The sequence below is a fragment of the Pseudonocardia sp. N23 genome (assembly GCF_002583555.1).
Taxonomy (GTDB): Bacteria; Actinomycetota; Actinomycetes; order Mycobacteriales; family Pseudonocardiaceae; genus Pseudonocardia.
The window spans coordinates 1-113,690 of record NZ_BEGX01000002.1; the positions used below are offsets into that span (position 1 = coordinate 1).

Annotated in this window: 109 protein-coding genes and 5 pseudogenes (1 of these 114 running past the window's edge); 53 read left to right on the forward strand and 61 right to left on the reverse strand. The window is 71.5% G+C overall.

The features are described 5' to 3' along the window. Positions 1 to 105: 105 nt before the first annotated feature. Positions 106 to 450 (reverse strand): hypothetical protein, encoded by a 345-nt coding sequence (locus tag TOK_RS00815; protein ID WP_141566226.1) that lies wholly within the window; start codon positions 448 to 450, stop codon positions 106 to 108. A 114-nt stretch (positions 451 to 564) separates the two neighbouring features. Beyond that, positions 565 to 1,389 carry a MerR family transcriptional regulator gene (locus tag TOK_RS00820; RefSeq protein ID WP_098955818.1) on the reverse strand — a complete coding sequence of 275 codons (825 nt, stop codon included), beginning with the start codon at positions 1,387 to 1,389 and terminating at the stop codon, positions 565 to 567. A 78-nt stretch (positions 1,390 to 1,467) separates the two neighbouring features. On the opposite strand from TOK_RS00820, the gene TOK_RS00825 reads away from it, so the two are divergent. Together TOK_RS00825 and TOK_RS00830 are read left to right on the forward strand one after the other, a co-directional pair. Next, the gene (locus TOK_RS00825) at positions 1,468 to 1,830 is read left to right on the forward strand and encodes a nuclear transport factor 2 family protein (RefSeq protein WP_098955967.1); all 363 of its coding nucleotides are present in this window, start codon (positions 1,468 to 1,470) and stop codon (positions 1,828 to 1,830) included. Positions 1,831 to 2,114: 284 nt separating this feature from the next. Then, the gene (locus TOK_RS00830; protein WP_098955819.1) at positions 2,115 to 2,966 is read left to right on the forward strand and encodes an alpha/beta fold hydrolase; all 852 of its coding nucleotides are present in this window, start codon (positions 2,115 to 2,117) and stop codon (positions 2,964 to 2,966) included. A gap of 5 nt (positions 2,967 to 2,971) precedes the next feature. On the opposite strand, the gene TOK_RS00835 is transcribed toward TOK_RS00830, so the two are convergent. The 4 genes from TOK_RS00835 to TOK_RS00850 are packed head-to-tail and all read right to left on the reverse strand — an operon-like array spanning position 2,972 to position 6,551. After that, the gene (locus TOK_RS00835) at positions 2,972 to 3,904 is read right to left on the reverse strand and encodes a 3-keto-5-aminohexanoate cleavage protein (protein WP_098955820.1); all 933 of its coding nucleotides are present in this window, start codon (positions 3,902 to 3,904) and stop codon (positions 2,972 to 2,974) included. A 28-nt stretch (positions 3,905 to 3,932) separates the two neighbouring features. Next, positions 3,933 to 5,051 carry a substrate-binding domain-containing protein gene (locus TOK_RS00840; protein WP_098955821.1) on the reverse strand — a complete coding sequence of 373 codons (1,119 nt, stop codon included), beginning with the start codon at positions 5,049 to 5,051 and terminating at the stop codon, positions 3,933 to 3,935. A gap of 55 nt (positions 5,052 to 5,106) precedes the next feature. After that, positions 5,107 to 5,790 (reverse strand): 3-oxoacid CoA-transferase subunit B, encoded by a 684-nt coding sequence (locus TOK_RS00845; protein ID WP_098955822.1) that lies wholly within the window; start codon positions 5,788 to 5,790, stop codon positions 5,107 to 5,109. Continuing rightward, complete coding sequence (locus TOK_RS00850; protein WP_098955823.1) at positions 5,787 to 6,551, reverse strand: CoA transferase subunit A; 765 nt, start codon at positions 6,549 to 6,551, stop codon at positions 5,787 to 5,789. Before TOK_RS00850 ends, TOK_RS00845 begins: the two co-directional genes overlap by 4 nt. 101 nt (positions 6,552 to 6,652) lie before the next feature. On the opposite strand from TOK_RS00850, the gene TOK_RS00855 reads away from it, so the two are divergent. Then, positions 6,653 to 7,456, forward strand: a complete 804-nt coding sequence (locus TOK_RS00855; RefSeq protein ID WP_253258103.1) for an IclR family transcriptional regulator — start codon at positions 6,653 to 6,655, stop codon at positions 7,454 to 7,456. A 91-nt stretch (positions 7,457 to 7,547) separates the two neighbouring features. Here TOK_RS00855 and TOK_RS00860 read toward each other — a convergent pair whose 3' ends face one another. The 14 genes from TOK_RS00860 to TOK_RS00925 all read right to left on the reverse strand — a co-directional run bounded on the left by TOK_RS00860 (position 7,548) and on the right by TOK_RS00925 (position 22,797). Beyond that, positions 7,548 to 8,948 carry an FAD-binding oxidoreductase gene (locus TOK_RS00860; protein WP_098955824.1) on the reverse strand — a complete coding sequence of 467 codons (1,401 nt, stop codon included), beginning with the start codon at positions 8,946 to 8,948 and terminating at the stop codon, positions 7,548 to 7,550. A gap of 65 nt (positions 8,949 to 9,013) precedes the next feature. Continuing rightward, positions 9,014 to 9,886, reverse strand: a complete 873-nt coding sequence (locus TOK_RS00865; protein ID WP_098955825.1) for a sugar phosphate isomerase/epimerase — start codon at positions 9,884 to 9,886, stop codon at positions 9,014 to 9,016. A 114-nt stretch (positions 9,887 to 10,000) separates the two neighbouring features. After that, positions 10,001 to 11,110, reverse strand: a complete 1,110-nt coding sequence (locus TOK_RS00870; RefSeq protein ID WP_098955969.1) for a zinc-binding dehydrogenase — start codon at positions 11,108 to 11,110, stop codon at positions 10,001 to 10,003. 37 nt (positions 11,111 to 11,147) lie between these two features. Continuing rightward, a complete protein-coding gene (locus tag TOK_RS00875) occupies positions 11,148 to 11,720 on the reverse strand; it encodes a DUF421 domain-containing protein (protein WP_098955826.1) in 573 nt (190 codons plus the stop codon). Between the two features lie 18 nt (positions 11,721 to 11,738). Next, positions 11,739 to 12,482, reverse strand: coding sequence for an HpcH/HpaI aldolase/citrate lyase family protein (locus tag TOK_RS00880; protein WP_098955827.1), 744 nt, complete (start codon positions 12,480 to 12,482; stop codon positions 11,739 to 11,741). Then, positions 12,466 to 13,266 carry an alpha/beta fold hydrolase gene (locus tag TOK_RS00885; RefSeq protein WP_253258104.1) on the reverse strand — a complete coding sequence of 267 codons (801 nt, stop codon included), beginning with the start codon at positions 13,264 to 13,266 and terminating at the stop codon, positions 12,466 to 12,468. Before TOK_RS00885 ends, TOK_RS00880 begins: the two co-directional genes overlap by 17 nt. Continuing rightward, entirely contained in the window at positions 13,263 to 14,273 is a 1,011-nt protein-coding gene (locus TOK_RS00890; RefSeq protein ID WP_098955829.1) for an ABC transporter permease, read from the reverse strand. Before TOK_RS00890 ends, TOK_RS00885 begins: the two co-directional genes overlap by 4 nt. Positions 14,274 to 14,286: 13 nt before the next feature. After that, entirely contained in the window at positions 14,287 to 16,770 is a 2,484-nt protein-coding gene (locus TOK_RS00895; protein ID WP_098955830.1) for an ATP-binding cassette domain-containing protein, read from the reverse strand. Next, positions 16,763 to 17,890, reverse strand: a complete 1,128-nt coding sequence (locus tag TOK_RS00900; RefSeq protein WP_098955831.1) for a substrate-binding domain-containing protein — start codon at positions 17,888 to 17,890, stop codon at positions 16,763 to 16,765. The genes TOK_RS00895 and TOK_RS00900 overlap by 8 nt, the downstream gene beginning before the upstream one ends. Before the next feature lie 145 nt (positions 17,891 to 18,035). Next, on the reverse strand, positions 18,036 to 18,878 hold the full coding sequence (locus TOK_RS00905) for a mycofactocin-coupled SDR family oxidoreductase (protein WP_098955832.1): 843 nt from the start codon (positions 18,876 to 18,878) through the stop codon (positions 18,036 to 18,038). 121 nt (positions 18,879 to 18,999) lie between these two features. Beyond that, entirely contained in the window at positions 19,000 to 19,800 is an 801-nt protein-coding gene (locus TOK_RS00910) for a VWA domain-containing protein (RefSeq protein ID WP_253258105.1), read from the reverse strand. 185 nt (positions 19,801 to 19,985) lie between these two features. After that, on the reverse strand, positions 19,986 to 20,900 hold the full coding sequence (locus TOK_RS00915; protein WP_216361800.1) for a MoxR family ATPase: 915 nt from the start codon (positions 20,898 to 20,900) through the stop codon (positions 19,986 to 19,988). Then, positions 20,897 to 22,075, reverse strand: coding sequence for an epoxide hydrolase family protein (locus tag TOK_RS00920; RefSeq protein ID WP_098955833.1), 1,179 nt, complete (start codon positions 22,073 to 22,075; stop codon positions 20,897 to 20,899). The genes TOK_RS00915 and TOK_RS00920 overlap by 4 nt, the downstream gene beginning before the upstream one ends. Further along, a complete protein-coding gene (locus tag TOK_RS00925; RefSeq protein ID WP_172457335.1) occupies positions 22,072 to 22,797 on the reverse strand; it encodes an SDR family oxidoreductase in 726 nt (241 codons plus the stop codon). Before TOK_RS00925 ends, TOK_RS00920 begins: the two co-directional genes overlap by 4 nt. A gap of 263 nt (positions 22,798 to 23,060) precedes the next feature. Between TOK_RS00925 and TOK_RS00930 the strand changes: the two genes are divergently transcribed. From TOK_RS00930 to TOK_RS00940, 3 genes are all read left to right on the forward strand, one after another. Next, positions 23,061 to 24,002 (forward strand): NADP-dependent oxidoreductase, encoded by a 942-nt coding sequence (locus TOK_RS00930; RefSeq protein WP_098955972.1) that lies wholly within the window; start codon positions 23,061 to 23,063, stop codon positions 24,000 to 24,002. Positions 24,003 to 24,113: 111 nt separating this feature from the next. Beyond that, on the forward strand, positions 24,114 to 24,479 hold the full coding sequence (locus TOK_RS00935; RefSeq protein ID WP_098955835.1) for a hypothetical protein: 366 nt from the start codon (positions 24,114 to 24,116) through the stop codon (positions 24,477 to 24,479). A 1-nt stretch (position 24,480) separates the two neighbouring features. After that, positions 24,481 to 25,347: a mycofactocin-coupled SDR family oxidoreductase gene (locus TOK_RS00940; RefSeq protein ID WP_098955836.1), complete on the forward strand. Its 867-nt coding sequence runs from the start codon at positions 24,481 to 24,483 to the stop codon at positions 25,345 to 25,347. Between the two features lie 72 nt (positions 25,348 to 25,419). Here TOK_RS00940 and TOK_RS00945 read toward each other — a convergent pair whose 3' ends face one another. From TOK_RS00945 to TOK_RS00955, 3 genes are all read right to left on the reverse strand, one after another. Beyond that, positions 25,420 to 26,121, reverse strand: a complete 702-nt coding sequence (locus tag TOK_RS00945; RefSeq protein ID WP_098955837.1) for a GntR family transcriptional regulator — start codon at positions 26,119 to 26,121, stop codon at positions 25,420 to 25,422. Between the two features lie 72 nt (positions 26,122 to 26,193). Continuing rightward, positions 26,194 to 27,948 carry a sigma-54-dependent Fis family transcriptional regulator gene (locus tag TOK_RS00950; RefSeq protein WP_098955838.1) on the reverse strand — a complete coding sequence of 585 codons (1,755 nt, stop codon included), beginning with the start codon at positions 27,946 to 27,948 and terminating at the stop codon, positions 26,194 to 26,196. A 199-nt stretch (positions 27,949 to 28,147) separates the two neighbouring features. Next, positions 28,148 to 29,335 (reverse strand): Xaa-Pro peptidase family protein, encoded by a 1,188-nt coding sequence (locus TOK_RS00955; RefSeq protein ID WP_098955839.1) that lies wholly within the window; start codon positions 29,333 to 29,335, stop codon positions 28,148 to 28,150. A gap of 251 nt (positions 29,336 to 29,586) precedes the next feature. On the opposite strand from TOK_RS00955, the gene TOK_RS00960 reads away from it, so the two are divergent. The 3 genes from TOK_RS00960 to TOK_RS00970 all read left to right on the forward strand — a co-directional run bounded on the left by TOK_RS00960 (position 29,587) and on the right by TOK_RS00970 (position 31,325). Beyond that, positions 29,587 to 30,444 (forward strand): sugar phosphate isomerase/epimerase, encoded by an 858-nt coding sequence (locus tag TOK_RS00960; RefSeq protein ID WP_098955840.1) that lies wholly within the window; start codon positions 29,587 to 29,589, stop codon positions 30,442 to 30,444. Then, a complete protein-coding gene (locus tag TOK_RS00965) occupies positions 30,441 to 30,626 on the forward strand; it encodes a hypothetical protein (RefSeq protein WP_098955841.1) in 186 nt (61 codons plus the stop codon). Before TOK_RS00960 ends, TOK_RS00965 begins: the two co-directional genes overlap by 4 nt. Positions 30,627 to 30,731: 105 nt before the next feature. Further along, positions 30,732 to 31,325, forward strand: coding sequence for a carboxymuconolactone decarboxylase family protein (locus tag TOK_RS00970; protein WP_098955842.1), 594 nt, complete (start codon positions 30,732 to 30,734; stop codon positions 31,323 to 31,325). Positions 31,326 to 31,545: 220 nt separating this feature from the next. On the opposite strand, the gene TOK_RS00975 is transcribed toward TOK_RS00970, so the two are convergent. Further along, positions 31,546 to 32,334: an N-acyl homoserine lactonase family protein gene (locus TOK_RS00975; protein WP_098955843.1), complete on the reverse strand. Its 789-nt coding sequence runs from the start codon at positions 32,332 to 32,334 to the stop codon at positions 31,546 to 31,548. A gap of 183 nt (positions 32,335 to 32,517) precedes the next feature. On the opposite strand from TOK_RS00975, the gene TOK_RS00980 reads away from it, so the two are divergent. From TOK_RS00980 to TOK_RS00995, 4 genes are all read left to right on the forward strand, one after another. Further along, positions 32,518 to 32,913 (forward strand): zinc ribbon domain-containing protein, encoded by a 396-nt coding sequence (locus tag TOK_RS00980; protein WP_141566227.1) that lies wholly within the window; start codon positions 32,518 to 32,520, stop codon positions 32,911 to 32,913. A gap of 113 nt (positions 32,914 to 33,026) precedes the next feature. Further along, on the forward strand, positions 33,027 to 33,422 hold the full coding sequence (locus TOK_RS00985; protein ID WP_098955845.1) for a nuclear transport factor 2 family protein: 396 nt from the start codon (positions 33,027 to 33,029) through the stop codon (positions 33,420 to 33,422). 8 nt (positions 33,423 to 33,430) lie between these two features. Then, positions 33,431 to 34,264, forward strand: coding sequence for a mycofactocin-coupled SDR family oxidoreductase (locus tag TOK_RS00990; RefSeq protein WP_098955846.1), 834 nt, complete (start codon positions 33,431 to 33,433; stop codon positions 34,262 to 34,264). Positions 34,265 to 34,313: 49 nt separating this feature from the next. Then, on the forward strand, positions 34,314 to 35,141 hold the full coding sequence (locus TOK_RS00995) for an LLM class F420-dependent oxidoreductase (RefSeq protein ID WP_098955847.1): 828 nt from the start codon (positions 34,314 to 34,316) through the stop codon (positions 35,139 to 35,141). Between the two features lie 80 nt (positions 35,142 to 35,221). Here TOK_RS00995 and TOK_RS01000 read toward each other — a convergent pair whose 3' ends face one another. From TOK_RS01000 to TOK_RS01015, 4 genes are read right to left on the reverse strand one after another with little or no spacing between them, the layout of a single operon-like run. Further along, positions 35,222 to 36,223 carry a cyclase family protein gene (locus TOK_RS01000; RefSeq protein WP_141566228.1) on the reverse strand — a complete coding sequence of 334 codons (1,002 nt, stop codon included), beginning with the start codon at positions 36,221 to 36,223 and terminating at the stop codon, positions 35,222 to 35,224. A 19-nt stretch (positions 36,224 to 36,242) separates the two neighbouring features. Then, positions 36,243 to 38,357, reverse strand: coding sequence for an acetate--CoA ligase family protein (locus tag TOK_RS01005; RefSeq protein WP_216361801.1), 2,115 nt, complete (start codon positions 38,355 to 38,357; stop codon positions 36,243 to 36,245). Further along, positions 38,354 to 38,677, reverse strand: coding sequence for a Zn-ribbon domain-containing OB-fold protein (locus TOK_RS01010; RefSeq protein ID WP_098955849.1), 324 nt, complete (start codon positions 38,675 to 38,677; stop codon positions 38,354 to 38,356). The genes TOK_RS01005 and TOK_RS01010 overlap by 4 nt, the downstream gene beginning before the upstream one ends. Further along, a complete protein-coding gene (locus tag TOK_RS01015; protein ID WP_098955850.1) occupies positions 38,674 to 39,816 on the reverse strand; it encodes a thiolase family protein in 1,143 nt (380 codons plus the stop codon). The genes TOK_RS01010 and TOK_RS01015 overlap by 4 nt, the downstream gene beginning before the upstream one ends. A 126-nt stretch (positions 39,817 to 39,942) precedes the next feature. Here TOK_RS01015 and TOK_RS01020 point away from each other — a divergent pair, with 126 nt between their 5' ends. After that, positions 39,943 to 41,586 carry an NAD(P)/FAD-dependent oxidoreductase gene (locus TOK_RS01020; protein ID WP_098955851.1) on the forward strand — a complete coding sequence of 548 codons (1,644 nt, stop codon included), beginning with the start codon at positions 39,943 to 39,945 and terminating at the stop codon, positions 41,584 to 41,586. Positions 41,587 to 41,621: 35 nt separating this feature from the next. Further along, positions 41,622 to 42,470, forward strand: coding sequence for a mycofactocin-coupled SDR family oxidoreductase (locus TOK_RS01025; protein WP_098955852.1), 849 nt, complete (start codon positions 41,622 to 41,624; stop codon positions 42,468 to 42,470). Between the two features lie 95 nt (positions 42,471 to 42,565). Here the strand turns inward: TOK_RS01025 and TOK_RS01030 are convergent, their stop codons facing one another. Genes TOK_RS01030 through TOK_RS01045 form a run of 4 tightly spaced genes read right to left on the reverse strand, consistent with a single transcriptional unit; the run spans position 42,566 to position 45,733 of the window. Then, a complete protein-coding gene (locus TOK_RS01030; protein ID WP_098955853.1) occupies positions 42,566 to 42,976 on the reverse strand; it encodes a thioesterase family protein in 411 nt (136 codons plus the stop codon). Further along, positions 42,973 to 43,773: an Asp/Glu racemase gene (locus TOK_RS01035; protein WP_098955854.1), complete on the reverse strand. Its 801-nt coding sequence runs from the start codon at positions 43,771 to 43,773 to the stop codon at positions 42,973 to 42,975. The genes TOK_RS01030 and TOK_RS01035 overlap by 4 nt, the downstream gene beginning before the upstream one ends. Beyond that, positions 43,770 to 44,609 (reverse strand): fumarylacetoacetate hydrolase family protein, encoded by an 840-nt coding sequence (locus TOK_RS01040; protein ID WP_098955855.1) that lies wholly within the window; start codon positions 44,607 to 44,609, stop codon positions 43,770 to 43,772. Before TOK_RS01040 ends, TOK_RS01035 begins: the two co-directional genes overlap by 4 nt. An 11-nt stretch (positions 44,610 to 44,620) precedes the next feature. Beyond that, entirely contained in the window at positions 44,621 to 45,733 is a 1,113-nt protein-coding gene (locus TOK_RS01045; RefSeq protein ID WP_098955856.1) for a cupin domain-containing protein, read from the reverse strand. Positions 45,734 to 45,836: 103 nt separating this feature from the next. Here TOK_RS01045 and TOK_RS01050 point away from each other — a divergent pair, with 103 nt between their 5' ends. The 5 genes from TOK_RS01050 (at position 45,837) to TOK_RS01070 (ending at position 52,017) form a co-directional block, all read left to right on the forward strand. Beyond that, positions 45,837 to 48,083 carry an FAD-dependent monooxygenase gene (locus tag TOK_RS01050; protein ID WP_098955857.1) on the forward strand — a complete coding sequence of 749 codons (2,247 nt, stop codon included), beginning with the start codon at positions 45,837 to 45,839 and terminating at the stop codon, positions 48,081 to 48,083. 5 nt (positions 48,084 to 48,088) lie between these two features. Continuing rightward, positions 48,089 to 49,126, forward strand: coding sequence for a carbon-nitrogen hydrolase family protein (locus TOK_RS01055; protein WP_253258106.1), 1,038 nt, complete (start codon positions 48,089 to 48,091; stop codon positions 49,124 to 49,126). Beyond that, positions 49,126 to 50,856: an AMP-binding protein gene (locus TOK_RS01060; RefSeq protein ID WP_098955858.1), complete on the forward strand. Its 1,731-nt coding sequence runs from the start codon at positions 49,126 to 49,128 to the stop codon at positions 50,854 to 50,856. Before TOK_RS01055 ends, TOK_RS01060 begins: the two co-directional genes overlap by 1 nt. 110 nt (positions 50,857 to 50,966) lie before the next feature. Continuing rightward, positions 50,967 to 51,815 (forward strand): AraC family transcriptional regulator, encoded by an 849-nt coding sequence (locus tag TOK_RS01065; RefSeq protein ID WP_098955859.1) that lies wholly within the window; start codon positions 50,967 to 50,969, stop codon positions 51,813 to 51,815. Continuing rightward, positions 51,793 to 52,017, forward strand: a complete 225-nt coding sequence (locus TOK_RS01070; RefSeq protein ID WP_216361802.1) for a hypothetical protein — start codon at positions 51,793 to 51,795, stop codon at positions 52,015 to 52,017. Before TOK_RS01065 ends, TOK_RS01070 begins: the two co-directional genes overlap by 23 nt. Positions 52,018 to 52,048: 31 nt before the next feature. Here the strand turns inward: TOK_RS01070 and TOK_RS01075 are convergent, their stop codons facing one another. The 3 genes from TOK_RS01075 to TOK_RS01085 form a co-directional block, all read right to left on the reverse strand. Further along, a complete protein-coding gene (locus TOK_RS01075; RefSeq protein ID WP_098955860.1) occupies positions 52,049 to 52,930 on the reverse strand; it encodes a PaaX family transcriptional regulator C-terminal domain-containing protein in 882 nt (293 codons plus the stop codon). Between the two features lie 87 nt (positions 52,931 to 53,017). Further along, on the reverse strand, positions 53,018 to 54,961 hold the full coding sequence (locus tag TOK_RS01080) for a maleylacetate reductase and hydroxyquinol 1,2-dioxygenase domain-containing protein (protein ID WP_098955861.1): 1,944 nt from the start codon (positions 54,959 to 54,961) through the stop codon (positions 53,018 to 53,020). Positions 54,962 to 54,984: 23 nt separating this feature from the next. After that, a complete protein-coding gene (locus TOK_RS01085; RefSeq protein ID WP_253258107.1) occupies positions 54,985 to 56,745 on the reverse strand; it encodes an FAD-dependent monooxygenase in 1,761 nt (586 codons plus the stop codon). A 99-nt stretch (positions 56,746 to 56,844) separates the two neighbouring features. On the opposite strand from TOK_RS01085, the gene TOK_RS01090 reads away from it, so the two are divergent. Together TOK_RS01090 and TOK_RS35195 are read left to right on the forward strand one after the other, a co-directional pair. Continuing rightward, positions 56,845 to 57,822 (forward strand): LysR family transcriptional regulator, encoded by a 978-nt coding sequence (locus TOK_RS01090; protein WP_098955863.1) that lies wholly within the window; start codon positions 56,845 to 56,847, stop codon positions 57,820 to 57,822. Further along, positions 57,755 to 58,636 (forward strand): annotated as a pseudogene (locus tag TOK_RS35195) (FAD-dependent oxidoreductase); the annotation flags it as partial. The gene TOK_RS01090 and the pseudogene TOK_RS35195, both read left to right, overlap by 68 nt. A gap of 113 nt (positions 58,637 to 58,749) precedes the next feature. Here TOK_RS35195 and TOK_RS35200 read toward each other — a convergent pair. From TOK_RS35200 to TOK_RS01110, 4 genes and pseudogenes are all read right to left on the reverse strand, one after another. Beyond that, positions 58,750 to 58,893 (reverse strand): annotated as a pseudogene (locus TOK_RS35200) (undecaprenyl-diphosphatase); the annotation flags it as partial. A gap of 45 nt (positions 58,894 to 58,938) precedes the next feature. Further along, positions 58,939 to 59,259: a 2Fe-2S iron-sulfur cluster-binding protein gene (locus TOK_RS01100; RefSeq protein WP_098955865.1), complete on the reverse strand. Its 321-nt coding sequence runs from the start codon at positions 59,257 to 59,259 to the stop codon at positions 58,939 to 58,941. A 23-nt stretch (positions 59,260 to 59,282) separates the two neighbouring features. Beyond that, a complete protein-coding gene (locus TOK_RS01105) occupies positions 59,283 to 60,476 on the reverse strand; it encodes a cytochrome P450 (RefSeq protein ID WP_098955866.1) in 1,194 nt (397 codons plus the stop codon). A 106-nt stretch (positions 60,477 to 60,582) separates the two neighbouring features. Beyond that, entirely contained in the window at positions 60,583 to 63,174 is a 2,592-nt protein-coding gene (locus TOK_RS01110; protein ID WP_098955867.1) for an alpha/beta hydrolase fold domain-containing protein, read from the reverse strand. 288 nt (positions 63,175 to 63,462) lie between these two features. Here TOK_RS01110 and TOK_RS01115 point away from each other — a divergent pair, with 288 nt between their 5' ends. Beyond that, the gene (locus TOK_RS01115) at positions 63,463 to 65,769 is read left to right on the forward strand and encodes a LuxR C-terminal-related transcriptional regulator (RefSeq protein WP_098955868.1); all 2,307 of its coding nucleotides are present in this window, start codon (positions 63,463 to 63,465) and stop codon (positions 65,767 to 65,769) included. Positions 65,770 to 65,793: 24 nt separating this feature from the next. Here the strand turns inward: TOK_RS01115 and TOK_RS01120 are convergent, their stop codons facing one another. From TOK_RS01120 to TOK_RS01165, 10 genes are all read right to left on the reverse strand, one after another. Continuing rightward, complete coding sequence (locus tag TOK_RS01120) at positions 65,794 to 66,393, reverse strand: response regulator transcription factor (protein WP_253258110.1); 600 nt, start codon at positions 66,391 to 66,393, stop codon at positions 65,794 to 65,796. A gap of 4 nt (positions 66,394 to 66,397) precedes the next feature. Continuing rightward, positions 66,398 to 67,504 (reverse strand): GAF domain-containing sensor histidine kinase, encoded by a 1,107-nt coding sequence (locus TOK_RS01125; RefSeq protein ID WP_098955870.1) that lies wholly within the window; start codon positions 67,502 to 67,504, stop codon positions 66,398 to 66,400. A 31-nt stretch (positions 67,505 to 67,535) separates the two neighbouring features. Then, the gene (locus TOK_RS01130; RefSeq protein ID WP_098955871.1) at positions 67,536 to 69,056 is read right to left on the reverse strand and encodes a class I adenylate-forming enzyme family protein; all 1,521 of its coding nucleotides are present in this window, start codon (positions 69,054 to 69,056) and stop codon (positions 67,536 to 67,538) included. 271 nt (positions 69,057 to 69,327) lie between these two features. Continuing rightward, a complete protein-coding gene (locus tag TOK_RS01135; protein WP_098955872.1) occupies positions 69,328 to 70,113 on the reverse strand; it encodes an alpha/beta fold hydrolase in 786 nt (261 codons plus the stop codon). Next, positions 70,110 to 70,925 (reverse strand): cytidyltransferase, encoded by an 816-nt coding sequence (locus TOK_RS01140; RefSeq protein WP_098955873.1) that lies wholly within the window; start codon positions 70,923 to 70,925, stop codon positions 70,110 to 70,112. Before TOK_RS01140 ends, TOK_RS01135 begins: the two co-directional genes overlap by 4 nt. Before the next feature lie 50 nt (positions 70,926 to 70,975). Then, on the reverse strand, positions 70,976 to 71,251 hold the full coding sequence (gene catC / locus TOK_RS01145; RefSeq protein ID WP_216361803.1) for a muconolactone Delta-isomerase: 276 nt from the start codon (positions 71,249 to 71,251) through the stop codon (positions 70,976 to 70,978). A 2-nt stretch (positions 71,252 to 71,253) separates the two neighbouring features. Continuing rightward, complete coding sequence (locus tag TOK_RS01150) at positions 71,254 to 72,378, reverse strand: muconate/chloromuconate family cycloisomerase (protein WP_098955874.1); 1,125 nt, start codon at positions 72,376 to 72,378, stop codon at positions 71,254 to 71,256. 68 nt (positions 72,379 to 72,446) lie between these two features. After that, positions 72,447 to 73,310 carry a dioxygenase gene (locus TOK_RS01155; protein ID WP_098955875.1) on the reverse strand — a complete coding sequence of 288 codons (864 nt, stop codon included), beginning with the start codon at positions 73,308 to 73,310 and terminating at the stop codon, positions 72,447 to 72,449. A 23-nt stretch (positions 73,311 to 73,333) separates the two neighbouring features. Beyond that, a complete protein-coding gene (locus TOK_RS01160; protein WP_098955876.1) occupies positions 73,334 to 74,908 on the reverse strand; it encodes a 4-hydroxyphenylacetate 3-hydroxylase family protein in 1,575 nt (524 codons plus the stop codon). A gap of 41 nt (positions 74,909 to 74,949) precedes the next feature. Next, complete coding sequence (locus TOK_RS01165) at positions 74,950 to 75,513, reverse strand: flavin reductase family protein (RefSeq protein ID WP_098955877.1); 564 nt, start codon at positions 75,511 to 75,513, stop codon at positions 74,950 to 74,952. A gap of 134 nt (positions 75,514 to 75,647) precedes the next feature. On the opposite strand from TOK_RS01165, the gene TOK_RS01170 reads away from it, so the two are divergent. The 5 genes and pseudogenes from TOK_RS01170 to TOK_RS33160 form a co-directional block, all read left to right on the forward strand. Beyond that, complete coding sequence (locus tag TOK_RS01170; RefSeq protein WP_306305123.1) at positions 75,648 to 76,454, forward strand: IclR family transcriptional regulator C-terminal domain-containing protein; 807 nt, start codon at positions 75,648 to 75,650, stop codon at positions 76,452 to 76,454. 97 nt (positions 76,455 to 76,551) lie between these two features. Continuing rightward, complete coding sequence (locus TOK_RS01175; protein ID WP_374754845.1) at positions 76,552 to 77,037, forward strand: Rrf2 family transcriptional regulator; 486 nt, start codon at positions 76,552 to 76,554, stop codon at positions 77,035 to 77,037. Positions 77,038 to 77,104: 67 nt separating this feature from the next. After that, positions 77,105 to 78,325 carry an NAD(P)/FAD-dependent oxidoreductase gene (locus TOK_RS01180; protein ID WP_098955879.1) on the forward strand — a complete coding sequence of 407 codons (1,221 nt, stop codon included), beginning with the start codon at positions 77,105 to 77,107 and terminating at the stop codon, positions 78,323 to 78,325. Between the two features lie 55 nt (positions 78,326 to 78,380). Next, a complete protein-coding gene (locus TOK_RS01185; RefSeq protein WP_253258111.1) occupies positions 78,381 to 78,812 on the forward strand; it encodes a cupin domain-containing protein in 432 nt (143 codons plus the stop codon). Between the two features lie 138 nt (positions 78,813 to 78,950). Then, positions 78,951 to 79,256, forward strand: a pseudogene (locus TOK_RS33160) (nitrilase-related carbon-nitrogen hydrolase); the annotation flags it as partial. A 298-nt stretch (positions 79,257 to 79,554) separates the two neighbouring features. Here the strand turns inward: TOK_RS33160 and TOK_RS01195 are convergent. Next, a complete protein-coding gene (locus tag TOK_RS01195) occupies positions 79,555 to 80,232 on the reverse strand; it encodes a pyridoxamine 5'-phosphate oxidase family protein (protein ID WP_216361804.1) in 678 nt (225 codons plus the stop codon). A 242-nt stretch (positions 80,233 to 80,474) separates the two neighbouring features. Here TOK_RS01195 and TOK_RS01200 point away from each other — a divergent pair, with 242 nt between their 5' ends. Then, a complete protein-coding gene (locus tag TOK_RS01200; RefSeq protein ID WP_098955880.1) occupies positions 80,475 to 81,902 on the forward strand; it encodes an aldehyde dehydrogenase family protein in 1,428 nt (475 codons plus the stop codon). Between the two features lie 52 nt (positions 81,903 to 81,954). Here the strand turns inward: TOK_RS01200 and TOK_RS01205 are convergent, their stop codons facing one another. Beyond that, positions 81,955 to 83,085, reverse strand: coding sequence for a CaiB/BaiF CoA-transferase family protein (locus TOK_RS01205; protein ID WP_098955881.1), 1,131 nt, complete (start codon positions 83,083 to 83,085; stop codon positions 81,955 to 81,957). A 325-nt stretch (positions 83,086 to 83,410) separates the two neighbouring features. On the opposite strand from TOK_RS01205, the gene TOK_RS01210 reads away from it, so the two are divergent. From TOK_RS01210 to TOK_RS01290, 17 genes and pseudogenes are all read left to right on the forward strand, one after another. Next, positions 83,411 to 83,878, forward strand: a complete 468-nt coding sequence (locus TOK_RS01210) for a hypothetical protein (RefSeq protein WP_098955882.1) — start codon at positions 83,411 to 83,413, stop codon at positions 83,876 to 83,878. Positions 83,879 to 83,880: 2 nt separating this feature from the next. Then, positions 83,881 to 84,396, forward strand: a complete 516-nt coding sequence (locus tag TOK_RS01215; RefSeq protein ID WP_098955883.1) for a pyridoxamine 5'-phosphate oxidase family protein — start codon at positions 83,881 to 83,883, stop codon at positions 84,394 to 84,396. Next, entirely contained in the window at positions 84,393 to 85,169 is a 777-nt protein-coding gene (locus TOK_RS01220; protein ID WP_253258112.1) for a glutamine amidotransferase, read from the forward strand. The genes TOK_RS01215 and TOK_RS01220 overlap by 4 nt, the downstream gene beginning before the upstream one ends. 11 nt (positions 85,170 to 85,180) lie before the next feature. Further along, complete coding sequence (locus TOK_RS01225) at positions 85,181 to 86,209, forward strand: LacI family DNA-binding transcriptional regulator (RefSeq protein WP_253258113.1); 1,029 nt, start codon at positions 85,181 to 85,183, stop codon at positions 86,207 to 86,209. Then, positions 86,206 to 87,171: a PfkB family carbohydrate kinase gene (locus TOK_RS01230; RefSeq protein WP_098955885.1), complete on the forward strand. Its 966-nt coding sequence runs from the start codon at positions 86,206 to 86,208 to the stop codon at positions 87,169 to 87,171. The genes TOK_RS01225 and TOK_RS01230 overlap by 4 nt, the downstream gene beginning before the upstream one ends. A gap of 434 nt (positions 87,172 to 87,605) precedes the next feature. Continuing rightward, a complete protein-coding gene (locus TOK_RS01235) occupies positions 87,606 to 89,078 on the forward strand; it encodes a nicotinate phosphoribosyltransferase (RefSeq protein WP_253258114.1) in 1,473 nt (490 codons plus the stop codon). A gap of 107 nt (positions 89,079 to 89,185) precedes the next feature. Further along, a complete protein-coding gene (locus TOK_RS01240; RefSeq protein ID WP_098955886.1) occupies positions 89,186 to 89,839 on the forward strand; it encodes an HAD family phosphatase in 654 nt (217 codons plus the stop codon). Then, positions 89,836 to 90,852 carry a ribose-phosphate pyrophosphokinase gene (locus TOK_RS01245; RefSeq protein WP_253258115.1) on the forward strand — a complete coding sequence of 339 codons (1,017 nt, stop codon included), beginning with the start codon at positions 89,836 to 89,838 and terminating at the stop codon, positions 90,850 to 90,852. Before TOK_RS01240 ends, TOK_RS01245 begins: the two co-directional genes overlap by 4 nt. Before the next feature lie 38 nt (positions 90,853 to 90,890). Further along, a pseudogene (locus TOK_RS01250) lies at positions 90,891 to 91,181 on the forward strand (LLM class flavin-dependent oxidoreductase); the annotation flags it as partial. 29 nt (positions 91,182 to 91,210) lie between these two features. Then, entirely contained in the window at positions 91,211 to 92,380 is a 1,170-nt protein-coding gene (locus TOK_RS01255) for an acyl-CoA dehydrogenase family protein (protein ID WP_374754840.1), read from the forward strand. A 13-nt stretch (positions 92,381 to 92,393) separates the two neighbouring features. Beyond that, positions 92,394 to 92,984, forward strand: coding sequence for a TIGR00730 family Rossman fold protein (locus TOK_RS01260; protein WP_374754841.1), 591 nt, complete (start codon positions 92,394 to 92,396; stop codon positions 92,982 to 92,984). 28 nt (positions 92,985 to 93,012) lie between these two features. Further along, positions 93,013 to 93,948 (forward strand): nucleoside hydrolase, encoded by a 936-nt coding sequence (locus tag TOK_RS01265; RefSeq protein WP_172457337.1) that lies wholly within the window; start codon positions 93,013 to 93,015, stop codon positions 93,946 to 93,948. Positions 93,949 to 94,247: 299 nt separating this feature from the next. After that, positions 94,248 to 94,523 carry a hypothetical protein gene (locus TOK_RS01270; RefSeq protein WP_098955889.1) on the forward strand — a complete coding sequence of 92 codons (276 nt, stop codon included), beginning with the start codon at positions 94,248 to 94,250 and terminating at the stop codon, positions 94,521 to 94,523. Positions 94,524 to 94,831: 308 nt separating this feature from the next. Continuing rightward, positions 94,832 to 95,476: a response regulator transcription factor gene (locus tag TOK_RS01275; protein WP_098955890.1), complete on the forward strand. Its 645-nt coding sequence runs from the start codon at positions 94,832 to 94,834 to the stop codon at positions 95,474 to 95,476. A 383-nt stretch (positions 95,477 to 95,859) separates the two neighbouring features. Beyond that, positions 95,860 to 96,390 carry an HPP family protein gene (locus TOK_RS01280; protein WP_098955891.1) on the forward strand — a complete coding sequence of 177 codons (531 nt, stop codon included), beginning with the start codon at positions 95,860 to 95,862 and terminating at the stop codon, positions 96,388 to 96,390. 173 nt (positions 96,391 to 96,563) lie between these two features. After that, positions 96,564 to 97,478 (forward strand): NAD(P)H nitroreductase, encoded by a 915-nt coding sequence (locus TOK_RS01285; protein WP_253258116.1) that lies wholly within the window; start codon positions 96,564 to 96,566, stop codon positions 97,476 to 97,478. 456 nt (positions 97,479 to 97,934) lie between these two features. Then, positions 97,935 to 98,465: a hypothetical protein gene (locus TOK_RS01290; protein WP_098955893.1), complete on the forward strand. Its 531-nt coding sequence runs from the start codon at positions 97,935 to 97,937 to the stop codon at positions 98,463 to 98,465. A gap of 302 nt (positions 98,466 to 98,767) precedes the next feature. On the opposite strand, the gene TOK_RS01295 is transcribed toward TOK_RS01290, so the two are convergent. From TOK_RS01295 to TOK_RS01305, 4 genes and pseudogenes are all read right to left on the reverse strand, one after another. Continuing rightward, entirely contained in the window at positions 98,768 to 99,655 is an 888-nt protein-coding gene (locus TOK_RS01295; RefSeq protein WP_098955894.1) for a universal stress protein, read from the reverse strand. 161 nt (positions 99,656 to 99,816) lie between these two features. Continuing rightward, positions 99,817 to 100,272, reverse strand: coding sequence for a CBS domain-containing protein (locus tag TOK_RS01300; protein ID WP_253258117.1), 456 nt, complete (start codon positions 100,270 to 100,272; stop codon positions 99,817 to 99,819). 69 nt (positions 100,273 to 100,341) lie between these two features. Continuing rightward, positions 100,342 to 100,476, reverse strand: a pseudogene (locus tag TOK_RS35205) (CBS domain-containing protein); the annotation flags it as partial. A 47-nt stretch (positions 100,477 to 100,523) separates the two neighbouring features. Further along, a complete protein-coding gene (locus tag TOK_RS01305; RefSeq protein WP_098955896.1) occupies positions 100,524 to 101,393 on the reverse strand; it encodes a universal stress protein in 870 nt (289 codons plus the stop codon). A gap of 258 nt (positions 101,394 to 101,651) precedes the next feature. Here TOK_RS01305 and TOK_RS01310 point away from each other — a divergent pair, with 258 nt between their 5' ends. Together TOK_RS01310 and TOK_RS01315 are read left to right on the forward strand one after the other, a co-directional pair. Then, positions 101,652 to 103,100, forward strand: a complete 1,449-nt coding sequence (locus TOK_RS01310) for a bifunctional aminoglycoside phosphotransferase/ATP-binding protein (RefSeq protein WP_098955982.1) — start codon at positions 101,652 to 101,654, stop codon at positions 103,098 to 103,100. Between the two features lie 254 nt (positions 103,101 to 103,354). Beyond that, positions 103,355 to 103,549, forward strand: a complete 195-nt coding sequence (locus TOK_RS01315) for a hypothetical protein (protein ID WP_098955897.1) — start codon at positions 103,355 to 103,357, stop codon at positions 103,547 to 103,549. 84 nt (positions 103,550 to 103,633) lie between these two features. Here the strand turns inward: TOK_RS01315 and TOK_RS01320 are convergent, their stop codons facing one another. Together TOK_RS01320 and TOK_RS01325 are read right to left on the reverse strand one after the other, a co-directional pair. Further along, positions 103,634 to 104,032, reverse strand: a complete 399-nt coding sequence (locus TOK_RS01320; RefSeq protein WP_098955898.1) for a Zn-ribbon domain-containing OB-fold protein — start codon at positions 104,030 to 104,032, stop codon at positions 103,634 to 103,636. Between the two features lies 1 nt (position 104,033). After that, entirely contained in the window at positions 104,034 to 105,311 is a 1,278-nt protein-coding gene (locus tag TOK_RS01325) for a thiolase family protein (protein WP_098955899.1), read from the reverse strand. 481 nt (positions 105,312 to 105,792) lie between these two features. Between TOK_RS01325 and TOK_RS01330 the strand changes: the two genes are divergently transcribed. After that, entirely contained in the window at positions 105,793 to 106,155 is a 363-nt protein-coding gene (locus tag TOK_RS01330) for a DUF1003 domain-containing protein (RefSeq protein WP_253258118.1), read from the forward strand. A gap of 30 nt (positions 106,156 to 106,185) precedes the next feature. Here TOK_RS01330 and TOK_RS01335 read toward each other — a convergent pair whose 3' ends face one another. Then, a complete protein-coding gene (locus tag TOK_RS01335) occupies positions 106,186 to 106,623 on the reverse strand; it encodes a DUF1918 domain-containing protein (RefSeq protein ID WP_098955900.1) in 438 nt (145 codons plus the stop codon). A gap of 271 nt (positions 106,624 to 106,894) precedes the next feature. On the opposite strand from TOK_RS01335, the gene gap reads away from it, so the two are divergent. Next, on the forward strand, positions 106,895 to 107,911 hold the full coding sequence (gap, locus tag TOK_RS01340; RefSeq protein ID WP_098955901.1) for a type I glyceraldehyde-3-phosphate dehydrogenase: 1,017 nt from the start codon (positions 106,895 to 106,897) through the stop codon (positions 107,909 to 107,911). Here the strand turns inward: gap and TOK_RS01345 are convergent. The 3 genes from TOK_RS01345 to TOK_RS01355 all read right to left on the reverse strand — a co-directional run bounded on the left by TOK_RS01345 (position 107,904) and on the right by TOK_RS01355 (position 109,869). Then, positions 107,904 to 108,281, reverse strand: coding sequence for a CBS domain-containing protein (locus TOK_RS01345; protein WP_098955984.1), 378 nt, complete (start codon positions 108,279 to 108,281; stop codon positions 107,904 to 107,906). The genes gap and TOK_RS01345 overlap by 8 nt on opposite strands. A gap of 177 nt (positions 108,282 to 108,458) precedes the next feature. Next, on the reverse strand, positions 108,459 to 108,902 hold the full coding sequence (locus TOK_RS01350) for a hypothetical protein (protein ID WP_141566229.1): 444 nt from the start codon (positions 108,900 to 108,902) through the stop codon (positions 108,459 to 108,461). Positions 108,903 to 108,936: 34 nt separating this feature from the next. Next, complete coding sequence (locus tag TOK_RS01355; RefSeq protein WP_172457339.1) at positions 108,937 to 109,869, reverse strand: universal stress protein; 933 nt, start codon at positions 109,867 to 109,869, stop codon at positions 108,937 to 108,939. Between the two features lie 355 nt (positions 109,870 to 110,224). Here TOK_RS01355 and TOK_RS01360 point away from each other — a divergent pair, with 355 nt between their 5' ends. The 3 genes from TOK_RS01360 to TOK_RS01370 form a co-directional block, all read left to right on the forward strand. Then, the gene (locus TOK_RS01360; protein WP_098955985.1) at positions 110,225 to 111,619 is read left to right on the forward strand and encodes a cytochrome ubiquinol oxidase subunit I; all 1,395 of its coding nucleotides are present in this window, start codon (positions 110,225 to 110,227) and stop codon (positions 111,617 to 111,619) included. Between the two features lie 9 nt (positions 111,620 to 111,628). Then, positions 111,629 to 112,681, forward strand: a complete 1,053-nt coding sequence (cydB, locus tag TOK_RS01365; RefSeq protein WP_098955904.1) for a cytochrome d ubiquinol oxidase subunit II — start codon at positions 111,629 to 111,631, stop codon at positions 112,679 to 112,681. 223 nt (positions 112,682 to 112,904) lie between these two features. Further along, positions 112,905 to 113,690 carry the 5' portion of an NAD(P)H nitroreductase gene (locus TOK_RS01370; RefSeq protein WP_098955905.1) on the forward strand. Its footprint extends 210 nt past the window's final position, so 786 of the gene's 996 nt are visible here — the first part of the coding sequence; the start codon lies at positions 112,905 to 112,907; the stop codon falls past the right edge of the window.

The following is a 113,690-nucleotide window of genomic DNA, read 5'->3' on the forward strand; positions in this document are numbered from 1 at the left end:
GGCCCGCGGGTCGGGCGATCGGCGCTCGTGCCATGGTGGTGCCTCCGGTGCGGGTCCGGAGGCGCTCGCGGCGTTCCGGCGGCCGGCTCGCGGCCTCGCGACAGCCTAGCGGTTGCCGGGTCGGGGTCGGACCCGATCCGGCAACCGTCGGCCATCGATGAGCCATCCATGCGTTGGCCCACATCTGGGGACCCGTCGGGACGACGAGCAGACCCCCTTGACGTTCTTGCGGGTGAGCATCCCGGTGTAGGCCCGGCTGTACCAGCCGATCGCCAGGTCCTTGCCGGCGATGGCCTCGGGCTGCTTGTAGTTCGCCGCCTGCTCGGCCTTGTCGGTGGTCGCCACGGCGTTGTCGAGCAGGGCATCGACCTGCGGGTCGGAGTAGCGGCCATGGGTTGCCGCTGCCGCCGGTGTGCAGCGGCTCACGAGCGACGGGAACGGCGTGGCCACCCCGACACCCACGTCGACAGCTGGAAGTTCCGGCCCTGAACGACCTTCGAGCTGAACGTCCCGAGGTCGTGCAGGTCCAGCGTCACCTCGACAACCTCCCCGCCCGGATGGCCGTCAGCGCGGAGCCGCCGGTCCGCCCTCGACGACGCCCACACGAAAGACCGGCCAGCCGATCTCGGTGCGCCACGCAGCGGGATCGTTCGTGTCACGAGGGCCGACGACGTAGACCTCCCGCACCGGCCCGGCCACCGACATCGCGTTCTCCACCACCCAGGTCCCGAGTTCGCCGTACGTGACCTCGATGTCGTCGTGCTCGCCGACGTGGGTGGTGACGGCCAGTTCCGCGGCCGGCAGAGTCGCGGGATGCACGCGTCCGGTGCGAGGTGGCGCGGCAGTCGGCAGGTAGACGACCGCGAGACCGCGCTCCTGCTCGAAAAGGGCGTTGTCGTAGCTGCCGCCCGGCGGTCCGGTCACGGCGGCGCCGACGGCCGCCTCCAGTTCGGCCATCGCGCCTGCGTACCAGGTCGTCACGTCGCGATGCGCGACCACGGCCTCCACCGCCGCGACCGTCCGGGCGGGCTCCGCACGCAGCTCGACGTCGATCGGTGCGGGGTCGGGCCGGAGCAGGCGGCGCAGCGACACGACCGCGGTCCGGGTGCGGTCGAGCACGTCCTCGAGGCGTTGCAGGTGGTCCGCGACCAGGGAGGCACGAACACCGGGGTCGGGGGTCCGCAGGATTCGCTGCACATCGCTCAGGGGGACGTCGAGCTCGCGGAGCCGGTGGATGACCTGCGCGGCCGGGATCTGGTCGACGCCGTAGTAGCGGTAGCCCGTGGTCTCGTCCACCACGGCGGGTTCCAGCAGGGCCGCCTCGTGATACCGGCGCAGGGTCCGCACGCTCAGGTGGGTCAGCCGCGAGAACTCCCCGATGGTCAACACCCCCTCATTCTGAACGCTCCCCCTGGGGGAGAGTCCACGGCTTGACCCTCCCGCCCCGTCAGGTCACATGGTGTGCTCATGACACAGCACACCGAACTCCCGTCCGATCTGCTCCCGACCGCCGTGCGCGACTTCCTCGCCGCCCACATCGCCGGCGACGCCGACACCGCCTCGGCGTTCCTCGTCGAGGACGTGGTGCTCGTCGACCAGGGCGAGACCGTCCGCGGCCGCGAGAAGGCCCATGCGTTCCTGCGGGACGCCGGGTCCGAGTTCGAGTACACGACCGAGCAGACCGGCGCTCGCCGCGTCGACGACGCCCACTGGGTGGTGACCGTACGGCTCGAGGGAACCTTCCCTGGTGGCGTCGCCGAGCTCGACTACCGGTTCGCACTGCGGGACGACCTCGTCGCCGAACTCGTCATCGCCAACCACACAGCCTGACCGAACCGCACCACCTCGGTCGTCGGTGGAGAGAGAATGTCTGGTTCGGATCGCGATCGTCTCGACGGTCGCCGGAGGGGCGTCCACGCCGGTCCCGCATACCGTGACGTCACAGGACGCGATCGCCGCCCGGCTGCCGTGGCTGCGTCGTCAGCTCGTCTCGAGCCATCGGCGCGCACATCCGGCAGGACGACCTGCGCAAGCAAGTCGAATCGGCTGGTCGGGGTGTCGACTGCAGCAATGTGGGTCAGCATTGTCACGCCGGCCGGTCCTAGCCTCGACGAATGAGATCTCGTTTCGCGGCGGACGGCTTCCACCTCGCCTACGACCGCGCCGGCACGGGCCCCGCCGTCGTCCTGCTCCACGGCTGGCCCGGCGACCGGTCGGACTACACCGCCGTCGCCGGCCTTCTCGACGCCGACGTCATCGCACCGGATCTGCGCGGGTTCGGAGGGTCGGACAAGCACCGCGACGGCGACTACTCCGCGCCGGGGCACGCCGCGAGCGTCGTCGCTCTCATGGACGAGCTCGGCATCGCCCGGGCTGTGCTGGGCGGCTACGACATCGGCTCGCGGATCGCGCAGGTCATCGCCCAGCAGCACCCCGAGCGCGTGGAGGAGCTGGTCGTCGCACCGCCGCTTCCCGGGATCGGCCGACGGGTGCTCGACCCGGACGCGCAGCAGGAGTTCTGGTACCAGTCGTTCCACCGGCTGCCGCTGGCCGACGACCTCCTCGACGGCCGGCCCGACGCGGTCCGCGCCCATCTGTGTCACTTCTGGACCCATTGGTCGGGGCCGTCGTTCACCCCCGACGACGCGCGCCTCGACCACCTGGCCGCGAGCTACGGTGCGCCGGGCGCGTTCTCCGCGTCCGTCGGCTGGTACCGGGCCGGTGCCGCGACTGTCGTCCGTTCGCTCGCGGAGACTGCCCCGGCGACGCGGACGGACACCCCGATCACGGTCCTGTGGCCGGAGTTCGACCCACTGTTCCCCCGGGCCTGGTCCGATCGCATCGGCGAGTGGTTCAGCTCCGTGACACTGCAGCACGTCGACGGGGTCGGCCACTTCGTGCCGGTCGAGGCGCCCGGGGTGTTCGCCGGTGCAGTCATGCGAGCGGTCCGGCGGATCCGGCGCTGACGGAGTCAGAACCCGACCGAGGCCGCGCCCTTGAGCTGCAGGAGGGCGCGCGCCTCGCCGGGGGTGGCGACGTCGAGACTCAGGGCCTCCAGGGCCACGCGGACCTGGCGCACCTGCTCGGCGTTGCTCGTCGCCCGGCGCCCCGGCCCGATCCACAACGAGTCCTCCAGACCCACCCGCACGTGCGACCCCATCGTCGCGCCCATCGTGACCAGCGGCATCTGCGCCTTGCCTGCGCCGAGGATCGACCACTCGTAGTCGTCGCCGAGGAGGCGGTCCGCGGTGCGCCGCATGTGCATCACGTCCTCGGGGTGTGCCCCGATGCCACCCAGCAGCCCGAAGACCGACTGCACGAACATCGGTCCCGGGACGAGGCCGCGGTCGCGGAAGTGGGCGAGGTTGTAGAGGTGCGACGTGTCGTAGCACTCGAACTCGAACCGGGTGCCGTTCGCCCTGCCGATGGCAAGGATGCGTTCGATGTCGGCGAACGTGTTCTTGAAGACGACGTCGCGCGAGGCCTCCAGGGCCGGCGCCTCCCACGCGTGCCGGAACGTCGTCGTCCGCTCCAGCATCGGGTAGAGGCCGAAGTTCATCGAGCCCATGTTCAGCGAGGCGAGCTCCGGGGCGAACTCCGCGGCCGGGCGCAGCCGTTCGTCGACGGTCATCGCCGGGTTGCCGCCCGTCGTCAGGTTGACGACCGCGTCGGTGTGACCGGCGAGCCGGCGCAGGATCGGCACGAAGTGCTCGGGGTCCTGCGACGGCCGGCCGTCGGCGGGGTCGCGGGCGTGCAGGTGGAGGATCGCCGCGCCGGCCTCCGCGGCCTCCAGCGCCGCCTCCGCGATCTCCGACGCCGACACCGGCAGGTGCGGCGACATCGACGGCGTGTGGATCGCGCCCGTCACCGCACAGGTGATGACGACCTTCCGCCTGCTCGCCACGGCGACCCTCCTCCCCCGCGGTTCCCGCTCAGCCGCCGCTGAGGACGGCCTTGAGCCGGTCGACGGGCAGGCTCGACGAGAGATCCGCGTCCGGGGAGATCGACGGGTCGCAGGCGGGGACCTTCCCGGCGGCGGTGTCGGCGTAGACGGGGAGCACGTACGGCACCGGCTCCGCGCTCTGCCTGCCCGCCAGCGCCGCGAGCCCGATCCGCAGCGACGCCGCGGACATCTGCGTGGTCCCGTCCTGGCCGAGCCAGGCGATCTTGTGCTGCGCCACGGCGCACACGAAACCCTGCGACGAGCCGATGTTGAGGAACGCGGGCATCCTCGCCCCGGCGTCGACGATCGCCTGCACCGCACCGATGTCGGAGGCGCCGTAGTCGCTGACGAACGCCGCGTACTCACCGTTCTGCGCGATCAGGCCGGCCACGCTGCGCCGCTTCTGGGCGGCGTCCCAGTTCGTCGGCACCCAGGTGTCGGGAACGAGCTGCATCTGGGGCGCGTACTGCCTCAACGCGGCCGCGAAGGCGGTGAAGGTCTTCTCCGTCGACGGCGCCCCCGGCTGCCCGCCGAGGAACGCCACCTTGCCGGTGCCCACGTTCTTCGCGAGCCACTCCGCCTGGTTGCGGGCGATCGCGTCGGTGTCCCACACCAGCGACTCGACGTAGTCGGCGCCCTTCTGGCCCGCGACGTCGTTGACGGTGCTCACGACCTTGACCCCGGCGTCCATGGCCTTGCGCATCGACGGGAGCTGGGAGGGTCCGAAGTCGGGGCTGATCACCATGACCCTGGCGCCCTGCGCGACGGCGGCGTTCGTGGCCGCGATGGCGCCCTGCTGGCCGGTCGTGCCGTTGTACCAGCTGGTCTCCAGCGTCGGGCACTTCGCGGCCTCCGCCTGGAACTCGGCGTTCGAGATCGCCGACCAGACCTGGCCTCCCGCCGACTTGACGTAGACGACCTTGGTCGGCTCCGCGGGACACAGCGCCGTGATGTCGCCGGGCGCACCGGCAGCCGCAGCCGCCGTGGCGCCACCGGCGGCCGAGGCACCGCCGGTGGGGGCGGGTGAACAGGCCGCCAGGGCGACCGCCGAGGCGATCGCCGTGGCAGCGACGAGAACGTGCGAGCGCGAGACCCGAGGGGGATGCATGTCGATCTTCCTTGGTGCGAGTGACAGTGATCCGTCCGTCGGATCCCGGCAGACGCTAGGGATCGATGCGGGAGGCGAGTTGTCCCGAGTTGGGACGACCCGCGTCGGTGTCCTCGTGGATTCGCGCGCCGGTGACGGCGCGGAGCTCGGCCACGGTGGCGCCGGGGGCGAGGTCGACGACCAGCAGCCCGTCGTCGGTGACGTCGAGGACCGCGCGGTCGGTGATGATCCGGTTCACGACGCCCGCGCCGGTGAGGGGCAGCGTGCAGTACGGGACGACCTTGGGCGTGCCGTCCTTGGCGACGAGGTCGGTGAGGACGACGACGCGGCGGGTGCCCGCGACGAGGTCCATGGCCCCGCCCATGCCCTTGACGAGGGCGCCTGGAACGGCCCAGTTGGCCAGGTCGCCGGTGTCCGAGACCTGCATCGCGCCGAGGACGGCGACGTCGATGTGGCCACCCCGGATCATCGCGAAGGACGCGGCCGAGTCGAAGAAGCTCGCGCCCGGCAGCGCGGTGACCGTCTGTTTCCCGGCGTTGATGAGGTCGGCGTCCTCGTCTCCCGAGTACGGGAACGGCCCGATCCCGAGCAGCCCGTTCTCGGACTGGAGCGTGACGCGCACACCCCGCGGGATGTGGTTGGCGACCTTGGTCGGGATGCCGATGCCGAGGTTGGCGTGGTCGCCGTCGCGCAGTTCCCGCGCCGCGATCGCCGCCATCTCGTCCCTGGTCCAGCTCATGCCTGCACCCCCGCCACGGCCGGCCGCTCCCGGACGGTGCGCTGCTCGATGACCTTCACCCGAGCCCTGGCCGCGACGAACCGGTCGACGTAGACACCCGGCGTCACGACGTGGTCCGGGTCGATCGGCGTCTCGGAGAGGTGTTCGGCCTCCGCGACCGTTACCCGGCCGGCGGTCGCGACGACCGGGTTGAAGTTGCGGGCGGTGCAGCGGTAGGTCAGGTTGCCGTAGGGATCGCAGGTGTGCGCGCGCACCAGGGCCAGGTCCGCGACGATGCCCCGTTCCAGCAAATAGGTGACTCCGTCGAAGTCGGCGGTCGGCTTGCCCTCGGCGACCTGCGTCCCGACCCCGGTCCGCGTGTAGAACGCGGGGATGCCGGCACCGCCCGCCCGCAGGCGCTCCGCAAGGCTGCCCTGGGGCGTGAACTCGACCTCGAGCTCTCCGTCGAGGTACTGCCGTGCGAACAGCTGGTTCTCGCCCACGTAGGACGCGACGACCTTCCGCACCTGCCGATTCTCCAGCAACAGCCCGAGGCCCTTGCCGTCGATGCCCATGTTGTTGGAGACGACGACGAGATCGCGCACCCCCGATTCACGGACCGCGTCGATCAGGTCCACCGGCACACCGCTGAGGCCGAATCCCCCGACCGCGATCGTCATCCCGTCGTGCAGCAGGCCGGCCAGTGCGGCACCCGCGTCGTCGGCCGGCCGGACCCCGGTCGTGCCCTCCGAGGGTCGTGCCCCCGGTGTCGTCTTCTCCATGGACGCAGTGCACACGGAAGGTCCTGCGACCTCCATGGGCCGGTCATGTCACAGACAATCGGACTGTGATCTGTCCGTGTGGCGGACATATCATCGCTCCTGTGAACACGTTCGACGCCGCCGATCCCGACCACACTCCGACCGGTCCCGATCGCGGTCCGACGGTGGTCGGGAAGATCGGGCTCGTGCTCCGGGCGCTGGGCGCCGCCGCCGACCCCGCCGGCTCCACCACATCGGACATCGCGCGGCGGACCGGCCTCACCCGGCCCACTGCGCACCGGCTGCTCACCGAGCTGGCGGAGCAGGGCTTCACCGACCGCGACACCGGGACGGGTCGATGGCAGCTCGGACCGGAGCTGTACCTGCTCGGGGCGGTGGCGGCCACTCGCTACGACGTCACCGACCACGCCCGCGACATCCTCGCCGACCTCGCCGAGCAGACGGGCGAGAGCGCCTTCCTGTCCGCACTGCGCGGGCGGGAGACGGTCTGCCTCGCCGAGATCGAGGGCAGCTTCCCCCTCCGGTCCCATGTTCTCCACCTGGGGATCCGGTTCCCGCTCGGGGTCGCCTCCGCCGGGCTCGCGATCCTGTCCCACCTGCCCACCGACGAGGCCGACGACTACGTCGCCACCACCGACCTCACGACCCGGTGGGGCCGCAGCCACTCGCGGCGGGCGGTACGCGCCCGGGTCGCCGCGACCCGCGAGCACGGTTACGCGGTCAACCCGGGCCTGATCATCGAGGACAGCTGGGGCATGGCGGCCGCGGTCTTCGACGAGAGTGGCCGACCACGTGCGGCACTGAGCCTGACCGGGGTCCGGTCCCGGTTCACCGACGCGCGGATTCCCACACTGGGAAGGCTGCTCCTCGACCGGGCACACGCCCTCGGCCGGCGCGTCCGCTGACGACACTCCCCCGCCGACGCGACGACGCCGGGTGGCGACACGTCGTGCGACGCGCCGCCACCCGGCGAAGGGCCGGCAGGGAGGTGACGGGTCAGGCGGGAGCCGTCGCGGCAGGCTTGATGTTCTGGTTGTGGTGGAAGACGTTCTCCGGGTCGTACACGGCCTTGATCCGCGACAGCCGCTCGTACTTCTCGGCGCCGTACGCCGCCCGGACCCGGTTCTCGTCGTACTCGTTCATGTTGTTGATGTAGCTGCCCGAGCCCATGCCGTGCGGCTGCATGTCCGACCAGAACTCCTTGACCCACTGCCGGTCGTGGACGAGCTCCTCGGCCGTCTCGCAGGTCCCGGTCATGATGAAGTGATAGCCCGCGTCACGCGGGCCGGCCCAGGCGGCGTCCTCGTCGGCGACCCGGGCGTACTGGCCGCCCAGCGTCATCGCGCCGAAGTAGGAGAACGCGCCACGGGTTCCCGTGAGGTACTTCTGCATGACGTCGATGGCATCGTCGGAGATGGCGGGCAGATAGACGGCCTTCTCGTAGCCGTGCACGCCCCAGGGGTTGAACGCGTCGTTCATCGACTGCAGCTCGACGTAGCGCATGGGCGTCACCAGTTCGAACGCCGGGGACGCCTCGCGGACGATCGCGGCGGCCGCGGCGAGCTCGGCGGCCGGCCCGACCGTCGCGAGCTGGATGAAGTAGCCGTGGGTGTGTCTGAACTCGTCGGGCACGAACGGCGCGTCGGGCGCCCGCATGCCGAACGCGATGATCGCCATGTCGTCGGGCAGCCTGTCCCGCAGCTCGCGGAACAGCTGCATGGCCTCGACACCGCGTTCGGGCGGGAAGAAGAACATGCCGACGTTGGCGGTGTCGCCGATCTCGTGCAGCTGGAAGACGAACTCGGTGACGATGCCGAAGTTGCCGCCGCCGCCGCGCAGCGCCCAGAACAGGTCGGCGTGGTTCTCACGGTTCGCCCGGACCACGGACCCGTCGGCGAGCACCACCTCGGCCTCGAGCAGGTTGTCGCATGCGAGCCCGAAGCGGCGCAGCAGGAAGCCGACGCCGCCACCGAGGGTCAGCCCCCCGACGCCGGTGTGGGTGACGATGCCGGCCGTGACGGCGAGACCGTGCTCGGAGCACGCCGCGTCGAGGTCGCCGAGCGCCGCGCCGCCGCCGATCCAGGCGCGCTTGGACGCGGGGTCGACCCGGACGCTGTTGATCTTCTCGAGGTGGATCATCAGGCCGCCCTCGGCGACCGCCAGACCGGCGAAGTTGTGCCCGCCGCCCCGGACGGAGATCTCCAGGCCCTGCCGGCGACCGAACGCGATCGCCGCGGCCACCTCGTCGGTCGAACCGCACGACGCAACCACGGCGGGGTACCGGTTGATGTCGGCGTTCCAGACGTTCCGGGAGTTCTCGTAACCCGCGTCGCCGGAGAGGTACACCGACCCGGTGAACGTCTCACGGAATGCTGCGATGGCGCTCTTGTCCACCATTGTTCCTCGCAATTCAGTGTGCCGTGCCGAGCCGGCCGGCGGCCGCTCGGACATGGGAGGTTGTGTCAGCTGGTCCGGGGCTCGAGCGCCCGGGCACCGGATACGAACGCCGTGGCGGTCTCGGCCACCGGCCGCGCCTGCCACTGCTCGGAGAGGATCTCGATCGACACGGGCGCGGTGGCGCCGGACGCCCGCAGCGTCCCGAGGAACCCGGCGACGTCCCACTCGCCGTCGCCGAAGAGCCTGCGGTGCTTGAGGGTCTCCTCGAAGTAGTCGTCGGTGAGCGGGGCGGCTGGCCCGTCGGAGAGCTGGACGACGACCACCCGCTCCCCCGGCAGCGACCGCAGCGCGCGCTCGTCGGGGTTGCCGCGCATGAAGTGCCAGTTGTCGACACACAGCCCGCCGTTGTCGCGGTCCGCGGCCTGGACCACCGCGAGCGAGGTGGCGATGTCGGGCATGTCGGTGCCGGGGAGGAACTCGATCGCCACCTTCGTCCCGACCTCGGCCGCCCGGTCGCACAACCGCGCGAACCGCGAGGCGGACCCGGCTCCAGCACCGCCCGACGATGCGGCGACGACGATGTGGTGAGCACCGAACGCATCAGCCAGCTCGATGAAGTCCTGCTCGACGCCCGCGTCCATGTACGGCAGGTCCCACGGGAACCACGACGGTCCCCACCGCCGACCGTCGGCCGGGCCGTCGAAGCCCAGCCCCACCTCCAGCTCGGCGACCCGCATGCCGGACCGCTCGGCGATCGCGGCGAGGTCCTTCGCGCCGATGCCGTCGCGCTTCGCGTCCTGGAACTCGAACAGGGAGTAACCGATCGCGTCGGCACCTGCCGCGACGGCCGCGGCGACCCGCTCCTCGAACGAGACACCGGTGAGGTTCCCGTAGCCGAGGATCAGCCCGGGTCCCGTGTCTGCCTTGTTTCCGCTCATCACTACGCCTCCTGCGACAACTGCTCGGCGCCTTCCGTCGAACAACACCCGACGTTAGGGACGAGTCCGCCGGCCGAGTTGTCCCGCCTTGGGACGGCCGCCGTGCGGCGACGGTCAGGGGACGACGGCGGCCCGCAGGACGCCGCCGGTCTCGGTGCGGGCCACCGCGGCGCCGATCTCGTCGAGGGAGTACACGCGATCGGACATCGCTCCGTAGGGATGGAGGTCGCGGGTGTCGACGAGGAAGTCCAGGGCGCGGCGGAGGTACCACGGGTCGTAGCGCAGGAACCCCCGTACCGTGAGGTTCTTGCGCGTGAACAGCGCCGGCGCGATCGACAGCGCCGAGCCGGGCCCGACGTTCAGGTTGCCGACAGAGGCGATCGCGCCGCCCGTCCGCACGAAGGCAACAGCCTCGGCGAACGCGTCCGGACGACCGGTGACCTCGACGACGAGATCGGCCCCGTCGCCGTCGGTGAGCCGGCCGATCCGGTCCTGACGGCCGGCGGGCGTCGGGTCGGTCGCCATGTCGACCACCTCGGTCGCACCGAAGCGCAGCGCGGCGGCGATCCGGGCCGGGTCGCGTTCGACCGCGATCACCCGCGCCCCCGACCGCGCCGCCACGGCACAGGCGTAGAGCCCGAGGCCGCCGCATCCCTGGACGACGACGGTCTGCCCGCGGCGCACGCCGATCCGTTCCACGGTGAACAGCATCTGCGCGAGCCCGCAGTTCGCACCGGCGACCTCGGCGTCGTCCAGGACGTCCGGCACCACGTAGAAGTGCCGACCGGCCGCGAGGTGGTAGTGGCTGGCGAACCCGCCGTGGAAGTGCGGCGCCCGGGTCGGCGGCGCCGCCATCGTGTCCGCCCAGTTCACGCACATGTTGAACTCGCCGCGCCCGCAGGGCCTGCAGTGCCCGCACACCCGGAAGTACACGACGACGACGCGGTCGCCGACCGATACCGGCGTCCCCGCGGAGTCGTGGGTGAGTCCCGCTCCCAGCACCCCGACCCGGGCGACGAACTCGTGCCCGAGGACCACGTCGCGCAGGACCGGGTTCCGATGGTGGTAGATGCCGACGTCGGAGCCACACACGTTGGCCTGCAACACCTCCAGCAGGGCTTCACCGGGCCCCGGTTCCGGCAGCGGGTAGCGCTGCACCTCGACCGTCCCCGGTCCGACCAGTGCGGCCACCGAGCCTGCGGCCGCGACGTCGTCCCCAGCCATCACGATCCTCCCGTCGTCGGACTGTGCGAGAAGAGGATCAGCCGCCGCGTCGCGGCCCGGCTGTCCCATGTTCGTACGGGTCGCCGTGGTCCGGAACGTCGGCCAGCACCCACTCGTCGGGCTCCGGGCCGGCGCGAAGGACGCTCACGACGCCGTTGCGCTCCAGGACGACGCAGCCGACGTCGGCCAGCCGGGCCACGCCCGCGACCCGCAGCCGTTGCCGGAGGTCGTCCTCGCTCATCCGGGCCAGTCGCAGTCCCTCGGTCCGCACCCGGCCGGCGCGCACGAGGAGCACGGGCTCCCGGGTGAGGATGCGGCTCAGGACGCGGCTGCGGCGCAGCAGTGTGAGCGAGCGCTGCACGGCGAACAGCATCACGAGCGCGATCACGCCCGTCGCGAGCGTGGGCGTCGCGAGCAATGTGGTCCGCCCGACGACCGCACCGAGCGCGATCACGCAGGCGACGTCGGTCGCGGACATCGCCGACAGGCTCCGCTGGCCGCTCACCCGCACGCACACCAGCAGCGTCAGGTAGATCCCGAGGGTCGCGACCACGACGAGGCCGGCGGTGGGCAGGTCGACGCCGAGCTCGGACGTGACGGGCGGGCTCACGGCAGCGGTGCCGACCGGTCAGACGCCGTCGAGCTGCGCACGCGCGTCCGCGGCCGCGCGCCGGGCGGCGGTCAGCAGCAGCGTCGAGTCGGACTCGACCGCCAGCATCGTGAATCCGGCGCCGTGCCAGCGGGCCACGTTGCCGGTGCCGCAGAACACACCCGCCCCGATGCCGTTGGCGGCGCACGCCGCGACGACCGGCGCCAGTGCCTCGACGGTTCGCGGGTCCGACGCGAGGTACGGGTCACCCCACAGGTCGAGCGCGAGGTCGGCCGGTCCGGCGATGATGCCCGTCAGCCCCGGCACGGCCGCGATCGCCGCGACGTTCTCGACGCCGGTGCGGTCCTCGATCATGACGTAGCAGGCGGCGGCCGCCAGCACGGCTGGGTCCGGTCGGGCTACCGAGAGCTTGGGGCGCAACGGTCCCCAGCTGCGTGACCCCTCCGGTGAGTACCGGCACGCGGCGACCGCCGCGCGCGCCTGCCCGGGCGTCGACACCTGGGGCACGATCACCCCGTCGGCCCCGGCGTCGAGGACGGTGCCGATGAGCGGGGTGTCGGCGCCGGGGACCCGGACGTACGCCGTTCCCCCGGCGGCCCGCACCGCCTGCAGCAGGCCGACGACGTCGACGTTGCGGATGATGCCGTGCTGCATGTCGAGGCAGCACCAGTCGAACCCGACCGACGCCATGAGCTCGACGGCGAAGGGCGACTCGAGGTGGCACCAGCCGCCGAACGACACCTGGTCAGTACGCACGTCCACGTTTCCTCTCCACAAGCATCTCCTGGACGGCGTCGACGAACGCCGAAGGTGCTTCGACCGGTACGAAGTGCCCGACACCCGGGAGACCGCGGACCGTCACCCGACGGAAGCGGGTGCCGAGGCCGTCGAACCAGGATTCCGGGACCAGTGGGTCGAGCTCGGGCCACAGCACGGTGGTCGGGACGGTCACGACGTCCGCCCCGCCCGGGCACATGGTGTCGTCCGGCATCTCGAGGAGGCGCCGGTCGTAGTGCCGGACAAGGTGTTCGAGCCGTGCCGGTGACGGTACGAAACCCGGCGCGGACCAGCTCGTCCAGCCCCGGTCCAGGACGTCGCGGGCCGTACCCGCGAGCGACCACACCGGCACGACGGGCGGCGGCGTCATGACCAGGCCCGCGACGCGCCGGGGATGGCGTACCGCGACCAGCCGGGCCACAGCGGCCCCGATCCCGTACCCGGCCAGCACGACCGGACCGAGCCGCAGCTCCTCGATCAGCCCGGACACGCCGGCGGCCTGAGCCGCTACGGAGACGTCCCCGCCCGGCCACCGGTCGGACTCGCCGACTCCGCGCAGGTCGGGCGCGACGACGGTGTGGTCGAGGCGGACGGCCACGTCCGTCCAGTCGGTCCGGTCACCGTGGCCGCCGTGCAGGAGCACTGTCGCGGGCCCGTCGCCCGATCGGTCGTAGGCGATCCGGAACCCGTCGACGGGGCGGCTCATCGCGGGGTGACCGGCGTCGAGCGGTGGTAGCCCTGCCGCCAGGTGGGATCCCACCGTGGTCATGTCGCTCGCGCCCGCCGCCGGTTGAGCATGGCCGCACCCGCCAGTGCCAGTGCCATGGCGATGGCCTGGACGAGCAGCTGGACCGCGGCGTTGGCGCCGAGGGTGAGCACGACCTGGCCGAGCTGGGTGAGGAACAGGGCCGCGACCGCCGTGGCGACGACGCTGCCACGGCCACCGGCGAGGCTCGTGCCGCCGATCACGACGGCCATCACCGTCTGGAACAGGTACGGGTTGCCCATGGTCGGGGCCGGGTTCTGGGCGTAGCCGGCGAGGAGTACGGCGGCGAGCGCGAACAGCAGTGCCGCGGCGACGTACGCCCCGACGATGTAGGTGTCGACCCGGATGCCGATGGCCCGTGCCGCGTCGGGGTTCGACCCGACCGCCACGAACCGTCGTCCCACCGCCGTCCGGCGCAGCAGGAAGCCGACGACCAGCACCGTCGCGACCGCGAGCCACACCAGCGTCGACACACCGAGCACGCTCGACGCGGCGAAGGCCTGCAGGCTCGGCGGGGCCGCCGACCCGACGCCCTTGGTGTAGCTGAACATCGCCCCGACCAGCAGCGCGTTGAGGGCGAGCGTCGTGATCAACGGGGTCACGTTGATCTTGGTGATGATCAGGCCGTTGACCAGCCCGATGACCACGGCGACCACGATCACCGCGATGAGCCCCACGAACACCGACGTGTCGTTGCGGTCGACGAACACGACGAAGCCCATCGCGGTCAGGCTGACCACTCCGGGGATCGACAGGTCGATACCGCGTTGCTGGATCACCAGCGTCTGACCGACGGACATGATCGCCAGGATCGCCCAGAAGGGCAGCATCGCTCCCAGCGACTGCGCCGACAGCGACTTCGGCACGAGGATCGCGCTCAGGACGAACAGCGCGCAGGTCGCCAGCACGATGCCGGCGTAGGGCCCGGCGGCCCGGGGCCGCCGCCGCGGCGGACTCACGTCCAGGTCGACGGTGGCGACCTGCTCCGGGTCGCTCAACGAGTTGCTCATCGACGTCTCCGACTCAGTGTGTGCGTGCGAGGTGCCGGGTGCGGGAGTAGACGGCCACCGCGATCAGCGTCATCGCACCGGGCAGGTACGACGACCACGCGGCGTCGAGACCGAGGAAGGTCACCGCCCCGATCGCCTGGGTGACCAGGAAGGCGGCCGCGACGGTGCCGATGAACGACCCGCGACCACCGAAGATGCTGGCCCCGCCGATGACCGCTGCCGAGATGCTGGTCAGCGTGTAGTCGATACCCGACGTCGGGTCCCCCGAGCCGACCTGCGCCAACAGGAACAGCGCGGCGAGCCCCGCCATCAGGCTGCACAGCAGGAACCCGACGAGCCGGACGCGCGGTGCGCTGAGACCGTTGAGCCGCGCCGCCTCCGGCTGCGAGCCGACCGATCGCAGCGCGATGCCGGTCCGGCTGCGGCGTAGCCACAGCTGCATGCCGGCGGCCACGACGACCAGCACGACGAAGGCGATCGGGATCGGCCCCAGCGTGTAGGTCAGGGCATCGGTGATGCGGCTGTCGAACAGGCCGCCCGGCTGGGGCCGCAGCACGAGCGAGAGCGCCTGGAGCGCGATGTAGGTGATCAGCGTCGCGACGATCGCATTCATCTTGACGACGTCGACGAGCGCCCAGTTCACCAGGCCCACCGCGAGCGGCACTCCGAACAGCAGGACCCAGCCCAGCACCCGGTCCAGCGGTATCGACTCGGCTGTCAGGAAGAACGACTCGACGACGACCACGAAGCCCATCAGCGGACCGACGGAGAGGTCGACAGCGCCGATCGTGAGCGCGACGGTCTGGCCGAGTGCCACGAAGCCGAGAACCGCGACGAGCGCGAGGAGCCCGGAGATGCTCGGCGTCGTGAGGTAGAAGGCGCTCGACAAGGAGGTCCACAGCCCGAGGGCCAGTACCGCGAGCGCCACCATCGCGATCGGCGCCGTGTCCCCGGCGAACCACCGGACGGCCGGCCCGGCACGCCGGGAGGTCTTGTCCCGGTGCGTCGTCGCCGTGAGCGCGGCACCGGTGATCCGGGCCTCGGTCACGCCGTCGCCCGCCAGCTCCTCGACGACGTGGCCGCGCGAGAAGATGAGGATGCGGTCGCACAGCCCGGCCAGCTCGATGCCGTCCGACGACACCACGACGACGCCCATACCCCGCTCACGGGCGTTGTCGCGCAACAGGTCGTAGATCTCGGACTTCGCTCCGACATCGACGCCCTGGGTGGGTTCGTCGATGAGCAGCACCCGGGGGTCGCGGCGCAGGACGCCCGCGAGGAGGGCCTTCTGCTGGTTGCCGCCCGAGAGCGACTCGATCGGCGTCTCGATGGTCGGGGTCTTCACCGCCAGCTCGGCGACGGCGGTCCGGGCGAACTCCCGCTCCCGGCGCGGCTCGACCACACCCATGGTGCTGAACCTGTCGAGGTTGCGCAGACCGATCGTCTCCCGCACGGTCAGCCCGGGGAACACCCCTTCGCGGTGCCGGTCACCGGTCAGGTACGCGACCGTCGACGACCTCCGCCGGACCGGCGCACCATCGACCTCGACCGACCCGTTGCGGTGGCCGAGCCCGGCCAGCGCGCGCAGTGCGTCGCGCTGGCCGTTGCCCTCGATGCCCGCGAACCCGATGATCTCGCCGGGCCGCACCGTGAAGGTCAGGTCCTCGAACCCGCGCCCACTCACCGATGTGACGTCCAGGACGGGTGCACCGCCGTCGGGCGGGGTGGGCTTGTCCGGGAAGACCGCGTCGAGGCGCCGCCCGACGATGAGGTCGACGATGTCGCGTTCCGACAGGGTCGCGGCGTCGAAGGTGCCGCGGTGGCACCCGTCACGGAGCACGCTGATCCGGTCGGCGATCTGCTTGACCTCCCGGATCCGGTGCGAGATGTAGACGACCGCGCTGCCTTCGCGCACCCGCTCCCGCACCGCCGCGAACAGCCTCTCGACGTCCTCGCCCGCGAGGTGCTCGGTCGGCTCGTCGAGCACGAGCACCGCCGGCCTGCGGGCCAGCGCCCGCACGATGTCGACGATGAACCGGTGTTCGGGCTCGAGCTCCTCGATCCGGGCATCGGGGTCGATGCCGACATCGCCGCTCCACTCGCGCAACCGGTCCCGGCTCCACGACCGCAGCTGCCCGATCGGGGGCCGCGCGGTCGGCGGCTGCCCGAGGTACATGTTCTCGGCGACGGTGAGGTCGGGCAGCAGCGCCGGCTCCTGCAGCACGATCGCCACACCGAGCTCCTGCGCGTCGTGCGTCGACCCGGCGCGCAGCAGCCGGCCACCGACCGAGACCGTGCCCGCCTCCGGTACCAGCGCTCCGGACGCCACTGCCATCAGCGTCGACTTGCCCGCACCGTTCTCGCCGACGATCCCGTGCACCTCACCGGCCCGGACCGTCAGGTCCACGTCGTCGAGGGCGACGACACCCGGGAACGTCTTCGTGACGTGGTCGATGCGCAGCGCCGGCACCGGATCCACCGTGATGTCGTCAGCCACCGAGGACCTTCTTCAGATCGGCCACCGACAGACTGGACGACAGGTCGGCGTCGGGTGAGACCGACGGGTCGCAGTCGGGCATCTTCCCGGCCGCGGTGTCGGCGTAGGTGTAGAGGACGTACGGGTTCGGCTCGGCGCTGGGCTTGTCCTGCATGTCCGCCAACGCGATCCGCAGCGCGGACGCGGTCATGCGGGTCGAGCCGTCCTGGCCCAGCCACTGGATGTTGTTCTGCTTGACGGTGCAGACGAAGCCCTGTGAGGAGCCGATGTTGAGGAACGCGGGCATCTTTGCCTTCGCATCGAGGATCGCCTGTGCCGCACCGATGTCCGAGGCGCCGTAGTCACTGACGAAGGCCGCGTACTCGCCGTTCTGCGCGAGCAGGCCCGCCACGGCACGCCGCTTCTGGGCGGAGTCCCAGTTGGTCGGGACCCAGGTGTCGGGGACGAGCTGGATGCCGGGGGCGTACTTGGTCAGCGCCGTCTTGAACGCGGTGAAGGTCGTCTCGGTCGAGGGCGCACCCGGCTGGCCTCCGAGGAAGGCGACCTTGCCGGTCTTGACGTGCTCGTTCAGCCACTTGGCCTGGTTCTCACCGATCGCGTTGACGTCCCACAGGAGCGAGTCGCTGACGTCGGTGCCCTTCTGCGCGCCACCGTCGCTGACAGTCGTCACGACCGTCACGCCGGACTGGACCGCCTTGCGCAGGGACGGGAGCTGGGCGGCGCCGAAGTCGGCGATGACGACCAGCGCCTTGGCGCCCTGCGCAACGGCGGAGTTCGTGGCGGCGATCGCGCCCTGGACGCCGGACGTGCCGTTGTACCAGCTGGCCTGGATGTTGGGACACTTCGCGGCTTCGGCCTGGAACTCCGCGTTGGCGATGGCCGCCCACACCTGGCCGCCGGCCGACTTGACGAACACGACCTTCGTCGGTTCCGACGGGCAGTAGGGCGTGATGTCGCCGGGCGCGGAGTCCGCGACGGCATTGGTACCCGAGGCACCACCCGCGGCGGCTCCGGAACCGGGACCCGGCGCCGGCGAACAGGCGGCGAGCACCACGGCCGCTGCCGCCACCAACGACGCGGTGACGATCCGCGCGCGCGACGACGAGGCGAGAATTCGCATTACCGACCTCCTTCTCGAGAATTGCGATCTCAGGTTGCCGGGAGCCGGCGAGAACGGTCTGCCGAGCCAGGAGAACTGCCAGGCAGAAACACGATGCTCGTTGAGAGCTGTGCCACAAAGGTGTCCCGTCGTGGGACACGGATCACTATTTGATCAATGCGCCGGCGTCGACGGACATCCGCAGTCCGGTGACGTATCGCGACTCGTCCGACGCCAGGAACAGCACGGCATTGCTCACGTCCCGCGCCTCGATCCACGGAATGGGCAGCAGGTTCATCGGCGCGCAGGCCTCGGCGAACTCCTCGCGCGTCGGGACCCGTCCACCGAGGTCGGCCCGGAACAGCTTCTGCATCGGTTCGTTGCGCTGGAGGATGTCGGTGTCGACGGCCGTCGGGTGCACGGTGTTGACCCGGATCCCGTACGGGGCCACCTCGGCGGCCAGCGACTGGGCCAGGCCGACGTCACCGGCCTTCGCCGCTGAGTACGCACCCGTGTGCGGTGTCCCCTTCAGCCCCACCAGGGAGCTGGTGATGATGATCGAACCTCCGCGACCAGCGGCGATCATCGCGGGCACCGCGGCGCGCACGGTGTTCCACACGCCCTTGAGCATCGTGTCGATCTGGACGTCCCACATCTCCTCGGTGATCTCCCACACCTTGGGGACGGAGTCGATGAGCCCGGCGTTCGCGCACACGATGTCGATGCCACCGAACTCCGCGACCGCCTCGTCCACGACCGCCTGCAGCGCCGCGCCGTCCCGGACGTCGGCACGGCGGGCGATGATCCGACGGTCCTCGTTCTCGACGAGCCGGACGGTCTCTGCGAGTTCCTCGGAGCTGCCGAGGGGATATCCGAGATTTTCGATGTCCGCGCAGATGTCGACGGCGACGATATCGGCGCCCTCTTCCGCGAGCCGTTTCGCGTGTGCCCGCCCCTGCCCGCGTGCGGCGCCGGTGATGAGTGCGACCTTACCCTTTACCCGGTCCACGATTCCCCGCTTCCTGTCCTGATGGCGAATGAGCGGTGACACCACGACATTGCGATCCACCGACCATCGCCGACGGTATGCGGCGGCGTGTCACCCGAGTTGTCCCGGAATGTGACACGAATCAATCGGCGAGAAGCCTGTTGAGCGCGGGCGCCACATCGCGGTGGGTCGCGATGTGGGCCAGCCGTCCGCGGCCCTTCCTCGCGAGCTCGGCCGCGAGCGGCGCGTCGTGCTCGCCGTCGGTCTCGAGCATGACGTGCAGCTCGCCACACCGGGCCGCAACGATCCGGGGGTCGGGGCCGGCGTTGTGCACGACGTCGGAGAGCAGCACGATCGACCGTCTCCGCAGCGGTGAGCGTGCGAGCTCGGCCCGCGCCACCTCCAGCCCGAACGAGACGTTGGTCAGTCCTCGCGCCGGGATCCTGAGCAGCCGGTCGACGATGTGCCCGACCGGGAGGCGCGCGTCGAAGGACTTCAGGAGTGCGGCGTCGGACCAGAAGGCGACGAGGGCGATCTGGTCGTCGACCCCGGCCCCGCTCAGGTCGGCCGAGAGGGCGGCGATCGTCGCGGCGGCGATCCGCGCCTTCTCACCCCGCATCGAGCCGGACACGTCCGCCACGAGCACCACCGCCCGGCGGGCCCGGACCCGTTCGCGCACGATGATCTCGGTGTCGTCGGGACGTGGTCGCTCCGCGAGGACCTCGACGGTCCGGTCGATGTCGATGTCGTCGGACCGGTAGCGGTACGCCATCGGCATCATCCGGCCGGACCCGCGGTCACCGCGGCGCACCCGTGGCCGCCGCCGCACCGTGAGGCTGCGCGCGATACGGCGCGCCATCGCGGCGACCTCGTCGTCGGCGGGCGCCTCCTCCAGGAGGTCGTCGAGGGCGCGACGACGTGCCTGCTGCCCCGTGACGAGCACTCCCTGGCCGCCGGTCGCGGCGTCGCCGTCCCCGTCGCCCCGACCGTCGCCGAGGTCGACGACGAGCGGGGTGCCGCCGCTGTCCTGGAACAGCGCGGGCGCGTCGGTCAGCCGCTTCGCGGAGCGGCGGCGGGCCGGCCGGTCACCGTCCGGCGCGGCCGGCAGCTGGACGGGGTTGTCGAGGTCTAGGCGGTGCGGTCCCGGCGCCGCACGCCGGGGTGCGAGAAAAAATGGTTCTCCCAGATCTCGGTGATCACCTGCTCCGCGGTCGCCTCGGACGTCTCGTCGACCGCGATCCGGGCCGACAGGGCGAGCATCGAGGCGTCGAGCACCAGCTGCGTCCGCTCGGACCGGACGTCCATCGCCTCCAGTTCGACCGCGATCGCGACCAGGTCGATCGCGCCACGCACGCTCGATCCGCGCCGCAGCTCGGGGTGCACGCGCGTCGCCCGGGTGATCGCCACCGCGTCGGCGACGAGCAGGTCGTCGGAGCAGCCGGTGCGGGCCGCGACGATCGCGCGTTCCTCGCGGTCGTCCTGGTAGTCGACCACCAGGCGGCACCAGCGGTCGTAGACGCTGTCGGAGATGCGCGAGGTCCCGATGTTGTCGAAGGGGTTCATCGAGGCGAGCAGCCGGAAGGTGGGCAGCGCCCGGACCGTGCCGGCCCGCGGCACGACGACCTCGCGCTCGGCCATCGCCGCCAGCAGGACGTTGAGCGTGTCCTCGGGTGCGCGGTTGAGCTCCTCGATGTAGAGGAAGCCGCCCGACTGCATCGCCTGCACCAGCGGGCCGGGCACGAAGTTGTCGTCGGAGTAGTCCTCCTGCAGCACGCGCGCCGGGTTGTGGTGCCCGACCAGCCGCGCCGGGGTCAGCTCGCCGTTGCCCTCCACCAGGTGGAACGGGACGCCCCAGTTCGTGCTGATCGCACGGAGCATCGTCGACTTCGACGTTCCCGGCGGGCCCTCCAGCAGGACGTCGCGCCCCGCCGCGACGGCCGCGAGCACGAGGTCGAGCTCGCGTTCGCGGCCGACGACGCGGCCGGCGATGGCATCGCGGCGCGATCGCGCGGCACCGCGCACCGTGGCGTCCACGGCGCTCACCGGCCCGGCCGCAGCGGGCGGAAGAGCTCCCGCACGTCCTCGACGATCGCGGCGGGTTCCTCCGCGGGGCCGAAGTGGCCACCGGACTTCATGTAGGTCAGCTGCCGCAGGTCGTAGTAGCGCTCCATCCACGCCTTCGGCATGACGACGAGCTCCTGCGGGAACACCGCGATCCCGGTCGGGGCCTTGACGACGGGCGTCTCCGCCGTCGCGGCACGCCACAGGTCGTTGCGCGCCTCCCAGTAGAAGCGGGCGCTGGTCACGAAGCTCTCCCCGACCCAGTACAGCATCGCGAGGGTGATCAGGTCGTCCTTGGAGAACCGCGACTCGACGTCGCCACCGCAGTCGCTCCACCAGCGTCGTCGGTCGACGAGCCAGGCCAGGAGGCCCGCTGGCGAGTCGTGCATGGCGTAGGCGAGGTTCTGCGGGTCGGTGCTCTGCACCGCGATGTGGCTGGTCGCGTGTGCCATCCGCGCCTGCGTGTGGTGGTACCAGTGCCGCTCGTCGGGCGCGTAGTCGTCCTCGGCGGGCAGCGCCGCCTCGAAGAAGTCCAGCGGGAGCGACAGGTTGAGGTGGATGCCGATGAGGTGCTCGGACCAGCGGTGACCCATCTCCGAGGTCACCAGCTGACCCCAGTCGCCGCCCTGTGCGGCGAACTTGTCGTAGCCGAGCCGGTCACGCATCAGCTCGACCCACAGCGCAGCGGTGCGGTGGAAGTTGATCCCGGTGCGCCGCAGCGGCACCGAGAACCCGAAGCCGGGCAGCGACGGGATGACCACGTCGAAGGCGTCGGCCGGGTCGCCGCCGAACGAGGCGGGGTCGGTCAGCGGCCTGATCACGTGCTCGAAGTCCCAGAAGGACCAGGGCCAGCCGTGGGTGAGGACCAACGGGATCGGATCGGGCCCGACCCCGCGCTCGTGGACGAAGTGGATCGGGACGTCGTCGATCGTGGTCCGGAAGTGCGCGTACTCGTTCATCCGGCGTTCCTGCGCCCGCCAGTCGTACTCGTCGAGCCAGTAGGCGACGAGCTCCTCGAGGTACTCACGGTTGGCCCCGTACCGCCAGTCCTCGTTGCCGACGTCGGCGGGCCAGCGGGTGCGGACGAGACGTTCCCGCAGGTCCGTGAGGACCTCGTCCGGAACCGCGACGGCGAACGGCTCGACGGCCGCGCTCATCGGGACACCAGCTCGGCACCGACGGGAACGGTGAGCCCCGAGAGCATGCGGGCGTCGTCGGAGGCGAGATAGAGAACCGTCTCGGACACGTCGCGCGCCGCGGCGAACGGCACCGGTACGTCGGCCTCGGGATCGAAGACGAGACGTCCGGACGGCTCGGGCAACGATGCGCGCCCGTCGTCGGTCGGGTGCACGCTGTTGACCCGGATCGACCGCGGGGCCAGCTCGTGGGCGAGCGAACGCACCAACCCGACGACACCGTGCTCGGCAGCCGCGTGAGGTGCCAGATGGGCGAAGCCTCGCAGCCCGGCGGCACTTGCGACGACGGTGATCGAACCGCCGTCGACGAGGTGCGCGAGCGCCACCCGGCACGTGGTCCATGCGGTGGTGAGGACACGGTCGAGGGTGTCGTGCCACGCGTCGTCGGGCGTTCCGGTGATCGACCCCGGTGCCGTGACCACCGGTCCGACGACGACCGCGTCCAACCTGCCGAAGCGGCGGGTGCCGGCGGCGACGGCGGCGGCGAGCGCCTTCGGATCGCGGGCGTCGGCGCTGCTGGCGCAGATCCGTCCGCCCGCGGTCTCGACGGCGGCGACAGTGGCGGCCAGGTCGGCCGGACCGGACGGCTCGGGCGCGTCGTGGTCCACGGCGATCACCGCGGCACCGTCGCGGGTGAACCGCGTGGCGAACCCGCGGCCGGGCGGCCGACCTGCGCCGGTCACCAGAACAACCTTCCCCTGCAGCCGCCCCATCGTCAGGCCTCCCACTCGTCGGTCCGGCCGACGACGCCCACCGGGGCGGACCATCGCGGCGTCTCGGCCAGAACGCTCGCAGTCGACATCTCGGCCGGGTTGTCCCAACTTGACACGTGCCGGCCACGCCGATTGACAGCCCGAACAGGGCGCTCCTACGGTCCGGTCGACAGCCGACCGTCGCCCGCTCGATGGTCCTCTCCGACAGGACGGACGTACACGTGACCACGACGATGAAGGCGATCAGCCAGGACCGGCCCGGGGGGCCGGAGGTCCTCAGGGTGATCGAGAAGGAGCGTCCGACCGCGGGCCCGGCCGAGATCCTGGTGCGGGTCCAGGCCGCCGGCGTCAACCCGACGGACTGGAAGACACGGACCCGCGGCTTCTTCTACCACGACGAGACACCCCCGTTCACCGTCGGTTTCGACGTCGCCGGGGTCGTCGAGGAGGTCGGTCCGGGCGTGACGGTCCTCGCGCCCGGCGACGAGGTCTTCGGCATGCCGAGGTTCCCCCGCCCCGCCGGCGCCTACGCCGAGTACGTGACCGGTCCGGCCCGCCACTTCGCCCGCCGTCCCGGGGGTCTGGACGCGGTGCACGCCGCAGCGCTGCCGCTCGCCGGGCTCACCGCGTGGCAGGCGCTCGTCGACACCGCCGGGGTCGGTCCCGGACAGCGCGTCCTCGTCCACGCCGCGGCCGGCGGGGTCGGTCACCTCGCGGTGCAGATCGCGAAGGCCCGGGGCGCCCACGTGATCGGGACGGCGAGCGCGGCCAAGCACGAGTTCCTGCGCGGCCTGGGAGCGGACGAGCTCGTCGACTACCGGACCCAGGACTTCGCCGAGGTCGTCGGCGACGTCGACGTCGTCCTCGACACCCTCGGGGGCGAGGTGACCGAGCGGTCCCTGCGCACGCTCCGTGCGGGCGGGACCCTCGTCAGCATCATCCCGCCGGCCGGTTTCGACTCGTCACTGATGCCGCGCCGCGACGGGGTGCGCGTCACGTGGATGCTCGTGGAACCCGACCGGGCCGGACTGACGGAGCTCGCCGCCCTCGTCGACGACAAGCAGCTGGAGGTCGTCGTCGACTCCACGTTCGCCCTCGCCGCCGCCGCGGACGCACATCGTCTCGGGGAGGCCGGCCGCACCACCGGGAAGATCGTCCTCGAGGTGTCCGGCTGATCCTGTCCCAGCCCGGGACAACAGTCCCGAGACCATCCTTCCTACCGTCGTCGTGATGCCGGAACCGACCGGCGGAACGTCGGACCTGCGATGTCACGAGAGGACACGATCATGGCGATCGACCCGGAACAGGACGCGATCGACGCGCTGCTCGAACTGCCCGAGGACCAGCCGATCATCCTCATGAACCTCCTGCGGTTCAACGAGGGCGGCGAGAAGACCTACGAGGAGTACGTCCGGCACTGCAAGGTGCACGGGCCGCGCTTCGGTGTCGAGTTCGTCTACCTCGGCAAGGGCGGGCACGTCATGGTCGCCGAGGACGGGCAGTCGTGGGACGCGGTGTGGATCGTCCGGTACCCGAACTCGAAGCAGTTCTTCGCGCTGCTCCACGACGCGGACTTCAAGTCCGGCTTCCATCTGCGCGGGGACTCACTGCAGGAGGCCGTCCTGCAGGTCACCACCCCGTGGGACATCTGACGTGGGCAGGCTGGACGGCAAGGTCGCACTGATCACGGGCGCGGCCCGGGGGCAGGGACGTTCGCACGCGCGGATGCTCGCCCGCGAGGGCGCCGACATCGTCGCCGTCGACCTCTGCGACGACATCGACGGCCTCGGCTACCCGCTGGGTACGGCGACCGAGCTCGAGGAGACGGTCGCACTGGTCGAGGACCAGGACCGACGGATCCTCGCGCGCACCGCGGACGTGAGCGACGTCGCCGCGATGCAGCGGGTCGCCGACGAGGCCTACGAGGAGTTCGGCCGGATCGACATCGTCTGCGCGAACGCCGGCATCTGCCAGGTCGGACCGCGGACCTGGGAGATCACCGAGGAGATGTGGGACGCCCACGTCGACGTGATGACCAAGGGGGTCTGGGCCACCGTCCGCCCGGTCGTCCCGCGGATGATCGAGGCCGGCAACGGCGGCTCGATCATCATCACGAGCTCACTGCTGGGTCTGAAGGGGATGCCGAACCTGGCGGCGTACTGCGCCGCGAAGTTCGCCGTGGTCGGGTTGTCGCAGTCGCTGGCGGCGGAGGTCGCGGAGCACGGGATCCGGGTCAACACGATCCACCCGACGACCGTCGACACGGACATCAACTTCAAGAACGAACCGCTCAAGCGCATGTTCCGGCCCGACCTCGACCACTCCCCCAGCCGCGAGGAGTTCGGGGAGGCGTCGTCGACCATGAACCTGCTGTGGGACCCCTCGCAGCCGTGGAAGCACGCGGTGCCGTGGCTCGACGTCACCGACATCAGCAATGCGGTGCTGTTCCTGGCGTCCGACGAGTCCCGGTACATCACCGGGCTGCGGATGTCGGTCGACCTCGGCGCACTGATCAAGTAACGGCGGACGCGAGAGCCCCGGGACGGCGTCGCCGTCCCGGGGCTCCTGCGTGTCGCGCCCGGGGACCGGGCCTCAGCCCACCTTCGCCTCGAAGGTGGCCACCAGCCGCTCGGTCACACCCCGGATGTGGACATCGACGGTGTGCCTGAGCTCGGCGGTGCTGCCGGACTCCATCGCGGCCATGATCGCCAGGTGTTCCTCGCACGAGGCCATCGTGTGCTCGGTGAACCGGCCCGCGTAGTTGATGATGCGACGCAGGCTTCCGCGCAGCCGGTCCAGATGGGTGATCAGCAGACGGTTGCCGCAGTGGGCGACGAAGAGGTCGTGGAAGGCGAAGTCGTTCTCGTTGAACGGTGCCAGGTCGCCCTTGCGGGCCTGGACGACCTGGTCGTCGAGGCGCTCGCGCATGTCCGCGATGGCGTCGCGCGGGATCGCCACGGCCGTCTCGGCCGCGGCCGTCTCCAACGCTCTCCGCACGCCGTAGACGTCGCGCACCAGTTCGACGCTCAGGGGCGGGACGCTGAACCCCCGGGGACCCGACGGCTCCAGCAGACCCTCGTCCTGCAACCGGCGGACCGCCTCACGCAGCGGGGAGCGGCTGATGGAGAACCGCCGCGCGAGGTCGTTCTCGCTCAGCGCCACGCCCGCGGCGAGATCGCCCCCGACGATCCACTGCTTGAGGGTCGCGTACGCCTGGTCGGCCAACGAAGGAGCCTTCTTGGGTGCCCTCCCCCCGAGGTCGAGCGACTCCCAGGGCGGGACGGACACGGACATCCTGCTGCCTCCTACGGGCGTGACGGTCGGTACCGAACCTAACAGCCCCGGTCGACAGGCGACCGGGCGACGTCAGCTCCGGAGACGCATCTCGACCTGGCCCGCGTCCGCGAGTCCGTAGCGGTCGATCTTGCGATAGAGGCTCGAGCGCGAGATCCCGAGCTCCTCGGCGGCGATGACCTTGTTGCCGCGCGAGTTCTCCAGCGCGGTCATGATCGCATCCCGCTCGGCCCGCTCCATCTTGGTGAAGCTCCGGCGGCCGGCCTCCTGCCGCACGTCGAGGGGCAGGTCGGCCACGCGGATCAGGCCGCCACTGTTGCTCAGTGTGCGTTGGACGACGTTCTCCAGCTCCCGGACGTTCCCGGGCCAACCGCGCCTGCCCAGGACCTCGAGCGCCTCGGCGCTCCACCGGGCGCGCCGGTCCAGCCCGGACGTCAGCGCGGACACCAGGGCAGGCAGGTCGGCAGCACGGTCCCGCAGCGGTGGCACCTCGACCGTGACGATCGCGAACCGGTCGAACACGACGTCGAGGACGTCCTGCCGGTGAGCGCGCTCGGTCACCGTCGCGATCACGCGTGGCGGTGACGGCCGGCCCGCGAGCCCCTCCAGGACCTGCGCGAGAAGCCGCCCGGTCCGGACGTCGATCCGGTCCAGGTGACGCAGGACGAACACACGGGCGGCCTCGCCGATCGTGCGAACGTGGTCGGCCCACCGTTCGGAGGGCTCCGTGACCGTCTTGCAGTCGACGACCACGATGGGGTCGAGGTCCGGGTCCCCGCTGGTGAGCTTTCGCGCCAGCGTCAGCTTGCCGCTCCCCGGCTCACCGACGATCAGCAGCGGCAGCCCGCCCGCGATCGCGTCGGCACCCGCCTCCTCGGCGGCCGCGTACGCCGCGGTGGGGCTGGGACGCACGGCCGACCGCCGTCGCGGGGGCCGGCCCTGCCGCCGGACCTCGATGAGCAGTCCCTCGTCGACCTGAGTGACGTTGACGGGAACGACGACGCCGTCGGCGAGCTCCAGCTCGGTCGCACCGCCGGGCTGCCTCGACCGGTTCACCCGGTCCCACAGCTCGGCCGCGTCGAGATCGGGCAGCAGGGCCGCGGCGGCCGGATCGGCGATGCACAGCCGAGGGCTGAGCAGCAACGACGGCCGGTCGCTGCGCCGGCGTGCCATGAACTGCTCGAACAGGAGCCGCTCGGCCCGACCGGTCTGCTCCAGGAGCCCCTGCCGGATCTCCTCGACACCCCAGCGCACGAGCGCGGTCAGGGCAGGATGGATGCGCTGGTCCATCAGCGTCACGTTCAGCACACCCGCGGGGCGCCGGGTCACCGGGTGCAGGATGGGCGCCGCCACGCAGGTCATGTCCTGGTGCAGCTCACCCCAGTGCTCGGGACCACCGATGATCTTCGTCTGGCCGTCGGCGAGCGCGGTGCCGATGCCGTTGGTCCCGACGTGGGCCTCGTTGCAGCTCGCACCGGGTTCGGCGAGGATGCGCCGCAGCGACGTCCGGACCATCTCGTCGGGGATCCAGCTGCGCACCAGCTGAGCCTGGGCGTTGGCGAGGAACACCGCTCCACCGAGATCGTCGATCTCGGCAGCCAGCCGGTCCAGGACCCGGCCTGCGACGACGGCGAGCTCGCTCTGCTGGTCGATCTCCGGCAACGCCGGGAGGTGCACCTCCTCCGGCGATGCGCCACTGCTGCGCGAACGCGCCCACGATGCAGCGATCTCGGGGCGCACTGCGGCCCGGTACCGCTCCGGAACCTGCCCGGTGACGACGAACTCGTCACGAGCGGACCGGAGCTGGCGGGCGTAGGTCGTGGACATCGTCGGCCTCCCGTCGGTGGAGCTGCGCACCGGCGACCGAGAGCGGCGCACAGTGCGGACTGGCTACGTCCTGTACTTCGGATTTCCGATGCACGTCACCCGAGCCGGGCGACGGCGCGACCCTGTCGCACCACACGTCGTGACGTCGTCTCCGCAATGAGACCGTCGGACGTGGCCGAGCACAAGGTGCTCGAGCCGATCAGCCGCCCGCGACGGTCCATCCGCGGGCGCCGTCCCCGAACGCCCGGTACCCGTCGGCGGACACGACGACGGTGTCCTCGAGCTTGATGAACCCTCGAGTGGGGTGCAGCAGCGTCGTCTCCACAGACAGCACCATGCCCTCCTCGAGGGGCAGGCCGCCGTGGTCGTTGGGATACGGGACCGGACCGGTCGCGGTCAGCCGGGGCGCCTCGTGGCTGATCAGGCCCATCCCGTGCGCGACGAAGTGGGTCGTGTCGACGAACGCGCCGCGGCGGATCACCTCGTGTGCGGCGGCGAAGATCTCCTCGCCGCGCGCGCCCGGCCGGATCGGTGTCCGAGCGGCCTGCTGCGCCTGCTCGATGTACCCGAGCAGCTCCTGCAGCTCACCGTCGGGCGGGCCGAGGACGGCCATCCTGGCCAGGTCGCCGATGTAGCCGCCGAGGTTGCCGCCCGAGTCGAGGCAGAGGACGTCGCCGGGGCGCCACGCCTGCTCGGACGTGCCGCGGTTGTGGCTCGGGCCCATGCTGGCGAGGCAGTACTCGAAGGTCAGGCCGCGCGCCGTCTGTTCCCGGCGGAGGGCCTCGACGAGCTCGTGCTTCGTCGCGCCCTCCCCGTGGCCGGCGAACACGGCGGTCATCGACTCGACGATCGCGTCGGACGCCTGCTCGACGAGCGCCAGCTCGGCCGGGGTCTTGCAGGCGCGGAGCCGCTCGAGGGTGAGGTGGGCCTCGCCGATCGTCACCCCCGGCTCGGCCGCCAGCCGCAGGTAGGCGTCGGCCGGCAGGAACGACGACTCGACGCCGACGGTCAGCGCGCCCGGCCTGACCCTGCGCAGGCGTGCGAGTGCCCGATCGACCGCGTCGACCGCGCCCCAGCTCGACAGCTCGACCTCGGACACCCAGAGCGGCCGGTTCTCCAGCTGCCAGTCCTCGGTGGCGTTGCCGATGTAGGTGGTGGCCTCGGGGACACCGCGCACGTAGACCACGACCGGCAGGTAGCGACTGACGCCGATCGCGTCCATGTAGTCGAAGAAGAAGTAGCGGTGGCCACCCAGCAGGTACTGGACGTTGTGCTTCGAGGTCGCCAGCAGCGCGTCGAGGCCTGCCCGCTCCATGAGCTCGTCGAGCTGCGCGTGGTCGAACGCGGGCGCAACCGCCGGCACGGGCGGCGCGGGTGCTGCGGACATTCTGGCTCCTCCGAAAACGTCGGGCGACTGTCGCCTGTCGACCGACACCGTATGAGCGGCGCCACAGCGCTGTCAACGTGCCCGTCACACGGAGTTCACGGGTGTCCCAACCTGGGACAACTCCGGACGCAGGGCCGCCCGCGACCATCCGCGACATCGCGGCGTCGCCGCGCATCTCCCACCGCCGACACTCTCGTGTCCTCGGCGCATCCGGCACCCGCGCTCGCCGACGGACCCGGTAGAGGAGACCCATGACCACCACCCCACCGAAGCTCGTCGCGACCTCGTGGACGGTTCTCGGCGACGTCACGCCCCGGGACCCGCGCTGGGTCAGCCCGATCCCCCTCACCGAGCGGCTCGACATCCTCGCTGCACAGGGCTGGTACGGCGTCGGGTTCACCCAGGACGAGCTGGAGACGGTCCGCGGGAACGGCAGGCTCACCGAGATGCGGCGTCACCTCGACGCCGCCGGGATCGAGCACGTCGAGGTCGAGTTCCTCAGCGACTGGTGGTGCGACGGGGACGAGGGTGCCGCGTCACGCCGCACCGAGGAGATCCTGCTCGACGCCGCCGCCGAGCTGGGAGCCGCCTTCGTGAAGGTCGGCACGGCGTTCCGGGAGCCGATCGATGACCTCGCACCCCTCGTCGAACCGCTGGCCCGCCTCGGTGACCGCGCCGCCGCCCGCGGCCAGCGCATCGTGCTGGAACCGGCCGCCGTCGCCATGGTCGAGTCGGTCCCGCGCGGGTCCGAGCTCGTCAGCCTCGCCGGTCGCGCGAACATCGGCCTGCTGGTCGACCTCTGGCACGTCCTGCGGGCCGGGACGACACCCGACGAGCTGGTCGCCAGGATCCCGCACGGTCAGGTGTGGGCGGTCGAGCTCACCGACGCCGACGCCGAGCCGGCAGGCGACCTGTTCACCGACACCGTGGACAACCGCCGCTACTGCGGCGAGGGCGACATCGACATCCCGGCCGTCGTCGATGCGTTGCGCACCGTGGGTTTCGACGGCCCGTGGGGCGTCGAGATCCTCTCGACCGAGCACCGGGCACTGCCACTGGCCGAGGGCCTGCGCCGCGCCCGCGACACCGCGACCCGGTTCGTGTCGTGACCGGGTCACGGGTCGATGACCTCGGCCTCACCGTGCCCGACATCGAGGTCGCCGCATCGCGGGTGACCGCGGCCGGTGCCACCCTGCTCACCACTCCCGCGCCGATGCCCGGCCCGGGCCGGATGTGGATGTACTGCCGACTCCCGTGGGACGGGCTGCCGGAGCTCGGGTCGCGGCCGTGAGGGGATGCCCGAAGTTGGGACACCTACGACTGCCCCGCCCGGTTCGACGATGGGGGCATCGGTCCGGAGCACCGATCCGGACGACGAGGTCCACGAGGAGACAAGATGGCTCGGATCGCGCCTGCACCGCCGGAGGTCTACGCCCCACTCATCGGTGAGGACGTGCCGCTCGTGATGAAGATCCACGCCCGGGCCACCCGCCCGGAACGGGTCCAGACACTGGTGCAGTTCTTCGGTGCCTGGATGACCAACACGTCGCTGACGCCGCGGCTGGTCGAGCTGGTCCGGTTGCGGATCGCCTTCCACAACCAGTGCCGCAGCTGCATGGCGATGCGGTACGGACACGCGACCCTCGACGGGGTCGACGAGAACCTGGTGTGCTCACTGGAGAAGCCGGAGGAGGCACCGGACCTGTCCGACGCGGACCGCTCCGCCCTGCACTACGCCGACAAGCTCGCGACCGATCATCTCTCGATCGACGATGCCGTCTACGACGACCTCCGCATGCACTACAGCGAGGGGGAGATCGTCGAGCTCGGTCAGATCGCGGCGATCTGCGTGGGTCTCGGTCGGCTCGACGCCACCTGGGACCTGCGCGACGACCTGCCCGAGTTCTTCAAGAACCAGGGCCCGGCCAGCAGCGGCACGATCGTCACCCCCTGGGGCGGCGACTCGTGGGTGGAGGTCGCGATGGGCTGAGTGCCCGTCGTCACCGGACGGCCGCTCCGTACGTCGGGGGGCGGCCGTCCGTGCGCTCGTCCGCGCACGATCCCCGCCACGGCGCGAGCGATGACCGCCGCGTACGAACCGGACCGCCCCGCACGCCGAGTTCGACCACAGACTGCTTCGATCACGAGAATGTGCAGTCTCACGTCGAACTCGGCGTTCGGTTGCCCTCAGCCGTGAGGGGCCGGGAGGCTCACTCGTAGCAGTGGGGGGCGTGGCCGAGAGCGGCCCAGTCGTCGGGGTCGTGGGTGATCCACACCGTGGCGTCGGCGGCGTCGCGCAACAGTTTGAGCCGGCGCAGGCTGCGGACCGCCTGCTCGGTGTTCGAGTCGATCGGGAAATGGACCTCCTGCTCGAACGCCGCCCTCAGATGGGCCGTGTCCCCGGTCAGGATGAACGTGCGCGACGGCAGCCGGACCAGCAGGCTCAGCTCGCCGGGGGTGTGACCCGGCGTGAACAGCACCGTCAGGCTGCCGTCGCCGAACAGGTCGACATCGACACCCGGGATGTAGTTCCAGTCGAAGTGGCGGGTCGCCTCGATGTCGGCGGTCCGGAAGAAGCCGGCGCCGACGCTGGTGGGCCAGAACGAGAACGGCAGCTCACCCTCTCCGGCATAGAACTTGGCCTGCGGGAACAGCGACAGGCCGCCGGTGTGGTCGAGATGGCTGTGCGAGGCGATGACGTGGGTGACGTCGGAGGTCTTGTACCCGAGTGCCGCGAGCTGGCGGTCGAGCCGCTGCTCCGGCTTCACGGCGAGCCTGGTCAGCGTCGCGAGCTCACCGTAGACCGCTTCGGGGTCGTCGTGGGCCTCCGGCACGAGCCCTGTGTCGAACAGGACGAGCCCACGCGGGTGCTCGATCAGGTACGCGGGCAGCGGGACGGTCAGCTCCCCGCTGAGTCCGTACATCAGAGTCGACGCGTCGAGGGTGAAGCTGGGCGAGTCGAGTGCCCACAACCGCGTGCACGTGGCGAAGGACGGCATTGGCTCTTCCTCTCGTTGACGGGTTTTCGGTGTCGTCACGAACGCCCGGATCCGGAAATCGGTCTCGAGAGCAGGACCGTAGGGCGCGCCTTCCCGAGAATGGTGTGCGATTTCAGGACACCGCGTGCCGGATGTGCCGGATCGACACATCATCGCCGCGCTCGACCCTGATTTCCTGCAGGGATGGCAATTCTTGTCGACTACGTGTGTCCCACGTGCACGGGCCGCTTCGAGGCCTGGGCCGCCACTCCCCCGCCGACGACCCACCGGTGCCCCGCGTGCGGCGGCCCGGCCCGGCGCGCATGGTCGCCGATCGGGCTGGGCCGCGGCCCCGCGGCCGGGTCCGAGCGGCACCCCTTGCCTGCCGCGGAACCGTCGCTCTGCACCCGGAACCCCGACGTCCTGGGCCTGTGCCACATGACCCCGGAGGCGGGCCGCGCATGGGTCGCGCGGGTCCGCGGCGACAACCGGACGCTCGACCGCGAGCTCGCGAAGCAGGAGGCCGCCGCGGCCGTGCGGACTCCGAGGCTCGAGGACGTCCTGAGCCACAGCCACTCCCGCCCCGCACCCGCGGGATGACGGCCGGACTTGTCCCAAGGTGGAACAACACGCCCCGGATCAGCACTCCTAACGTCGTTCGTCGGACAGCCGACGACGGCCGGACATCGTGACGAACGAAAGGTGGGCATCTCGTGAGTGACGCCGACAAGCAGGTCGTGAAGGAATTCGTCGACGCCTTCATCCGTGGCGATCTCGACGACGCGCTGAGCCGGCTCGCCGACGACGCGATCGTCGACGAGGCCGACGGCATGGACTTCTCGGGCAGGTTCACCGGCCCGGCCGGGTTCGCGAAGCTGATCGAGAAGATGTCCGCCGGCGTCGAGGCGCGCATCGACAGCAACGAGCTGATCGACGGCGGCCACGTGATCGTCTCGCGGCTGGAGATGACCTTCACCTCCACGGGTAGCGGCCGCTCGCTGCCGACCCGGGTCACCGAGATCTACACCGTCCGCGACGGCCGGATCGTCGGCCTGGACTCGTTCTACAAGGACCCGTTGGCCGTCAACGCCCTCTACAACGAGAAGTGAGTCCAGCCATGGCAGGCAAGCTCGAGGGCAAGGTCGCCTTCGTCACCGGTGCCGCGCGCAGCCAGGGCCGCTCGCACGCGATCCGGCTCGCCCAGGAGGGCGCCGACATCATCGCCGTCGACCTCTGCGGCCAGGTCGACACCGTCGAGTACCCGATGTCCACCCCGGAGGACCTGAAGGAGACGGTGCGCCTGATCGAGGACCTCGACCGCCGCATCGTCGCCACCGAGGCCGACGTGCGCGACTACGCCGCGCTGTCCACGGCCGTCGACGCGGGCGTGTCCGCGCTGGGGCGCCTGGACATCGTGTGCGGCAACGCGGGCATCGTCAACCTCGGCATGGTGCACGAGCTCTCGCTCGAGCAGTGGAACACCATGATCGACGTCAACCTCACCGGTGTCTTCCACACCTGCAAGGCCGCGGTCCCGCACATCATCGCGGGTGGTCGCGGCGGCTCGATCACGCTGACCAGCACCGCGGTGGCGCTGCGCCCGGTCCAGGGCGCTGGGCACTACATCGCCGCCAAGCACGGCGTCGTCGGGCTCATGCAGACCCTGGCGCTCGAGCTCGCGCCGCACTTCATCCGGGTCAACACGATCCACCCGACCAACTGCGACACCGACATGATCCAGAACCCTGCGATGCGCAAGGCGTTCGTCCCGGACTCGGAGCACCCGACCCGCGAGGAGAGCGAGCCCGCGTACACGGCGCTCAACGCACTGCCGATCCCATGGATCGAGCCGCGCGACATCTCCAACGCCATCGCCTTCCTCGCCTCCGACGAAGGCCGGTACATCACGGGCATCTCGCTGCCGGTCGACGCCGGGTTCCAGCGCATCTGACCGGCCGACAGCGCCGGGCCTCCGCGAACGGCAGAACCAAGGAGACGACATGAAGATCGGCATCGGGGCGTTCGTCGCCGACGGGACGATCCGTCCCGACGTCCTCGGGCGGGCGGTCGAGGATCGGGGGTTCGAGTCCCTGTTCGTCACCGAGCACTCCCACATCCCGGTGAGCAGGGAGTCGCCGTTCCCCCTCGGCGGACCCATGCCGGACTACTACGCCCGGCTGCTCAACCCGTTCGTCGCGCTGACCGCGGCGGCCGTCGCGACGTCACGGATCACCCTCGGCACCGGCATCGCGCTGATGACCCAGCGCGACGTCATCTACACCGCCAAGGAGGTCGCCAGCCTCGACGTCGTCTCGGACGGCCGTGTGCTGTTCGGGGTGGCGCCCGGCTGGAACAAGGAACAGATGCGCAACCACGGGACCGACCCGCGCACCCGTGGCGCGCTGCTCGACGAGCAGCTCCAGGCGCTGCGCGCGATCTGGACCCAGGACGAGGCCGAGTTCCACGGCCGGTTCGTGGACTTCGACCCGATCTGGTCGTGGCCCAAACCGGTGCAGCCGCGCCTCCCGCTCTACGTGGGCGGGTGGGGTCCGGCCGCGGCCAGGCGCGTCACGGCCCACGGCGACGGCTGGCTGCACGGCGGCGCCCCCGACCCCGACGCGGTCAAGGCGCAGTTCGAGATGCGCGCGGAGTACGCACCCGATGCTCCGATGAGCGTCTTCGGCGCCGACGGCGACGATCTCGCCGTCCTGGACGCCTACCGTGACGGCGGCGCCGAACGTGTCGCCGTCGTCCTGGAGCCGGCCTCGCAGAGCGACACCCTCGCCCGGCTCGACGTGCTGGCCGCGCTGGTCGAGCGATACCGCTGAGCCACGGTTTCCCCACACGACGGCCGTCGTCCCCGACCGGGACGGCGGCCGTCGTGCGTTCCGCCGTCCGCCCGTCCCGCTCAGCGGATCGCCACCGCGTTGCTCGGGGAGCCGACGCCGCCGGTGAGGTTCAGCGGCGTCGACACCACCATGGCGTCCCACCGGCCGTCGGCGGCACACGCGGCCGCCAGCTCGTCGAGCGCCCACAGCTCCCCGAGGACGAATCCCAGCAGCGGGATCAGCTCCCGGTGCATGAGCCCGCTGTGCGGAATCCGGTCGGCCCCGGCGCGCTCGGCCGCGGTGAGGAACGGCGAGTCCCGCGGTGCGGGCCAGGCCTCCACGGCGAAGGTGTCGCTCGCAACTACCGCGAACCGGCTGTCCCACAACCATTCGAGAGTCTCACGCGACGCCAGCAGGCCGGAGGCCCGCAGCGGGGTGAGCGCGCGGCGTTCCTGCGGCCCGAGCTCGTGCAGGTAATGGTGTCCCCAGCCGGTACGCACCATCAGGATGTCGCCGGGCGCCAGCGCCACACCCTGCGCGGCGGCGGCCTCGACCACCGTCGAGACCTCGATCGGCTCGCCGGCGTCGTGGTCGATGACGTGCCCGCGGGTGCGCAGGTGGGCGTCGACGTCGACCAGTACCCCGCGCCCGACGATCCCGTGCTCGGCGAAGCGGTTCACACCGAGCGTCGGCGCTCCCGGCCGGAGCAGCCCGGGGTCGGTGCCGTTGTAGAACCCGTGCTCAGGATGGGCGAAATGCCGCAGCCCGTCGAGCTGGCTGCTGCCCTGGGTGTGGAAGCTGTCCAGGTATTCGTCGCGGTGGTGCTCGTTGGCACCGAACATCATGTGCTGCAACGGCTTGCGCGTCGGCGCGGGCGGTGGGTCGAACGCCTCGAGCGGGTGGTCGAGCCGGACCCGCTGCCCCGTGCGCACGAGTGCGGCGGCAGCCCGGACCCGGTCCGGGGTGAGGTGGTTGAGCGTCCCGATCTCGTCGTCGGCACCCCACACCCCCCACGAGGAGCCGGGCGGGCCGTCGGTCCGCGCGAGGAGCTGGGCGTAGGTCGGGACGCTCGGTTCGGTCACGAGCCGATCCTCGCCCGGATCACACCCCGCCGCCGTCGTCGACGAGGACGACCGCGTCGACCGCCACCGCACCCCCGCCTGCTCCGCGCCGCAGCAGCACCGGGTTGACGTCGACGCCCGCGATCCGTGACCCCGGCCGGACCATCTCGTCGCCCAGCCGGACGGCGATGTCGACCCAGGCGTCGACGTCGGCGGCCTCGTCGCCGCGCACGGCGCCCAGCAGCGGCGCCATCCGCAGCGAGTCGACCGCCGCCCGAGCCTCCGCCCGGGTGAACGGCGGGAGCAGGACCCGGACGTCGGGTGAGACCTCGACGAGCGTGCCGCCGGCGCCGAGCACCACGACGGGCCCGAACACCGGGTCGAGGTGCGCGCCGACCATGACCTCGACGGGCGCGGTGACCATGGGGGCGACGATCACGTCGCTGTCCACGATGCCGTTGCGCGCCAGGATGTCCAGGATGTCCTCGGTGGCGGCGGCGACCTGTTCGGCGTCACCGAGGCCGAGCCGGACCAGCCCCAGGTCGGACTTGTGGGTGACGGCCGCCGTGCAGCCCTTCACGACGACCGGCACCCCGCCCAGCGCGTCGAAGGCCGCCACCGCGGCGCCGACGTCCGGGCACCGCGTCACGGCGACGGTCGGGATGCCCAGCCCGGCCAGTGTCGCGAGGCTGTCGGCCTCGTCGGCGGTGCGCAGCGGGCCCGCGGGCCGGCGTGGGGAGAGCCGGGCCCGTCCGGCGGCAGCCGCCGCGATCGCGCCGTGCCGCGTCACCTGGGCGAGTGCCGCGACGGCCGCGGCCTCGTCGTCGAACACCGCGAGGTCCTCGCCGCGGAAGACCTCGCCCACGTCGGGCTGGGCGATCGCGACGGCAACGGGCACACCGCTGTCCCGGGCGAACGCGCCGACGTCGGCGGCGATGGCCGCGACGTCGTACCCACGCCCGGCCACCGGGATCCCGATGACGCACGCGTCGACCCCGGGGTCCGAGCCGATGACGGGCAGCACCTTCCCGAACAGGCTGCTGTCGGTCATCAGGGCGGCGGTCACGTCGACGGGGTTCGCGGTCGCGGCGAACGCCGGCAACGCCGCGACCAGGCGCTCGTGGGTGGCTCCGGTGAACGTCGCGAGGTCCAGGCCGTGGTCGGCGGCGGCGTCGGCGGCCAGCACGCAGATCGCCCCGGAGTTGCTGACGATCGCCAGGCCTCCCGCTCGCGGACGGTCCACCGGCGGGGACGCGGCTCCGCGAAGGTAGAGGTCCACCGCGGCGGTGAGCTCGGAGGAGCTGCCGGCGCGCCAGATCCCGAGCCGTTCGAAGAACGCGTCGACGACGCGGGTCTCGTTCGCCAGCGCCCCCGTGTGCGACGCGGCGGCCCGTTGCCCACCGGCACTGCGCCCACCCGAGAGCGCGACGACGGGCACACCCCGTCGCCGCGCGACCTCGGCCAGCTCCTCCACCGATGCGGGGTCGCGGATGTCCTCCAGGTAGAGCAGCAGCAGCCGGATGCCGGGGTCAGCGACCACGGTCGCGGCCAGTTCAGCGGCAGTGACGTCGGCGTCGTTGCCGGTGGCGTGGGCGTAGCGCACCCCGACCCCGCGGCGGCGCAGCATCCCGTAGGGCACCGAGCACAGCGCGCCGCTCTGGCTGACGACGGCGACGGGGCCGTCGGCGGGCGGGGCCTCGGTGAACATCGTCGAGAACCCGAGGACCGCACCCGAGCCGAAGCTCGCGAGCCCTTGGGTGTTGGGGCCGACGATGCGCATCCCCGTCTCCCGCGCCGCCCGCAGCATCTCCCCCTGCCTGCGCCGCCCGTCCGTGTCGGGCGTCTCGCCGAAACCGGACGACATCACGACGCAACCGCGCACCCCCAGCCGCGCGCACATCGCGACCGCGTCGACGGCCGCCTGCCCCGGCACACCGATGACGGCGACGTCCGGCACCTCCGGCAGCGCCTCGACCGACGCGAACGCCGGCAGCCCCTGGATCGTCGGTCGCGCCGGGTTCACCGGGTAGAGCGCGCCGGCGTACCCGAGCGTCGTCATGTACCTGATCGGCCGGCCACCGATCTTGTCCGGGTTGTCGGAGGCCCCGATCACGGTCACCGACCGTGGCGTGTGGAAGAACGACAGGTCGCTCACGAGTGCTCCGCCTCGAAGTAGGGGACCGCGACGGGGTCGTCCGTCCCGGCCCGGAACGTCAGCACAGCCGGGACGCCGGGCCTCAGTGCCGGGTCGCACCGCCCGAGCACCCGCACGCCCTCGGCGAGGTCGACGAGCGCGATCGCCCCCTGTGCCCCCGCGGTCGTGGCGACGACCGCGCCGCGGCCTGCGCTGATCGTCGTCGTCACCGCACCGGCGCACCGCGGGCACCGGTCGCGCCGCAGGTACCAGCGATGGCCGCAGTCCACGCAGGCACTGACGACGATCCGCGGCTCGCCATCGGTCCAGTCGGTGGTCATCGAGTTCCTCCCCGGCCGCGCAGCACGGCGGTCACGTGCGCCGACATCACGCCGCCGTCGGCGTGCACGAGTCCCTGCCGGGCGCCGGTGACCTGACGCCCACCTGCCTCACCACGCAGCTGGGACACCACCTCGGCCAGATGCGCCATCCCGCCGCCGACACCGCAGTGCCCGTAGGACAGCAGCCCGCCGTGCGGGTTGACCGGTGTCGGGCCGTCGAGGTCGAAACGGCCGTCGGCCGCGGCCGCGCCCGCCCGCCCCGGCTCGGCCAGACCGAGCTCCTCCAGCAGCAGCGCGAGGGTGATCGTGAAGCTGTCGTAGATGCCGAAGACGTCGACCTCCGCGATCTCCGAGCCCGCCTCCGCCAGCGCCCGTCCGGCCGACACCCGCGCCCCGAACCCGTGCAGGTCGGCCTCGCTGATGTGCTGGTGCAGGTGCGCCTGCCCGGTGCCGGCGATCTCCACGTCCCGCGGGTCGCCACCGGCGCCGACGACGAACGCCGCCCCGCCGTCGGAGATCGGGCAGCAGTCCAGCAGGTGCAGCGGTTCGGCGACCGGGCGCGAGGACAACACCTCGCCGACGGTCACCGGGGTGCGGAACTGGGCGCCGTCGTGGCGGGCGGCATGGGCGCGCATCGCGACCGCCAGCGGCGCCAGCCCTGCGCGCGGGTCGAGCCCGTGCTCGTGCAGGTATGCCGACGCGAGCAGCGCGTAGTACTGCGGCACCGTGGCTCCGACCGGCACCTCGTAGCGGTGGTGCCCGACCTGGGCCAGCGTGTTCGTCGAGGTCTGTGTGCTCTGACCGCTGGCCCGGTCCTCCCCCGCGACGACGAGCACCGTCGACGCCGCGCCCGCGTCCACGAGCGCCGCGGCCTGCGCGACCATCGCCAGGCCGGTCGCCCCGCCGACCGCCGCACCCAGCGCCACCTGCGGGGTGATGCCCAGGTACTCCCCGAGGAGGTTCGCCGGCATCAGGTGGTTCAGCGTCGTCGCGTACCCGACGACCAGGCCGTCGACGTCCCGTGGCGTCACCCCGGCGTCGGCCATCGCGAGGGTCGCCGCGCTCGCCTGCCAGCCCAGCGCGTCCCTGCCGGGAAGCCGGCCGAACGCGGTCAGCCCGGCACCGCGGATCCACGCCATGCGATCTCCCTCCGTCGGGTCGACCGTAGGCCGCGCCCGCGGCCGGCACCTGTCCGAATCTGGAACAGGCGCCGCGTACCGAAATGGGACAGCACCGCGGCCCGGCCGACCCCGACCATCGGGGACATGAGCGGACCGATCGACACCACGAACGGCGTCGAACCGGTCGAGCTGGATGCCGTCGTCATCGGCACCGGGTTCGCCGGTCTCTGCGCCCTCCACGTCCTGCGCAACGACCTCGGACTCGAGGTCCGGGCGTTCGACGACGCCCCCGGCGTCGGCGGGACCTGGTACTGGAACTGCTATCCCGGCGCACGCGCGGACACCGAGGTGACCGCGTACTGCTACTCGTTCGACCGGGACCTCTTCGACACGTGGCGCTGGAGCGAGCGCTACCCACGCCAACCCGAGATCCTCGCCTACCTCAACCACGTCGCCGACCGCTTCGACCTCCGGCGCAGCATCACCCTCGAGACCCGGGTCCTCAGCGCGACGTTCGACGAGCACGTGAACCGCTGGATCGTCGTCACCGACGGGGGCGAGCGGCTGGCCGCGCGCTTCCTGATCGAGGGCGTCGGCCTGCTCTCGTCGACGAACACGCCGGCCTTCCCCGGTCAGGAGACCTTCACCGGCGAGATCTTCCACACCGCGCGCTGGCCGCAGTCCGGAACGGGTTTCGCGGGCAAACGTGTCGGCGTCATCGGTACCGGGTCCAGCGGCGTCCAGGTGATCACCGAGATCGCGCCGGAGGCCGACCACCTCACGGTGTTCCAGCGCTCCGCGCAGTACAGCGTCCCCGCGCGGCACGGGCAGATCGACCCGGCTTTCCTGGCCGACATCGACGCCGACTACGAGGGCTACTGGCAACGCGTACGCGGTTCCATCACCGGGTTCGGCTTCGAGGAGAGCACGACGCCGGCGAGCGCGGTGAGCGACGAGGAGCGCGAGGCGGTGTTCGAGCGCTGGTGGCGGCACGGCGGCGGCTTCCAGTTCATGTTCGCCACCTTCAGCGACATCGGCGTCGACCTGTTCGCCAACAACGCGGCGACCGACTTCATCAAGCGCAAGATCGCCGCGACCGTCACGGATCCGGTGACCGCACGCATGCTCACCCCGACCGATCTCTACGCCAAACGGCCGCTGTGCTGCGACGGCTACTTCGAGACCTACAACCGCGACAACGTCACCCTCGTCGACGTCAAGGCCGACCCGATCCTCGAGGTCACCCCTCGGGGCATCCGGACCGCGGGCGGCGAGATCGAGCTCGATGTGATCGTCTTCGCCACCGGCTTCGACGCCGTCACCGGCAACACTCTCAAGATCGCGCACACCGGCCGCGACGGTGTCGATCTCGCCGACCACTGGGCGCACCGGCCGAGGACGCACCTGGGCCTGATGACCAGCGGCTTCCCGAACATGTTCACGATGTTCGGGCCGATGGGGCCCTTCACCAACCAGCCGCCGGCCGACGAGGTCCAGATCGAGTGGATCGCCGACGCCATCCGCCATCTGCAGCGGACCGGGCAGGAGACCATCGAGCCGACTGCCGAGACCGAGGCGCAGTGGGTCGCCACGTGCGACGAGATCGGCAACTCGACCCTGTTCCCGAAGGTCGACTCCTGGATCAACGGTGCGAACGTGCCGGGCAAGCCCGTCACGATCATGTTCTACATGGCCGGCCTCGGCGCCTACGCCGAGCAGCTGCGCGAGGCCCAGGAGAAGGAGTACCCGGGCTTCCGGTTCACCACCACCGACCGCACCCCCGCCTGACCCATCCGAACATCCCCAACGAAGAGGACCGTCACATGGGAAAGCTCGACGGCAAGGTCGCACTGATCACCGGCGCCGGTCGGGGGCAGGGCCGCTCACACGCCCTCACCCTGGCGCGCGAAGGCGCCGACATCATCGCGGTCGACGTGCCGGGCGACGTCGACAGCATCGAGTACGCGCTCTCGAGCAGCGACGACCTGGCCGAGACCGTCAAGGGCGTCGAGGAGCTCGACCGCCGCATCGTCGCGATCGAGGGCGACGCACGCTCGCAGGAGGCCCTGGACGGAGCTGTGGCCGCCGGCCTCTCCGAGTTCGGCCAGATCGACATCCTGGTCGCCAACCACGGCGTGCTCAGCATCGAACCCTTCTGGGAGATGAGCGAGGAACGCTGGAACCAGATGCTCGACATCAACCTGTCGGGCATGTGGCGCGCCGCAAAGGCCGTCACCCCCCACATGATCGAACGTGGCCGGGGCGCCATCTGCATGACGGCCTCCATCAACGCGATCGAGACCGGCCCCGGCTACACCCACTACAACGTGTCCAAGGCCGGCGTCGTCATGCTGATGAAGAACATCGCACTGGAGCTGGGTGGCTACGGCATCCGCTGCAACGCGATCTGCCCGGGCGCGGCGAACACCAAGATCGTGGACTGGCAGGGGCTCTACGACAACCTGATCTTCCCGGGCGCCGGGCACTCGGACCTCTGGGATGCCACGAAGAACTGGACGGCGCTCAAGGGCCGGCGGCTGCTCGACCCGCAGACACTGTCGAACGGCGTCCTGTTCCTCGTGTCCGACGACGCCGCCGACATCACCGGCGTCGCGATGCCGATCGACGCGGGGCACCTCATCCTGCCCGGCTTCAACCACACCCCCGGCTGACCCGGGGCCGGGCCACCCGGCTCCCGGGTGGCCCGGCGATCCCCGGCGTGCCCGATCCCAGCGGACCCGGCGGCGGGCCGCCGAGATCGCGGCAGCTACGTCGGAACCCCGAGCTGGAGCGTGCGTCGCACGTCGGCGGGCCACGGTGTCGCCGCGGGCGAGTCGGGCGTCGCGTGGACGACCGTCGTCGAACCGGTCGCGGCGACCACCGCGGCGGACCGGACCTCGAAGTCGTAGCGCAGCGACGTCCTGCCGAGATGCCCGACCGCCAGTTCGATCTGCACCTGCTGGCCGAACCAGAGCCGGTCGCGGAAGTCGACCTCGTAACGCACCCGCGGAATCCGGCCGAAGAGTCCGGCGAGCCCGAGGCCGCCCAGCAGCTCGGCCTCGGCCGCCTCGACCCACCTCAGCACGACGCCGTTGTGGTAGTGCCCGGACGCGTCGGTGTCGGCCCACTCGACGGCCCGGACGATGGTGGCCGACGGCCGGGTGGCGGCCGCGGTCACGGCGCCACCACCGCGGGTGGGTCCGCGAGCGCGTGGTCGCCACCGAGCAGCGCGCCACCCAGCGGCGCGAACGCAGGCAGGTCCAGCGCGCGCAGCATCCGGTGCGTCGTGGCGGCGGCGGCCGACAGGACGGGCTTGCCGAGCAGCTCCTGGACCTCGTCGAGGACGGCGAGCGAGGGCATCTGCACACACGCCGACAGCACGACCGCGTCGGCGTCGGACCGGTCGAGCTCCCTCGCGTGCGCAATGAGGCCGCGCGGGTCGAGTGCCGCGACGTCGAGGTTGTCGGGAACGCCGAGCGCGAGGTGGTCGAGGACGGTGACTCCCTCGGCCTCGATGTAGTCGACGACGGTGCGCGTCAGCGCAGGCAGGTACGGCGCGATCAGCACGATGCGCCGCGCGTCGAGCACCCGCAGGCCGTCGACCAGCGCACCGGCACTGGTCACCACGGGTGCGGGGCCGCCGTTGTCGACGGTGCGCTGATGCAGCCGTCGCTGCGACTCGCGGTGGTAGCCGGGCCCCATGCTCATGATCGCGACGAGGCAGGCGTAGCCGAGGACGTCGACGCGGGCGTCGGAGAGCTCGACGGCGCACCGGTCGGACTGGGCGTCCATCGCGGCGAGCTCGTCCGCGGTCACCTGCGTCATGCGCATCCGGCTGGAGTGGAAGGTGAACCGCTCCGGCGCCACGGTCTCCCGCGCCCGCAACAGTGCCGGGATCTCCGTCTCCATCGTGACGTTGGAGCTGGGGACGATCTGGCCGATCCGGTAGGGGCGGGTCGTCGCGCTCCAGCTCATCGGGCGTCGACCACCGGGTTGCGCAACGTCCCGATTCCCTCGACGGTGGCCTCGACGACGTCGCCGGGCCGGAGGAACTGCGGCGGGTTCTGCGCGGCGCCCACCCCCTGCGGGGAGCCGGTCGCGATGACGTCGCCGGGTTCGAGCGTCATTCCCGAGGAGATGTCGGCGATCAGCTCGGCGACCGTGAAGAGCATGTGGGCCGTGTTGCCCTTCTGCTTCACCTCGTCGTTGACCTTCAGGCCCAGCGCGAGTGTCTGCGGGTCGGGCACCTCGTCGGCGGTGCGTACCGCCGGGCCGAACGGCGCGTAGGAGTCCTGGCCCTTGGAGAAGAACCACTGCCCGGAGCGGCGCTGGTCACGCGCGGAGATGTCGTTGACGATCGAGTAGCCGAACACGTGGACGAGCGCGTCCTCGCGGGAGACCTTGCGCGCGGTCCGCCCGATGACGACGGCGAGCTCGCACTCCCAGTCGAGCTGCTCGGTGAGGTCGCCGTCGTGCAGGATCGGCTCCCCCGGCCCGACGACCGCGGTACCGGGCTTGGAGAACAGCACCGGCCGGGTCGGCAGCTCCTTCGCCGTGTCGAGGGTGCGTGCGGACTCGTCGACGTGCTCGACGTAGTTCAGGCCGACCCCGACGATCTTGCCGGGCCGGAACGGGGCGTGCAGCCGCACGTCCTCACGCGGGAGGCGCGGGCCGTCGAGCGCGGGCAGGGCGGCCGCGCCGAAGAGGGCGGACATGTCGTCGACGTGCGCGGACAGGTCGACGACCTCGTCGCCGTCCAGGGCGCCGGGCCGGAACGGGCCGGCGGCGACGGAGAAGGTGACCAGGAGCATCGGGATCCCTTTCAGACGGCCTGGTGGCCGTTGTTGTCGGCGTATGCCTCTTCGCGGTAGAAGCCGAGCGAGCGCATCACCGGGAAGTCGGTGAACGAGAACAGGCACGCGTCGTCGGACGCGCTGGCGTTGGCGTGCTCGTGCCAGGCCCACGACGGGATGACGAAGATGTCGCCCTCGGTCCAGTCGAAACGGACCCCGTTGATCACGGTGTGACCGGAGCCCTTGGCCGCGGTGTAGACCTGCGACCCGACCTGGCGGTGCGCCAGCGTGTGCTCGCCCGGGCGCAGCATCTGCATGTGCGCGCTCATCGTGGGCATGACGGAACCGCCGGTCAGCGGGTTGGAGTACTCCATGATGATGCCGTCGTACGGCGAGCCGTCCGAGGCGGTCGCCGCGTTCTGCAGCGCCTCGTAGGTGGGTTCCCACGGGTAGGCGGTGAGTGGTGAGTACCGCTTGTCCCAGGGGTCGCCGACGGGCCGCAGCTGCCCCGCGCCGTAGGTGAGCACGGACGAGTTCGTGACCCCGTCCTGCTTCTGGTGGAGGTCGGGGTGCACCTCGTAGAACGGCGCGTCGAGGGCGTTGACGAGCGGGATGTCGAGCCCGTCCTGCCAGATCACGGCACCGTCGGACTCCACGCCCTCGTTGCCGTGCTCGTGCCAGGTCCCGCCCGGCGTGATCGCGAAGTCGCGCGGGCCGACCGCGAGCTTCTGCCCGTCGACGATCGTCCAGGCGCCCTCGCCCTCCAGTACGAACCGCAGCGCGGACGCCTGGTGGCGGTGGGCGGTCATCGACTCGCCGGGCGCCATCACCTGCAGTCCGGTGTAGAGCAGCCCGCAGGTGGCGGCGATGTCGCGCAGGTCGGGGTTGTAGAGCGCGACGACCCGGCGGCCGGCGTCGTCGCCGCTGACGAGGCCCAACGCCTCCAGCACGAGCGGGCGCAGGTCGGCGTAGCGCCACAGCATCGGGCGCGAGCGGGGCTGCGGGTACCAGGGCTCGATCTTGTTGGCGATCGTCCACAGTGCGCCCGCGTCGAGCTCTTCGAGCCGCCGGTAGTAGGCCGCCAGCTCCGCGGTGTCACGCACCCGGGCGCGGCCGAGGACGTCGTCACTCAGGTCGGTCATCACGCCTCCTCATCTGTCGTCGCCAATCCAACATAGCGTCTTTTCAACGACAGCAACAGAAGCTAATGTTCTGTTCAGTCGACCAGCGTCAGGAGTGAGGAATATGAGGATCGCCGTCGTGGGTGGAGGTCCGGGCGGCCTCTATCTCGCCGCGCTGGCGAAGCAGCTGGACCCGGCCTCTCAGGTGGTGGTGTTCGAGCGCAACGCCTTCGACGACACCTTCGGCTTCGGGGTCGTCTTCTCCGACGAGACGCTGGAGGGGTTCGAGCAGGCCGACCCGGTGCTGTTCGCCGCCGTCTCCGCGCAGTTCGCGCGCTGGTCGGACATCGACGTCGTCCATCGCGGCGAGACGGTCACCTCGGGTGGGCACGGCTTCTCGGCGATCAACCGCCGGGTACTGCTCGAGCTGCTCGCCCGGCGGTGCACCGACGTCGGCGTCGACGTCCGGTTCCGCACCGTCGCTCCCCCCGTCGAGACGCTCCGCGCCGAGTACGACCTCGTCGTCGCCGCCGACGGCGCACGCTCGTCCATCCGCACGTCGCACGCCTCGGTGTTCGGCCCGGACCTCGACGTCCGTGGTGCCCGATACATGTGGCTCGGCCTGGACCGGGCGCTCGACGCGTTCACCTTCGTCGCGAGGCAGACCGCCCAAGGCGCGCTGATGGTGCACGCCTACCCGTTCTCCGAGACCCGGTCGACGTTCATCGTCGAGGCCGGCGAGAGCACCTGGCGCGCACTGGGTTTCGACGCGGTCGACGCCGAGTCGCTGCCTCCCGGGGTCAGCGACGAGGCGAGCATCGCCGCGCTCGCGGACCTCTTCCGCGACGAGCTGGGCGGCGCCGAGCTCGTCGCGAACAACTCGAAGTGGCTGCGCTTCACCACGGTCCGCAACCGCCGCTGGCACGACGGCAACCTCGTCCTGCTCGGCGACGCCGCCCACACCGCGCACTTCTCCATCGGTTCGGGAACCAAGCTCGCGATGGAGGACGCGCTCGCGCTGGCCGCGTCCCTGCGCCGGCACACCGAGGTACCGACGGCACTGGCGGCGTACGAGTCCGAACGCCGGCCGGTCGTCGAGTCGACCCAGCGCGCCGCGCAGGCGAGCCTGGAGTGGTTCTCCGACGTCGACCACGTGACCGGTCTCGACCCGCAGCAGTTCGCGTTCAACCTGCTCACCCGCAGCCGCCGCGTCACCTTCGACAACCTCGCGGTCCGCGACCCCGGTTACGCCGCGGAGGTCCGGACACACTTCGCTCCCGGCGCGCCGCCGCTGTTCCAGCCCTTCACGCTGGGAAACCTGTTGTTGCACAACAGGATCATCGCCGCTCCGGTGACCGTTGACGCCGCATGCGACGGCGTCCCGGGCGACGCGGAGATGCTCATGTTGTCCGCGGCAGCCGTCGGCGGGGCGGCGCTCGTGCTCACGGGCGGTACCGCGGTCTCGCCCGACGCGAGGGCGTGCGAGTCCTCGAGCGGGCTCTGGGACGACGCCCACGTCGCGGCCTGGCGGGTGATCACCGACCGCATCCACGCCACGTCCGGCGCCCGGGTCGGCGTCCAGCTCACCCACGCCGGCCGCCGCGGGGTCGCCCCCGTCGCACCGACGCCGGTCCCCTACCGCGAGGGCGACCCCGCACCGGGACCGGTCGACGAGGACGCCGTCGTGGCCGCGTTCGCCGACGCCGCCCGCCGGGCCGCCGACGCGGGGTTCGACGCGCTCGAGCTGCACGCCGGTCACGGGCACCTGCTCTCGACGTACCTGTCGCCGCTGACCCACCCGGGCGACCTCGCCGATCGGCTGCGGTTCCCCCTGCGCGTCCTCGACGCCGTCAGGGCCGTCTGGTCCGGGCCGCTGCTCGTCCGCATCTCCGCCGTCGACCACGCACCCGGCGGCCAGACGATCGAGGACGCCGTCGAGGTCGCCAGGGCACTGGCCGCGCACGGCGCCGGCGCCGTCGACGTCTCCTCGGGCGAGGTCGTCGCGCACCAGCGGCCGAACTACGGCCGCAGCTACCAGACGCCGCTCGCCGAGCGGATCCGCCACGACGCCGGTGTGCCGGTCGTCGCCGTCGGCGGCATCTCCACCGCCGACGACGCCAACTCGATCGTCCTCGCCGGGCGGGCCGACCTCGTCGCGGTGGGCCGGGCGGTCCTGCACGACCCGGCCTGGGCGCTGCACGCGGCCGTCGCGCTGGGCTGGGACGACGTCGAGTGGCCCGTCCACCTGCGTGCCGGGGCCGCACCGCCGCCGACCGCCCGGCGCGTCCCCCCGCGTCTGACCCTCACCGATCCCGAGCCGCTGCCGGTCCACCGCCGCTGGCGCCCACTGCTGACCTCCGCGAAGGGTTGATCGCCATGCTGGAGCTGCCCCGCTTCACCGCCGCGGCTGTGCAGGCCGCGCCCGTCTACCTCGACGCCGAGGCCACCGTCGCCAAGGCCGCGGACCTCGTCGCCGAGGCGGCCGGCAACGGCGCCACCCTGGTGGCGTTCCCGGAGGCGTTCGTGCCGGGCTACCCGTACTGGAACTGGACGATGAACCCGGTGCAGGGCTCGCCATGGTTCGAACGGCTGTACCGCAACGCCGTCGACGTCCCGGGGCCCGAGGTCGACACGCTGCGGGCGGCCGCCCGGCGCCACGGCGTCACCGTCGTCATCGGGGTGAACGAACGCGGCGCGCACAGCATGGGCGTCATCCACAACACGCTGCTCACCATCTCCCACACCGGTGAGCTGATCGGCGTGCACCGCAAGCTCGTCCCGACGTGGGCGGAGAAGCTGACCTGGACCGGGGGCGACGGCAGCTCGCTGCTCGTGCACGACACCCCGGTCGGCCGGCTCGGCGTGCTGGCCTGCGGGGAGAACACCAACACCCTCGCCCGGTTCGCACTGCTGGCCCAGGGCGAGCAGGTGCACGTCGCGTCCTACATCGCGCTCCCGGTCGCGCCCGAGGACTACGACATGGCCGACGCCATCGCGATCCGCACCGCCGCACACGCCTTCGAGGGCAAGGTCTTCTCGGTCGTGTCGACATCGGTCGTCTCACCGGAGATCATCGACATGGTCGCGGGCGACGACGAGACCGTCCGCAAACTGCTGTCGCGGCCGCGCAACGCCCTGTCGGGAGTCTTCGGGCCCGACGGCCGGCCGGTCGTCGAACCGCTCGTGGACGACGAGGGCATCGTCTACGCCGAGATCGACCTGGCGCGCTGCATCCAGCCCAAGCAGATGCACGACATCGTCGGTCACTACAACCGCTTCGACGTGTTCTCCCTGCACCTCGACGCGACGCCGCGCGTCCCGCTGGTCGTGACCGGCCGCGAGGCACCGGGCCCTGCCACGCCCCCCGCGGCGGGCGCACCGCAGCCCCCGGACGGCGACTCCGGGAGCCGATGATGGACCTCTCACCGAGCGCACACGTCGACACCTTCTGCCGGGACCGGCTCCCCCCGCCCGACCAGTGGCCCGAGCTGGTGTTCGACCTGCCCGAGCTGCGGTACCCACAGCGGCTCAACGCCGCGGCCGTCCTGCTCGACGGTGCCGTCGACCGGTTGGGTCCGGACCGCCCGTGCCTGCTCTCGCCGGACGAGACGTGGTCCTACGGCGAGGTGCTGGCGCGCGCCAACCGCATCGCACACGTCCTCACGGCCGACCTCGGCGTCGTCCCCGGCAACCGCGTCCTGCTCCGCGGCCCGAACACACCGTGGCTCGCGGCGTGCTGGCTGGCCGTCCTCAAGGCGGGCGCCGTCGCCGTCGCCACGATGCCGCTGCTGCGCCGCCGTGAGCTCGACAAGATCGTCGCGACGGCGCGGCCCAGCGTCGCGCTGTGCGACGAGCGGTACCTCGACGAGCTCCCTCCGGACGTCCCGGCGGTGTCGTTCGGACGGGATCTGCAGGTCCGCTGCGCCGCACACGCCGCCACCTTCCCCGACGTCGCCACCGCCGCCGACGACGTCGCCCTGCTCGCGTTCACCTCGGGTACGACCGGCCGGCCCAAGGCGACGATGCACTTCCACCGCGACGTCCTCGCGATCGCGGACACGTTCTCCGCGCACGTACTGCGGCCCCGGGCCGACGACCTGTTCACCGGCACCCCGCCGCTCGCGTTCACCTTCGGGCTCGGCGGGCTGCTCGTCTTCCCCCTGCACGTGGGCGCGTCCGTGCTGCTCGCCGAGCGCGCGACGCCCGCGGAACTGGCACGGGTCGTCGCCGACCGCGGGGTGAGCGTCCTGTTCACCGCGCCCACCGCGTACCGCGCGATCCTCGACGCGGGCGACGGGCACCTGCTCACCGGCGTCCGGAGGGCCGTGTCGGCCGGCGAGACGCTGCCCGCCGACGTCGCCGTCCGCTACCGCGAGGTCGTCGGGCAGTCGCTGATCGACGGCATCGGCGGCACCGAGATGCTGCACGTCTTCATCTCCGCGGCCGACGACGACGCGCGCCCCGGCGCGACCGGCCGTGTCGTCCCCGGCTTCCGCGCGACGGTGGTGGACGACGACGGCCGGCCGGTCCCCGACGGGACACCCGGCCTGCTCGCGGTGCGCGGCCCCACCGGATGCCGCTACCTCGACGACCCGCGCCAGACCGACTACGTCCGCGACGGCTGGAACCGCACCGGCGACGTCTACCTGCGCGACGAGGACGGGTACTTCCACTACGTCGCCCGGTCCGACGACATGATCGTCTCCTCGGGCTACAACATCGCCGGGCCCGAGGTGGAGGAGCTGCTGCTCACCCATCCCGACGTCGTCGAGTCGGGGGTGGTCGGCGCCCCCGACCCGGCACGCGGCGCCGTGGTCACCGCGTTCGTCGTGCTCCGCGACGGGGTGGCGCCCACCGCGGCGACCGCCCGGGCGCTGCAGGACCACGTCAAGGCCGTCGGCGCGCCCTACAAGTACCCGCGCCGGGTCGAGTTCGTCGACGCCCTGCCGCGCAACGCGTCGGGGAAGCTGCTGCGCATCGCGCTGCGGGAACGCGCGGCGGCCGGGCCGGCTGCCACCAGCGTGCGGAGCACGCCGTGCACGCAGCAGGCGACCGCGATCCTCCGGGCCCCCGCCGGGGCGGGGCGTGCCGCCGACGAGCCGACGGCCTCGACCATCGCCCCGGTCGCGGAGGTCGACGCATGACAGGATCAGGGCCACGTGCCTCACGGGCACGGACCGGCATCCGGTAGGCCGCCGAACGGCCGTCCGCGTCGCGGTCCGGGCGCCGGCGGCCCGGCGTCGGAGGAGGTCTCGTGAAGGGGTGGGAGACCCGGCTCGACACCCGCGACGTCGACCTCGCACGCGCCCAGGTCGCCCGGTCCTACTGCCCGCACAGCCTGTCCCCGACGGGCGGGGCGTTCCGCGCCAGGCACGCCGAGGCCGGGGTGGGCGACCTCGGCGTCTTCTCACTGTCCTACGGCGAGGCGCAGGTCCGGGTGCACCCGGACCCGTTCGGCGACTTCGTCCTGTTCTCGCGACCGCTGGCCGGTGGGCTCACGGTCCGGGGCACGGCCGGGGAGACCTACGTCGAACCGGGCCGGACGGTCGCGCTCGACTCCCGGACCGCCCACGACCTCGCCTTCGGCGCGGGGTGCAGGCTGCTGACGATCAAGCTGCCCACGACGCTCGTCGGCCGGGCCGGTGCGGCCGGTGGCCGGGCCGGTGACATCCGCAGCGGCCTGGCGCTCGACCCGCGGCCGTGGGACGCCGTGATGCGGCTCCTGCTCGCCGACGTCGTCCCCAACGGCCTGCTCGGCACCCCGTTCGGGGCATCCGTGACGCAGCTGGCGGCCGCCGCGGCGCTCGACTCCTTCGGGGTCGAGCCCGAGCCGGCCCGCCGCAGCTCCCCCGCCGCGGCCGACGTGGTCCGCCGGGCGTGCGAGTTCGTCGACGGCAACGCCGACGGCGCCATCGGCCTGCTCGACATCGCGGCGGCCGCGGGGGTCGCACCACGGACGGTGCAGGACCACTTCCGCGAACGGCTGGGCACCCGGCAACAGCCTGCTCGACGAGGTGCCGCCGCACTACCGCGACCTGTTCGAGCAGCTGGCCGCGGCCAGCGACGACGACACCGTCGCGATGCCGTTCCCGATCTGGCGTGAGGCGTTCATCCAGGACGCCGACGCCGAGCTCGCCGCCTCGACCCACGCCCAGCTCTCGACCGAACCGCTCCAGCCGTTCCGCGACAAGCTCGACCTGACCCGCTTCTACGCTCTCGACCTGCCCAAGAGCTACATCAACGCCACCGAGGACACCGCGCCGGAGCGACTTGCCGACGCCATCGACGCCGCCGGCCGGGACTGACCCCGGCACGGAACGAGGCGCAGACGGGCCGTCAGCCCGCGCGTGAGGCGGGTGACGGCTCGTCCGCCTGCTGGGCGGGCCCGAGGAGTGCCTCGACGTGGCTCGCGGCGGGCTCACGCAGTCGCGCCGACAACGCGCTGAACAGCTCCTGGGCGCGCTGCCCGTTCCAGCCGGGCGGCAGCAGGTCGAGCGGCAGCCCCGGGTCGGCGTAGGGCAGCCGCCGCCACGTCGTGAGCATGTCGACGAGGTCGACGAACGCCCGCGCGTCGTCGCCGGTCCCGCCGAGCCAGCGTGTGCCGGCCGGCTCGAACCGGTCGAGGAAGTCGGCGTAGAGCTCCTGCAGCCCGTCCAGGTCCCACCAGGCCGACACGAGGTCCGCCATGTCCCCGCCCGCGACGTGGGGGCCGGCGAACACCTGCGTGAAGCCGGTCAGCCCCGCTCGTTCGAGCGCCTCGATCGTCGCGTCCTGGAGGTGCCGCGGCGCGATCCAGGTGCCGGGCGAGACCGTGCCGAAGCCGAGCCGGGTCAGCGTCGACCGCAGCTGATGGCGCTTCGCCCGCTCGGTGTCGGGCACCGAGAACACGACCAGCACCCAGCCGTCGTCGAGGGCGCCACGGGCGTGGCCGAAGATCCGGACGTCGCCCTCGGCGAGCAGGCCGTACGCGCCCGGGGTCAGTGCGTACCCGGCCGTGCCGGCGCGGCGCTGCGCGTCGACGAGCCCCCGTCGCTTCAGGCGGTGGATCGCCGACCGGACGGCCTGCACGTTGACGCCGCACTCCGCCAGGAGCCGGACCAGGCCGGCGATGGGCAACCAGCCGCCGCGCTCTCGCGCGTAGAGGCCGTAGACGGTCAGGATCAGCCGACCTGGCTGACCCGCGCCGCCGCCGCCGCCGTCCTCGTCGTCGATCGCCACGTCGCAGACCCTACTGGCCGGGATCGCGGGGCTCGACGAACGGTGACAGCCGGGCCGTGCGTGTGCCGCCGGGTCCGCGGCGCACCGTCAGGGACGGTGCTCGAGCGCGTCCGGGGCCAGGCGGAACGTGAAGCCGAGCCGGCGCCACTCCCCCTCGATCACGCGGCCGTCGGGCGTCGGCCCCGTCCGGGTCTCGAAGTCGACGACAAGGTCGTCCTTGACGCCGAAGACGGCGTCGGAGTCGAGATAGAGCCCGCCGCGTACGAACAGCTGGGTGATCAGCCGGCGCCGCCCCGGAGCGGCGATCATGAAGTGCAGGTGCGGGGCCCGGTAGGGGTGCCGCCCGACCGCCCCGAGCATGGCGCCGACCGGTCCGTCGGTGGGGATGGGGTACTCCGACGGCAGGATCGACCAGAACCGCAGACGTCCCTCGCCGTCCGTTCGCAACCGCCCCCGCAGGACCGGTCCGTCCAGGTCGGGGAGCTGCACGTCGTAGAAGCCGTCCTCGTTCGACTGCCAGACGTCGACGATCGCGTCGGCAACCGGCACGTCGGCGGTGTCGGTCACCAGGACGTCGACGTGGAGCGGGGTGCCCGCGAGCCCGCGGGCCATGTCGCTGCCCTGTTCCAGTTCCGGCGGTCCCTCCACGTAGAAGGGACCGAGCACCGCCGACGGTGTGCTGTCGGGGGTCCGGGAGTTGGTCAGCACGTCGACCACACTGGACAGACCCAGGGTGTCCGAGAGCAGCACGAACTCCTGCCGGGTGTCGCTGCAGGTCTGCCCGGTGCGGGTCAGGAAGTCGATGCCCTGCTGCCACTCGTCCTGGGTGAGGTCGTTGTCGACGGCGAAGGCGTGCAGCCGCACCACCAGGTCGCTGATCAGCCGGCGCAGTCGCGGATCGGCGGCACCGGCGAAGGTCTTCACGACCTGCTCGGTGATCCGTGCCGGGCGTACTGTGCCGGTGCCACCGGGTCGCTCACCCGCCCACGCCGCGCGCAGCAGGGCGGCGATGCCGTCGCGGGTGACCGGTGCCGGGTTCGGGTAGGGGGCCTGCGTCGCGAGCTCGGCGGCCCGGTCGACGGCCGCCTCCGGGAAACCGAGCTCCCCCAGGGAGACCGGGCCGCCCGCCGCACGGACGAGGTCCTGCAGCGCGCCCGCGACGTCGTCGGCATCCCCGACTCCGAGCGCCTCCGCGATCCGCCGCATCGCCTCGGGAGCCGCCGCTCCGTTGTAGGCCATCGCGTACGGCAGCACGACGGTGTGGGTCTGGGCGTGCGGGAGGTCGAAGCCACCGCCCAGGGTGTGGCACAGCTTGTGGTGCAGACCCATGCCCACCGCGCCGAGACAGGTCCCCGCGAGCCAGGCGCCACGCAGCAGGTCCGCGCGGACCTCCGGGTCGTGCGGATCGGCGGGCAGCCGGCGCAACCCGGCCGCGAGGCGGGTGATCGCGTCGAGCGCCATGCCGTCGACGACCGGGTTCGCGTCCGGCGAGTACAGGGCCTCGACGGCGTGGGCCAGCGCGTTGACCGCGCTCGTGACCGCGAGCGCCACCGGCAGCCCCGCAGACAGCTCGACGTCGTAGATGACGGTCTCGGGGAGGATGTCCGGCGACGAACGCGTGGTCTTCGTCCCGTTCTCGGTCTCCCCGAGCACGGGAGTGACCTCCGAGCCCGCGTACGTGGAGGGGAGGACGACCTGGTCCACCCCGGTGCGCACGGCGAGCGCCTTCGCCAGCCCGGTCGTCGACCCGCCGCCGATCGCCACCACGCAGTCCGCCTCGTGCTCGCGCAGCACCCCCAGCGCGACCTCGGTGACCTCGACGGGCGTGTGCATGGCGGCCCCGTCGAACCGGGCCACCGCCAGCGGTCCGAGCACCTTCTCCACGCGGTCCCCCGCCGCCGCCAGGCCCGGCGAGGCGAGGACGAGGACGCGGGTGCGGCCCAGCCGTTGCACCTCGTCCCGGACGTTCTCGAGGGTGCCGGTCCCGAACACGATCCGGGCCGGGTGGACGGTGTAGGCGAAGCTCGTCACCGTGGTTCTTCCTTCTTCTCGGGTCAGGCTCGGGAGAGCAGCCGGGTCAGGGCCTCGGTGAGCTCCTTCTCCGGGTCCGCCGGCAGCTCCGCGGCCCGCCAACCGACGTGGGCGTCGGGACGGACGAGGACGCAGCCGGACTCGCCCACCTCGCGCAGCCGGGCCCAGTCGTCGTAGACGTCGGTGTACTCGCGGCCCGGGCCGATCACATGGGCGTCGACCTCGACCCCGAGGGCGGCCGAGGCGCCCGCTGCCGCCTCCGCCCAGTCCTGCCCGGAGATTCCCGTCAGCAGGACGAAACGGCCCTTGCCGGTGACGTCGTGGGTGCTCACCCGGCGACCGCCGTGCCCGAGCCAGCAGTGCGGCAGCCGCGCCCCCGGCCACGTCGTCGGGTGGTAGAACAGCTCGGGGTCGCGATCGTACCCGGGCTCCGGGGAGCCGTCCCCGACCACCGCGCCGGAGCGGTAGCGCTGGCCGAGCTCGACGCCGTGCGCGTTGAACTCGTAGTCCTTCAGCTCGAGCGCCTCGCGCAGCGCGATCCGCTGCGCCGCAGCCGTGGGTGTGTCATCGGCCCGCGCTGCCATCGACGCGATCTGCTCGGCCGGGTCGTCGGACTTCGAGAAGCCGAGCGCGTCGAAGATCGGCCCGAACTCTTCGATGGACTTGTTGGCGCGCAACACGATCTGCTTGCCGACCGGTGCCCGTTCGGCGTCGTAGCTGTCCAGCAGCCCGGACCCGGCCCGGCCGGCGAGGACCGCGGCGAGCTTCCACGCCAGGTTGTACGAGTCCTGGATCGAGGTGTTGGAGCCAAGTCCGTTGGACGGCGGGTGCCGGTGGACGGCGTCGCCCGCACAGAACACCCGCTTCGAGCGGTACCGCGTCGCGTACATCTTGTTGTTGCCCCACAGCGACGTCGACCGGATGGTGACCGGGATCGTGTCGTCCCCGACCAGGTCGTGGACGATCTTCGTGGCGGCATCGTCGTCGATCTCCGGCGGCGCCTGGTCGATGTCGTAGCCCCACACCACCAGCCACTCGTCCCACGGCCTGACCATGCGGACCAGGCCCATGCCGATCCCGCCGATGTTCGAGCCCGGCTGGAGCACCCAGTACAGGACGCTCGGCCGGTGCTCGACGAAGGCCGACAGGTCGGCGTGGAAGACGATGTTCATGCTGCCCGCGATGTCCATCCGCCCCTCGAAGGGCAGTCCGACGTCGCGGGCGACCTGGCTGCGCCCGCCGTCCGCCCCGATCACGTACTTCGCACGGATCGGGTACGTGTGCCCGGACAACCGGTCCCGCACCGTCACGGTGACCCCGTCGTCGTCCTGCTCGAGGCCGATGTACTCGGTGTCGAACCGGATCCTGCTGCCCCGCTCGGCGGCGTGTCCGATGAGGATCGGCTCGAGGAGCGTCTGCGGGAGATCGCAGTTGTCCGACGGGCTGGCGAGTGTGTAGTCGGCCCGCCGGGCCGGGTGCGTGCCCCACGTCCGGACGCGGCCGACCTCGTCGCCCGCGAGGCTGGTGCAGAAGACCGTGTCGCCCATCATTGACGAGGGTGTCCCCTGCGCGGTGACGTCGTCCTCGATCCCCATGTCGCGGAGGATCTCGACCGTCCGCTGGTTGGTGATGTGGGCCCGCGGGGTGTTCGCGGTCCAGCGGTACTTCGTGATGACGATGTGGTCCACGCCGTAGGTCGCCAGGAACAGCGCCGCGGAGGCGCCCGCGGGACCACTCCCGATGACCAGGACATCGGTGTTCAGTGTGCCGGGGTTGTCGCTCACGCCGCCTCGTCTCTGGGGTGCGGACATCACGGGAAGTATGCGGAAGCGGCCAGGTATCCGTCCAATACCGAAATTGGAAGCGTGTTATAGCCTGGTCATATGGATCTGCGCGCGCTCGAGTGCTTCCTCGCCGTCGCGGACGAGGGATCGATCAGCCGCGCCGCGACGTCCCTGCACATGACACAGCCTCCGCTGACCGTGCGGCTCCAGAACCTCGAACGCGAGCTCGGCGTCGCCCTGCTGGTGCGCCACGGCCGCGGGGTCGACCTCACCGCCGCGGGCCGCCTGCTGGCCGAGCGCACCCGCCGGCTGCTCGGTGAGCTGGCCCTCACGACGGACATGGTCCGTGCCGTCGGCTCCGGAACGCACGGCTCGCTCGGGGTCGCGGCCGGCCGGACGGTCTCACCGCAGCTGCTGCCCCGGCTGGTCGACGGCGCGACCCTCGGGCCGGATGTCGACCTGGTCATGGACGAGGTCGCCGACAGCGAGGTCGTCGAGCGGGTCCACCGTCGCGACGCGCACGTCGGCCTGCTCCACCTGCCGCCGGTCGAGCCCGGGCGGCCACGCCACGTCCACGGGCGCGCGCGCGGTCTCGAGGTCGCCGTCGTCGCCCGGGAGCCGCTCGTCGCCGTGCTGCCGGAGGGCCACCCCGCCGCCGGTTCCGAGCGGGTGGACCTGGCCGACCTGCAGGGCCCCCGGATCATGATCTCCGACCGGGCCGGCGAGGGTTTCGCCGCACACGCGAGAGCGGCGTGGGCGGACGCCACCCGGGGTGACGACGCACGCCGCGAGGTCAGCTCCGTCATGCACGCACTGGCCCTGGTCGAGGCGGGCGCCGGCATCACCCTGCTTCCCGCGCAGTACCTGGCGTCGTCGTGGCCGGGCGTCCGCACCCGCCCACTGCGCCGCTACACGGCAGTCGTCGAGACCGCTGCGCTCTGGCGCGCGGACGAGGACACCCCGGTCCTGAAACGCTTCCTCCGGGCCGCACTCTCCACGCCCGAGCCGGATGTACTCGGCCCCCCGTACTGGCGCGACCGACGGGCGACCGAGGCAGGTTCCGCCGCGCCGGCGTGACCACAGGTGCCGCCGTGACCACAGGGATCAGAGCCGCGGTCGGAACCCTGACGACGTCGTCCCCGCCACGGGCATCTCAGCGCTCGCCCAGGAGTCGGGAGTCCGCGCCGCATCGATCCACCACGCGTTCGACAGCAATGAGGGCTTGCTCGCCGCGGTCGTCGAGCAGACGGCCGACGCGTTCTTCTCGACGTTGCCCACCGCCTGCGGAGATCTTTCCCGGGCTGCTGGCCGCAGCCCCGGAGCTCGCTCCGTGGCCCGCGGAGCGTTCGGCCGACATCGAGGCGGCCAGGCGGCTGCATCGTCCACGAGAACGGCACCTCCCGTCGTCGTCGGTGCCGGGCAGGCCGGGATCCAGGCCGCCGACTCGCTGGGTGCTGCCGGGCACACGGGACCGGTCGTCGTCCTGGGCGACGAAGCCGGCCTCCCCCACCAACGGCCGCCGTTGTCCAAGGACGTCGTGACCGACGAGGGCGATCCCGCGCCGCTCCCCCTTGTTGGCGAGAGGTTCTTCACCGAGAAGCGGATCGGCTTCCGCCCGGGCACCACCGTTCGGCGCATCGATCGTGCGCGCCACTCGGTGGTGCTCGCGGACGGGGAGGAGCTCCGCTACTCGGCACTGGTCCTGGCCACGGGTGCGGCCCCGCGGCCGCTGACGGTTCCGGGCGCGGGCTCGGCCGACGTCCTGGAGCTGCGGACGCTTGCCGACGCGCGAGCGTTGCGGGCGTCGCTCCTGCGCGCCCGCTCGGCCGTCGTCGTCGGCGCCGGGTTCACCGGACTGGAGCTCGCGGCCGCCGCCCGCAGGCCCGGCGTCGAGGTGACCGTGCCCGAGTTCGCCGACCGGGTGCTCGGCCGGGCCGTGTCCCCCGAGACCGGCCCGAGCAGGATGCCGAAGACCACCAGCGTCGTCGCGACGATCCACAGGTTGCGCGCGACCGTCTCGACGGAGTCCTTGAACAGGAAGCCCAGGACACTGATCGGGATCGTGCCGATGATCACGAGCCAGGCCAGCCGGTAGTCGTTGGTGGCGCGCACCTCGGCGTCGGTGAAGCCGCGGAACCACGTCTTCACGAGTGACCGCCGGACCCGGCGGGTCCGGCGGTCAGCGCGGGGAGGTCAGGCCTGTTCGTCGGCGACGCGCACGGTGAGGCCGTCGAGCGCGTCGGTGACCGGGATCTGGCACGACAGGCGGCTGTTCTGCTCCCGTGGGGCCGCGGTGCAGTCGAGCATCTCGTCCTCCGCGAAGCCGACCTCCGGGAGTGAGTCCACCGGACCGTCCTCGACATAGACGTGGCAGGTGGCGCACATCGCGTTGCCGCCGCACTCGGCGATGATGCCGCCGATGTCGTTGCGCACCGCATCGTGCATCATGCTGCTGCCCACTGTCGCATCGACGGTGGTCGTCTCGTCCCCGACCCGATAGGTGATCTTCGGCATCGTCGTCTCCTCGCGGGCCGTGGTCAGACGTGGACGGTGACGTCGAGGCGGGCGAACCCGCGCAGGATGTTGTGCAGAGCGCGCTGCTCGGACCGGATCTCGAACCGGGTCACCCGCTCGACCAGCACCTCGAACAGAGCCCGCATCTCCAGGCGTGCGAGATTCATCCCGACGCACGTGTGCGGGCCCGCGCCGAAGGCGAGGTGGTCGGTCGGGTTGCGACGCACGTCGAAGCGGTCCGGGTCCGGGTAGCGCCGCTCGTCGCGGTTCGCTGCCCCGTAGAACGCGATCACCCGCGAGCCGGCGGGCAGGACGACGCCGTCGATCTCGTGGTCGACGGCGACGCTGCGGGAGAAGTCCTGGATCGGCGCTTCCATCCGCAGCACCTCGTTGATCGCCGAGGGGATCAACGAAGGGTCCTCCCGAACCAGGTCCCACTGGTCGGGGTGACGGGCGAACAGCCACACCGCGCTGCTGATCGCGAAGATCGTGGTGTCGAGACTGGGGCCCATGTAGTCGATCATCATGACCGGGCACTTGTCCGCGGGGACCTCGCCGCGCGCCGCCGCGCCGTGGATCGCCTCGGCCCAGCTCCCGGGCCTGAGCTTGCCCGGAACCGCCTGGGTCGTGGCGTACTCCATCATCTCGCCGAGCACGACGAACGAGTCCCGGGTGCGGTCGTTCGGGGGACCGAAGCAGTTGAACATCTCCGAGGCCCACACGAGCATCCGCTCGCGTCCCTCCTCCGGCAGCCCGACCAGGTTCGACACGATCGTCACCGGCAGGTACTGGGCGAGGTCGGTGACCGCGTCGAACTCCCGGCGCCCGGTCAGCTCCTCGACCAGCTTGCGGGCCTGGGCTCTGATGTCGTCCTGCAGGAGACGTACGGCCTTGGGCGTCAGCGGCCTGACGATGACCCGCCGCGAGGCGCTGTGCGCCTCGCCGTCGCTGCACAACGTGTTGCCGCGCAGCACCTGGTTCATCTCGTCGTTCATCATGACGCCCTCGCTCGAGGGGAAGACCTCCGGCGAGCGCAGGACGTGGGAGACGGCGTCGTAACGGGTGGCGGCATACATGCCGTAGCGCTCGAGGAACACGACCGGTCCGGCGTCGCGGAGTTCGCGGTACCCGGGCCACGGATTCAGCAACGCCTCGTCGGAGTACACGTCGAGGTCGGACGTGGGGCGGCGGACGGTCGACTGCGGGGTGGGAGTCATGGGGCCTTCCTGGAAGGAACGATCGTGGTGACGATGAGGGCGGCAGTGGCCGTGGCCACGGGACGGGTGCGCCGCACCGTCCCGCGGCCACGTGATCGGAGCGGCCTCAGTCGTTGACGAGGACCTGTGCGTCCGGCTGCGCGACACGCCGGCGCAGGTACCCGACGATCGCGTCGGTGATCTCGTGGGTGCGCCCGATGAGCCCTGACATGTTGAGCGAGCCGTGGATCAGCCGGTCGATCCGGGCGGTCTCGACCGGCACCCCTGCGGCCGCCAGCCTGTCCGCGAACTCCTCGCCCTCGTCACGCAGCGGGTCGAGCTCGACAGTGACCAGCATCGTCGGCGGCAGTCCCACCACCGACTCGATGGCCCCCGGCACCGACGACGCGGGGCGGTCCGCCGCCGCCTCGGCGAGATACGCCTGCCACATCGCATCCATGGCCGCCACGGTGATCGGCGGACCGGCGGCGTACAGGCGCCGCGACGGGGTGTCGGCGGCCGGATCGATCGCCGGGTACACGAGGACCTGCGCGGAGATCTCGGGACCGCCCTCGTCACGGACCCTGGCCCCCAGGCACGCCGCAAGGGTGCCGCCGGCGCTCTCGCCGACGACGAACAGCTGTGCGGGGTCCCCGCCGTACTCGGGGGCGACCTCGACCGCCCAGCGCAGTGCCGCATACACGTCGTCACCCGCGGCGGGAGCCGGGTGCTCCGGGGCGAGCCGGTAGCTCGGGGTGACGACGACCGCGCCCAGCTCCTCCGCGATCACCGAGCACGGTTCAGCCGACACCCCGACGCTTCCGCCGACCCAGCCGCCCGGGTGGTAGAAGACCACGACCGGCAGCGGGCCCGCCTTGGCCGGGACGTGGACCAGCGCCTTCATCGGGCCACCGGCACCGGGATAGGTGGTCTCGACGGTCCGCACGCTCTCGCGCGGCGGCCGCTGGAGGTGGACGAAGCTCTCGAACGCCGCACGTTGCTCGTCGAGGCCGAGGTCCTCGAACGGCCGCTGCTCCTGACCGATCATGATGCCGGTGACCATCGCCGCGGCGGGGTCGAGCAGCACCATCGGTGGGATCGGGGCGGGCTCGTCGTCGATCGCGAAGCCACCGTAGCCGGTCGCTTCGACCTGGTCGCACATGGCGCGGTACAGCGGCGCACCACCGGCGAAGAACAGCATCCCTCGCGGCTTGCCCGGCACGTTCGACCCTGTGTAGAAGGAGCTCGGGGCGAGCGGGAGCAGCGTGAGGTCTCCGACTCCGACGACCATCCGCCCCCACTCCTCGGCCGCGTCGGCCGTCGCCTCGAACGTGGTGGCGTGCCGCGCGCGGGTGGCCTCGATCGCCCGCGCCGCGAACTCGACGTGGTCCTCGATGGCCAGCGGGTTGTTGTACAGCGCGACCGGGCTCTGCGGACCGGTGATGGTGAACAGGTTCGGGAAGCCGGGTGCAGCGATGCCCAGATAGGTCTTCGGGCCGTGTTTCCACGCGTCGCCGAGGGTCTGACCGTGGCGGCCGACGTAGCCCAGCTTGAGCAGCGCGCCGGTGAAGGCGTCGAAGCCGGTCGCCAGGATGATGACGTCGAGGTCGTACTCGGCGGCCGCGGTCCTCACCCCCTGCGGGGTGATCGCCTCGATCGGCGCGGACCGGACGTCGACCAACCGCACGTTGTCCCGGTTGAACGACTCGTAGTACCCGGTCTCGAACGGCGCCCGCTTGGTGCCGTACGGATGGTCGGTCGGGCACAGCAGCTCGGCGGTCCGCGGGTCGGTCACCCGCGCACGGATCCGCTCCCGGATGTAGTCCGACGCCGTGTCGTTGGCGCGCTTGTCCAGGATGACGTCGGCGAAGACCGACAACAGCATCCGGAAGCCACCGCCGTCGTAGTACTTCGCGTAGGCCGCGTTGCGCTCGTCCTCGCTCACCGCGAGTGCCGACGGCAGCGGGTCCGGGTAGGGCGCCCCTCCGTAGTTGGCCCGCGACGCCCTCCGCAGCTCCGGGTAGTTGGACGTGATCTCCTCGAACTCCGCGTCCTCGACGGGACGGTTCCCGAGCGGGCAGGCGAAGTTGGGTGTGCGCTGGAAGACGGTCACGTGGTCCGCGATCTCCGCGACCCGTGGGATCAGCTGAATGCCGGTCGCGCCCGTGCCGATGACCCCGACCCGCTTCCCTCTCAGATCCACGCCCTCGTGCGGCCAGGCGCTCGTGCGGTACACCTCGCCACGGAACGTCTCCTGGCCCGGGAACTCGTTCTCCTTGGCCACGTTCAGGTTGCCTGCGCCGGAGACGATGAACCGAGCGGTGGTCGTCGCGCCGTCGTCGGTGCCGACGGTCCAGTGGTGGAGGTCGTCGTCCCAGACAGCGGAGGTGACGCGCGTGTCGAAGCGGTAGCTGCGGCGCAGGTCGAAGCGGTCGGCGACGTGCTCGAGGTAGCGGAGGATCTCGGCCTGTCCGGCGAACCGCTCGCTCCAGCGCCACTCCCGCTGCAGGTCTTCGTCGAACGAGTAGGAGTACCAGGCGCTCTCGATGTCGCAGCGCGCGCCGGGGTAGCGGTTCCAGTACCAGGTCCCGCCCGGCCCCGAGCCGGCGTCGAAGGCCTGGACCGTGAGGCCGAGAATGTTGCGGAGGCGGTGCGTGGAGTAGAGACCGGCGAAGCCTGCACCGACGACCACGACGTCCACATCGGGTGTGTGAGCCATGCCTCGGATGCTGTGTCCTGAACCACTCCGCGGGCACGGGGTGTTCTACCCCATCCGTGTACCTGTTCGGGATACCTGCTCCCGAGCGCGGGGGGGGGCGCCGGGACCGTCCGGCACGAACCGGCGCCGGGCCATACCGGTGCCGTATGGGCCGCGTTCCGGACGATATTGGACCTGCCGGACGCCGTCGGCGAGAATGACGGGGTTCGGGTGCATGCCGGACGGCGGCGGCGGTCGGGAGGCCGGACGGCCGCCCCGGGCGGACCGCCACGACGAGGAGACGGTCGCGTGCCCAGGACCCCGAAACCGGTCGACGCCTGTATCGGGCGCATCGGGGAGATCACGGCGGCGAAGGACGCCTTGGCGGGGTCCCGGCTCGTCACGCTGACCGGGCCGGGGGGCGTCGGCAAGACGCGGATCGCCGTCGAGGTCGCCTGGTCGCTCGTGGAGCGCTACCGGGACGGCGTCTGGTTCGTACCGCTCGGTGACCTCGACCTGAGTGCGGACCGAGCGACCGTGGCCGCGGCGATCCTGGCCGGTCTCGGCGTCGCGGACCAGTCCGCCCGGCCTCCCGAGGACAAGCTCGCGGAGCATCTCGCCGACCGCGCGGTCCTGCTGGTCCTCGACAACTGCGAGCACGTCCTGCACCTCGTCGTCCCCGTCGTACGAAACCTGCTGGCGGGTTCCGCCGCGCTGCACCTGCTCACCACGAGCAGGGAGTCGCTGGGCCTCGTCGGGGAGCAGTCCCTCTCGGTCCCGCCGTTGTCGACCCCGGCGCCCGGGGCCCGTGCGGGCCTCGCCGAGCTGAGGGAGTTCGACGCCGTTCGCCTGCTGGAGGCACGCGCACGGGCCGTCGATCCCGGTTTCGCCATCCGCGAGGACGACGTTCGCGCCGTGGCGGAGCTGACCGGGCAGCTGGACGGTCTGCCACTGGCCATCGAGCTCTGCGCGACACGGTTGCGCAGCCTGTCCGTGGGTCAGCTCCTCGAGCGGCTGACCAGCCGGCTGGACATGGACTCGCGGGGCCACGACGGGCACAGCGAACGGCACCGGTCGCTGCGCACCGTGATCGACTGGAGCTACGACCTCTGCGCGCCGTCGCACCAGGACCTGTGGACGCGCCTCGCGATCTTCCCCGCCTCGTTCGACATCGCCGCCGCGGAGGCGGTGTGCGGGTTCGACGAGCTCGACCGCGAGCAGGTCATGGACGGCATCGACCGGCTCGTCGCCCGTTCGGTCCTCCTCACGGAGCGACCGCAGAGCAGCATGCGGTACCGCATGCTGTCGACCATCCGCGAGTACGCGATGGAGCGCCTCATCGGTTCGGGTGAGGTGTCGCTGCTGCGTCGCCGGCACCGGGACCACTACCTCGGCCAGATCTCGTCCGTGGTGGCGGGATGGGCGCGCCCCACCCGGTCCGACGCCCTGCAGGACATGGACGCCGAACGCCCCAACTACGCGGCCGCGCTGAGCTGGTCGGCCGTGGTCGAGGAGGAACAGGACGCCGGACTCGAGTTCGCTGCGACACTGCGCTACCACTGGCTCAGCGGTGGCCACCTCGCGGAGGGCCGACGGTGGCTCGAGCTGTTCCTGGACAAGGCCGTCGGCACCGCGGCTCGCGGTCACGGACTCTGGGTCGCTGCGTGGGTCGCGATGCTCCAGGGCGACCTCGCCGGTGCCGGGCGCCACATCGGCTCGCTTGCGGCGTTGACGGGACAACTCGACGTCGAGGCGCACGTGGACCACTGGACCGGGCTGCTGGAGGTCTTCTCCGGACGGGCCGACGAGGCGATCGTCCATCTGGACAGAGCCGCGGCCGGACATGCGCGTCGCGGGGCGGACGCGCTGGAGATGAGCGCCCGCTTCATGCAGTCGTACGCCCTGGCCTCCGCCGGACGGGCGATCGAGGCCGAGGTCGTGAGCTCCGACGTCGTCGAGCGGGCCGCCGGGACGGGCGATCACCTGAACACGGGGTGGGCCTGGTGGATGAACGCGTACGCCCACTGGAAGCTCGGCGGCCTCGACGCCGCGGAGGCGGCACTGCGCGAGGTTCTCCTGGTCCAGCAAGGTTTCCGGGACCGCGTCTGCATCGCCGGAACCGTCGCCCTCGCCGCGATCGTGGCGGTCTCGCGTGGCGACTCCCCCCGCGCTCACGACCTCGCGAGGACGGCCGTGGGCCTGTTCTCCGCCCTGGGGACCACACCGGAGGCCCTGGGGTGGGACTTCGGCCGGTCCTGGAGGGCCGCGGAGGACACCATCGCATCGCGCGCAGGCGTGTCCGACTTCACCACCGTCGCCCGGACGACCGGCACGGAGCCGGACGACGAGCAGGTCGTCTCCCGCCTGCTCGATCTCCTCTCCCGGCCCGGGATCGCGGACCCCGTCGCCGGATCGGTCTCTGCCGTGCTGACGGTGCTGACGAAGCGCGAGCGAGAGGTGGCGCTGCTGGTGGCGGACGGTCTCACGAACCGGGAGATCGCCGAGCGGCTCTTCATCGCGCCCCGCACGGCCGACGGCCACGTCGAACGCATTCTCGCGAAACTGGGCGTCCATCGGCGTTCCCTGGTCGCGGCCCTTCTCGCGGCCGAGATGTGACGAGGCCCGGGCAGTTGTGGGCCGCTACAGGAGCCCGTGCGCCCTGGCGTTGGTGATCACCTGCGCCCGGTTGCGTGCATCGAGCTTGCGCATGACGTTGTGCAGGTAGGCCTTCACGGTGTTGAGGGACAGGCCGAGCTGCTCGCCGATCTCGGCGTTCGTGCCGCCCGCGGCGACCAGCCGCAAGACGTCGTACTCGCGCGGGGTGACCGGGCTCGGATCGGAGCCGTGGCGCTCGCCGCGGTAGCTGCCCTGCCGGACGACCTCGACAAGAGCTCGCCGCAGCGCCGACGCGGACGCGTCCTTCACGACGAGACCGCATGCGCCCGCGGCCAGCGCCGGCGCGACGCCGGCGTGCTCGGGAAAGGCGGTGAACAGCAGGATCCTGCTCGACGCGGACACCGCGAGCAGCCGGGGGACGACGTCGGCGGCGAGGGCGTCGGACAGGCGCAGGTCCAGCAGCACGACGTCGGGCCGCTCACGGGCGCACTCGACGACTGCCTGCTCGGCGTCGGCGGCCCGGCCCACGACCTCGATGTCACGGTGGCTGCCCAGCTGGGCGGCGACCCCGTCCCGGACGACGGGATGGTCGTCGACGACCAGCACCCGGATCGTCGCGGTCACGGGCTCAGCACGGCAGCTCCACCCGCCACATCGTGCCGCCGTAAGCATCGGTCTCGACCTGCATGGCCCCGCCGAGCCGCGCGACGGACTCGGCGGTGCCCGAGAGGCCCAAACCCGGCATGTGCCTCTCGCCGAGCCCGACGCCGTCGTCGGTGACCGCGACGACGAGCGAGACCCGGCCGTCACGGACCCGGCGGCTCACCGAGACGACCACCGCGCTCGCCCGTGCGTGCTTCTCCACGTTCAGCAGCGCCTCCCGGACCGCTGTGACCAGCGCCTGCGCCCGGGAGGGCGCGAGCGCGGGCGGGTCCTCGTCGAGGATGACGAGCTCGGCGGGGAGCCCGGTCCGGTCGCTGAAGGCGACGCAGTCCTCCCGCAGGATCACCGACAACGCGAGCGCGGACGGCGACGCGCGCAGCGCCCGCAACGACTCCCGCAATGCGGTCGACGCGTCGGCGGCGTGGCGCTGCAGTTGCCCGACCCGGGCTGCGAGCTCCGGATCCTCGCCGGCTGCCTCGGCCAGGCCTGCGGCACCCGAACCGATCGCGAACAGCAACGCGCCGACACTGTCGTGCAGCTCGGTGGCCAGTCGGCGACGCTCCTCGTGCACGGCCACCTCGCGCGCGAGCCGCGCGCGCTCGGCCACCGCGGCGGCCAGCGCGACCCGGTCTGCGACCTCGTTCGCGTGCTCGACCGCCCGATCGCCCCACGTGCCCGGATCACGCGCCCCGACGGCGAGCACCCCGAGCACCCGGCCCTCGCGCACGACCGGAACGGCGAGCAGCCGCTCGATGCCCTCCGCCCGGATGTGCCGGTCGAAGGTGTGCGTGATGTCGGCCGAGGCGAAGTAGTCGTCGACCCGGGCCGGTCTGCCCGCAGTGCTGACCATCCCGGTCAGCCCGAGACCTGCGGGCACGTGCAGGCCGTGCAGCATCGCGGTGCGATCACCCAGCACCCGGCGCAACACGAGGTCGCCGCCCGTGTCGGGTTCGGCGACCCACGCCACGTCACGGTCGTCGGCGAGCAGCGTCAGCGCCGCGCGCCACGCCTCCCCACGGTCGAGGATCTGGAGGAGCTCGGCGCGCTCGCGTGCGGCTCCCCCGTCGTCCATGGGCCGATTCAACTCCCGCCGCGCAGGAGTGTCACGAGTCGAACTGCTTGATGAGCTCGCGGCGCATGATCTTCCCCGTCGACGTCGCCGGCAGCGACTCCACGAACCGGACGAGCCGTGGCCGCTTGTAGGCGGCCAGGTGCGTGCCGGCGAAGGAGATCAGCTCGGCCTCCGTCGCTGTCGTGCCCGCGGCGAGCACGACGTACGCGCACGCCAGCTCGCCCCGGACCGGGTCCGGCACCGGCCCGGCCGCGACCATCGCGACGGCAGGATGCCCCGCGAGCACCCGCTCGATCTCCGCCGGGTACACGTTGTAACCACCGGTGATGATCATGTCCTTGCGGCGGTCGACGACGAAGACGTGGCCCGTGGCGTCCATCGTCGCGATGTCGCCGGTGTGCAGCCAGCCGTCGGGCTCCATCACCTCGGCCGTCGCCGTCGGGTTGTTGTGGTAGCCGAGCATCACGATCGGTCCGCGCACCATCAGCTCGCCGGGAACCCCCTGTGCCGCATCGCGAACCGGGTCCTCCAGGTCCGCGATGCGGACGTCGATTCCCGGCAGCGAGACCCCGATCGACCCCGGGACCCGCGGGGCGTGCAGCGCGTGGGTCGTGCCCAGCCCGGCGACCTCGGTCATCCCCCACAGCTCGATCAACGGTGCCCCGGAGCGCTGCTCCCACCGCTCGATCGTCGAGACCGGGATGGTCTGGCCCCCCACGGTGCAGCGCGTGAGCGTCGACAGGTCCGCATCCGCCAGTGCAGGGTCCGCGAGCATCACCGCATACATGGCGGGCACGCCCTCGAACATCGTCGCGGCGTGCTCGCCGATCAGCCGCAGCGCCTCGTCGGGCTCGAACCGCTCCATCAGCACGACGGTCCCGCCGACCAGGAACGTCCCGTTGACCACGACGTTGCCGTACACGTGCGGGACCGGCAGCGCGGTGACGACGACGTCGCGTTCGGTGCGGCCATGCATCGTCGCCGTCAGCGCGCAGTTGAGCAGCACCGCCTGGTGGCTCTGCACGGCGCCCTTGGGATGCCCCGTCGTGCCCGACGTGTAGCCGATCGTGCTGGGCTCGCCCGGGTCCGTCGTCACCCCCGGCACAGCACCCTCGGAGGCGAGCAGCTCGTCGAACGCGACCACGTCCGCCGACGACGACGCCCCGAACGCGATCACGCTCCGCAGCTCGGGAAGGTCCCTCGTGAGCTCGGCGACCCCGGCTGCCTGCTCCGCGCTGGTGAACACCGCCGCCGCCCCGCAGTCGCGCAGGACGAAGGCGAGCTCCTCCGGGGTCAGCATGACGTTCACCGGGTTGACGACGGCCCCGGCCTTGAGCACGCCGTGGTAGGCGACGACCCATTCCCACCGGTTCTGGGCGTACAACGACACCGCCCGTCCGGGCCGGACGCCACGCTCGGCCAGGCCGGCCGCGACCCGGTCGCTCAGCGCGTCCAGCTCGTCGAACCCGAGGGTGCGGGTCGCGGTCACCAGTGCGGGCTTGCCACCGAACCGCGCCGCCGCGGATCGCAGGATGTCTCCAGGACCTCTCACCGAACCTCCTCGTCCCCACGCCGACGGTGATCCCATCGCACGTCCGCCGGCTTCGGCACACCCGAACGGGTGGGGCGACCGGACGTCGTCCGAGGTGGAACGGGCCGGCGGACAGAGCCCCGCGCAGATGTGGCAGGACCCGGCCACCGCCCGGGCGATGCTGTGACGGTCCGCACGGGGAACGTTGCGGATGGCCTGTGCGACCGCCCTGCCCCTCGGCACCACGACGGACTCGCTCGTGGGGTACGCACTCGCCTACCGGCTCGTCGAGTCAGCACCGCCGGCATCCCGCTGAGCCACCGGCACCGACCTGGCCGAGCAGGAGTGCCGTGATGTCCTCCGCGGCCTCGACGTTGATCAGGTGGGCGCCCGGCAGCACCCGCAGCTCGGCACCGGCCACGCCGGCTGCGATGTCGGCGACGAGATCGCGCGGCGTCGCCGGATCATCGGCCCCGGCCACCACCCACGTCGGGACGTCGATCCTGCCGAGCAGGTCGCGGACGTCGAACTCCGAGACTGCCTCGCAACAGGCGGCGTAGGCCTGGTCGGACACGGCCCGGAGCATGGCGAGCAGCGCTGCCACCCGGTCCGGGTTCCGCGTCGCGAAACGCTCGGTGTACCAGACCCCCGCCCGGGAACCGACCATCGTCTCCGTGCCCCCCGCCCGGACCGCGGCGGCGCGGTTGCGCCACGACGGGGGATCCGGGAACCGGCTCGCCGTGGCCATCAGCGTCAGCGACTCGAGTCGATCGCCGTGCACGGCGAGGTGCTGCCCGATCGCGCCGCCGAGGGAGACCCCTGCATAGTGGAAGCGGTCGACCCCCAGCCCGTCGAGCGCCGCGAGAACTCCGCCCGCCAGGGCGGCGACGGTGACCGGTGACGCCGGATCGGGCGAGGCACCGTGGCCCGGCAGGTCGAACCGCACGGTCCGGACCACCGCGGCGAGAGCGGGGACCTGCTCGTCGAACAGGCCGGTGTCGGTGCCCAGCGACGGACCGAGCACCAGCGTCGGGCCGTGCGGCGGGCCGTCGACGACGGTGTGCAACGACAGGGTCATGACGTCGCCTCCGTGGGGCGCGGGACTCGCGTGGGCGGGGCTGCCCGGTCGAGGAACGTCACCTCGATCTCGGCTGCCGGGAGCGGGGCGTGCAGGAACGCCGTCCCGTCCGGCCGAACCTCGCCCACCGTCTCGCGCCCCCGCACGAGCACCCGGTAGCGGCCGGGGCCGGGCAGCATCGTGTCGGTCCGGAACAGCCCGCCGACCGAGCGGCCCACGACCCGGTGGGGACGTCCCAGCACCTCGGCTGCCGCAGCAGGGTCCCCGGCCCGGAGCAGTTCCCGGACCCGCGTGGAGGAACAGCCCGGTAGGAGGTCGATCCCGTGGACCGCGAAGTCGTGGCGCGGTCCGAGGCGCCTCAGCAGCCGCACGTCCCCCGCGCCGCGGTGGCCGAACCGGAAGTTCGCACCGACGACGACGTCCGTCGCGCGCAGCGCCCGCACCAGCACCTCGCGCACGAAGTCCACACCCGGAGTGCGGGCCATCGTGTCGCAGAACGGCAGCACGAGCACGGCATCCACGCCGTGGTCGTGCGCGAGGGCGACGCGCCGGGCGAGCCCCGTCAGCGGAGTGGTGTCGCGACGCGGACCGGCCACCGTCGCCGGATGGGGGTCGAAGGTCGCGAGGACGACCGGTCGCCGCCTGCGACGGCCCGTCTCGACGGTGTGCGCGAGGAGCCTCGCGTGGCCGCGGTGGACCCCGTCGAACACACCGAGGGCGACCACCGAACGGCCCCACTGCCAGGGGATCTGCCCGGTCCCCCGCCAGCACGTGACAGTGCCCGTGTCGTCGCGGAGCGTCGAGGCCGTCATGGTCGTCTCCCAGCGTCGGATCGTCGTGGCAGGTGTTCCCGGTGGCGTCCTCAGATCGCGGAGGGGTGCCGGCACAGTGGGGTGACCTGCACCGTCATGAACGGGAACAGCGGAAGGGCCCAGAGGATCTCGTGCATCTCGTCGGCCGACTCCACGTCGAAGATGCTGACGTTGGAGTACTGCCCGACCACCCGCCAGATGTGGGGCCACTTGCCCTGTCGCTGGAGGTCCTGGGAGTAGGCCTTCTCCCTGGCCACCGTGTCGGCGCGCTCGGCCGGATCGAGGTCGCGCGGGATGTCGACGTCCATCGTCACGTGGAACAGCACGTTCAGTCCCTTCGGAAGGCCCGGATCTTGTCGGGATCGAGGTCGATGCCGAGGCCGGGGCCCTCGGGCAGGTGCAGGTGCCCGTCCGCGTAGCGCAGCGGTTCGACTGCCATCTCCTCGGCCATCAGCAGCGGGCCGAACAGCTCGCTCCCCCATGTCACGCCGGGCGCGGCGCACGCGAAATGGAGTGAGGCCGCGGTGCCCAGTGGCGACTCGATCGACGTCGCGCCGTGAGACGGGATCCCTGCCGCGGCCCCGACGGCGGCGATCTCCATGCTGGCCCGGAGTCCGCCGCACTTGGTGGTCTTGACCGCGAAGATGTCCGCGGCCCCCAGCCGGGCGAGCCGCAGCGCGTCGGAGGGCGTCCGCAGCGACTCGTCGGCCATCACCGGGATGGGCAGCAGCGCGCTGATCTCGGCGAGGGTCTCGATCTCCGAACCCGGCACCGGCTGCTCGACCATCTCGACCCCCGCGTCGGCCAGCCGGGGCAGGTGAGCGAGTGAGGTGAGCCGGTCCCAGCGTGCGTTGAGGTCGACCCGCACACCCGCGACCCCGGCGAGTTTCTCCGCGACCGCCTCGACCCGCGAGACGTCGACAGCCGGTTCGTCGGCCCCCATCTTGAGCTTGAACGAGTGGTGCAGGCCGGCGTCGAGCTTGCCCAGTGCCTCCTCGACGACGACCGGTGCCGGCTCTGTCCCGAGCGCCCAGGTCACCGGGACCGAGCTCCGCACCGCGCCGCCCAGCAGGGCGTGGACGCCGATGCCGAGGCTGCGGGCCCAGGCGTCGTGGAGTGCGACCTCGACCGCCGCCTTGGCGAACAGGTTGGCAGCGACGACGTCGGTGATGTCGCGCTGCAGCGTCCCGATCTCGTCGACCCGGCGCCCCGTCAGGATCGGGGCGATGTAGCGCTCGATGATCACCTGCATCGTCTCGACGGACTCACCACCCCACCAGGGACCGGCCGGGACGACGCCCTCACCGGTCCCGGTGATCCCGCCTGCGGTGCGGACGAACACGTAGAGCACCGGTTGGGCGTTCATGCTCGCCCGGGCGAACCGGTGGGGCCTGCGCAGCGGGATGTCCACCAGGACGGTCTCGACGCGGTCGATCCGCAGGTCGTCGCTCACGTTCTCGAATGCCTCTCGGGAGAGAGCCGGCCCCGGGCGGAAGCGGGGCCGGCCCTGGGTGAACAGGATCAGACCGGCTCGAGGACGAAGTCGTACTCGGAGCGGAAGCTGCCGTCGGCCAGCTGCTGCGGGTCCAGGATCAGCTCGGGCTTGGTGGCTCGGGCGACGTCGTCGTCGATGTACTGCGCGCCCGTGAAGTAGAGCTGCGTCGTGATGGTGCGGTGCCCGTCGGCGCGCACGAGCAGGTGCAGGTGGGCCGGCCGCCACGGGTGCCAGCCGGCCGCCTCGATGAGCTCACCGGTCGGTCCGTCGGTCGGGACCTGGTAGGGCGCCGGCAGGATCGTCGAGATCGCGAAGCGGCCCTGCTCGTCGGTGACGACGACGCCGCGCAGGTTTCCCTCGGGCAGGTGCGGGGCGAACCCGGAGTAGAAGCCGTCGGCGCTGTTCTGCCATACGTCGAGCTCGGCCCCGGCCAGCGGGTTCCCGTCGAGGTCGCGGACCTGTCCCTGGAACAGCCACGACGACCCGGGCTCGTCCGGTCGGGCGGGCAGCGCCGCGACGGCGGGCAGCCGGACCTGGTCCGGGAGGTAGTACGGGCCGAGGATGGTCCCGGTCGTACCGGCCTGGGTCTCTGCGGCAACCTCTTCGACGGCGTGCTCGACGAACACGTCGAGGAACAACGGCCACTCGCCGCCGTCCCCGAGGTCCATCAGCCACTTCTTGGCGGCCTGGAACTCGGGGTAGGTCACCTTGTGCTCACGGATCACGCCGTGCACTGCGGCGAGCACCGCGCGAGCGAGCGTGTCGACCCGCGCGGTCGAGCTGCCGGCCGACCCGAAGCCGGAGGCGCTGCCCGCGCGGAACGATGCCGACGCCGACGCGCCGGAGTCCACGGCGGACGGGGACGGGGTGGTGTGTTCTGTGGTGGTCATCGGCTCGTCTCCTCGTTCGGTCGTCAGCGGTTGCGGTTGCGCAGGAAGGACACGTCGTCGTTGCCGATCAGGTCGGGCACGGTCCAGCCGTCGAGGTCGTACTCGGACAGGCACTGCTCGGCCAGGCCCTTCATGGCCGCCGTGGTGCCCTGTGCCTCGGCCGCGAACAGCAGCTCGGCCTTCACGTTCTCGTGGTTGCCGGAGTAGTTGCGCTCGTAGAGCTCGTGGCGGCCGCCGAACTCCGTGCCGACCGCGTCCCAGAGCGCCTTCATCACCTTGACCCGGTCCACGGCCTCGTAGCCGTTGGAGCCGCGGATGTACTTGTCGAGGTAGGGGCGCACCTCGGGGGTCTTGAAGTCGACAGAGTGGGAGTTGAGGTAGATCAGCCCGGACGCGACGTCGGACTCGATGATCTCCTTGATCCGCGGGTAGGCCTGGATCATCAGCATCCGGTAGGTCAGGCCGTAGTCGAGCTTGGGCAGCAACGCCCCGTTGGTCCATTCGTCGGGGTTGCGGGCCATCGCGTCGGCGAGCGCGTAGAAGGTGTTGCGCCAGCCGACGACCTCACCGACGCGGGTCTGCACACCGCGGAAGTCCTTGCTGCCCGTGATCTCGAGGGCCTTGAGCAGCAGCCCGGCGATGAAGTCGATCTTGGTGGCGAGCCGGATGCAGCCGTGGAAGGTGAAGCGGGGGATGAACCCCGACACGGGGAAGAATCCGTTGATCTTCTCGATGTCGCCGTAGAGGAAGACGTTCTCCCACGGCACGAGCACCTTGTCGAAGATGAAGACCGTGTCGTTCTCGTCGAACCGCGACGACAGCGGGTAGTCGAACGGGCTGCCCATGACGGCGGCCTGCTGGGAGTAGGAGGTCCGGCAGATCAGCTTGATGCCCGGCGCGTCCATCGGCACCGTGCAGATGAGCGCGAACTCCTTCTTCTTGATCGGCAGCCCGTAGTGGGCGATGAAGTTGTAGTTCGTGATCGCCGAGCCGGTGGCGACGACCTTGGCCCCGGAGACGATCAGGCCCGCGTCGGTCTCGCGCTCCACCTTCATGAACACGTCGCCGACCTCGTCCGGCGGCAGGTTGCGGTCCACCGGCGGGTTGATGATCGCGTGGTTCCAGTAGAGGACCTTCTCCTGCGACTCCTTGTACCAGCGCTTCGCGTTGTCCTCGAACGGCGCGTAGAACTCGGAGTTGGCCCCGAGCGTGCCCAGGAAGCTGGCCTTGTAGTCGGGACTGCGACCCATCCAGCCGTACGACATCCGGGCCCAACCCTCGATGGCACGACGGTCGGCGAGCAGGTCCTCGACCGAGTGCGGACTGCGGAAGAACGGGTGCGTGACGCCACCGTTGCCGGTGTCGGTGGGCACGGTCAGCCGGTCGCGCGTGGCCGGGTCGTGCAGGGCGTCGTAGAGCCGAGCCGTCATCCGGACCGGGTTGCGGAACGCCGGGTGCGTGGTCACGTCCTTCACCCGCTCGCCGTACACCCAGACCTCACGACCGTCCTGGATCGAGGCGATGTACTCGTCGCCGGTCATCGGTGCGGTGGTCGCGACAGGAGTGACCTGCTCGGAGCGGTCCTCTTGAATCGTCATCTCTCAACCTTCTCTGCGAGGGTGGAAGTGGGGACGGACGGTCAGCACGCGTGTGGACCCAGCGGGGTGAAGGCGCTCCGGGCGTCGAACCAGCCGGCGTCGGGGTTGTCCAGCGAGCCGCCCCAGTGCACGCCGGTCTCGATCGCGCCGATCTCGCGGAATGCGCCCCGGTAGAACAGCAGCGGTTCGTCGTCGGCGACATCGAGGTGCTCGACCTCGCCCACCACGATCAAGTGGTCCCCGCCGTCGTAGGTCCTCCACGGACGGCAGAAGTAGACGGCGGACGATCCCACCAGGTAGGGCGTCGCCTCGCGCTCCAGCCACTCGGGCTCGGGCTCGGCCGGGCGGCCGGCGAAGTGCCACGCCGTGTCGACCTGGCCCTGACCCAGCACGTTCACCGCGAAAGGAGCCCCCTCCAGATACGAGCAGGCCTTCGACTTCCGGGTCAACGTCACCTGGCACAACGCCGGGTCGAGCGAGACGGCCGTGAAGGCGTTGACGGTGGCGCCGTGCGGCAGCCCGTCGTGGTTCCTGCAGGTCACCACGGTGACGCCGGTGGCAAAGCGACCGAAGGCGACCCGCAGCTGCTGTGACTGAGGAGCCATTCCCGCACCTCCTGTGCAACGATGCACGCTATGCGTACTTTTCGAACGCATTGCGTTCACTTGGCGGAGAGTGCCGCACGCCACGTGGCGAGTCAAGTCCGGACTCCGGATCCGACTAGGAGAAGATGGGCGGGATGAGCGCCAGCGGAAGTGAGCGGGACTTCGTGCAGAGTCTCGAGCGGGGCTTCGCGGTCCTCCTCGCCTTCGACGCCGACATGGTGGAGCCCACGCTGGCCGAGCTGGCGACGAAGACCGGGCTCTCCCGCCCCGCCGTGCGCCGGCTCCTCCTGACCCTGCAGCGCATGGGCTACGTCGCCAACCACGGGCCACGGTGGTCGCTGACCCCCCGCGTCCTGAGCATCGGCCAGCACTACACGGCGACCAAGGCGATGCTCGAGCTCTCCCAGCCCTACCTGCTCGCGCTGGCCGAGGAGACCGGCGAGTCGGCCTCGCTCGCCGAGCTCGACGGCTCCGAAGTCGTCTACGTGGCCCGCGTCCCGGTGCGCCGGATCATGAGCATCAACGTCGCCGTCGGCACCCGGGTACCCGCGTACGCGACGTCGATGGGACGGGTACTGCTCGCCTGGGCGGGGCCCGAACGCATCACTCGCTACCTCGAGGAGACCGTGCTGCGCCCGCTGACGCCGCTGACCGTCACCTCGCCGGAGGAACTGCGGCTGCGCCTCGCCACGGTCCGGGAGCAGGGATGGGCCCTGGTCGACGGCGAGCTGGAAGGCGGACTGATCTCGGTCGCGGTCCCGGTACGGGACCAGTCCGGTGCCGTCGTGGCCGCACTCGCGTCGTCGACCTCCGCGGGGCGGCTGCCCTCGCAGGAGCTGGAGACCTCGACGGTGCAGCTGCTGCTCCGCACCGCGGCGGGCATCTCCGCCGAGCTCGGCCACGGCCCTCGCTCGGAGGTCGCACGGGACGGATTCTTCTGAGCCGGCCCGACCCCCCGGACGCGCGCATCCCCTCGGAACGCGCCGTGGCCGAGATTCTTGACATGTCATGTCCAGGTTGTACCGTGACCACGTGCGGATGAGCCAGGGCGTGGAGTGGGCGCTCCACGTACTGCTCACCTTGTCCTGGCTCGAGGACGACGAGCCGGTGACCGTCGGCAGGCTCGCGAAGGCGCACGATCTGCCTGCCCCGTATCTCAACAAGCAGCTGCAGGCCTTGGTCAGAGCCGGGATCGTCGAGTCGCTTCCGGGCGCTCGTGGCGGGTTCCGCCTGGCCCGGCCGGAGTCGGCGATCACGATGATGGACGTCGTCGCGGCCATCGAGGGTACGGAGCAGGCGTTCCGCTGCACGGAGATCCGCAGGGAGGGGGCAGGAGCGGACCTGGACAGGTCCTACTTCGAGGCCCCCTGCGTCATCAGCACGGCGATGCGTCGTGCCGAGCTCGCGTGGAGACGCGAGCTCGCCGGCCGCACCATCGCCGACCTCCGGGCCGAGGTCGACGACCACGGCCCCGATGCTCGACGGGTGACCCGGAAAGCCTTCGGGCGCCTCCCTGCCAACTGACCGTCGCTCGTCGACGTTCGAACGTGGCGTCAGCAATCGCTGCGCCGTCGAGGATGGAGAAAACCGGATGTCTGATGTCTTGATCATCGGTGGCGGCTTCGCCGGGGTGTGGGCCGCGGCTGCCGCGGTCCGCGCACGCCACGAGGCCGGCGCGGACGAGCAGGCACTCCGGGTGACCATGGTCGCCCCGGGCGACGACCTGGTCATCCGCCCACGCCTCTACGAGGACGACCCCCAGTCCAAGCGGGTATCGCTCGACCGGGTCCTCGGCCCGATCGGCGTCCGCCGCGTCACCGCGACGGTCACCGGGGTCGACACCGGCACCCGCACCGTCACTGCGCTCGGCCGGGACGGCTCGGCGCTGGAGCTCTCCTACGACCGGCTCGTCCTCGCGGCCGGTTCCCGGGTGGTGACCCCGCCGGTCGAGGGATCCCAGCACCTGTTCGACGTCGACACGATGCCTGCCGCCGCCCGCCTCGATTCGCACATCGGTCGACTGCCGGTCCAGCCCGGCGGTGCGGAGCGGTTCACCGCGGTCGTGATCGGTGGCGGCTTCACCGGCATCGAGATCGCCACCGAGCTGCCGGCCCGACTGCGCAAGGTCGCCGGCGGCGACCTCGTCCGCGTCGTGCTCGTCGAGCGCGAGGGCGCTGTCGGACCCGAGCTCGGCCCGGGTCCACGTCCCGAGATCGTCGCAGCACTCGAGCACGCGGGCGTCGAGGTCCTGCTCGGCGTCTCACTGACGTCGCTCGACGACACCCGGGTGACCCTGTCCGACGGCACCGTGATCCCGACCCGCACCGCCGTGTGGACGGCCGGCATGCGGGCCAGCCGCCTCACCGAGCAGATCGACGGCTCGCGCGACGGGATCGGCCGCCTCGAGGTCGACGAGTACTTCCGGGTGGTCGGCGTGGACGGCGTGTACGCCGCCGGGGACACGGCTGCCGCAACCGTCGAGGACGGCCATGTGGTGATGCAGAGCTGCCAGCACGCCGTCCCGCAGGGCAAGTTCGCCGGCGCGAACGTGGCAGCCGACCTGCTGGGCCTGCCCCAGGTGGCGTTCGCCCCGAACCCGTACGTGACCTGTCTGGACCTGGGTCCGTACGGTGCCGTGCTCACCCTGGGCTGGGACCGCCGGGTCGCCCAGAAGGGGCCCGAGGCGAAGCAGCTCAAGCACTCGATCAACTCCGAGTGGATCTATCCCCCTGTCGACGACGCCCAGGCGATCCTCAAGCTGGCCGACTTCCGCACCACCTGGCCGACCGAGGCCGTCGACGCCGTCTCCTGACGCCGCGCCGCTCCCGGCGCTGCGATCCCGCAGCACCGAACCCGAGAGAGTGCAGGTGACCCGCATCATGATCGACATCAACGGCACCACGGTCGAGGTCCTGGACGAGCACCCGATGTCAGAGCTGCCCGCCGAGGGGCACCTGATGACGGTGACCGTCACGATCCCGCCGAGGAACCCCGGCACCCCGGCCCACCGCCACTCGGGCCCGGTCTACGGCTACATGCTCGAAGGCGAGATGATCTTCGAGCTCGAGGGGGACCCCCCGGTCGTCATGCGGCCGGGCGACACGATCTGGGAGCCCGGTGGCGACCGGATCCACTACCAGGCCGCGAACCCGGGTGACACAGTGGCGAAGTTCGTGGTCGTGATGGCCTGCAAGGCCGGCGAGGAGATGCTCACCTTCGTCGAGCCGGCGGAGCTGGAGGCGCGCAAGCACCTCCGGCACTCCGGCCCGGTGGTCGACCCTCGCGCGGTCGAGGCGTAGGAGACCTCGCGGGCCCACCCCTGTGGGCCCGGGGCCGCAACCTCGGCCTCCGGCCCAGCGGCCCACCGGCCCGCGCACGATCATGTCCCGCCCGGACCGGGCACCTCACGGGCGTACGCCTCCGCAGCCGCCGCGAGCAGCGAGGCGGCCCGCAAGCACTCCATCGTCGCCTCGCTCGGTGTCGTGGAGCGCTCCGGTGGCAGCGTCTACATCGGCAACCGGATCATCGGTGCCGACGGTAGAACGCCGGTGGGCCGTCGCAAGCTCGAGCCGACGCACATGGAGCGCACCGTGCTCGGCGAGGGCGACGGCTCCGACCTGGTCGTGACGGACTCACCCCTGGGCCGCCTCGGGGTGCCCGCCTGCCGGGAGCATCCGCAGCCGCTGAGCACGTACGCGATGAACAGCCAGAACGAGCAGGTCCACATCGCGGCGTGGCCGGGCTTCTCCCTGTACCAGGGAAAGGCGTACTCGCCGGGGTACGCGCCGTCGTGGAGCACGACGGCCCGGCCGCGTCGGGGCCCGCGTGGCCGGGCCGGCTGCCGACGAGTTCGCCGAGAACACGGCGGACGAGCACGGTATCCGCGATCACCACGGCCGTGCCTGAACCGCGATCACCCCGATCCAGCACCGGCCGCCGGGTGCAGCGTGTTGCGCGACAGGTGCAGCGCCGCCGCGACGTGCCGAACCGGGCGCACCTCCCCCCTGGGTCCTTTCGCCGCAGGTCGGCACGGCTGCCGCATCAGGACCGAGCGGAGTACCTGTGCGCGACGTGGTCCGGGACCAGGATGTCGTCGGGCAGCCGGGGGCAGCGCTGCGGCGCCCCCCAGTTCGTCACGATCGGGACGACTCCGGCCCAGCAGCGCGCCGAGGCGATGTCCTCCTCGTCGTCCCCGGGGGGTCCGGTCCGCACCTTCACGCTGGCCTCCACCATGTCGAGGGACAACAGCACGGTCGCCGCCAGCTCCTTGGTGGTGGGTCCTCGCGCGTGCTCCCACGAGCCGGGGGCCATGTGGTCGGCCAGCGCCCGGAGACCGGCGAGCTTCTGTCCCTCGTCCTCGACGCGGAGTGCGACCCCGTGGATCACAGCGCAGCGGTAGTTGACGGAGTGACTGAAGACGGAGCGGGCGTACACGATCCCGTCGACGTGGGTCACCGTCACACACACCGGGGCCCCCTCGGCGGCCGCCCGAAGGCTCGTGGCGCCGGACGAGCCGTGCAGGTAGAGGGTGTCGCCGATCCTGCCGAAGCTCGTGGGCAGCACGAGAGGTGCGCCGTCGACGACGGTGCCCAGGTGACACACGACGCCGGCATCCAGCACCGCGTGGAGGTCCCGCCGATCGGTTCTGGCCCGGTCCGGGTAGCGCCCGAGCGTCGTCCTCGTCGTCGACGACAGCGGCGTCGAATCGATTCCCGTCACTGTTCCAGCCTCTCAAAGCCGTCAAGAGTGGAGACGGTCATTGCGGGAGCGGCGACGACACGGCGGCTGCCGACGCCCTTGACCCTCTGTCCGCATCGCAAGTACTCTGGACAAGAATCGTTTATATTCTTGGCCGTCGGCACGGACCCCGGCGCCGTTGCGCGCCTCCGCAGCCCGCCCCCACACCCGCTTCTGCGACCCGGGGTGCCGTCCGCCCGTCGACGCGTAGCGAAGGAGAGAACATGCCGAACGCCGACCGGTTCTACATCGGGGGCAAGTGGGTCGCCCCGACGACCCCCGCGACCGCGGATCTGATCGATCCGTCCACCGAGCAGGAGATCGGCCGGGTCGCCCTCGGCGGCAGCGAGGACATCGACCGCGCGGTCGCGGCGGCGCGAGGCGCGTTCGACGCGTTCTCCGAGACGTCCGTGGCCGAGCGTGCCGCGCTCCTCGAGCGCGTGATCGACGTCTACCGGGCTCGCTCCGCCGACATCGCCGATGCACTGATGGCAGAGATGGGCGCCCCCGCAGGGCTCGCCCACACCGCGCAGGTGGGCGCGGGCCTGGGCCAGTTCGCGTCCGCACTGGACACGCTGAAGAACTTCGCGTTCGAGGAGACCCGGGGAACGACCCGCATCCGGCACGAACCGATCGGGGTGTGCGGTCTGATCACGCCGTGGAACTGGCCGCCGCTGCTCATCGCCGCGAAGGTCGGCCCGGCGCTCGCCGCCGGCTGCACGATGGTGCTCAAGCCGTCGGAGCTCGCACCGCTCAACGCAGTGATCATCGCGGAGGTGCTGCACGAGGCCGGGGTTCCCGCCGGGGTGTTCAACCTCGTGCACGGCGACGGTCCGACGGCAGGGGCCGCGCTGAGTGCGCATCCGGGCGTCGACATGGTCTCGTTCACCGGGTCGACCCGGGCGGGGATCGAGGTCGCCCGCAGCGCGGCCCCGACCGTGAAGCGCGTCGCACAGGAGCTCGGCGGGAAGTCGGCGAACATCATGCTCGACGACGCCGACTTCGCCACGGTGATCCCGCGCGACCTGGGCGACGTCGTCGCCAACTCCGGGCAGTCCTGCAACGCCGGGGCCCGGTGGCTGGTACCGCGGTCACGGCTGGACGACGTCGTCGCCCACGCGAAGGCCGCCGCCGAGGCGATCGTCGTGGGTCCGCCGGACCAGGACGGCGTCACGATCGGCCCGCTGGTCTCACAGGCCGCATACGACAAGGTGCAGCTGCTGCTCGAGGGCGCGGTCGCGAACGGTGCGACGATCGTCGCCGGCGGACCGGGACGCCCGGACGGCCTGGACACCGGCTTCTTCGTCCGCCCGACGGTCCTCGCCGACGTCACGAACGACATGGCGATCGCGCGCGAGGAGATCTTCGGACCGGTCATCACCATCACGACCTATGACGACGAGGACGAGGCCGTCCGGTTGGCCAACGACACCGACTACGGCCTCGCCGGTTTCGTGTCCTCCGCCGATCCGGAGCGGGCACGTGCGATCGCCCGGCGGATGCGCACCGGGATGGTGCACGTCAACGGCGCCGGACTCGACTTCGCGGGGGCCTTCGGCGGGTACAAGCAGTCGGGCAACGGACGGGAGTACGCCGACTTCGGACTGCGCGAGTTCCTGGAGGTCAAGTCGGTGTTCGGCTACTCCGCCTGACGCGGTCGGGCGGTGGTCGGGCACCCGCAGGTGCCCGACCACCGGCGGTGGCTCAGGACCGTGCCGGCGGCAGCGTGGGCGGCGCCGTCGAGTAGCGGACCGGGGTCGCGGACAGCCGGATCGGGTTGCGGGTCAGCCCGACGGTCGAGCCGTCGTCGCGCGGGAGATCGACGACCGGGTCCAGCCCGAGCGCCTCCGCGAGCCGGAACGCCCCGGCGACGTCGTTGACGACCCCGGCCGGCACACCGGCGGCGGTGAGCCGGTCGGCCCATTCGGCGGCGGGCAGCCCACGCAGCGGCGCGCGCAGCGCCGTCGCGAGCAGGTCGCGGTGGGCGACGCGGGCAGGGTTGGTCGCGAAGCGGGGATCGTCGGCGAGGTCGTCGAGGCCGGTCACCCCGCACAAGGCCCGGAACTGACGATCGTTGCCGACCGCGAGCGCGAGGTCCCGGTCGGCGCACGCAATCAGCTCGTACGGCGCGATGCTGGGGTGACGATTGCCCAACCGTTGCGGGACCACGCCGCCGACGGTGTAGGCCGCTCCCTGGTTGACCAGTGCGGCGAGCAGGCTCGACAGCAGGTCGACCTCGACACGCTGACCCTGTCCCGTCGCGTCGCGGTGTCGCAGGGCGGCGAGTACACCGACGGAGGCGAACAGCCCGGCGAGGACGTCCACGAGGGCGACGCCGACCTTCTGGGGCTCACCGTCGGGTTCACCGGTGATGCTCATGAGCCCTCCGACGGCCTGCACCAGCAGGTCGTAACCCGGCAGCGCCGCGCCGGGCCCCGCGCCGAACCCGGTGATCGAGCAGTACACCAAGCGTGGGCTCTCGGCACACAGCTCGTCAGGTCCGAGTCCGAGCCGCTCCATCACTCCCGGCCGGAAGTTCTCGACGACGACATCGGCCCCGAGTGCGGCGCGACGTGCCGCGGCCCGGTCGCGCGGGTCGGCGAGGTCCCAGGTGACGGAGGTCTTGTTCCGGTTGACCGACTGGAAGTAGGTGGCCGCGCCACGGTCGTCGTGGGGCGGACCCCACGCGCGGGTGTCGTCACCGAGCGGCGGGCGCTCGACCTTCGTCACCGTGGCCCCGAGGTCCGCGAGGACCATCGTCGCGAACGGTCCGGCGAGAACTCGCGAGAAGTCCAGGACGTTCAGGGAACCGAGCGCGGTGTGCGGCGACGTCATCTGACCCCTTCGGTGGAATGGTTTCCAGACCGTAAGGGCGATGTGTCGACCACGTCAACGACGTGGGCCGCCGACTCGGTCGCCCTCGGCCGACGCCACTTCAGGGGCAGGTGAATGGGCATGCACTGGCCACTACCGCCGCGGGCTCGCGAGGTGACCCAGTTGGTCGACGGCCGGATCAGGGGTTGACCACAGTGAGGACCTTGGGCAGACTAGAAACGACTCCACCGCCTGCCCCTCCTCGCTGGGACAACCGCGGCAATGGCAGAGCATAAACCTTTCTCGCACGCTGCGACGAGCTCGAACCTCAGAGAGGAGACGTGCCGTGACGGACCACGACCCCGCCGCCCGCAACGCACGCCGGTTCCCGCGGGTGATCGTGCCCGACGAGATCGACAAGATGCCCGTGCTCACGTTCAACACCGGCATCACGACGAACATCTTCCTGTCCCGGGAGCGCGACGACGCGCGCTACTTCCGGCACGGCTACTGCTACGGCGAGCCCGACCACCTGCCGTACCAGTGGGAGCAGCGCGACTTCGACGAGACGCACTACGTCCTCGACGGCCGGATCCACGTCGTGGTCGAGGACGCGGCCGGCCGCACGATCGTCCTCGAGGCGACGGTGGGCGAGCACATCTACCTGCCTGCGGGCTACACCTACCGGCTGGAGGCGACCGGGGTCGCCTACAAGTTCTTCTGGACCTCCGGGCCGTCCCCGAAGGTCGGCGTCGCCGACGCGCCCGAGTACAGCCGTGAGCTGTCCGCGCTGCGCACCTCCGAGGGGAGCTGATCATGGCCGTGACCGCCAGCACCTGGCAGCCCCTGCGCGGCGACAAGCGCTGGGCCTACCTCTCGCGCGCCAGGACCATCAGGCTCGCGACCACGAACGACGACGGGAGCATCTACCTGTCGCCGCTGTGGCTCGTCGTCCACGACCGCACGATCTACATCCCGATCGACGCAGCCTCACGCCACGGCGCCAACGTGGCGGCCGGGCGGCCGATGTCGGCACTGGTGGACCAGGGTGAGGAGTACGCGACGGTCAGCGGGGTCCGGATCACCGGGACGATGCGACCGATCGACGACGAGGCGCTCGCCACGACGCTCGCCCAGCTCGTCCACGACAAGTACTTCCACGTCGGCCACCCGTACGTCGAGCAGTACCTGGAGTTCGGCGAGGTCGCCGGCCGCACCTACTACGAGCTGGTGCCCGACAGGATGATCGGCTGGGACATGCGTGAGATCAACGTGATCGCCATGCCCGAGGCCCGGGTACTCCCGGACCACGTCGGGGATCGGCTCCTGTGAGCGCGTCCGGCGGGAGCGGACCGCTGCGGGTGTTGTTCGCCGGTGAGTCGTGGATCAAGCACACGATCCACATGAAGGGCTTCGACCAGTTCCACAGCACCGAGTACGAGGAGGGCGCAGGCGACTTCCTGGCGGCGCTCGACCGTGAGGGCTTCGACGTCACCTACGTCCGCGGGCACGAGATCTCCTCGCGGTTCCCGCGCTCGGCCCGCCAGCTCGACGACTTCGACGTCGTCGTGCTGTCCGACATCGGCTCCAACTCGTTCCTGCTGCCCGACGAGACCTTCCTGCGCTCCGAACGCAGCACGAACCGGCTGGCCCTGCTGCGGGACTGGACACGCGCGGGTGGCGGGCTGGTCATGATCGGCGGATACATGTCGTTCACCGGCTTCGAGGGCAAGGCGCGCTTCGGCATGACACCGCTGGCCGACGTCCTACCGGTGCGGATGCTCGACCACGACGACCGCATCGAGGACCCCGAGGGCGTCAAGGCGGACTTCGACGAACCCGCTCACGCCGTGCTCGGTGGTACCCCCGCCGAGTGGCCGCCGCTGTTGGGGTACAACCGTGTGATCGCCAAGCCCGACGCGACGACCGTGGCCCGTGCAGGGGACGACCCCCTGCTGGTGGTCGGGTCGGCAGGCGAGGGCCGCTCCGTCGCGTTCACGTCGGACCTGGCACCCCACTGGGCGCCGCCGGAGTTCGTCGGGTGGCAGCACTACCAGAGACTGTGGGCGTCCATCCTCGGCTGGGCGGCCGGCTCGCGCCCCTAGGAGGTCCACCCGTGGTATCACGCCGTCGGCCCACGATGAAGGACGTCGCGGAGCACGCGAACGTCTCGATCAGCACGGTCAGCTACGTGCTGAACGACAGCGGGCCGGTCGCGCCCGAGCGTCGCAACCGTGTGCTCGACGCGATCCGCCTGCTCGACTACTCCCCCAACGAGTCGGCGCGCAGCCTCAAGCGGCGCTCGGCGTCGACGATCGCAATGGTCGTGCCCGACCTGACCAACCAGTTCTTCGCGATGGTCGCGGAGGGTGTGTACCGGGCCGCGTCGGCAGTCGACGTCCTCGTCGTGCTCGTGCTGCCCGACGCAACCGAGCTCCCCGAGGAGAGCCAGGCGAAGCTGCTGCGCAGCCAACGGGTCGACGGCGTGATCTACCTGTCCGGGACGGGCTCGATGCCGGCGGCGATCTACGACCTCGCCCGGTCGGGGCCCGTCGTACTGGTCGACGAGCAGATCCCGGGCCGTGACCTGCCGGCGGTCGTGTGCGACTCCCGGCGCGGTGCCCGCGAGGTTGCCGCCCATGTGCTGGCTCAGCAGCACCGCAGGCTGGCCGTGATCGGTGGGCCCCCTGCACTGTGGACGGCGCAGCAACGCCTCGCCGGCTACCGCGAGGCGTTCGCCGGGGCCGGCATCGACCCCGACTCGGTCCCGGTCCACATCGGGGACTACCGCCAGGAGTCGGGTTACGCCGCTGCGGCGACGATCCTGTGCCGTCCCGAGTCGGAGCGGCCCACCGCCCTGCTCTGCGCGAACGACCTGATGGCGATCGGCGCCATCGAGTGCCTGAAGGCCAACGGGCTGCGGATCCCCGAGGACGTCAGCGTCGTGGGCTTCGACGACCTTCCCATCTCCAGCATGCTGACCCCGGCTCTGACCAGCGTGCGTCAGCCCGCCTACGACATGGGCCACGAAGCCGCCCGGGTGCTGTTCGACCTGCTCGAGGGCAAGGAGCACGACACCCGTGACCCGCTCCCGGCCGATGTGCGGATCCGTGACAGCGTCAGCGTGCCGAAGGAGCACAGATGACGGCGCGTGATGTCGTGGTGGTCGGTGCGGTCAACGTCGACATGGTCGTGACGGCGCCTCGTCTGCCCGGGCCCGGCGAGACGGTCGTGGGACCCGGTGTGCGCCGCCACGGCGGCGGGAAGGGCGCCAATGCCGCGGTCGCCGCGGCCCGCGTCGGCGCGCTCGTGCACCACGTCGGCGCGGTCGGCGACGACGACCTCGGCGCGACGGCCCTGCGCGAGCTGCGAGCCGAGGGTGTCGGCACCGACGACGTCGCCGTCGTCGCAGCGGCGACCGGGGTCGCGCTCATCGTGGTCGACGACGCGGGCGAGAACCAGATCGCCGTCGGCGCCGGGGCCAACGACCTGCTCGCCGACGCCGTGGTCACCTCCGCGCTGGAACGCCTGTCGTCCGCTGCGGCCTGCGTCCTGGTCAGCACCGAGGTGCCGGCAGCAGCGGTCGAGGCCGCGGTCCGCGCGGCGTCGGCCGCCGGGGTGCGCTGTGTCCTGAACCCGGCACCCGTCATCCCGGCCGTCGTGGAGCTGCTCGACCTCGGACCGGTACTCACCCCCAACACCGGGGAACTCTTCGCGCTCGCGGCCGCAGCCGGCCTCGACAGCGGCTGGGGCTCGGCACCGCCACGCGCGTCACCGGCGTGCAAGGAGATCCTGACCTGCGCGCAGGCCCTCGTGGGTCGGACGCGCGCGGCGGTCCTGGTCACGCTCGGTGGCGACGGCGTCCTGGTCGTCGATCCGGACGGCTCCGCCCGCCATCTCGAGCCACTCCAGGTCGAGGTGCGGGACACGACCGGCGCGGGAGACACGTTCAACGGGGTGCTCGCCGCGGGGCTCGCGGCGGGCCGCGACATCCACGATGCGGCGCGGGTGGCCACGGTGGCCGCCGGGCTCTCGGTGACCGCGGACGGTGCGCGGGGCGGTATGCCGTCCGCCGACGTCCTGGCCGCGGCCCTCGCCGCCTCGTAGCGCTCCCGCCCGACCCCGCTCTTCCGCCCCTGCGCCCGAGGAAGCCGCTGCCATGGTCGAAACGATTATATTTCGGCGGATCGAGCCGTCAGCATTCCATCGTCGCGCGCGGTCCACCCACGGCCGACTGGACCGGCCCATTTCATCGGACCCCGTCATGATCTGGGGCAATCAATGGATCAGTGACGTACTCGGCCGAGGGTCGCACCGCGCGACAGCCACGGCCCTGCCCGGATTCGGAGAAGAGATGAGTTGACGGTCACACTAGAAACGTTAACATCGTGTTGCTGCACGTCTCGACGCCTAGTGGTCAGTCAGGCGGATACGCAAGGCTGCTTGTCCGCGTAGAACCCCGGTTCCACGCATCCAGGTCCATGTCTGCCGTGTCATTCGAAGGCGACACGGCCAGTCGGTAGAAACGACTCTCGTGGAAGGTGAACGAGCCGATGGGCTACCTCGACAACCTGATCATCAACACCGACAACTACAAGCACTGCCACTACCCCCTCTACCCCCCGGGCACCGAGTACGTCTCCAGCTACGTCGAGTCCCGCGGTGGCGAGTGGCCGGTGACCCAGTTCGTCGGGCTCCAGGCGTTCCTGCGCGAGTACCTCATGCGGCCCATCACCCTCGAGGACATCGACGAGGCCGAGTTCGTCGTCCGTGAACAAGGCATGCACTTCAACCGCGACAACTGGCTCGGCATCCTCAACGACCACGGCGGCTTCCTCCCCGTCGAGATCGAGGCCGTGCCCGAAGGCCTCGTACTCCCGTCCCGAAACGTCCTGGTCCAGGTCATCAACACCGACCCGAAGTACTTCTGGGCCACCAGCTTCTTCGAGACCGCACTGCTGCGTGCCGTGTGGTACCCGACGACGATCGGCACCGTCAGCTGGCTGTCGAAGATGGTCATCAAGGAGGCACTGGCCAGGACGTCGGACAACCCACACCTGATCCGCAACACCCTGCACGACTACGGTGCCCGCGGCGTCAGCTCGCAGCAGTCGGCCGCGCTGGGCGGCCTCGCCCACCTGGTCAACTTCGACCAGTCCGACACCGTGCCCGGCATCCTCGCCGCGAAACACTTCTACAACGCCGGCAAGGTCTCCAACTCCGGGCCCAACTCCGAGCACGCCGGGTTCTGCGCCTGGGGCCAGGAGAACGAGGCCGACGCGCTGCGCAACATGCTCGACGTCTACGCGCCCGAGGGTTGCGCCCTGCTCCTGTCGGACACCTACGACCACGAGAACTGCGTCAAGAAGATCATCGGCGGCGAGCTCAAGGAACAGATCCGCAACTTCCCCGGCCTCGTCGGCGTGCGACCCGACTCGGGCGACATCGTCCAGGTCACCGCGGACACCACCGAGTGGCTGATGGACGCCTTCGGCTACGAGGTCAACTCGAAGGGCTTCAAGATCCTGCCGCCGTTCATCCGCGTCGTGCAGGGCGACGGCGTGAACTTCTACAGCCTCCCGCAGGTCTACATGGAGCTCGAGCGGCGCGGTCTCGCCGCCGACAACGCCGTGTTCGGCATGGGTGGCGGCCTGCTGCAGCACTGGAACCGCGACACGATGAACTTCGGCCAGAAGGCGTCCGCGGTCTGCGTCAACGGTGAGTGGCGTGACATCTCCAAGCAGCCCACCGGCGCCTCGTTCAAGACCTCGAAGAAGGGCCGGCTCGCGCTGAAGTACGAGAACGGCACCTACGTGACCGTCCCCAAGGGGTCGATCCCGGAGTCGGAGAACGTGCTCCGGCCCGTATTCCGCAACGGGAAGCTGCTCAAGAAGTGGGACTTCACGGAGCTCGTCGCGAACGCGGAGCGGGAGGTTCCCGAGTCGTACTACATCGACCACATCGGCCAGATGCGGACCGTCGTGAACGAGACGGCCGTCACCGCACCGGCCTAGGTCGGGCGCCGACCGAGGACAGTCCGGACCTGACCCGGACGCCGCCGCGGTACACCCCCTTCGTGCCGCGGCGGCGTCTCCTCCCCCACCAGGAGAGACACCTGCCGATGACCCACCTGCACGTCTTCGACATGGACGGGACCCTCCTGCGCGGCGCCGGATCCGTGGAGCTCGCGCGGCACCTGGGTACGTTCGAGGCCGCCGACGGGATCGAACGCGCGTGGGGCCGCGGCGAGATCACCGACGTCCAGTTCTGGGAGCGGATGCTCCCGCTCTGGGCCGACGTCACCGAGGCGGAGATCGACGCGGCGTTCGCGGCGTCGGCGTGGATCGACGGTGTCCGGGAGGTGTTCGCCGACATCACCGCCCGGGGCGAGCACGTCGCGGTGATCTCCCAGTCACCCCACTTCTTCGTCCGCCGGCTCGAGGCGTGGGGCGCCCACCGCACGTTCGGCTCCGACGTCGTGCCGCACCGGCAGGCCCGCAAGGAACATCTGCTCACCCTGCAGCACAAGGTCGACATCACCGTTCGCCTGCTCGACGAGCTCGGCCTCGACGAGACCGACGCCGTCGCCTACGGCGACTCCACCTCCGACACCCTGCTGTTCGCGCACCTGACCCACACCGTCGGCGTGAACTGCTCGGCGGTGCTGCGCCGTCACGCCGCGGTCTGCTTCGAGGGCGACGACATCCGCGGCGCCTACGCGCTCGGCCGGCGGCTCCTCGAGCAGCACCGGACGTCCCGGGAGTACACGTCATGAGCACCGTCGTCCAGGCCCCGGAGGCCACGTGCATGCACCTCGGCTACCGCAAGCGGCTCATGCTGTTCTCCGGCCGCGCCAACCCCGCACTGGCCGACGCCATCGGCCGTGAGCTCGGCGTCGGCCTGGGTTCGGTCACGCTCAAGACCTTCTCCAACGACGAGGTGTACTGCCGGTTCACCGAGTCCATCCGCGGGGCCGACGTCTTCATCGTGCAACCCATGTGCGGCAACCCCGCCACGGGTGTCAACACCAACGACGCCCTGCTCGAGCTGCTCGTGATGATCGACGCGGCCGTCGGCGCCAGCGCGCACCGGGTCATCGCCGTCACGCCCTGGTACGGCTACTCGCGCCAGGACAAGAAGTCCGAGGCGCGCGAGCCGATCTCGGCGCGGCTCGTGGCCCGGATGCTGGAGTCGGCGGGGGTCGACCGGGTCCTCGCGATGGACCTGCACGCCGGCCAGCTGCAGGGGTTCTTCTCGCGACCGCTCGACCACATGACCGCGCTGATGATGCTCGCCGACCACTTCACCGGGCTCGACGACGACCTCGTCGTCGTCGCCCCCGACGCCGGGCGGGTCAAGCTCAACAAGCAGTTCGCGACGCGGATGGGTGCGGGCCTCGCGATCCTCGACAAGGAGCGTCCGCGTCAGCAGGTCGCCGAGATCGGGCACGTCATCGGTGACGTCCGTGGCAGGACGGCCATCATCGTCGACGACATCATCGACACGGCCGGGACACTGCGGGCCGCGGGCGAGGCCGTCGTGCGCGCGGGTGCGCGGCGGGTGTTCGCCGCCGCCACCCATGCGGTCCTGTCCGGTCCCGCACACGAGAACCTGGCGGCTGCGCCCTTCGAGCGGATCGTCGTCACCGACACGATCCCGCTGCGCCCCGGCGCGCCCGACAACGTCCATGTCGTGTCATGCGCACCGCTGCTGGCCGCGACGATCGGCCGCATCTTCACCGACGAGTCGGTGAGCGAGGTCTTCGGCGGCAAGAACCACCTGTTCTGAGCTCGACCGCCGTCCCCGCCCCCAGAGAGGACCGCACCATGTCCCCATCCGATCCGGTCGCCACCGGCGACGTCCGAATCGGCTACGAGGCGTCGGCGGAGCAGTTCGGACCACGTGAGCTCATCGAGTTCACCGTCGAGGCGGAGGACCGCGGGCTCGACATGGTCGCGGTGTCCGGCCACTTCCAACCGTGGCGCCACCGCGGCGGGCATGCACCCAACGCCCTGACGTGGCTCGGAGCAGCCGGCGCGTCGACGTCGCGGGTGGTGCTCGCCACGAGCGTCCTCACCCCGACTCTGCGCTACCACCCGTCGATCATCGCCCAGGCCTCCCACCCGTACCTCCGAGGAGACGATCCATGCCCGTCATGACCGACCCGCTCGACCTGCTCGCCGTTCCGTCCCTGCTCTCCGACGAGGAACGCGACATCCAACGCACGGTCGGTGCCTTCCTCGACGAGCACGCCCGTCCGCACATCGCCGGGTGGTTCGACTCCGCGACCTTCCCCCGTGAGCTGGTGCCCGAGCTCGGCAAACTGGGCCTCCTCGGCATGCACCTCGACGGCTACGGCTGTGCGGGCACCAACGCCGTCTCCTACGGGCTGGCGTGTCTCGAGCTGGAGGCGGTCGACTCGGGCCTGCGCAGCTTCGTCTCCGTCCAGGGCTCGCTGTCGATGTACTCCATCCACCGCTGGGGCTCCGAGGAGCAGAAACAGGAGTGGCTCCCCCGGCTCGCCGCCGGCGACGCCATCGGCTGCTTCGGCCTGACCGAGCCCGACGCCGGGTCCGACCCGGGCGCCATGCGCACCACGGCCGTCCGCGACGGGTCCGACTGGGTGCTCAACGGCTCCAAGATGTGGATCACCAACGGCGGGCTCGCCGACGTCGCGACCGTCTGGGCGCGGACCGACGACGGCGTCCGTGGCTTCCTCGTCCCCCGCGGCTCGCCCGGGTTCACCACCACCGACGTCGGCCGCAAACTGTCGCTGCGCGCCTCCGTCACGTCCGCACTCAGTCTCGAGGACGTCCGGCTGCCGGCGTCGGCGATGCTGCCCGAGGCCCGCGGCCTGGGAGGCCCGCTGTCGTGTCTCAACGAGGCCCGCTTCGGCATCCTCTTCGGCGCGGTCGGCGCCGCCCGTGACTGCCTCACGACCGCGCTCGGCTACGCCGACACCCGGGTCCAGTTCGGCAAGCCGATCAGTGCTTTCCAGCTGACGCAGAAGAAGCTCGCCGACATGGCCGTCGCGCTGAACTCGGCCATGCTGCTGGCGCTGCACATCGGACGGCTCAAGGATCGCGGCGAGCTGCGCCCCGAACAGGTCAGCGTCGGCAAGCTCAGCAACGTGCGAGAGGCGATCGCGATCGCCCGCGAGTGCCGCACCATCCTGGGTGGCAACGGAATCTCGGGCGAGTACGCGCCGCTGCGGCACGCCGCGAACCTCGAGTCCGTCCGCACGTACGAAGGCACCGACGAGGTGCACACGCTCGTCGTCGGCGAGGCCTTGACCGGCCGCGCCGCCTACCGGTGAACGGAGCGGCGACGTGACCGACATCGCCTGCGTCTGTGTGTTCTGCGGTTCGAACACCGGCCGCGATCCCGCCTACCTCGCCGGAGCCCAGCAGCTCGGGTCGCTGCTGGGGCACTCCGGCATCACCCTCGTGTACGGAGGCGCGAGCGTCGGGACGATGGGCGCCCTCGCCGACGCCACGCTCGCCGCCGGCGGGCGGGTGCACGGCGTCATCCCCCGGCAGCACCTCGGCGACGAGATCGCCCACGGCGGCCTGACCGAGCTGCACGTGGTCGGCTCGATGCACGAGCGCAAGGCGTTGATGGCCGAGCTGGCCGACGGCTTCGTGGCGCTGCCCGGCGGCCTGGGAACGCTGGAGGAGTTCGCCGAGGTGCTGACCTGGTCGCAGCTCGGGTTGCACGCCAAGCCGACGGGCCTGCTCGACACCGTCGGCTACTACGCACACTTCCTGGCGTTCCTCGACCACGCCGTCGACGAGGGTTTCGTGCGCCCCGCCGACCGTTCGCTCGTGCTGTCGGGCACGGAACCGGCGACACTGCTGGAGCGGATGCGGGCCTGGCAGCCGGCGAGCGACCAACGTTGGGAGCCCGTCGACCGCCCCTGATCGCACCCGACACCCCAGGAGGCCGGCGTTGCCCGTCCCGATGATCATCGACACCGACCCCGGGGTCGACGACGCGTTCGCGATCGCTCTCGCGTTGTGCAGCCCTGAAGTCGACGTCCGCGCGGTCGTCGCCACCTACGGCAATGTCGGCCGGGACCGCACGTTCTCGAACCTGAGGCGCATCCTCGCCCTCGCCGGCCGCGGCGACATCCCCGCCGCCGCCGGCGCGCAGCGCCCCCTCGTGCACCCCCAGGGGGAGACGGCGCCCGACTGGCACGGGGCCGACGGGCTCGGCCTGCGCGCGGACGACTTCCCGGCGCCGGGTCCCGCGGACCCGCGCCAGGGCGTCGAGCTGATGGCCGACACCCTGCTCGGCGCGGCGGAACCCGTCACGCTGGTCTGTCTCGGACCGCTGACCGACGCGGCGCTGCTGCTCGCGTCACGTCCCGACCTCGCCCCACGGCTCGGGCGCATCGTCGTGATGGGCGGCTCGATGGGCGCCGGCAACACCAGGGGCGCGGGCGAGTTCAACCTGTACGCCGACCCGGAGGCCGCCCACCGGGTCCTCACCCAGCCCGACGTGCCGGTGACGCTGGTCCCGCTCGACGTCACGATGGCCTGCCGTGTCGACGGTCCGTGGCTCGACGAGCTCGCCGGTGCCGGACCCCGGACCACCGTGCTCGTGAGCAGCGCCGCGCTGTACCGCAGGACCTTCCTCGACCGGCACGGCAGCGATTCCGTCGCCCTGCACGACACGCTCGCCGTCCTGGAGGCGACGGTGCCGGGGACGTTGCGCACCACGCCGTTCCCACTCGCCGTGGCATGCTCCCAGGGACCAGAGCGGGGGGTGATGGTCGTCGACCGCCGGGGCGGCGACGACGCTCCGCGGGTCGACGTCGCCCTGGACGTGGACGTCCCTTCGGCGACCGCGGAGGTCGGCCGCCGGATCCGGGCCCTGGGCTGAGCGCCGCGGTCAGCCGACCGGGGGGTCAGGCGCGGCCGTGTTGGGTCGGGGCGGTCACAGCTGCAGGCCCGAGCGGCATCACGCGCACCCGGCCACGGATGATGTCGTGTCGGCAGACCTCGTCCCCCGGTCGCTCCCACCGGGGACTCGCACGTCAATTTCGTGAGGCCCCGAACAACAACGATCGGTGGGCCGATCCGGTTCTTGACGGCTCCGCCGGTCCGGCGACAGCCCTCCGGCCCAGGCGCACGGGGCGTAGGTCCCTGCCGGGACGGCATCGATGGGTCGAGCCTGGAGCCATGACCACAACCCGACACCCTGTCGTCGTCCAGCTCGGCGACGGCATCGATCCCGCGCTCACCCACTATGCGCAGGTTGCCTTCGCGCGAGTTCCCGAACAGCAGGCGCCGACGCACCTGCGGGTCATCGCCGATCACAACCCGGCCGACCCGCGCCCGATCCGGGCGCGCGTCCTGCTACCACGCAAGCACAGCGCGACCGCCGTCGCGGCGACCCCGCGAGAGGCAGTCGATGAGCTCGTCGAGCGGCTTCTCAGCACGGCCTCCACCGACTGACGACTCCTCCCCGCCGCTGACGGGACCGTGCGGTCGGGTGCCGATCCCGATCAACCATCGCCCCGAACGCGGCGGGGCTACGCCGAAGCCGTGAGTCCACCGGTCACCATGCGGCGACCCCTCGTCGTGCCCGAGGACGCGGCCGAGTGCGCTCCGGCACCGATCCTGCCCAGAACAGACGCGCGCGACTGAGGCGCAGCGGGCCCTACGCACAGGTCGAAAGTCCCGGCGCAGCCGGGACGGACGAAACTGTCGGCGGACGGAACACTGGCCTAACGTCGTCGTGACAGTCCGACACAGGAGGTCCGGTGCCCATCTCGGTGTTCCTTCTCGACGACCACGAGATCGTTCGACGGGGAATCGCGCAGCTGCTCGAGACCGAGGACGACATCGAGGTCGTCGGCGAGGCCGGCACAGCGGCCCAGGCCCTCGCACGCATCCCTGCGGTACGCCCGGACGTGGCGATCCTCGACGTCCGTCTGCCCGACGGCGAAGGCGTGACGGTCTGTCGCGACGTCCGGTCCTCGGTATCCCCGCCCCCGGCCTGCCTGATGCTGACCTCGTTCTCCGACGACGAGGCGCTGTTCGGCGCCATCATGGCCGGAGCGTCCGGTTACCTGCTCAAGCAAGTCGCCGGGACCGACCTGATCGGCGCCGTGCGCACCATCGCCTCGGGCGGCTCGCTCCTCGATCCGAAGGCCACGGCGGTCGTCCTCCAGCGGCTCAGACAGGGTGAGAAGGCCGAGGACCCCCGTTACGCAGGGCTCTCACCGCAGGAGCGGCGCATTCTCGACCTCATCGCTGACGGCCTCACCAACAAGCAGATCGGCGCCGAGATGTACCTGGCGGAGAAGACGGTCAAGAACTACGTGTCGTCCCTCCTGCACAAACTCGGCTTCTCCCGCCGCACCGAGGCCGCTGTCTACGCCGAACGCCGCCGGGCAGCTCAGTAGGACGCTGTCGTCCGTCTTCGACCACTCGACGGCACTGTCGTTCGAGTCCGAGGGACGGCGACATCAACGGGATGCCGCTCGCACGTCCCGTGCGGGGCGGACCCACGTTCTCGTGGCCGGACCGTCGGACGGTGCGGTCCTGCTCCCGGCCACGGCCCGGACCGACATGTCGGCGTCGCGGAGCACTCACGTGACGATGCCTCCTCCGTACCTCCGCGTCGGAGCCGCAGCTCCAGGGACGAGTCCTTCGGCCTTCTGCTGTGTGCCCCTCGGCACGGGCGGAGCGGGGTCCCGGCCGACGACGATCGGGATACCGCTCAACGCCGTTTCCGACGCCGCCTGTGGTCGGCGATGCGCGCGGCCCACCACTGTGGAGGCTCGCCATGAGGATGTCCGAACGCCCCGCCCGTCCCGAGACCGCGGACGACGACCCGGTGGTGGCGTCCGTGATGGCACGGGGCGTCGTGGGCATCGTCCCCGACGCGACGCTGCGGGTCGCGCTGCAGTTGATGATCGCCAGGCACGTGCGGCACCTCCCGGTCATCGACGGGAGTGAGCGCTACCGCGTCGTCACCGAGACGGACCTCCTGCGCGGGACAATCGCCTCCCGCGGTCCGCTCGGCCTCGCGTCGCTGCGGGTGGCCGACGTAGCGCGAGCCGCAGCGGTCGTCCCCTCCGCGACCCGGATGTCGCAGGTGGCGCAGACCATGGAGCGGTCCGGTGGTGACGTGGTACTGGTCGAGGAGAACGGCGACCTCGTCGGCATCGTGACGGCGAGCGACGTGATCACCTGCATGGCCGCCATCTCCGGGACGACGGGGCCGGGGCCCACGGTCCTGTCCGGTCCCGACGAACGCCACCGTTCCGTGCGGCCGTCGCCCCCTCCTCGCCACCCTCCTGCGGCACGACGTTGACCAGACCCGGCAGTGTCCCCGGCATGCTGTCCGGTTGCCTCCATTCCTCCGGAACGAGCCCGGTGCTCCCGTGGCGGCGACTGAGCCGCACGTCGGAGCCCGAGCGGACAGGACCGACGATGCTCGACACAAGCCCGGCCTCCACAGTCGGAGCCGCAATCAGCCTCGCCTGCATGGCTCCCTCGGTGCACAACAGCCAGCCGTGGCGCTGGTTGGTGGGCGACCGGACCGTCCACCTGTACGCCGACCTCGGTCGCTGGCTTCCGGCGGCCGACCCCCAGGGACGCGACATGGTCATCAGCTGCGGTGCAGCCCTGCACCACCTCCGGGTCGCCCTGGGTGCGAGCGGCCACCGGGCACTGGTGCACCGTCTGCCCAACCCCGCCGATGGGGACCACCTCGCCGCCGTCGAGGTTCGAGAGGGCGGCGAACCCGACGCCGACCTCGGTCTCGCCGCCGCGATCCCGGCACGCCGCAGCGACCGCCGCCCATTCGGGTCGTGGCCGGTTCCCGGGGCGTTCGTCGACGAGCTCGCCGGCGCAGGCGCGAGCCACGGGGCCCAGGTGCGGCATGTCGATCCCGGCCTGCGGACCACGGTGCTGCGCGCGATCCGCGAGGCCGACACCATCCAGGCGGACCTGCCCGGCTACGCCACCGAGCTCGCGCTCTGGAGCGGCGCACGAACGGGAGCCGACGGGGTGCCTTCGTCGAACCTCCCGGCGGGCCCGGCTCCGGAGGGTGCCGTGGCGCGACGGTTCTCCCCCGGTGAGCTCCGGGTGCGCCCGGACGACCCGGACGGGGCCGAGCTGCTGATCATCGCGACCTCGTCCGACGACCCGCTGTCCTGGCTGCGCGCCGGTGAGGCGCTCAGTGCAGTCACGTTGCGGGCGGCCGTGCTCGGCCTCGCGTCCTGCCCGTTGAGTGCACCGGTCGAGGTCGCAGCACCGAGGGCGCTGCTGCGCGACGCCGTCCTCGACGGGTCGGCGATGCCACAGATCGTCCTGCGCATCGGCTGGGCACCACCCGGTCAGCTGCCGCGCACACCACGCCGCCGGCTGTCCGAGGTCGTCTCGATGCTCGGCGAGTGACGGATGCCTGCAGTGCTACAGAGGTTCACCCGTGACGCACCGGGTCCGAACGCGGCGTCGGGCCGGGGCCTGCCCCGTGCCGGACTCTCCTCCGATGCCTGCCATCAGACCCGGGTGTGGGCGGGCCAGGCGCCGGTCGGGACGACGGACGCGGCCAGCAGCACGGCCGCGACGATGGTCGTCACGGGCGCAGGGTCCGAGGTCCCTCTGCCGGCGCCCCTCCGACCCTGGTCGCGCCGTCGACAACGGCGGATCGTGAACCGGACGGCACCGGATCCGGCCCGGGAGGACCCCGATGCCCGTCCGTACCCCACCGTCGCGACCGGCGAGGACGGTGTCGACGGCACAGCAGTCCTGAGTGATGGCACGGACGAGATCGGCCCGGGTGCGCGATGTCGCACCACGACACGAGTTCGGCCCGGCCCCGGTGCCGGGACCGCGAGGGAGGTGCCCGCAGTGCGCGTGGTGATCGTGTGTGAGAGCTGCTTCGGCAACACCGGATCGATCGCGAGCGCGGTCGCCGATGGGCTCCGGGACGCCGTTCCCGATGCCGACGTGAGCGTTCTCGACGTGTCGGGTGCCTCACCCGACGCCGCGGCCGCCGCGGACCTGCTCGTGGTCGCTGCGCCGACCCACACCTTCGGACTCAGCCGGCCCGGATCACGCCGAGCGGCACAGCAGATGGGCGCGACGATCACGCCGTCGGTGACCGGGATGCGCGAGTGGTTGGGATCCCTCGCGCGTACGGACGTCGGTGGGCACGTTGCCGCTCTGGACACGCGCCTCTCGAGTGCGCTGCTGTGGGGCTCAGCCGCTCGCGCCATGATGCGTCGACTGCGGTCGTTGGGTGGCACGTCGTTGGCTCCCCCGGAGACCTTCTGGCTGCGCGACATGGCCGGCCCGCCGCTGGACGCCGAGCAGTCCCGCGCACGCCTCTGGGGCGCCATGCTCGGCGAGCGACTCGTCTCCGCGACACCTGTGCGCTGACGGCGGCGTGCCGTCTCGCTCGGTCACCGACCAGGACACGACACTGTCTGAGCGCTCGGCCCGGGGGGCCGGCCCGCGTTCCCACACGAGATCACGAACCTCGATGAACGCAACCTCGGGCCACCGCCGGAGCGGCGACGCATCCTTCGCCGGAGTCGATCCGGCAACCGAGCTCGTCGTCCGGCTCGGTCGGATCCCTGCTCAGCCCGACGGGTTCCGGGCTGAGCAGGAGGCGGGACGCACGCCGTCGACGGGCACCGGCGGCAAGGCGGCCGGTGCCGGGTCGGCGCCGCACGACACGGTCACCGCGAGGACGAGACCGGCGGGACTGCCGGCGCGTGATCGGGGTCGGTGACGACGAACGGATCGGCGAGCAGTGGAACGGCGACGATCGGGCAGGGTGCGAACTCGATGAGCCGGCGCATCGTCGACGGAGCCGACGACGGCTGCGGATGATGGCCGACCACGATCACCCGTGCCGACGTCGCGAGGTCCATCAACCCCTGCCCGGTGCCGGACTCGATCACTTCACCGGCCACCGGCACGTCGGAGTCCTGGTCGGACACCCAGCGCATACCCCAATCGACGAGTCGTCGTGCCGTCGCGGCGGCATCGCCACGCGGAACCGATCCCGCCGGCCCCCCGTCCGCGGCACAGTGAGCGACGAGTACGGACGTCCCCCACGCACGAGCGAGCAGCAGAGCGGTGTCGAGAACGCCCGGCCCGGTCCCGAGATCCTCCACCGCCGCGACGACGGCGCCACGACGCGACGGCGGCACTCCCGGTGTCGCGCCGCGCACGACGGCGACCGGACATCCCACTCGTCCAGCGAGCCCCAACGCGACGTGCCCCACGAGCGTGCCCGACCAGGCGCCGTCTCCGTAGCTGCCCAGAACCAGGAGGCGGGCCTCCCCTGCGCGCATGTGCAACAAGTCCACGGTGTTGCCGTGGACGACCTCCACCGAGGGCCTGTCGACGCCGCAGCGCTCGGCGTCGGCGAGCAGCTCCCGCATGTACGGCCGAAGTGGCGCCGCGGCGAGGTTCGCCGAACCGTGGAGCTGTGCGTGCAGCAGCAGGAGAGGTGCGCCGGTCGCCGCGGCGAGCTCGGCGGCCCAGTGCAGGGCGACCCGGGAGGACGCGGACTCGTCGACGCCGACGACGATGGGTCGGGGACGGTGCTGGCTGGACATCTCGAGGCCTCCATGACGACGGTGATCCGGTCCCCCACAGCCTGATCGGGTCCGGACCGTCCCCACAGGGGTCGACGGCGGTGCCGGCCCGGGACGAAGGTCCCGCGTCGGTGCACGGTGGAAGAGCCGGGCCGGAGCGAGCCGGTGCCCCGGGCACCCCGTCAGAACAGCGGCGTCGCCACGGCGTCACGCCGCGACTCGATCGAACGGTAGGTCAGCCTGTCGACCACCGCGACGACGCCTTCCAGACGTCCGACGAGCGCGACAGCCAGCTCGGCGTCGGACCGCAGCGCCAGCTCGCCGTTGAGGGTCGCGACGCCGTCGCGGACATCGATCTCCATCGTCGCGGGGTCGACGCCGAGGAACGTACCGAACACCCCGTGCAGGATCTCGTGACGCAGGTCCGCGTCGCCGCGGAGGAAGACGGACAGGACGTCGGCTCGCCCGAGCACCCCGACCAGCCGCCCACGCCCACCGCTGTCGTCGACGACCGCCAGCCAACCCACTGAGCGCGTCCGCATCACCCGTGCCGCCTCGGCGACAGACGCCTCGGGCCCCACCTGGACGACCGGGCTGGTCATCACGTCGGCCGCCGTCGTGGGGCGAATGGCCGACATGTCGTGTCGGGACCATCCGGGATCGCGCAGCCGACCGGGATCACCGTGTTCAGCCGTCCGGCTGAGATCAGCCTGGGACACGACCCCGACGACCGTTCCGCCCGGCGCCACGACCGGCACCGCGCGCACTGCCCGCCGGATCAGAGTGCGGACCACCTCGTCGAAGGACGTGTCCGGCGACACCGACACGACGGCGGTGGACATCACGTCGCGGACCAGCGTGCGCCGTAGGGCGCACCGGGGGCGGCCCGTCACGGCTTGACCACCGCAACGGGACACGCGCCGTGGCGCAACAAGGCCTGGCTCACGGAACCCAGCAGCAACCCTCGTACGACGCCGCGTCCGTGACCCCCGACGACGAGCAGCTGCGCCGTCGAGGACAGACCGACGAGTACGGCGGCCGGATTCTCGCGGACGACTCGGCGCGTGACTGTGACGTCCGGGTACTTCTCCGACCACCCCGCCAGCCGCTGGGCGAGCAGCTCGGCCTCCTCCGCCTCCACGGCGTCCCAGTCCACCAAGGGTCCCGCGAACGGATCCAGAACCGCGTCGGTCCAGACATGGACCGCGACCAACGGGACGCGTCGCGCGGATGCCTCGGCGAACGCGAAGGACACGGCCGCCTCGCTCACCGGCGAACCGTCGATCCCGACGACGACGGGCCCGTCCGCCGTCGCGTCCCCGCGGACGACGACCACCGGGCAGTCGGCCGACGCGGCCACGGCCATCGAGACCGAGCCGGCGAGCAGGCCGGCGAACCCCCCGACGCCGCGATTGCCCACGACGAGCAGGCCGGCGGTGGTCGACTCCTCATGGAGGACGGCGACGGCCGGTCCGCCGAGCACCTCGGTGCGTACGTCGATGCCCCCGACCGTGCCGATCGCCGCCGCTTTCGCCACGTCCAGCCGTTCCTGAGCGACCTCGGTCATCGAATCACGTATGTAGGCGGGCTCCAGGGCCGTCGCACCGATGCGCCTCGGAACGATCCACTCGATCGCGGCCACGAGCCGCAGCGGAACGGCGCGTCGATCCGCCTCCCTCGCCGCCCACCGGACGGCGCCCAGCGACTCGGGTGACCCGTCGACCCCTGCAACGACGATGTGGTCCCGGTGTTCGTCCATGTCGCCTCCTGAATCGGTCTCTCCGACGAGCCTGCCTCGTCCGGTGTCCCGTCGACTCCGGCTGCGGGTCACTCGTCCGGCAATCCGAACGCCCTGTCCCGGGGGGCCGGAAGGCCCTCCCGGGGGTGGCCGGGCCTGAACGGGACCATCGGCTCGGAGACCAGGGCAGGAAGTCGCTCGTGCACGTCGACCGGGCCGGTGAGCCTCGTGGCCGTGGACGAGACGAGGTCGACGAGCGGTACCGAGACTCTCGCGGCGATGCACGAGACCCATATCGGTCTCGTCCTGCTCCTCGGCGACCGGGCATACAAGATCAAGAAGCCGGTCCGCATGCCGTTCTGCGACTTCTCGACCTCCGACCTGCGTCGGACGGCGATCCGGCGCGAGCTCCGGCTGAACCGGCGCCTCGCCCCGGACGTCTATCTCGGCACTGCCGAGCTGACGGGCGAGGGCTGCACCGAACCGGTGCTCGTCATGCGCCGGATGCCCGAGCACCGACGTCTCTCGACCCTGCTCACGGGCGGCGTCGACGTCTCCGCGGACCTGCGGCGGCTCGCGCGGTCGTTGGCGGCGTTCCACTCCGGCGCCGCACGGTCGGCGGTGATCACCGCCGACGGTGGGACCGACGCGCTCCGCGAGCGCTGGGCCGCGAACCTGTCCGAGCTGGAGCCGTTCCGCTCCCGCCCACTCGATCCGCACGTCCTCGACCTCGTCGACAGTCTCGCGCCGCGCTTTCTCGCGGGCCGCGCGGCGCTGTTCGCGCGACGCGCGGCCGAGGGGCGGATCGTCGACGGCCACGGTGACCTGCTGGCCGACGACGTCTTCTGCCTCGACGACGGGCCACGGGCACTCGACTGCCTCGACTTCGACGACCGGCTCCGCCACGTGGACGGGCTCGACGACGTCGCATTCCTCGCCATGGACCTCGAACGGCTCGGCGCACCCCTCGCCGCCGAGCGGTTTCTCTCCTCGTACGCGACGTTCGCAGGCGATCCGGCCCCGCCCGCGCTGGTGCACCACTTCATCGCCTACCGGGCGGGCGTCCGGGCGAAGGTTGCCTGCCTGCGACATGCGCAGGACGCCACCTGCGGAGCGGGCTCCGGGGCGATGCGCCTTCTCGACCTCTGCGCTGCCCACCTGCGCAGTGGTGCACCGCGGCTCGCCCTCGTGGGGGGGCTGCCCGGTACCGGCAAGTCGACGCTCGCCGCCGGGCTGGCCGATGCCGTGGGCGCCGTCCTGATCTCCAGTGACCACCTGCGCAAGGAGCTCGCCGGGATGACCCCGCCCGAGTCCGCTGCCGCGGAGTTCGAGACCGGGCTCTACACACGGGCGCGGACCACGGAGGTCTACCGGCAGATGTTGGAGCGGGCCGCCGTGCTCCTCACACTCGGGGAGTCGGTCGTACTCGACGCGTCGTGGACGAACAGCTCGGCACGCGTCGCCGCCCGCCGGACCGCGACGACACAAGTCGCGGAGCTGGTGCAGCTCTGCTGTACCGCGCCCGGTGACGTCGCCGCGGCACGGATCCGAGCGCGACACGGATCAGCATCCGACGCGACGCCGGCGATTGCCGAACGGATGGCGGCCGCGATGGACGACTGGCCCGAAGCTGCCCGTATCGACACTGTGTCGGCCCCGGCCGACTGCCTCCGGACCGCACTGCGACATTGGGAGGTCGCCGTCGAGACACCTCACACGGTGTCGTAGTACTCGCGGCCGCAGCCGATCGACCGCGGATTCAGGAGGCAGGCCCCACGCGGTCGGGCCGGGGCCCCGACCCGTCCACGTCCCTCTACAGGGAGCACGGCTGCCGGCCGGTCCGGTTCGCGGATCCGACCCCGAGATCGTCGAGGGGTCGGAGGTCCGCTCGGAAGACACCCTCCGGCCCTGGCACCCGTGCGGGCACCGGCGGACCGTGGGCGCGTGCCCGGATCACCCGGGCCGGAGCCGAGGAGGCAGCAATGTTCTCGACCCTCTCCCCGACGGCGGCCATCGTCGTCGACGACAGTGGTATCCGCATCGGCACAGTGGACGACGACGGACAGATCCGTGACTTCGCCGGCGTCCACATCGGGGTCGTCCCGCCTGGCCGGGGTGACACCGCGGTGGACTTCGCCGGTATCCGTCTCGGCCACGTCGTCCACGGCCGGGGCTGAGCCGCAGGACCGGCGGGGCCGTGGGGCCCCGCCGGCGCGTCCTGCCGACGCACCCGACCACGATGTGGTCGCCGATCCGGGAACTCATCGGATCCGGAACGCGATGACGGGCAGGTCGGCGGTCCGCAGCACATCGAGCTCCACCAGCACGTCACGGCGTTCGTAGAGGTCCTCCATCGCATCGGGAGTCGGGTCGACGCCCGTGAGAACACCCTGAGTGGCGATTCCCTCGTCGAGCAGGACGTGGCTGAGGACGTAAGGGGCGAGACCGACGAAACGCGGGTGCGACGCCGGTGCCGTGGTGTGCGACGCGAACAGCAGCACGCCCCGGCCGGCGAGACGGACCTCCTCATAGGTGAAGCTGCCGCAGTCGTCGCAGCAGGTCGTCATCGGAAACGTCAGTCCGTAGCAGTCCGTGCAACGATGGGCGTACATGATCCCGCCGGCCAGACCCCGGTAATGGCGTTCGATGATCGATGTCATGTCAGTTCCCTTCGAGAACCAGGACTTGGCTGATCAGCGAGCGGCCATGCGTGGCGACGACTGAGAGCCCTGGCGCGGAGGGCATCTGCGCGGCGCCCGCCCGACCACGGATCTGCATGACCGCCTCGTAGGTGTCGGAGCCCGCACTCGCCGACGAGGCATGCCCGAACGCATGCCGGCCACCGTGGGTGCTCATCGGTTTGTCGCCGTCGAAGCGAAGACGTCCTGCCGACGCTGCCTCGAGCCCCTCGCCGTACGGCAGGTAACCGGTCCTCTCGGCCGCCACGATCCCGAGGATGTGGGAGGAGTCGTCGGTGTGGAGATGGTCGATGTCCGCGCCGGTGATCCCCGCCATCGTGAATGCGGCGTGGATGGCAACGGCGTCGTGTCGCCAGTTGGTCGGGTCGAGGGTGTACCAGGGGACATCGGCCGCGGCGGTGCCGAAGCCCCGCAAGGTGACCGATCGGTGGGGGAGCCCACGGGCGGCCTCCCCCCGGACCAGGACGACGGCCGAGGCACCGTCGGCAGGTGTCGCCAGGCTGCGCCGGCGCGCGGGCCAGCTGGCGAAGGGGTTGAGGGACGACCGCCAGAAGTCGAACGGGTCGGCGAACCCGTGCTCGGCAGCCTCGTCCTCGAGGCGTTGCTGCAGCACGGCTCTGGGGTTCAGCGCGCCGTGGAGGCGTCGTGTGCGGCACACCTCGAACATGGCCCGGTCGTAGTCCTTCGCAGACATGCTGTAGCGGCGCATGTAACCCTGCGCGACGATGCCGTTGCAAGCGGCGATCATGTCGTGCCCCTGTGGGACCGCGTAGGCCTGGTCGCAGCTCTGGTCCGTCCAGACCCGCAGGAGGTCCGGCGGAATCGGTTCCCGCTCGTACGGGCTCAGGCCCTTCGGCCGGCTGCGGTCGGCCTCGACGCCCAGGACCAGCGCGCTGTCGATCGCACCGGACGCGATCGCCTCCGCTGCCATCACGATCGCGACGTTCGTCGTCGAGCCCGCGGCATCGATGCGCACACCCGGCTTGAGGTTCAACCCGACCCATCTGGCCAGCTGGGTGTGAGTCGCCGGCAGCCCTGAGCTCTGCCCCGTCGCATTGCCCGCGTAGAGCGCGCCGACGTCGTGCCCGCGCATCCCCGCGTCCTCGAGCGCCTCGCGTGCCGCCGCCGCCGCCAGCTCCTGGAGGCTCAGCCCGGCGATGCCCGGGGTCGACACGAGGTCGCCGAAGCGGGTGCAGCCGACCCCGGCGATCACTACGTGCCCTGCGAGCCGTGTCGCCATGTCCGTTCTCCGTTCGAATCGTCCGGCCCCGACAGCCCGGCTGGGGCCGGCCGCGCGTGCGTGGAGCTGCGCTCGTCATCGTCACGGCCGCCCACGTCGTCCGGCACGGTCTGGGGGCACAGGACGAGACGTTCGAAGGGACGGACCGGGCCAGGACCTTCGTCCCGTCGACGCCCGGCATCGGTCACCGGCGGCCGCGGCCCTCGACCCTGCCGGTCAGGACCGCACGCTGCGACGCTCGTCCCGACCGGATCGACCGCCGCCGCGGAGGATGGACATGTGTCTCGAACCCGAGGACCGACGAGCGGGGCCCCGGTACGCCCGCCCTGCCGACCGGCACGCGCCACGGGCCGGCCGTTCCGCCGTGCACCGGCGAACCGGCTCGGCCGGGTGGCCCGAGCCCGCAACCGGTGTCGGCGACCCTGCGCTCGCCACGGGGATGCCTGCCGCCTCCGTGAGAGGACGACTCGAACATCCGGTCGTGACCCGCACCCGGGAGCATCGCACGGCCGATCTGCAGCTGCGGGCCGCTGATGCGATCACGCGGTTTGCAGGATCGATGTGGTTCGTCTACCTGCACATCGTCGTGTTCGCGGGCTGGATGATGTTCGCGGAGATCAGCCCGTGGCCGTCGCTGACGCTCGTCGTATCGCTCGAGGCGATCTTCCTCTCGACCTTCGTGATGATCGGCCAGAACCGTGCAGCAGCCTTCCAGCAGGCCAAGGCGGACCACGACTTCGCCGAGCAGGAGATCGAGCTCAAGACCAACACCGAGCTGACCCGCGAGATCCACCGGCTGACGACGGAACTGCACCGCCGTGTCGTCGACGACGCGTGGAACTGACCCGCGGCACGCCGGACCCGTCAGGCAGTGCTACGCCAGGCTGGAGCCGGCCCGGTCGACGTGACGCTCGACGTGTGTGTCCGGCGGCGGGAACATCACGGTCACCGAGTCGTCATCGATCCACTGCACGCGGTAGGGCGGAGTGCCGTCCTGGTGCAACAGCGCCACGACCTGGCCGCGGCGGGCATGGTGCTCGTGGGGGGCCGGCGGAACGATCAGCCAGTCACCGATCTGCGCGTGCACGAGCTCGCCCCGACCGGCGCGGGCCGGCCCGACGATCGCACGTCCTGAAATCGTCCGCCGGGCGTCGTCACCATGGTCGACGCCCTCGTCCTGCTCGACATTCTCGTCCTGCTCGGCCTCGTCATCCTCGTACTCGACCTCCGGGTCGCCGTGAAGCGCCGCGATGACCCGCCTCTGGAAGAGCCGTCGATCTGCGTCACGTCGAATCTCGTCTGGTGTCGGCATCGGTGTCTCCGTTGTCGGTCCTCGGGCTCGGTGCACCCGGCCTGCCTCGTCGCGGGCCTAGGAGCAGCACACACCCGAATGCGCCGAGCCCCCCAGAGTCGCCTGTCCACCGACGAGGAGGCGGAGGTCCCGCAGCTCGCCGGCCGAGGGGCTGCCATGGGTGGACGGGACGATGGTCCTCCGCCGCTCGTGGCGGCCGTCCCTAGCCGGCGCATCGGATGCCCGGCGATGGTTGCCCGGACCGTCGATGACGATGAGCCGGGGAGCAGACATGCGTGTGCGGGTGGGGATCAACGGGATGGGTCGCATCGGTCGGGACTTCTTCAAGGTCGCGACGGAACGGGCCGACAGCCCGTTCGAGGTCGTCGCCATCAACGATGTCGCCCCCGCTGAACAGGTCGCCCACCTGCTCCGGCACGACTCGACCTACGGGGCATGGCCTCACCACGTCGAGCTCGACCGAGACTTCCTCGCAGTGGACGACCGCACGCTGCGCGTCACCAGCGGGACCACTCCCGAGCTGATCGACTGGGCAGAGGACGGCGTGGAGATCGTGGTCGAGGCCACCGGGCATTTCCGAAGCCGCGACGCGGCGGCGGGGCATCTGGGTTCGTCGGTGCGCAAGGTCGTGATCACCTCGCCGGGGACCGACGCCGACGTGACCGTGGTCATGGGCGTCAACGACGACGAGTACGACGCGACCGCCCACGACGTCGTGTCGAACGCGTCGTGCACGACCAACTGTGCCGCGCCCATGGCCCACGTGCTGCACCGGGCGTTCGGCATCGAGAGCGGGCTGCTGACGACCGTGCACAGCTACACGTCGGACCAGAACCTGCTGGACGGCCCGCACCCGGACCTCCGCCGCGCCCGCTCGGCCGCGGTCAACATCATCCCGACGGGCACCGGGGCGGCCAGGGCTGTCGGGCTCGTCCTCCCGGAGCTCGCGGGGAAGCTCGACGGTGTGGCGCTGCGGGTCCCGGTCGTCGACGTCTCGCTCGTGGACCTGACCCTGAGGCTGTCCACACCGGTGACGACGGCGCAGGTCAACCGCGCGTTCATCAACGCCGCCGACGGTGTACTCAAGAATGTCCTGCGGTGCACGACGGAGCCGATCGTCTCGCACGACGTCATCGGGGAGCAAGCATCCTGTCTGGTCGACCTCGGCCTCACCCGAGCGGTGGGCGACCTCGTGAAGGTGTTCGGCTGGTACGACAACGAGTGGGGCTACGCCGAGAGGACCGCCGACCTGGTCGGCCGGATCGCCCGGACGTTGCCCCTCAGGTGATGCGGTGCGACCGCAGCGGCCGAGAATCGTCCCTGATCACGAGGCCGACGGCCCGGGAACCGACGAACACCGGCATCGCTGCGAGACCGCGGGTCACCATCTCGGCGGCCACATCGTCCACGTCGTCGTCCGGCGCCGCGACAGCCGTCGTGTGCGCCATCACCGCCGCGATGACAGCCTCCGGGTCGAGCTCGATCTGCCAGCCATCGGGCAGCTCGCACCAGAGGTCCAGACTGGAACGCGGGACGACGCCGACCGGTGCGCCTGCATCGTCGACGACCGCGGCGGCACCCTGGCCGCGTGAATCGAGAACGGCGGCGGCCACCCGGATCGGGGTGTCCGCGCGCAGCGTCACCACGTTCCTCGTCATCACGTCCCCGACCCTGGTCACGCGCTTCCGCCCACTCCGCCGAGAGCACCTGTCCGTCGTCTCCGCCCCATCGGCGTCCTCTCCGTCATGGCTGTCCTGGTTCCTCACGATGTCTGTGTGAACGGCAGCTCGCCGCGGGAGCGGCGCCGGAAACGGCATCCGGGCTGCACGGCAGGGTCATCGACCACGCGTCAACACCACGATCGGCTCGTGGCGGCGGACGACAACGGCCAGCAGCATGACCGCGAGACCCGCTCCGAGCATCACCGGCTGCAGCACGTTGTACCGCTGCATGACCAGCAGCTGAACGCCGATCCATGCGACCAGCGCACCCCCCGCTGCGATGGAGAAGATCGGCGCCCACGGCGACCGCACCACCTCCAGGCCCGCAGCGACGAGCATCGGCAGCGCCACGACGGACAGCAGCAGGATGCCCGGGACGACCCAGTTCGTGAACGGGGTGCCGGAGAGCCAGCTGTCCGGCATTCCGATCACATCGTCCCAGATCAGACCTGTACCACCGTAGATCGCGGACAGGGCGACCAGCAGCTCCGTCGCCACGAGGACCCAATGCGTCCTCGGCACCGTCGCGGCGGGTGGCTCTCCCGTTCCGACGAGCATGTTCCGCATCGTGTCCTCCACCTTCGACAGTGCGTCAACCTTGCTGTGGTAGCGCGCCGGCGGCGTCTCTGACGTCCGTCGGGCCGCGGCGCGGTGCCGCTGAACCGCTGGCTCGACCGGCGAGCACCTCGACACCGGACGGCACCCACACCACGGTGCAGGGCGCGAACTCGACCAGTGAGCGCATCGTCGAGCCACTCGCCATCCCCGTGGCCCCGTTCCCGTGCCCCACGACCACGATGCTCGCGTCGGACGACCTGTCCAGAAGGGCCTGCAACGCGGTAGCGGACACCACCTCACCCGCCACGGGCAGGCTCGGGCGTCCGGCCGCGATCCGGCGACGTTCATCGTCGAGCCGTGATCGGGCCGCCTGCTGCTGCGTCTCGAAGCCACCGGTGCAGCGGCGTAGACCACGGGGCGTGATCGCGACGTCCGTCCAGGCATGAACGATCAGGAGGTCCGTGCGAACCGCCTCGGCGAGCTCGGCAGCCGTGTCGACGACTCGGCGGTCCGCCGACGATCCGTCGGTCCCCACGACGACTGATCCCGTGCGGGACGGCGCCGGCCCCCGTGCCAGGCCGCGGACGATCGCGATCGGGCAGTCGACACGACCCACCAGTGCGAGCGCGATGCCCCCGACACGCACTCCCGGCGGTGCACCGTCGTCGCAGCTGCCCAGGACCAGCATCCGTGCCGCGTCAGCACGCGATCTCAGCGCGGCAACCGGGGAGCCGGTGACGACCTCCACCGTCGTGCCGATGACGCCCGCAGAGCGGGCGGTCGCGAGGAACTCGTCGACGGATCGGGGCGGCGGTGCACCGGAACCGCCGGACTCGGCATGGACGAGGTGCAGCGGCGAGCCCGTCGCCGCGGCGAGCCCGACCGCCCAGTCCACTGCGCTCGCGGCCTGTGGTGAGGCATCGACACCGACCAGAACCGGTCTCGGCGCCCTCGTCCGGCTGCTCACGTCGCGGCCTCCCTCGCACTCGATCCGATGCATCGATGTGATGCTGGTCGGCGACCTGATCCGCGTTCCAGGGGCGACGGTCGGGCGATGCGGGGTCCAAGGTCCCGGCGCGCGCCGAACCTGCGCAGGGGCGATCAGCGGCGGGTGCGACCGATCAGGGGCGCTCGCACGGGCCCACCGTCCTCAGGGGCGCGCCACGGGATGCAGCCTCGCAGTGACGCACCTCGGGACCTTCGTCCCGACGATCACCGACCTCGGTCACCGCGGATGGCGGCGCTCGACCCTCCTGACCGGCCATCCGTCCCGAGACTCTTGTGCGGGCCGGGACGACCGGCTCGACACGACGGAGGGCGGCATGGCAGTCGATCTCGCGCGGTGGCAGTTCGCGATCACCACGGTGTACCACTTCCTGTTCGTCCCCCTGACGATCGGCATGGCATTCCTCGTCGCCGGGATGCAGACAGCCTGGGTGCGTACATCCGACGACCGCTACCTGCGCATGACGAAGTTCTGGGGCAAGCTCTTCCTGATCAACTTCGCCATCGGCGTCGTGACCGGGATCGTGCAGGAGTTCCAGTTCGGGATGAACTGGAGCGACTACAGCCGCTTCGTCGGCGACATCTTCGGCGCGCCGCTGGCGATCGAGGGGCTGCTCGCGTTCTTCCTGGAATCGACGTTCCTGGGGCTGTGGATCTTCGGTTGGGACCGGCTGCCCAAGAAGGTGCATCTCGCGACGATCTGGCTCGCGGCCGCCGGCACCATGCTGTCGGCGTACTTCATCCTCGCCGCGAACTCGTGGATGCAGCACCCCGTCGGCTCGGTCGTCAACGATGCCGCCGGGCGCGCGGAGCTGAAGGACTTCGGCGCCGTGCTCACCAACTCGACGGCGGTGGGCGCGTTCGCGCACACGATCACCGCCTGCTTCCTCACCGCCGGGCTGTTCGTGCTGGCGATCAGTGCGTGGCACCTGCGGAAGGGGAACCACACCGGGATCTTCCGGCCCTCGATCCGGATCGCCCTGGTCACGACGCTCATCGCCGCGCTGGGTGTGATCGTCAGCGGCGACATGCAGGCCCGGTTGATGACCGAACAGCAACCGATGAAGATGGCCGCGGCCGAGGCGCTGTACGACACCGCGGCGCCGGCGTCGTTCTCGCTGTTCACGATCGGGACCCTCGACGGCCGGCACGAGGTCTGGAGTCTCCGGGTGCCCCGAGTGCTGTCGTTCATGGCCACCGGGTCGCTCGACGGCAAGGTCGACGGCATCAACGAGCTGCAGGCCGCGAGCGAACAGACCTACGGCCCGGGGCTCTACACCCCGAACATCCCCGCGACGTACTGGACGTTCCGGCTCATGATCGGCCTCGGGTTCCTCGCCCTGCTGCTGTCGGTGGTCGGGCTGTGGCTCACTCGCGAGCGCGCCCGGCGGCCGCTGCCGCGGTGGTACCTCACCGCGGGTGTGATCGGGCTGTTCCTGCCGTTCGCGGCCAACAGCGCGGGCTGGATCTTCACCGAGATGGGCCGCCAGCCGTGGCTCGTGTTCGGCGTCCTGCGCACCGCCGACGGGGTCTCCCCCACGGTCGGCAGCGCGTCGGTGTGGACGTCGATGATCGTGTTCACGCTGCTGTACGGCGTCCTGGCGTTCGTCGAGCTCCGGCTCATGGCCCGCTACGTCGTCGCCGGCCCACCACCCCCGTCCACCGTCGGTCCCGTGCGCGCCCCCGAACCGACCCCGTCGGTCACCTACTAGGAGCCCGCCATGGACCTCACCACCGTCTGGTTCCTGCTCATCGCCGTGCTCTGGACCGGATACTTCGTCCTCGAGGGCTTCGACTTCGGCGTCGGCATGCTGCTGCCCGTCGTGTCCCGCGACGAGACCGACCGCCGGGTCGCGCTCGGCACGATCGGCCCGGTCTGGGACGGCAACGAGGTGTGGCTGCTCGTGGCCGGTGGCGCCACGTTCGCGGCGTTCCCCGAGTGGTACGCAAGCATGTTCTCCGGGTTCTACCTCGCCCTGCTGGTGCTGCTCGTCGCGCTGATCCTGCGCGGGATGGCGCTGGAGTACCGCGGCAAGATCGACGATCCGGCGTGGCGGCGGCGCTGGGACGTCGCGATCGTCGGCGGCTCGTTCGCCCCCGCCCTGTTGTGGGGGGTCGCGTTCGGCAACGTCGTGCGCGGGGTCCCGCTCGACGCCCGGCACGAGTACGTCGGGTCGTTCTGGACGCTGCTCAACCCGTTCGCGTTGCTCGGCGGGGTCACGACCGTGCTGCTGTTCGTCCTGCACGGTGCGGTGTTCCTCGCCCTCAAGACCAGTGGTGACATCCGCGTCCGGGCCATCCGGGTCACGAAGGTCGCCGGGCCGCTGCTCGTCGTCACCGGCGGGTCGTTCCTGACCTGGGGCGTCCTCGCATCCGGTCCGCTGTGGACGCTCATCCCGGCGGGCGTGGCCGCGGTCGGGCTCGTCGCCGCCATGGTGCTCGCGCTGCGCGGCCGTGAGGGCTGGGCCTTCCTCGCGACATCGGCCGCGATCGTCGCCGTCGTCATCACCCTGTTCGGGACGCTGTTCCCCGACGTCCTGCCGGCCACCGACCCGGCCAACAGCCTGACCACGACGAACGCCTCGTCGACGCCCTACACGCTGACCATCATGACGTGGGTCGCGGCGGTGGTCACGCCCGTCGTGCTCGCCTACCAGGCGTGGACGTTCTGGGTGTTCCGCGCGCGGCTCACCCGCGACGGCGTCGACGGCGACGCAGGCCTGCCAGCGGCGTCGGAGGCCCGGGCGCCGCGCTCCGGTGCCCGCGTGAAGTGAGGCCGTTCGACCGGCGGCTGCGGTGCGCCGTCCGGGCCCCCGATCCCGCGCGACGCGCGCCCTGGCGGCGCGATGCGGCGGTCGGTGGGGCACGCTGAGGACCGCGGCGGCCCGCGTCGGAGGCCGCCCGGGACCTTCGACCCGTCGCCCGCGCCGGACGTCACGACACCGGCCACCGTTGTGCCCCTGCCCGCCGCGCCGACGTCCGACCAGGCTCGGAAGCGTGACAGGAACAGAGTCGGAGGCCGCACGCACACGCGGCGAGCCGGATCTCCACACCCTCGAGCAGGCCGTGGGACGTGCCGTGCGCGCCCCCTCGATCCACAACACCCAGCCGTGGTCGTGGCGGGTGCAGCCGGGACGGATCATGCTGTTCGCCGACGACGGGCGTCGTCTCGTGGCGACGGACCCGGACGGCCGGGACCTGATGGTGAGCTGCGGCGCGGCGCTGCAGCATCTCAGGGTGGCGCTCGCCGGAGTCGGCGCGGCCACCACGACCCTGCGGCTCCCCGACCCCGAGCGACGCGACCACCTGGCCACGGTGCGCATCTGCGACGGGCTGCCGTCCCACGCCGACTCGAGCCTGTTCGCCCAGCTCGACCGCCGCCGAAGCGACCGGCGGCCCTACGCGTCGGGAGCCCCCGATGCGGTCGTCGACGGGCTGCGGGCACGCGCCGGCGCCTACGGCGCGGGCCTCGTTCGCGTCGAGGGCGCAGCCCGGTCCCGACTGGTGCAGGCGCTCGACGACGCCACAGCCGGACAACCGCACCGGCCGGGATATCTCGCCGAGCTGCTGGCGTGGACACACCGGTACTCGGGAGCCCGCGACGGCATCCCACGTCAGTCGGTCCCCGCTGCCGGGGTGCAGGGCGACGGCGCACATCTGCACCGCTTCCCGGCCGGGACGATGCCCCACCACGCGGCGCTGGGGCCCGACGCCGGCACCCTGCTCGTCGTCACCACCCCGGCGGACACGCCCCAGGACCGGCTCCGGGCGGGTGAGGCGGTC

Coding starts and splice junctions, on each gene's coding strand:
- TOK_RS01180 (WP_098955879.1), top strand. CDS start 77,105: ATGTCTGATGTCTTGATCATCGGTGGCGGCTTCGCCGGGGTGTGGGCC.
- TOK_RS00900 (WP_098955831.1), bottom strand. CDS start 17,890: ATGCGAATTCTCGCCTCGTCGTCGCGCGCGCGGATCGTCACCGCGTCG.
- TOK_RS00990 (WP_098955846.1), top strand. CDS start 33,431: ATGGCAGGCAAGCTCGAGGGCAAGGTCGCCTTCGTCACCGGTGCCGCG.
- TOK_RS01020 (WP_098955851.1), top strand. CDS start 39,943: ATGAGCGGACCGATCGACACCACGAACGGCGTCGAACCGGTCGAGCTG.
- TOK_RS00960 (WP_098955840.1), top strand. CDS start 29,587: ATGACCACCACCCCACCGAAGCTCGTCGCGACCTCGTGGACGGTTCTC.
- TOK_RS00950 (WP_098955838.1), bottom strand. CDS start 27,948: ATGTCCACGACCTACGCCCGCCAGCTCCGGTCCGCTCGTGACGAGTTC.
- TOK_RS01245 (WP_253258115.1), top strand. CDS start 89,836: ATGAGCACCGTCGTCCAGGCCCCGGAGGCCACGTGCATGCACCTCGGC.
- TOK_RS01040 (WP_098955855.1), bottom strand. CDS start 44,609: ATGCTCCTGGTCACCTTCTCCGTCGCCGCCGGCCCGTTCCGGCCCGGC.
- TOK_RS01125 (WP_098955870.1), bottom strand. CDS start 67,504: ATGGACGACGGGGGAGCCGCACGCGAGCGCGCCGAGCTCCTCCAGATC.
- TOK_RS00840 (WP_098955821.1), bottom strand. CDS start 5,051: ATGCATCCCCCTCGGGTCTCGCGCTCGCACGTTCTCGTCGCTGCCACG.
- TOK_RS00890 (WP_098955829.1), bottom strand. CDS start 14,273: ATGAGCAACTCGTTGAGCGACCCGGAGCAGGTCGCCACCGTCGACCTG.
- TOK_RS00935 (WP_098955835.1), top strand. CDS start 24,114: ATGGCGATCGACCCGGAACAGGACGCGATCGACGCGCTGCTCGAACTG.
- gap (WP_098955901.1), top strand. CDS start 106,895: ATGCGTGTGCGGGTGGGGATCAACGGGATGGGTCGCATCGGTCGGGAC.
- TOK_RS01300 (WP_253258117.1), bottom strand. CDS start 100,272: ATGTCGGCCATTCGCCCCACGACGGCGGCCGACGTGATGACCAGCCCG.
- TOK_RS00970 (WP_098955842.1), top strand. CDS start 30,732: ATGGCTCGGATCGCGCCTGCACCGCCGGAGGTCTACGCCCCACTCATC.
- TOK_RS01155 (WP_098955875.1), bottom strand. CDS start 73,310: ATGACCACCACAGAACACACCACCCCGTCCCCGTCCGCCGTGGACTCC.
- TOK_RS01175 (WP_374754845.1), top strand. CDS start 76,552: ATGAGCCAGGGCGTGGAGTGGGCGCTCCACGTACTGCTCACCTTGTCC.
- TOK_RS01010 (WP_098955849.1), bottom strand. CDS start 38,677: ATGACCACCGACTGGACCGATGGCGAGCCGCGGATCGTCGTCAGTGCC.
- TOK_RS01135 (WP_098955872.1), bottom strand. CDS start 70,113: ATGACCCTGTCGTTGCACACCGTCGTCGACGGCCCGCCGCACGGCCCG.
- cydB (WP_098955904.1), top strand. CDS start 111,629: ATGGACCTCACCACCGTCTGGTTCCTGCTCATCGCCGTGCTCTGGACC.
- TOK_RS00920 (WP_098955833.1), bottom strand. CDS start 22,075: ATGAGCGCGGCCGTCGAGCCGTTCGCCGTCGCGGTTCCGGACGAGGTC.
- TOK_RS00995 (WP_098955847.1), top strand. CDS start 34,314: ATGAAGATCGGCATCGGGGCGTTCGTCGCCGACGGGACGATCCGTCCC.
- TOK_RS01015 (WP_098955850.1), bottom strand. CDS start 39,816: ATGGCGTGGATCCGCGGTGCCGGGCTGACCGCGTTCGGCCGGCTTCCC.
- TOK_RS00975 (WP_098955843.1), bottom strand. CDS start 32,334: ATGCCGTCCTTCGCCACGTGCACGCGGTTGTGGGCACTCGACTCGCCC.
- TOK_RS01045 (WP_098955856.1), bottom strand. CDS start 45,733: ATGACCGACCTGAGTGACGACGTCCTCGGCCGCGCCCGGGTGCGTGAC.
- TOK_RS00865 (WP_098955825.1), bottom strand. CDS start 9,886: ATGAGCGGAAACAAGGCAGACACGGGACCCGGGCTGATCCTCGGCTAC.
- TOK_RS00825 (WP_098955967.1), top strand. CDS start 1,468: ATGACACAGCACACCGAACTCCCGTCCGATCTGCTCCCGACCGCCGTG.
- TOK_RS01280 (WP_098955891.1), top strand. CDS start 95,860: ATGAGGATGTCCGAACGCCCCGCCCGTCCCGAGACCGCGGACGACGAC.
- TOK_RS01110 (WP_098955867.1), bottom strand. CDS start 63,174: ATGGCTCACACACCCGATGTGGACGTCGTGGTCGTCGGTGCAGGCTTC.
- TOK_RS01320 (WP_098955898.1), bottom strand. CDS start 104,032: ATGACATCGATCATCGAACGCCATTACCGGGGTCTGGCCGGCGGGATC.
- TOK_RS00830 (WP_098955819.1), top strand. CDS start 2,115: ATGAGATCTCGTTTCGCGGCGGACGGCTTCCACCTCGCCTACGACCGC.
- TOK_RS01360 (WP_098955985.1), top strand. CDS start 110,225: ATGGCAGTCGATCTCGCGCGGTGGCAGTTCGCGATCACCACGGTGTAC.
- TOK_RS01160 (WP_098955876.1), bottom strand. CDS start 74,908: ATGACGATTCAAGAGGACCGCTCCGAGCAGGTCACTCCTGTCGCGACC.
- TOK_RS01055 (WP_253258106.1), top strand. CDS start 48,089: ATGCTGGAGCTGCCCCGCTTCACCGCCGCGGCTGTGCAGGCCGCGCCC.
- TOK_RS00860 (WP_098955824.1), bottom strand. CDS start 8,948: ATGGTGGACAAGAGCGCCATCGCAGCATTCCGTGAGACGTTCACCGGG.
- TOK_RS01240 (WP_098955886.1), top strand. CDS start 89,186: ATGACCCACCTGCACGTCTTCGACATGGACGGGACCCTCCTGCGCGGC.
- TOK_RS00980 (WP_141566227.1), top strand. CDS start 32,518: ATGGCAATTCTTGTCGACTACGTGTGTCCCACGTGCACGGGCCGCTTC.
- TOK_RS00845 (WP_098955822.1), bottom strand. CDS start 5,790: ATGAGCTGGACCAGGGACGAGATGGCGGCGATCGCGGCGCGGGAACTG.
- TOK_RS01070 (WP_216361802.1), top strand. CDS start 51,793: ATGCCGTTCCCGATCTGGCGTGAGGCGTTCATCCAGGACGCCGACGCC.
- TOK_RS01170 (WP_306305123.1), top strand. CDS start 75,648: ATGAGCGCCAGCGGAAGTGAGCGGGACTTCGTGCAGAGTCTCGAGCGG.
- TOK_RS00850 (WP_098955823.1), bottom strand. CDS start 6,551: ATGGAGAAGACGACACCGGGGGCACGACCCTCGGAGGGCACGACCGGG.
- TOK_RS01090 (WP_098955863.1), top strand. CDS start 56,845: ATGGATCTGCGCGCGCTCGAGTGCTTCCTCGCCGTCGCGGACGAGGGA.
- TOK_RS01230 (WP_098955885.1), top strand. CDS start 86,206: ATGACGGCGCGTGATGTCGTGGTGGTCGGTGCGGTCAACGTCGACATG.
- TOK_RS01050 (WP_098955857.1), top strand. CDS start 45,837: ATGAGGATCGCCGTCGTGGGTGGAGGTCCGGGCGGCCTCTATCTCGCC.
- TOK_RS01140 (WP_098955873.1), bottom strand. CDS start 70,925: ATGACGGCCTCGACGCTCCGCGACGACACGGGCACTGTCACGTGCTGG.
- TOK_RS00930 (WP_098955972.1), top strand. CDS start 23,061: ATGAAGGCGATCAGCCAGGACCGGCCCGGGGGGCCGGAGGTCCTCAGG.
- TOK_RS01335 (WP_098955900.1), bottom strand. CDS start 106,623: ATGCCGACACCAGACGAGATTCGACGTGACGCAGATCGACGGCTCTTC.
- TOK_RS01310 (WP_098955982.1), top strand. CDS start 101,652: ATGCACGAGACCCATATCGGTCTCGTCCTGCTCCTCGGCGACCGGGCA.
- TOK_RS01200 (WP_098955880.1), top strand. CDS start 80,475: ATGCCGAACGCCGACCGGTTCTACATCGGGGGCAAGTGGGTCGCCCCG.
- TOK_RS00955 (WP_098955839.1), bottom strand. CDS start 29,335: ATGTCCGCAGCACCCGCGCCGCCCGTGCCGGCGGTTGCGCCCGCGTTC.
- TOK_RS01025 (WP_098955852.1), top strand. CDS start 41,622: ATGGGAAAGCTCGACGGCAAGGTCGCACTGATCACCGGCGCCGGTCGG.
- TOK_RS01305 (WP_098955896.1), bottom strand. CDS start 101,393: ATGGACGAACACCGGGACCACATCGTCGTTGCAGGGGTCGACGGGTCA.
- TOK_RS01285 (WP_253258116.1), top strand. CDS start 96,564: ATGGCTCCCTCGGTGCACAACAGCCAGCCGTGGCGCTGGTTGGTGGGC.
- TOK_RS01350 (WP_141566229.1), bottom strand. CDS start 108,902: ATGCTCGTCGGAACGGGAGAGCCACCCGCCGCGACGGTGCCGAGGACG.
- TOK_RS01325 (WP_098955899.1), bottom strand. CDS start 105,311: ATGGCGACACGGCTCGCAGGGCACGTAGTGATCGCCGGGGTCGGCTGC.
- TOK_RS01255 (WP_374754840.1), top strand. CDS start 91,211: ATGCCCGTCATGACCGACCCGCTCGACCTGCTCGCCGTTCCGTCCCTG.
- TOK_RS00945 (WP_098955837.1), bottom strand. CDS start 26,121: ATGTCCGTGTCCGTCCCGCCCTGGGAGTCGCTCGACCTCGGGGGGAGG.
- TOK_RS01035 (WP_098955854.1), bottom strand. CDS start 43,773: ATGAGCTGGAGCGCGACGACCCGCCCCTACCGGATCGGCCAGATCGTC.
- TOK_RS01205 (WP_098955881.1), bottom strand. CDS start 83,085: ATGACGTCGCCGCACACCGCGCTCGGTTCCCTGAACGTCCTGGACTTC.
- TOK_RS01215 (WP_098955883.1), top strand. CDS start 83,881: ATGGCCGTGACCGCCAGCACCTGGCAGCCCCTGCGCGGCGACAAGCGC.
- TOK_RS01100 (WP_098955865.1), bottom strand. CDS start 59,259: ATGCCGAAGATCACCTATCGGGTCGGGGACGAGACGACCACCGTCGAT.
- TOK_RS01060 (WP_098955858.1), top strand. CDS start 49,126: ATGGACCTCTCACCGAGCGCACACGTCGACACCTTCTGCCGGGACCGG.
- TOK_RS01270 (WP_098955889.1), top strand. CDS start 94,248: ATGACCACAACCCGACACCCTGTCGTCGTCCAGCTCGGCGACGGCATC.
- TOK_RS01105 (WP_098955866.1), bottom strand. CDS start 60,476: ATGACTCCCACCCCGCAGTCGACCGTCCGCCGCCCCACGTCCGACCTC.
- TOK_RS00870 (WP_098955969.1), bottom strand. CDS start 11,110: ATGGCTGGGGACGACGTCGCGGCCGCAGGCTCGGTGGCCGCACTGGTC.
- TOK_RS01295 (WP_098955894.1), bottom strand. CDS start 99,655: ATGTCCAGCCAGCACCGTCCCCGACCCATCGTCGTCGGCGTCGACGAG.
- TOK_RS01345 (WP_098955984.1), bottom strand. CDS start 108,281: ATGACGAGGAACGTGGTGACGCTGCGCGCGGACACCCCGATCCGGGTG.
- TOK_RS01315 (WP_098955897.1), top strand. CDS start 103,355: ATGTTCTCGACCCTCTCCCCGACGGCGGCCATCGTCGTCGACGACAGT.
- TOK_RS00885 (WP_253258104.1), bottom strand. CDS start 13,266: ATGACCACGGTGGGATCCCACCTGGCGGCAGGGCTACCACCGCTCGAC.
- TOK_RS01165 (WP_098955877.1), bottom strand. CDS start 75,513: ATGGCTCCTCAGTCACAGCAGCTGCGGGTCGCCTTCGGTCGCTTTGCC.